The sequence below is a fragment of the Citrobacter sp. ANG330 genome (assembly GCF_047467925.1).
In the GTDB taxonomy this organism is placed as follows: domain Bacteria; phylum Pseudomonadota; class Gammaproteobacteria; order Enterobacterales; family Enterobacteriaceae; genus Citrobacter_A; species Citrobacter_A amalonaticus_G.
Map to the genome: position 1 here is coordinate 1 of NZ_JASJUI010000012.1, position 113,647 is coordinate 113,647.

The window sequence follows — 113,647 nt, forward strand, 5'->3', positions numbered from 1 at the left end:
GAAAAATGGCTGCCGACGCAGCCATTCTTTTCGTTTACTGCCAGCCGTAGCGGCGGCTATAGAATCCTTTTACCAGTTGCGTTAACGTCATATATCCCGCCAGAATCGCCACTAACCAGGGGAAATAACTCAGCGGTAATGCCTGCAATTGCAGATAACCTGCCAGCGGTGAGAACGGCAGCGCAATTCCCACGACCATCACCACCAGCGTCATCAGCATCAGCGGCCAGGCGGCGCGACTCTGAATGAACGGCACGCGGCGCGTACGAATCATATGCACAATCAGCGTTTGTGACAGCAGCCCCACCACAAACCAGCCGGACTGAAACAGCGTTTGCGCTTCCGGCACATTGGCGTGGAAGACCCACCACATCAGGCAGAACGTCAGAATGTCGAAGATGGAGCTGATCGGGCCGAAGAAGAGCATGAAACGGCCTAAATCTGTGGGGTTCCAGCGCTGCGGTTTCTGGATTTGCTCATCATCAACATTATCAAACGGGATCGCCACCTGGGATACATCGTACAACAGGTTCTGGATCAGCAAGTGCAGCGGCAACATCGGCAGGAATGGCAAAAAGGCGCTCGCCACCAGCACGCTAAAGACGTTGCCAAAGTTAGAACTGGCGGTCATTTTGATGTACTTCAGCATATTGGAGAACGTACGGCGCCCTTCAATTACGCCTTCTTCCAGTACCATCAGGCTCTTTTCCAGCAGGATGATATCTGCCGCTTCACGGGCGATATCCACCGCGCCATCAACGGAAATACCAATATCTGCCGTCCGCAGCGCCGGTGCGTCATTAATACCGTCTCCCATAAAGCCCACCACGTGGCCTTCACGTTTGAGCAGCCGGACGATCCGCTCTTTATGCATCGGCGTCAGGCGTGCGAACAGCGTGGTACGCTGAGCCAGCGCGGCCAGCGCGTCGTCGCTCATACCTTCTATCTCATTTCCGACAACCACCTCGCCGGCGTCCAGGCCCACCTCATGGCACACCTTCGCGGCCACCAGTTCGCTGTCGCCGGTCAGGATCTTCACGGTGATGCCACTGGCTTTCAGCGCCTTCAGGGCCGGCGCGGTGGTCTCCTTCGGTGGATCGAGGAAGGCGATGTAGCCTTCGAGGATCAGATCGGATTCATCTATACGCTGGTAATCACCTTCCCGCGCCGGCAGGTATTTGGTCGCCACGGCGACGACGCGCAGCCCCTGACGATTCAGCGTATCGGTCACGCGCTTCACCCGACGCAGCATGTTGTCATCCAGCGGTACAATTTCGCCGTTATGGCGCACCTGCGTACAGACGCCGAGGATCTCCTGCAGCGCACCTTTACATACCAGCTGATGTACATCCGTCTCTTCTGCCACCACTACCGACATCCGACGGCGCTCAAAATCAAACGGGATCTCATCAATTTTCTGCCAGCGGGTAGACAATTCGCGCGCGGAAGATTCATCAACACCTTCCAGCACGGCGGTATCCAACAGGTTTTTCAGTCCGGTCTGGTAATGGCTGTTCAGCCACGCGGCGTGCAGCACACGCTCGCTGGGCTTACCGGAGATATCCGTATGATTTTCCAGCACGATTTTGTCCTGAGTCAGCGTGCCGGTTTTATCGGTGCACAGCACATCCATCGCGCCGAAGTTCTGAATCGCATCCAGATGTTTGACGATCACTTTTTGCTTCGACAGTTTCACCGCCCCGCGCGCCAGCGTCGAGGTGACAATCATCGGCAGCATTTCCGGCGTCAGGCCCACGGCGACGGAGAGCGCAAACAGCGCCGCTTCCCACCAGTCACCTTTGGTATAACCGTTGATGAGCAATACCACTGGCGCCATCACCAGCATAAAGCGAATCAACAGCATACTGACGCGACTGATCCCCTTCTGAAAGGCGTTCTGCTCACTTTCCTGTTCGCTGACGCGCCCTGCCAGTTGACCAAACCAGGTATTAGCGCCGGTGGCGATGACCATCGCCTGCGCCGTACCGCTCACCACGTTAGTGCCCATAAAGCACAAGGTGTCGCATTCAAGTGGGTTGCTTTGGCTGACTTCGCGTGTACGCGCCACTTTCTCCACCGGCAGCGATTCGCCGGTCAACGACGCCTGTGCGACAAAGAGATCCCGCGCCTGAATCACCCGCAAATCGGCGGGGATCATGTCTCCCGCCGACAGCTTGATAATGTCACCGGGCACCAGTTGATCAAGAGGCAGCTCAACCCAGCCGTTTTCCCCTTTCTCATTGATCACCCGCAACACCGTCGCGGTATTGCTGACCATCGCTTTCAGCGCATCTGCCGCTTTGGTGGAACGCGCTTCCTGCACAAAGTTAAGCAGCGTGGAAATCACCACCATCAGGGCGATCACCCCGGCGGCGAACAGATCTTCCGTGGCATACGAAATAGCCCCAAGAAGAGTCAGCAAGATATTGAACGGGTTGCGATAACAGACCCACAGATGCTTCCACCACGGTGACGGTTTCTGGGTCGGCAGAAGGTTTTCACCGTGTTGTTGGCGGGCGGCATTCACCTCTGCCGCATTGAGTCCTTCCGGATGCGCATTAAACGTTTTCCATAGCGTCTTTTCATCCATCACGGCCACTTTCAGGCAGTGTTCGCTCAGTGACGCAGGAATGGGGGCACTGGCGATCGACCGGGCATTCGGTAACGGATCGCGATGCACCAGGCGATGGGGCAGATGGCGGCCAAGCCGGGAAAAAAGCTGGCGAGTGAGATTTTTAAACATAAGCAGTCCCTCCGCGCCAATAATACGGGCGCAGAAATATCCTTCAGGCGTGGCAAAGCCTTACCTGACAGGTAACATGATTTTCCAAACAGGGACGTTAAGGCGTCACTGTCTTACAGCACCGGTAAGACAGCGAAAGGCAGACTTACCGGAAAGCGAGAGTTCTCCGTTTTGGGAGAGGGGTGGGATCGGGATCCATAAAGCCTCCGGTAAGTGAATGATTTAAGCCGCAGATTATCAGTTGTAGATCATAATATTTGTGGCACTTATGACGATATAATAACCGCCAGTGATTAAACCAATAATAAACCAGACTTTGCCCATTGAGGTTTCAACACGTAAAGTTACTCTCTTACTTACTTTGCTACATACCACGGGAAAACAGGATGCAAAATCGGCTGACTATCAAAGACATCGCGCGCTTAAGCGGCGTGGGGAAATCCACCGTTTCCCGTGTGCTGAATAACGAAAGTGGTGTCAGCGAGCGCACTCGTGAGCGCGTCGAAGCCGTGATGAATCAGCATGGATTTTCCCCCTCTCGTTCAGCCCGCGCCATGCGCGGCCAAAGCGATAAAGTGGTCGCCATCATTGTGACCCGTCTCGATTCATTGTCAGAAAATCTAGCCGTACAGACGATGCTGCCGGTGTTTTATGAGCAGGGTTACGATCCCATCATGATGGAAAGTCAGTTCTCTTCGGACAAAGTGGAAGAGCACCTGGGCATGCTGAAACGCCGCAACATCGATGGCGTGGTGCTGTTTGGCTTTACCGGCATCACGGACGCGATGATAGCCCCGTGGCAGGCATCGCTGGTGCTGCTGGCACGGGATGCGAAAGGCTTTGCCTCCGTCTGCTATGACGACGATGGGGCCATTAAAATCCTGATGCAGCGCCTGTACGATCAGGGGCATCGCAGCATCAGCTTTCTCGGTGTGCCGCACAGTGACGTCACCACCGGAAAGCGCCGCCATGACGCCTATCTCGCCTTCTGTAAACAACATAAGCTCCACCCTGTCGCGGCCCTGCCAGGGCTTGCGATGAAGCAAGGCTATGAGCATGCCGCGAGCGTGATTACGCCGGACACCACCGCGCTGGTCTGCGCCACAGATACCCTCGCGCTCGGCGCCAGTAAGTATTTGCAGGAACAGCGGGTCGAGAACCTGCAACTGGCGAGCGTCGGTAATACGCCGCTGATGAAATTCCTGCATCCGGAGATCGTTACGGTTGATCCCGGCTATGCCGAAGCCGGACGACAGGCGGCTGCCCAGTTGATCGAGCAGATCAACGGACGCTGCGATCTGCGCCAAATCGTCATTCCTTCCACCCTTTCCTGAATCAGGGCTGATCGCTTTCTGAACGATAATTTGTGATCTTCGCTGCGTTTCGGGAACGTTCCCATTTTTAATTTTTTAGCCCGGATATACTCTGTCGCCATTCCAGTCATCCCCTTTTCACAGTCATCGCCACGAGGCTTCATGATGAGCAAAGTAAAACAAGCGGATATTGATCGGCTTATAGAGTTAGTGGGCGGGCGAGAAAACATCGCCACCGTGAGTCACTGCATAACGCGCCTGCGTTTTGTGCTGAATCAGCCAGCAAATGCCAGACCGAAAGAAATCGAAGCCTTACCGATGGTCAAAGGCTGCTTTACCAACGCCGGTCAGTTCCAGGTAGTGATTGGCACCGAAGTTGGCGATTACTACAAAGCGCTGCTGGCCACCACCGGGCAGGCGCACGCCGATAAAGAGCAGGCAAAAAAAGCGGCACGGCAGAACATGAAGTGGCATGAGCAACTCATCTCCCACTTCGCTGAGATCTTCTTCCCGCTATTGCCGGCGCTGATCAGCGGAGGCTTGATTTTAGGTTTTCGTAACGTCATTGGCGACCTGCCGATGAGCAACGGCCAGACGCTGGCGCAGATGTATCCGGCGCTGAAAACGATTTATGACTTTCTGTGGCTGATTGGCGAAGCCATCTTCTTCTACCTCCCGGTGGGCATCTGCTGGTCGGCAGTCAAGAAAATGGGCGGCACGCCGATCCTCGGCATCGTGCTTGGCGTTACGCTGGTGTCACCGCAGTTAATGAACGCCTATCTGCTGGGTCAGCAGGTGCCGGAAGTATGGAACTTCGGCCTGTTCACCATCGCAAAAGTGGGCTATCAGGCACAGGTTATTCCGGCTTTACTCGCTGGCCTGGCGTTGGGCGTGATTGAAACGCGCCTGAAGCGCATCGTACCGGATTACCTGTATCTCGTGGTGGTGCCGGTGTGTTCGCTGATCCTTGCCGTCTTCCTCGCTCATGCGCTGATCGGTCCGTTTGGCCGCCTGATTGGCGATGGTGTGGCCTTTGCGGTTCGTCATCTGATGACCGGCAGTTTCGCCCCGATTGGTGCCGCGCTGTTTGGCTTCCTGTATGCTCCGCTGGTGATTACCGGCGTGCATCAGACCACGCTCGCTATCGACATGCAGATGATCCAGAGCATGGGCGGAACGCCGGTATGGCCGCTGATTGCCCTTTCCAACATCGCGCAGGCGTCTGCGGTGGTCGGGATTATTATCGCCAGCCGTAAACAGAACGAACGCGAGATCTCCGTTCCTGCCGCGATCTCCGCCTATCTGGGCGTCACGGAACCGGCTATGTACGGTATCAACCTGAAATACCGTTTCCCGATGCTCTGCGCAATGATCGGCTCTGGCCTTGCCGGTCTGCTCTGCGGCCTGTACGGCGTGATGGCGAACGGTATCGGTGTCGGCGGCTTGCCGGGCATCCTCTCTATCCAACCGACTTACTGGCAGGTATATGCCGTTGCGATGGCGATCGCCATTGTCGTTCCCGTCGTGCTGACCTCGTTCGTCTATCAACGTAAATACCGTCAGGGCACGTTACAGATTGTCTGAACTTATTCGGGGCGCATTTGCGCCCCTCGCATAACCAGGAATTGATTATGAATACCCTTCCTCACTGGTGGCAAAACGGTGTCATCTACCAGATCTATCCTAAGAGTTTTCAGGACACGACCGGCAGCGGTACCGGCGATTTACGTGGCGTGACGCAGCGTCTCGATTATCTGCATAAACTGGGCGTGGATGCCCTCTGGCTGACGCCGTTCTATATTTCGCCACAGATTGATAATGGCTACGATGTCGCCAATTACACGGCAATCGACCCTGCTTACGGGACGCTGGATGACTTTGACGAGCTGGTCGCCCAGGCGAAAGCGCGCGGTATCCGCATTATTCTCGATATGGTGTTTAATCACACCTCCACGCAGCATGCCTGGTTTCACGAGGCGCTCGATAAAAACAGTCCGTATCGCGAGTTTTACATCTGGCGTGACGGCACGCCCGATGTGCAGCCCAACAACTGGCGCTCCAAGTTTGGCGGCAACGCCTGGCAATGGCATGCGCAAAGCGAACAATATTATCTGCACCTCTTTGCGCCGGAACAGGCTGATCTGAACTGGGAAAACCCTGCCGTTCGCGCTGAGCTGAAAAAAGTCTGTGAGTTCTGGGCCGATCGCGACGTGGATGGCCTGCGCCTGGACGTCGTCAATCTGATCTCCAAAGACCAGACCTTTCCCAACGATCTTGACGGCGACGGTCGCCGTTTTTATACCGACGGCCCGCGAGCGCATGAGTTTTTGCATGAGATGAACCGTGAGGTCTTTACGCCGCGCAAGCTGATGACGGTCGGCGAAATGTCGTCCACCACGCTGGAGCATTGCCAGCGCTATGCCGCGCTGGACGGAAGCGAACTGTCGATGACCTTCAATTTTCATCACCTGAAGGTCGATTATCCTGGCGGAGAGAAGTGGACGCTGGCAAAGCCCGATTATGTCGCGTTAAAAACCCTGTTCCGCCACTGGCAGCAAGGGATGCATAACGTCGCGTGGAATGCGCTGTTCTGGTGTAACCACGATCAGCCACGCATCGTGTCGCGCTTTGGCGACGAAGGGGAATATCGGATACCGGCAGCGAAAATGCTGGCGATGGTGCTGCACGGTATGCAGGGGACGCCGTACATCTATCAGGGTGAAGAGATCGGCATGACCAATCCGCACTTTACCCGGATCACCGACTACCGTGACGTGGAAAGCCATAACATGTTCGCGCAGCTGCGGGCTGAAGGTCGCGATGCCAATGAACTGCTGGCGATCCTGGCGAGTAAATCACGCGACAATGGCCGAACGCCGATGCAGTGGAATAGCAGCAAAAACGCCGGATTCACCACCGGCGAACCGTGGATTGACCTCTGCGATAACTACAGTGACATCAACGTGGAGCACGCGCTTGGCGACAACGCCTCGGTGTTTTACACCTATCAACGGCTGATAGCGCTACGTAAATCCGAACCGGTGCTGACCTGGGGCGATTATCAGGATCTGCTGCCGGAAAGCCCGCATCTCTGGTGTTATCGCCGTGAATGGCAAGGGCAAACGCTGCTGGTGGTTGCTAACCTGAGCGATGAATGCCAGTCCTGGCATCCGGAGATAAGCCGCGGAAACTGGCACGTTTTGCTGCACAACTACGATGAAGTTTCACCCCAGCCGACGGCAATGACGCTGCGTCCTTTCGAAGCGATCTGGTGGCTGCAGAAGTCATAAACTGAACACATTTTGCCCGGAATCGAGAATTTGCCGGGCAAAATAGTCACCCCGCTTTAGCTTACTGTTTTTGTTGAATAAATAATCAGATTTTTCTATATCACAATTTACAATCGCTATAACGCCCGCCAACTGTACGCTCTGCTTTTTACCTTGCGCTATATCAAAAAAATCGCAAACACTTTTGATGCAAATCACTATATATAGAACTTAAAATGCAGCCCGGCCCAATATGTTGTATTAATCATCTAGAATTGCTACAACAACAAAACACCCAATACGGGCGAAATTGTGGATAACGTGGGTCTGGATTGCGGGAAGTGATTGACCAAAGAGATGAATAAACACATCAATGCTTCCCCAGCCTCTGTGGATAACCTGTTCTTACATATTATGGAGTGATCATGACACCGCATGTGATGAAACGAGATGGCTGTAAAGTGCCGTTTAAATCAGAGCGCATCAAAGAAGCCATTCTGCGTGCAGCTAAAGCAGCGGGAGTCGATGACGCAGATTACTGCGCCACCGTCGCAGAAATCGTAAGCAACCAAATGAACGCGCGTAGCCAGGTTGATATTAACGAGATCCAGACAGCGGTTGAGAATCAGCTGATGTCTGGCCCGTACAAGCAACTCGCGCGCGCCTACATTGAATATCGTCATGACCGTGATATTCAGCGTGAGAAACGTGGTCGCCTGAACCAGGAAATTCGCGGTCTGGTGGAGCAAACCAACTCCGCGTTGCTCAATGAAAACGCCAACAAAGACAGTAAAGTCATTCCAACCCAGCGCGATCTGCTGGCCGGTATTGTCGCCAAACACTACGCCCGCCAGCATCTGCTGCCGCGTGATGTGGTGCAGGCGCACGAGCGCGGTGATATCCACTATCACGATCTCGACTATTCCCCGTTCTTCCCGATGTTCAACTGCATGCTGATCGATCTGAAAGGAATGCTGACGCAGGGCTTTAAGATGGGTAACGCCGAGATCGAGCCGCCAAAATCCATCTCTACCGCCACTGCCGTGACTGCGCAAATCATTGCGCAGGTCGCCAGCCATATTTACGGCGGCACCACCATTAACCGGATCGATGAAGTGCTGGCGCCGTTCGTGACCGCCAGTTTCAAAAAGCACCGTAAGACCGCAGAAGAGTGGCAAATTCCGGATGCCGACGGCTATGCGCATTCCCGTACCGAAAAAGAGTGCTACGACGCCTTCCAGTCTCTGGAGTATGAAGTTAATACGCTGCATACCGCCAACGGCCAGACGCCGTTCGTCACCTTTGGTTTCGGCCTCGGCACCAGTTGGGAATCGCGCCTGATTCAGCAGTCCATTTTGCGTAACCGCATCGCGGGTCTCGGTAAAAATCGCAAAACTGCGGTATTCCCGAAACTGGTATTTGCCATCCGCGACGGCCTGAACCACAAATTTGGCGATCCGAACTACGACATCAAACAACTGGCGCTGGAGTGCGCGAGCAAGCGCATGTATCCGGACATTCTGAACTACGATCAGGTCGTGAAAGTTACCGGTTCGTTCAAAACCCCGATGGGTTGTCGCAGCTTCCTCGGCGTGTGGGAAAACGAGAACGGCGAACAGGTTCATGATGGTCGCAACAACCTCGGCGTGATCAGCCTTAACCTGCCGCGTATCGCGCTGGAAGCCGGCGGTGATGAGCCGACGTTCTGGAAACTGCTGGACGATCGTCTGGTGCTGGCACGTAAAGCCTTGATGACCCGTATCGCCCGTCTGGAAGGCGTGAAGGCCCGCGTCGCGCCAATCCTGTATATGGAAGGCGCCTGTGGCGTGCGTCTGAAAGCCGATGATGACGTCGCGGAAATCTTCAAAAACGGACGTGCATCCATTTCGCTGGGCTACATTGGTATCCACGAAACCATTAACGCGCTGTTTGGCGATACGCATGTCTACGACAGCGAAGCGCTGCGCGCGAAAGGTATCGCCATCGTTGAACGCCTGCGTCAGGCCGTCGATCAGTGGAAAGAAGAGACCGGCTACGGTTTCAGCCTGTACAGCACGCCAAGTGAAAACCTGTGCGACCGCTTCTGCCGTCTGGATACCGCCGAGTTTGGCGTCGTGCCTGGCGTCACCGATAAAGGTTACTACACCAACAGTTTCCACCTCGATGTGGAAAAGAAAGTTAACCCATACGACAAAATCGATTTCGAAGCGCCTTACCCGCCGCTGGCGAGTGGTGGCTTCATTTGCTATGGCGAATACCCGAACATCCAGCACAACCTGAAAGCGCTGGAAGATGTCTGGGACTACAGCTATCAGCATGTGCCGTATTACGGCACCAATACGCCAATTGATGAATGCTACGAGTGCGGCTTTACCGGTGAGTTCGAGTGTACCAGCAAAGGTTTCACCTGCCCGAAATGCGGCAACCACGATGCGTCCCGCGTGTCGGTGACCCGCCGCGTGTGCGGCTATCTGGGCAGCCCGGACGCCCGCCCGTTTAACGCCGGTAAGCAGGAAGAAGTGAAGCGCCGCGTTAAACATTTAGGGAATGGGCAGATCGGTTAATTTCCGTTTGCAAAGGCCGTAGGCCTGATAAGACGCAATCGTGTCGCCATCAGGCATCACAATGTTGCCGGATGGCGGTGCAAGCACCTTATCCGGCCTACGGGTCACTTTCTTATTGTTATTGTAGGCCGGGTAAGCGTAGCGCCAACCGGCATGGTTATACGTTATGCAATACCACCAGTATTACCCCGTCGACATTGTTAACGGCCCCGGTACCCGCTGCACCCTGTTTGTTTCGGGGTGCGTGCACGAGTGCCCTGGCTGCTATAACAAAAGCACCTGGCGGCTAAATTCCGGTCAGCCGTTCACAAAAGCAATGGAAGACCAGATCATCCGCGATCTGAACGATACGCGGATCCACCGCCAGGGGATCTCCCTTTCCGGCGGCGATCCCCTGCATCCGCAAAACGTACCGGATATCCTGAAGCTGGTGCAGCGCATTCGTGCTGAATGTGCAGGCAAAGATATCTGGGTGTGGACCGGCTATACGTTAGGTGAACTCAACGCCGAGCAAATGCAGGTTGTGGATCTCATTAACGTGCTGGTGGACGGCAAATTTGTGCAGGATCTGAAAGACCCTGCGCTGATCTGGCGCGGCAGCAGCAATCAGGTTGTTCATCATTTGCGTTAACATCCCCATCAAAGCCGTTTGTCAGCATCCTGATAAACGGTCGATTTTTCCCGTTTGCCAATCGCGATCACCAGTACCAGAACCTGTGCGTCCTTCACCTGATAGACCAGCCTGAAGCCAGACGCCTTGAGTTTTATCTTGTAGCAATCAGGAAAGTCATGACGCCGGGCGGAGGGGATACGCGGGTGTGAAAGCACCTCAGCCAGTTTCTTCCTGAACTGGTTTTTCACTGTTTCACCTAATTTTTGCCATTCCTTCAGCGCCCGCGGATCAAACGCCAGTTCATAGTTCATCCAACTGAACCTTAATGCCCTTTTGCGGGTTAGCCAGTCGTTCCCGAACGGTCTGAAGTAGCGCCTCTTCGCTGTCACTAATCGTGACCGTTTTCACCGGCATTCGCCCATTTTCAGCGACGTACTGAAACAGCAGTCTTACGGCTTCCGTAGGCGTAATGTTGAGTTTATCCAGCACGGCATATGCCTCGTTTTTGAGTTTATCATCCAGACGGACGTTCAATGTGGCCATTATGCCTCCAGAGCAAGAAAAAGATGTAATGCATTATAGCATTACATCTGCATTACATTCACTTCTGGAAAGGGCCTCTCAAAAACGACTCACACACTCCATTGCCACCGTTTTAAACTCGGCAAAATTTGCGCAGCCGCACAGTCGCGTCATGGCGCGTTCACGCAGGAAAGTCACGAAGATATCGTAGATAGCCATCGCCTCTTCGTACTCGCTTTTACTGATGGCGAGTAAGAAGATTACGTGCGCGGTTTCATCCCCCCAGGCGATGCCCTGCGGGGCGAGAACCGTATAGACCACCGTTTTTTTCGCGAGCAGTCCAAGGGCATGCGGCAGCGCAATGCTGTCACCGAGCATCGTGCTGACAATCGCCTCACGCTCGACAACTGAATCGAGGAATTCAGCATCGACGAACCCTTCGCGGTGCAACTGATCGCACAAGGTTTTGAACAACGTCTGCTGATCCATCTCGCCTTCGATAATACGAAAATGCGCGGCATCGAAGTATTTGTTCAACATCCACGGACGGGTTCTGTCCACCAGCACTAACTTACCGATCTGCTCCAGCTGATAGTCGGTAGGGAACGGGGCGATTTGCACCACCGGTTTATCTTTCTCACCGATCCGCGCGGTGGCGATCACAAAGTCCTCCGCGATACTCTCGCGCTGTTCGTAATCGCGCAGCGTCAGCGTATTCACGATCTCAATTTGTGGGTATTTGCGCGCCAGTACCGCTTCGATCATCCGCACCATCGCGTTGCCCGCATCACAAACCAGCAGAACTTTAGGCTGCCGTTGGTAACCGATGTTGTAACTACGCTCAAGCCCAACGCCGATATGCAGAACCAGAAAACCGATCTCATTTTCGCTGATCGCATAGGGGGTGTATTTGCCCCAGCTTGATACCGCCGCCAGGGTCATGTCCCACGCCATCGGATAGTGCTGCTTAATGTTCTCCAGCAGCGGGTTCGGGATCATGATCTGATAACGCACCCGGGTGATCATCGTTTTAATATGGGTGAGTAAATCGGCATGAAGCTGCTTATCATTCAGTAAGTTATAGTTATACTGGCTGTTGATAAACCGCAGGATGTAATTGACCAGCGCTTCTTCATCGTCGGCATTGATCGCGCTGGGCGCGATCTCCTGTACCTGCCGTGCAGCAATATGCGCTTTCAGCCAGTTCTCTTCCGATGCCGAGAGCGGATGATTGGCCAGATGTTGCACCACAGCGGCGATCTCGCGCGCAGCCAGACAGATATTTTCTTCCACCTCTTCGGTGGCAAACTCTGACAATGGGTACCCTTCGCTGATACGACGTACCGCCACCGCGCAGTACAGGCGTAAAAACAGCTCGCCTTCGTCGGTAAGACGAATATGGAAGCGGTTAAAGATCTCCTCAAGGATCGGTTGAAGCTGCGATGGCACTCCGGCATACAGTGCCTCTTCGGTCACCAGTGGGTTTGAGGGATCCTGCTGCGCCAGCGTCCACAACAGATCGGTCAGGCAGGCGCGGATCGCCATCTCACTGCCGAACAGTTTCATGCCATGGCGCGGGCGCGTTTCCAGCGTCAAATGATAGCGTTGCAACCATTCACGCACTTCCGCCATGTCGTTTTGTAGCGTCGCCCGACTGACAAACCATTCATCAGCTAAATCTTCGAGTTTGAGAGAAAAGGCGGATGTCAGAAAACGCACCATCAGATAGTGTACGCGTTCCTGACTGGTTCGCGGGATCCGCAGCATGCTGGGCTGCTGAGTTTGTAAGGTCTGAAAACTTGCCGGGTCATCGATGATGAGCTGATAACCGTTGCCCCGGCTGAGGATAAACTGCGCACCGTGCTGAGTCAGCAGGGCGTTGAGCGCAGTAATATCGGCACGGACAGTACGCGTGGAGACCGACAACCGCTGCGCCAGCTCATCCTGCGGCAGCGTCTCGTTTTGCAACATCGTAAACAGTTGCGCCAAACGTTGGTTGGGGAATCGCACGTCACTCTCCTCGTTATTTTAACCTACGCACTGCCGGGTGAGCGCCAGCAACTGGCGCACATCGTCCGGACGGGTGTTTCCACTTACCTTATCAATAATAGAACTATAAATGTGAGGAATGATTTTACTGACGCCAGCGTCGAGGGCGATGTGCAAAATCTCCGCGTAGTTTTCCAGATCAATGCCACCGGTCGGTTCCAGCCAGAAATCATGACGCGCACAGGCTTGCGCCACCGCTTTAAATTCGTCACGGCATTTCAGACCCCCCATCGGGAAGTATTTGATTGAGCTACCCCCCATATCCTTCAGCAGCGCGATCGCCGTTTCGACCGGGACAATGCCGTCCGCCTCTTTGCTGCTCAGCGGCCCGGTGGAAATTTTGACCAGACCCGGCGTACCGGTTGGCGATACCAGACCGTTAACCACCGTCTCACGCTGCCCGAGCAGGGCGCGACTGGTTGCAACGCCGGTGAACACCTGATTGACGTGCTGCGGCTGCACCTGGCGGGAGATTTCACTGACCATCGCCGACTGGTTCGGATCGCCCGCGCCGAGGCCCACAGAAAGCGCATTGTCGATAAGCGCCGCGTAGTCGCGCATATCCGCCACTGCGCTTTCGACATCCGGGTAATTTTTGGAGAGCACGCCGACCAGCACATGACCTTCCGCCGCGTCATAAATGTCACGCGCGTTCTCTTTCGAACCGGCCAGCACATTCAGGCAGACGCGATCGCGGTAAAAGTTCGGGGTCAGTTTCATGCTTGTTTCTCCTGAGAAATCACCTCGCCAATACGGCGCGCCACAATGTCCAGCTGTGCACGGTCAACACTGCGCACATCAGCTTCAATAATCCCTTCATTGGCTTTGTAACCACGGAAGTAAATCGCGTATTCGCCCTGTTTGAGGGCTTCCACCAGTTCGCCTGTCGCAATGCCGGTGACAGCTTCATCAAACTTAATTTCTGCACGGGCGATGTCGCGTCCGGCGCTGTCCCACACCACGCGAGCGGTCACCCCGTTAAGGGCGTTCAGCGCATCAATAAACGGCGTCATTTTTTCCACCATCTCAGCGCCGCTCTCTTTCTGCGCATTCAGATAGAGTTCAATGGCACAAGTCAGGCCGAGAATCCCCTCTTTGCCGACTTTCATCGCCCGGCCAATACCCGCCGTCTGGCGTTTCACCCACTCAACGTACTGGGTTTTGCCGATGACCAGACCGCTGGTCGGCCCTTCGATGGCCTTCGCGCCGCTGTAGATCACCAGATCCGCGCCCGCACGGTAATAGCACTGCAGATCTTCTTCCGCCGCCGCGTCGACAATCAGCGGCAGATTGTGCTTACGCGCCACCACCACGGCCTGCTCAACGCTGAGCATGCTTTTCTGCACGCAGTGGTGAGATTTGATGTAAAGAATCGCCGCCGTGCGCGGGGTGATCGCCGCCGCCAGTTGTGCGGCAGAACATTCATTGGCATAGCCGGCTTCCACCAGCTTACCGCCTCCCAGCGCCACCATCGTGCCCACCGGCGCGCCAAAGTTAACGTTGTGGCCTTTCGGCAGCACAATCTCGTTGTTTTCAATTGGCGTGACATGCAGGTTTTCCAGCAGCCAGTCGCTGTCCCGCACCAGTACGGCAGCCACCGACTGGGCAATGCCTGCAGACGCGCAGGAGACTACTGTCGCGCCTTCCACATCCAGCAGTTTTGCAATGTATTCCCCGGTCTTGTTCACCAGATCTTTCATCTCAAAATACTGATTCATGCCGGCCATCGCCGCGTCCACCACTTCCGGGCGCGGCGTGGAAACGCCCAGCGCCGTCATCCGGCCGGAGGTATTAATGACTTGCTTTAAATGGTATTTCTCAAAAATCGAAGGCATGTTCCGCGCTCCCTTGTTCGGTCATATAGCCCTTGCCCGCACGTATTGCGGCAAGCGGCACCAGCAGCTTCTCAGCCTGTAAGCTGTCATTCTCGGCATCCATCAGCACGGTTGGCTGATGCTTTAGCGTAAAGAGGGTTAAGTCAGCATCCAGACCTGGCTGGAGGCGACCTTTCGATGTCAGGCGCAAGCCGTCGGCAGCATTCGCCGTCACACAGTTGATCACCTGAGGCAGAGACATCCCGATGGCGAGGAATTTCGACATCACCTTCGCCAGCGAATGCACCGGGCCGCTGATACGGTTGCGGCAATAGATATCAGAACTGATGGTGTGCGGCAGAATGCCTAAGTGGATGGCGCGTTTCGCCACCGCAAAGCTCAGGCTGGCGCTACCGTGTCCAACGTCGAGGCGTACGCCGCGCTGAATGGCGCGGGTCACCGAGGCGCGCAGTTCACCCTCTGGCGTCAAAATACGATTGGGTTTTCCGTTGTAACAATGGGTGATGATATCGCCCGCCGTCAGGCGATCCGCGATCTCATCCAGATCCGGCGGGTTATTGCCGATGTGGACCATCAGGGGTAAATCACCGTTCTCTTGCTGCATCGCTTTAGCGCGTTCCAGCGGCGTGATGCCATTCTCGCCCACCACGCTGCTGCTCATACGCGCCTTCAGGCCAACGATAAAATCGGGATAGCGTTTGACCGCCTGCTTCACCGCGTCGGCGTCGATGTTAGCCATATTCGCCAGCTCGTTTTGGGCAATCAGTCCGACGCGGGAGATGTTCAGCAGCGCGTAAACTTCCGTCGCAGCATTGCGTGTGAGGGTATAGAAATCATCAATATCATCGGCACCGGTACTGCCCGCATCCACCACGGTTGTCACACCGGTGGCAATGCCTACGCTGTCTGGTTCGTCGTGATAGATCGGGGAATTTGGATAACAGTGAACGTGGGAATCAATCCATCCGGCGCTGACGTAGCACTCGCCGTTGAGCTCAACGGTTTTCACCGCCGGGTCGTTTATCTCGCCTAATGCGGCGATTTTGCCGTCCTTCAGGGCGATGTCACAGACCGTATCGTCAACCAGACGCGCACGGCGCAGGAGTAAATCAAACATGTCTCTCTCCTTTTGCCGGATGGCGGCATCACCGCCACCCGGCTTACAAATACGCGCTTATCCGTAGGCCTGATAAGCACAGCGCCATCAGGCAATTAGCTAATCGCAATCGGGAAGATCGAACCTAAAATCATAGCGCCAAGGATCGCGCCACCGGTGATCGGTTTCTGCCAGATGTAAAACAGCAGTGCGCCGACCAGAGAACCCACGCCGATAGGGATCGACGCCGTCATCGCGCTGAGGATAATCAAGGGTCCGAGGAAACGGCCCGAGGCGTTACCGGCCCCCATCATCACGTCTGCCCCGTAGGTCGAATCGCTCTGATTGATGGTGAACTTACGCGCCAGAATAATGACGTATCCAATTGCCAGACCAATCGCCAGCCCCGTTGCCAGAGAAGCGATAAAGTTCTCAACCGGGAACATAATGCCCGCCCCCAGCAGTAACGCCGGAACGCCAAGCCCGACGCCGGTCTGAATCGCGCCGCCGATATCCAGAATCCCCACCAGGGAGCCTTCGATAATGCGGGCGAACAGGAAGCTGGCGCCAAACGCCGCCACTGCGCCGTACGATCCGGTATCAATCCCCGCTTTCAGCATCGCCACGAACGCCACTTCGTTAAACGCGCCAATCCCGTACAGGTAGTACATGTGCGTCCCGGCAAATACGCCAGAGGAGAGCAGGCCAACGAAGATCGGGAACGACCAGTCGGCAAACCAAAAACCTTTATTCTGTTCCATTGTGGCCTCCGTTATTTGCCGCTAAGCGAGTTGTGGATCAGTTCGAGCCAGTTCGGCACGGTCATGTGGAAGGATTCGATCATCTTCATGTCGAAGCCACGGAAGAAGCCGCTCAGCACGAACAGCAGCACGATGGCCGCCATCATCACTTTGGTGACATGGTTCCAGCCGCTCTCTTCAACGCCTTTACCGATCAGGATGCCCAGCACCAGACCCGGTACGGCGTTACCCATGATCAACTGCGCCGCGCCGCCGAAAACGGTTGCCCAGAAGCCTGATTTCTTACCGGCATCGATCGCCGCCAGCCAGAAGATCACCGGCATCACGGTGTTAACCAGCAGGTTTGCCGCAGGCACCAGTACCTTAACGGCGGTCACCTGCAACGCTTCCGGTACGGAAGAAGCTGTGAGGTTGAGGAAGGTGACGACGATCATGCCGATGACGCCGCAGGCAATCGCCATTTTTTTCGGGTCATGCAGCGTTTCACCGACGTTACGGTTTTTGATCATCAGCGCTGCCGCGCCCCAGTTAGGAATGATGCGGTGATCCACGTCCTGTGTGAACGAGCCCGCCGCAACGGATGAGGCCCAGGCGTTGAAGAAAAAGCCCAGCCCAAACGAGAAGTGAGAAGCCGGATCCCCTTCGCAGGAATTCAGTTCCCCCAGAGTTCGAAACGCACCCATCCCCTGTGTGGTAGGCGCATGAAACATGCGTGCAGCCCCGGCACCCACACCTACGCCGACAAGAGCGCCGATAATGAGCGATTTTATTAAAATTATCAGGAACATAATTATGCCTTCTTAACAAGAATCAGCGTTGCGAGACAAAATCCACCTTGTCCAGATTGATGGCTGTCACGTTGACGGTCACATCCAGCTCCACGCTGTACGTGCGTCGTTCCCGGCGCAGAAAGAAGAACAAAAACGCTTCTTTGCGCACCGCTTCACGCGCTTGAACAACCTGCACATCCTGTGGCTCAATACGCAGTAAAATATGCGGCGATGCCTTCATGACCGCGGCCTGAACGTGGTTCAGGGCATCGGCAAAGGCGCGCGCTTTGGCTTCGCCTTTACCGGTGACTCTCACCGTTGTGGTGAACTGTTCTTTCATACTCAGGCGCCGTATTTTTTCTGCCACGCCTGTACCAGACGTTCGCCAAGTTCTTCTTTATCCATAAAGCCGAACCCCAGCACGTTGCAGCCTTCGTTAATCGCCGTTACGCCTTCATCCACCGAGCGCATCCCATATTTGGCTTTGTAGCCGTATTTGTTCTGTGCAGTGATGGCGCCCGCGCCGCCGCTGCCGCAAAAAGAGATGCCGAACGTGGCGTTTTCCGCTTTCATCACGTCACCTAGTTTCATATCCGCGGCGACGCCTGGCACCACCACCGCACGGCCACCGGCTTTCTCAACGCCCGCTGCCACTTTCTGGCCTTTACCCAGACGATCGCCAATCACGACTGTAATCTGTTCCATGTTGTTGCTCCTTAAAGGTTGTCTTTTGCGACTTCAAAGTGGACCGACAGCAGCCAGGCTTCTTCCTCTGGAAGATTGCCAAATGCAGCAACTACTTCGCGGGCAAGCGCCATTGAATCGGCTGATATTTCATCAAATAAACTGGCTTCCACTTCCGGCAAAGGCTCTCCGGTCACTGACCGGTGCGCCATGGCGCGAACATGAGACGTCAGCATTTGTTCCTGTACGGCGTTGGGAATGATGTGATGGTCACGCAGCAAGGCATACACTTGCGCCAACATGCGATCGGCCAGTTCACCAGGCTGCGTCACCTGTTCCCCCATATCGTTCACTACTGCTCCGTTATTCACTCGTCATACCCCGTTAATGGCTCTGAGTTAAAACTAACGGTGGAGGTAAAAAGTTTGTAGCGAGTTGTTTTCCACTTCGAAGTGGAAAGGCGAGTGGCGATAGTGATCTGTTCCACAGAAAAGGCGGTTTTGCTGATTTATCGCTGGAGAAGTGTGATTTTATTCACAGATATCAACGGCGTTTCGCTGCGACGCCAGCAGAGATGAAAGTCTGAAACTGTGAGTAAGGAGCGATTTTCAACCGTTGTATCCAAAAAACTTATGACGGATCTCTGCGAGGCACGCCGCAGAGACTGTGTCTCATTCTGGTGTGAAACGCGTCATTGCAGGAAGATACCGCCATTTTCAGTCCTCTCTTTAAAAAGAGGACCTTCCTAAATTAGCCTATAAGCTAATTTAGCTTTTATGTTAATATTTAATCAGGGAAAGATGCCGTGTTTACCGTCATGCTGCATGTCGACGTTGCCAGTGAACTGGCCGGATTGCCGCCCATCGTCAGGGCGAAAATGATTCGCTTAATCGATAAGTTAAAAATTAATGCGACAGCACTACGTGAACCCGACAGCAAACCTCTTGGCGCAGGTCTGTTTGAGATTCGCACTATGGGAACCGAAACAGGCCGTGGTCTTTATGTCTATCAGAAAAACAAAACCATTTACCTGTTACGCGTATTCATGAAGAAAACGCCCAGACAAGAAATGATGTTGGCCTTCAAAAGGCTGGAGGAGATGCTCAATGACCAGGAAAGCTAAAAGTGTCGCCTGGGAAGAAGTCAGAGCGGACCTGATGTCCGATCCTGAAGTACAAGCGGCAATGGAAGCAGAAGATCGAAAGGCTCGTCTACAAGCTATGCTCGCACAATGGCGTAATCACGCAGGATTAACTCGGGCGCAGGTTGCAGAAAGAATGGGGGTAACGCCGCCGACAGTCTCCAGAATGGAAGCGAATATTATCAAGGCCAGTCTTGAAACGATCGCTCGTTACGCCAGAGCCTGCGGAATTAAACATCCGCAAATTTTCCTGTGATGGTTCACCTGATGTCCCACTGAGACATCAGGTGAAAAAGAGAATTAACGATACTTCTTATGATAGGCGTTGCGGGTGGTTTTGAATTCTTCCGCCGCGGCCTGAGCTTCTTTGACTTTACCTTCATTTGCCAGCTTCAGCGCGCCGTCGATCTGGCCGACCAGAACGTCGAAACCATGACGGAAATCTTTCATTTCCGGGCTGTCCGCTGCTTTATCTTCCAGTTTTGGCGGCGTCGCTTTTTGCGCGTCCAGCGCAGCGGCACGCATATGGGTTAACGCGTCTTTCACTTGCGTGGCGTTATCCGCCTTCTCGATCACCTTCAGGTTATCGTTAAGGATTTCCATATTATCTTCCAGATCGGCGGCGAACACGGAAGAGCCCAAAACTAACGTTGAAGCTGCGACGATTGCTAACAGATGTTTACGCATTGCTCACTTCCTTTTTTTTATTGTTATGGCGCGGCAGGTCGCGCCACAGAGGATTACTGCCCGGCGATTTTCATCTCCGGCAACAGTACTGAACCACACTGTATATTGCTACGCGTTTCAATATCGTTACCAACTGTCACAATATTGCGCCACATCTCTTTTAAGTTTCCGGCGATGGTGATTTCGCTCACAGGGTACTGAATTTCCCCGTTTTCAACCCAGAAACCGGCTGCGCCACGGGAGTAATCCCCGGTGATACCGCTCACGCCCTGGCCCATCAGTTCGGTGACCACCAGCCCGGTGCCCATCTCTTTAAGCAACTGCTCAAAGTTCAGCCCCTGACCGGCAATGCGCCAGTTATGAATGCCGCCAGCATGACCGGTGCTTTTCAGCCCCAGCTTACGGGCGGAATAGTTGGTCAGCAGCCATTGGGTCAACACGCCATTTTTCACAATGTCACGACGTTCCGTGCGCACGCCTTCGCTGTCGAACGGCGAAGAAGCCAGTCCTTTCAGCAGGTGCGGGTGTTCTTCAATGGTCAGCCATTCCGGCAGAATTTGTTTGCCCAGCGAATCCAGCAGGAATGTCGATTTACGATATACCGAACCGCCCGCAATCGCGCCAACCAGATGACCAAACAGCCCGGTCGCCACTTCGTTGGCAAAAATCACGGGCGCTTTCATGGTCGAGAGTTTACGCGGCGAGAGGCGGGACAACGTGCGACGAGCGCAGTCTGCGCCCACCCATTCCGGCGTTTGCAGATCGCCCATCGCACGACCAATGCTGTAGGCGTAATCGCGCTCCATATCGCCGTTTTCTTCGGCAATGACGCAGCTGGAAAGCGAATGGCGGGTGGAACAATAACCCTGCAACATGCCGTGGCTGTTGCCGAACACTTTGATGCCGTAGTGGCTGTTAAAGCTGCCGCCTTCGGTATTGGTGATGCGCTTATCGGCCTGCAAAGCGGCCTGCTCAGCCCGCGCCGCCAGTTCGATGGCCTCATCCGGAGAAATCTCAGCCGGGTGAAACAAGTCCAGATCCGGCGCGTCAAAAGCCAGTAATTCTTTATCGGCCACGCCAGTACACGGATCCGGCGAGGTATAGCGCGCGATATCCAGCGCCGCCTGGACGGTACGGGCAATCGCCTGCGGGCTTAAATCGGTCGATGAGGCGCTGCCTTTGCGGTTCTGATGGTAAACGGTAATCCCCAGCGCACCATCGCTATTGAATTCGACATTCTCCACTTCACCATAACGGGTGCTAACGCTAATGCCGGTCGTTTTGCTTACGGCGACTTCCGCCCCGTCCGATTTGCCTGAGGCTAACTCCAGCGCTGTCGAAACTGCTTCTTCCAGAATCTTACGCTGCGCTTCAACTTGTGAGATTACTTTCATCGCAAATGCCATAATGTAGAGAGAGTTTTTTGAAGTCTAACAGAGAACCGTTTTTCAGTGCGCATCTTAACTGGTAACATTAGCCTCTTTTTTTAAGGAGCCTGAAATGACAAAGCAGCCCGAAGACTGGCTCGACGACGTTCCCGGTGATGACATCGAAGACGAAGACGATGAAATTATCTGGGTCAGCAAAAGTGAAATTAAACGCGATGCCGAGGAGCTAAAACGCCTGGGCGCGGAACTGGTGGATCTGGGGAAAAACGCGCTGGACAAAATCCCGCTTGATGCAGACCTGCGTGCCGCCATTGAGCTGGCGCAGCGTATCAAGATGGAAGGCCGCCGCCGCCAGTTGCAGCTGATTGGTAAAATGCTGCGCCAACGCGAGGTGGATCCCATCCGCCAGGCGCTGGATAAACTGAAAAACCGCCACAACCAACAGGTGGTGTTGTTTCACAAGCTTGAGCATCTGCGCGATCGTCTGATCGATGAAGGTGATGACGCGGTAGAAGAGGTGCTGAATCTGTGGCCGCACGCCGATCGCCAGCAGTTGCGCTCGCTGATCCGCAATGCGAAGAAAGAGAAAGAAGGGAATAAGCCGCCGAAATCGGCACGGCAGATTTTCCAGTATCTGCGTGAACTGGCGGAAAACGAACAGTAATCCCGTACGCTGGATATGCCGGATGGCGACGTAAAACGTCTTATCCGGCCTACAAGCCCGTAGGCCCGGTAAGCGTCAGCGTCACCGGGCATTTTTCTTACTCTTCAGCTTGTGCTTCGGCTTTCTTCGCCAGACCGTCCAGCAGTTTCTGGTGAATTCCACCAAACCCACCGTTACTCATCACCAGAATGTGATCGCCTGGCTGCGCCGTTTTCACGATCATTTCTGCCAGCGTATCGACATCGCCACTCCAGTGAGCAGGCTGGATGCAGGCTTCCGCCACTTCCGCGACTTGCCACGGAATATGCGGCGGCTGCAGCAGATAGACTTCATCCGCACGGCCCAATGACGGTGCCAGATCGTCTTTGCACAGTCCCATCTTCATGGTGTTAGAACGCGGCTCCAGCACGGCGATGATACGCGCCGTGCCGCCTACTTTGCCGCGAAGCGCTGCAAGCGTCGCCAGAATCGCCGTCGGGTGATGGGCAAAATCGTCATAAACCGTGACGCCGTTTGCTTCACCGCGCAGTTCCAGACGGCGACGGGCATTAATGAATGACCCCAACGCCTGAGCGGCATCTGCCGGTTGTACGCCAACGTGACGGGCCGCGGCAATGGCCATCAGACCATTGTGCATGTTGTGCTCGCCGACCAGCGACCACTTCACGTCGCCGACCTTTTCCCCGTCCAGCCACACTTCCCATTCCGAAGCATCGATATTCAGCTTTTTCGCCTGCCAGTGGCCCTGTTCGCCCACCAGCTCCTGTTCGCTCCAGCAACCCATTGCCAGCGTCTGCTTCAGGTTGATGTCGTGTTCCGGCCAGATAATACGTCCCTGCCCCGGCACAATACGGACCAGATGGTGGAACTGCTTTTGGATCGCTTTCAGATCGTCAAAGATATCCGCATGATCAAACTCAAGGTTGTTGAGGATCAGCGTGCGCGGGCAGTAGTGTACAAACTTAGAGCGTTTATCGAAGAAGGCGCAATCGTACTCATCCGCTTCAATCACGAAGAAGTCGCTTTCACCCAGACGCGCAGAAACGTCAAAGTTCCCCGGTACGCCGCCAATCACAAAACCGGGTTTGTAGCCGCAGGCTTCCAGAATCCAGGTCGCCATGCCAGCCGTCGTGGTTTTACCGTGCGTTCCCGCAACGGCCAGCACCCAACGATCGCGCAGCACAAAGTCATGCAGCCACTGCGGACCGGACATGAACGGAATGTTCTTCTCCAGCACCGCCTCAACGCACGGATTTCCACGGGTCATGGCATTGCCAATGATCACCAGATCCGGCTGCGGTTCAAGCTGACTGGGGTCATAACCCTGAATCAAATCAATGCCCTGATTCTCAAGCAAGGTGCTCATCGGCGGATACACATTGGCGTCCGAACCCGTTACTTCATGACCGAGCGAGCGTGCCAGCATCGCCAGACCGCCCATGAACGTGCCACAAATTCCCAAAATATGAATGCGCATACGTCACTATCCTAATTTAACCCAGGGGGCATTTTACGCATATGTCAGGCAAGTGAGAAACGCATTTCAGGATTATCCGTAGTTTGCTGGCGCGATTCACCTGAGCGCAGGCACTGAAATATTTGTTAAGATTGTTACGGTCGCTTTACTCCATATTAATTGCAGGGAAAGTGTTATGAAAACGTTAGGTGAATTTATTGTCGAGAAGCAGCACGAGTTCTCTCATGCTACAGGTGAGCTCACTGCGTTGTTGTCGGCAATAAAGCTGGGCGCCAAGATCATCCACCGCGATATCAACAAGGCCGGTCTGGTCGATATCCTGGGTGCCAGCGGTGCTGAGAACGTGCAGGGAGAGGTTCAGCAGAAACTCGACCTGTTTGCGAACGAAAAACTGAAAGCTGCACTCAAGGCGCGCGATATCGTCGCGGGCATTGCCTCTGAAGAAGAAGATGAAATTGTCGTTTTCGAAGGCTGTGAACATGCGAAGTACGTGGTGCTGATGGATCCACTGGATGGGTCGTCCAACATCGATGTTAACGTCTCAGTCGGGACCATCTTCTCTATCTACCGTCGCGTGACGCCAGTTGGCACCCCGGTCACCGAAGAAGATTTCCTGCAACCAGGCAACAAGCAGGTCGCTGCGGGTTACGTGGTTTACGGCTCCTCCACCATGCTGGTTTACACCACCGGCTGCGGCGTCCACGCCTTTACTTACGATCCGTCGCTTGGCGTGTTCTGTCTGAGCCAGGAACGTATGCGCTTCCCGGAGAAAGGCAACACCTACTCCATCAACGAAGGCAACTACATCCGCTTCCCGAACGGCGTGAAGAAGTACATTAAATTCTGCCAGGAAGAGGATAAATCCACCCAGCGCCCGTATACCTCGCGCTACATCGGCTCACTGGTTGCTGACTTCCATCGTAACCTGCTGAAAGGCGGGATCTACCTTTACCCAAGCACCGCCAGCCACCCGGAAGGGAAACTGCGTCTGCTGTACGAGTGCAACCCAATGGCGTTCCTTGCGGAGCAAGCGGGCGGTAAGGCGAGCGATGGTAAAGAGCGCATTCTGGATATCACCCCGGAAAGCCTGCACCAGCGCCGTTCGTTCTTTGTCGGCAACAACCATATGGTTGAAGATGTAGAACGCTTTATCCGGGAATTCCCGGACGCGTAATTTCCCCGCTAACGCTTATCCGGCCTACAATCGCTGCGTAGGCCGGATAAAACATCAGTATTTCACATCAGGCCGACTGCAATTTAAACGACGCCATCGCTTCAATCAGCGCGTGGGACTGTTCTTCCAGCGAACGGGTCGCTGCAGAAGATTGTTGCACTAACGCCGCGTTCTGCTGCGCCGTTTCATCCATCTGACTCACCGCGATATTGACCTGCTCTATGCCGCGACTCTGCTCCTGCGACGCGCTGGCGATCTCGCGCATCAGCTTCGTCATCCGCATCACTTCGCTGGCGATTTCATCCATCGTTTCGCCCGCCTGCATCGCCAGATCGCTGCCCTCACCTACCTGCGACTGCGAGTCGCCAATCAGCGTACGGATCTCTTTTGCCGCTTCCGCGCTGCGGCTCGCCAGGTTACGCACCTCCCCCGCCACAACGGCAAATCCACGCCCCTGCTCTCCCGCCCGTGCGGCTTCAACAGAGGCGTTCAGCGCCAGAATATTGGTCTGGAACGCAATGCCGTCGATCACGCCAAGAATGTCGGCAATACGGTTGGAACTGCCAGAAATGTCGCGCATTTTTTCAATGACATAGCAAACCATTTCACTGCCGCGATCGGCAGTATCAGAGACCGATTTCGCCAGTTGATGCGCCTGATCGGCGTTTTCCGCATTCTGTTTCACCGTTGCCGTCAGTTCTTCCATACTGGCAGCGGTCTGTTCCAGCGAGGTGGCGGTTGATTCGGTACGCGTCGCCAGATGAATGTTGCCTGCCGTCAGTTCACGACTGCCGGTGTCTATCTGTGAACTGGCGTCGCGGACGCGTTTGACGGACTCGCTCAGCGCCACGCGCATCCCTTCGAGCGCAGCCTGCAGGCGATTGAACCCGGCGCTGGCATAGCGGCTTTGTGCCGCCGACAAATCCCCCGTCGCCAGGCGTTCGAGCTGTTCAACGACATTGTCGAGCGGTTTCAGGAGCTTATTACGCAATAACAGCCAGACCACCGCCAGCAGAGCGATGGCCGTCAGCGTCGTGGCGGTCATCACCCCGTAATAGATCCATGAGGTGATGATTCGCGTGGAAGCGTAAATCCCCATGCCGCCGGTTAACAGCAGTAGCAAGGTAATCAGCGACAATAAAACCAGGAGAGTCTTTCGTAGGGAGAGAGATGTTGGCATTGTTATTTTCCGGTTGAAGGATATACAGAAACTATCGACAACAACCGGAAAAAGTTTAGGTGTTTAACTAAAATCCGCGTCTCACTTCGGCGTCGTTGCCGGGCCGACTCGCGTGACTGGCGAACTCTGACGATTTTCCCACAGCACCGTCAGACCACGCTGCAACGCAATGAAAACAAATAACAAAACGCCAATGGCAATTTTCGTCCACCACGAACTGAGCGTACCGTCAAAGTTAATGTAGGTCTGGATCAGCCCCTGGATCGCCACGCCAAACAGCGTTCCAAGAACTGTACCGACCCCACCGCTGAGCAACGTACCGCCAATCACCACTGAAGCGATAGCATCCAGCTCTACGCCCACTCCGGCCAACGCATAACCGGCCTGGGTGTAGACAGAGAAGACAATCCCGGCGAGCGTCGCCAGCCCGGTCGACAGCATATAAATGCGGATCGTCGTGCTGCGGGTGGAAATCCCCATCAGGTTCGCCGACGTCGCATTCCCGCCAATGGCATACACCTGATTACCAAACCGGGTGCGATGCGCGAGGAAAATCCCAATAACCACCACCGCCAGCATCAACAATCCCATCGCGCTCAGACGTCCGCCGCCGGGGATTTTCCACGCCAGGCTGGAGAGCGTGTCGTAAATGGGATGGTTAATCGGGATCGACTCTTCCGATACCAGGTAACTGACCCCGCGCAGAAAAAACATCCCCGCAAGCGTGATGATAAAGGCCGGGATCTTCAGCGCATCGATCAGTAACCCCATGAACGCGCCAAACGCGCAGCCCATCGCCAGCACCAACGGAAACGCCAGCAGCGGCGAAATCCCCCAATAGCCAATCGCTTTGGCGAGAAATACCCCGGTAAAGGCGATCACCGAGCCCACGGAGAGATCGATCCCGCCGGAGAGGATCACAAAGGTCATCCCCACGGCAATGATCCCCAGGAAGGCGTTATCGGTCAGAATGTTGCAGATCACGCGCGTGGAGGCAAAGCCGGGAAACTGCGTCAGACAGTAGAGATAACCCAGCACGAAAACCCCGAGGGTGATCATTAACGGTAAATTACGTTTTATCACGACCACGCACTCCTTTTAGCAGGCTGATAAAGCGCTGTGACTGCACAATCAGTACGCACAGCACCACGATGGCTTTGACCACCTGGTTCATCTCCGGCGGGAAGCCGGAAAGCAGGATCCCGGTGTTCATCCCCTGAATAATCAGCGCGCCCACCACCGACAACAGCAGATTAAAGCGCCCGCCCATCAGAGATCCGCCGCCAATCACCACCGCCAGAATAGCGTCCAGCTCCAGCCACAATCCGGCGTTGTTAGCATCGGCGCCGCGAATATCCGCCGTGACGATGATCCCGGCAATCGCCGCGCACAGCCCGCTCAACACATAGGTGAGCATAACGATGACTCGTGTGTTCACCCCGGCATTTTTCGCCGCCCGGATGTTAATCCCCACGGCTTCAATAAACATCCCGAGCGCCGTTCGCCGGGTCAACAGCCAGAACAGCAGCAGCGTGATCAGCGCGATAATTACCGGCGTCGGAAACAGCAGCAGCGATCCGCTGCCGAACCAGGAGAGCGTGGGCGAGTTGAAGGTGACGATTTGCCCGGAGGTGATCAGTTGCGCCACCCCGCGTCCCGCGACCATCAGGATCAGCGTGGCGACAAACGGCTGAATTTTGAGGATCGCCACCAGTATGCCGTTCCATAATCCAGCCAGAACACCGGTGCCTAACGCGGCGAGCAGCACCACCGGCAGACTGTGTCCGGCGACGGTCATCGCGGCGGTCGTGGCTCCGGCAATCGCCATCACTGCGCCAACAGAAAGGTCAATGCCGCCGGTGGCAATCACCAGCGTCATCCCGATAGCCAGCAGCGCGACGGGAGCGGCGCGATTAAGAATATCGATTGGGCTGCCGAACAGACGCCCGTCCTGCAACACAATCTGGTAAAAGTGCGGGGCAACGAGGCTGTCCACCAGCAGTACCAGCAGCAGCGCAATCAGCTGCGGCATGCCGGTCGGCCAGCGAAAGCGTCGCTTCGGCGGCGTGGTTTGCGGGAGAGATTGAGGCATCACAAGAGTCTCCTTACGCCGCGATGGCGTTCATGATCGCCGGAACGGACAGTTCAGCCAGCGGGATCTCCGCCACCTGTTTGCGATCGCGCATGATGATCACCCTGTCCGCATACCCCACCAGTTCCTCCAGCTCCGAGGAGATCACCAGTAGCGCCAGACCATCGGCGCACAGCGTTTCGATCAGGCGGATGATCTCGGCATGCGCGCCAACGTCGATCCCACGCGTTGGCTCATCGAGGATCAGAAACTGTGGTTTGGTGAGCAACCAGCGCGACAGCAGCACTTTTTGCTGATTGCCGCCGGAGAGAAATTCGATCGGCTGCTCTGCGCTGGGGGTGCGAATGCCAAGCTGGCGGATAAAGCGCTCGGCAATGTCGTTTTGCTCTTTGCGCGCAATCGGCCGCAGCCAGCCGCGCTGGGCCTGTAATGCCAGGATAATGTTTTCGCGCACCGAGGCGGCAGCAATAATACCGTCCGTTTTTCTGTCCTCCGGGCAGAAGCCGATGCCAAGGCATGACGCCTGATGAGGGGATCGCAGCGTCTGCGGTTTGCCTTTGATCAGCGCGCTGCCGCTGTCCGCCGGTTTGATACCGAAGATCACTTCAGCTGTTTCGGTGCGTCCGGATCCAAGCAGTCCCGCCAGACCGACGATCTCACCAGGTCGGACTTCAAGATCGAACGGGGCGATCGTTCCCTTCTTGCCAAAGTTTTTAAAGGCCGCGACGGGTTTGTCGCTCAGCAGGGTTCGTCCCGCGCGCTGTAGTGCATGGGTATCCAGCTCGCGTCCCAGCATCATTTTGACCAGTTCAATCTGCGGCAGCTCGCGGGTTTCCCGGCAGCCGACAAAACTGCCGTTACGCAGGACGGTGATCCGATCGCTGACCTGATAGACCTGATCGAGGAAATGGGTGACGAAGATCAGACTCACGCCGCGATCGCGCAGATGGCGCATCAGGCCGAACAGCATCTCCACTTCTTGCGTATCGAGACTGGCGGTGGGTTCATCAAGGATCAACACCTTCGCCGAGAGATCGATCGCCCGACAGATCGCCACGATCTGCTGCATCGCCACGGAAAAGCGGTTCAGCGGTTCACGCACGTCGAGAGAAAAGCCATAAGACGCCATCAGCGCCGTGGCGCGCTTTTCCATCTCTTTGCGCCGTAGCAGGCCAAATCGACGCGGTTCACGACCAATAAACAGGTTATCCGCCACCGACATATTCGGTAGCAGGTTCACTTCCTGATAGACCGTGCCAATGCCCAGCTGTTGGGCATGTGCGGTATTTCTGGGGGAGATGGCACTGCCTTCCAGCCAGATAGTCCCGCGATCGGCATGATAGACGCCGGTCAGCGCTTTGATGAGCGTGGATTTTCCGGCGCCGTTTTCACCGAGCAGCGCCATAATTTCGCCGCGACGCAGACTGAAATCGACGTTATCCAGCGCTTTGACGCCAGGAAAGAATTTACTTAATCCCTCTGTACGGAGGATCTCCTGGTGTTGTTCCGCGATCATAATTGCCCTCCGCGACAAGAGTGTGGCTCTGGAGGCCCGTAGGCCGGATAAGGCGGTTACGCCGTCATCCGGCAGAACATTTGCCTGATGGCGCTACGCTTATCAGGCCTACAGTGCGTAGTTTGTAGGCCGGATAAAACGCTGTGCGTCGCCATCCGGCACCCCAACGCCTGATGGCGCTGCGCTTATCAGGCCTACAGTGCTGGTTTGTAGGCCGGATAAGACGCTCTGCGTCGCCATCCGGCACCCCAACGCCTGATGGCGCTACGCTTATCAGGCCTACGGTGCGAGTTTGTAGGCCGGATAAGACGCTCTGCGTCGCCATCCGGCACCCCAACGCCTGATGGCGCTACGCTTATCAGGCCTACAGTGCGAGTTTGTAGGCCGGATAAGATGCTGTGCGTCGCCATCCGGCCCCCCAACGCCTGATGGCGCTACGCTTATCAGGCCTACAGTGCGAGTTTGTAGGCCGGATAAGACGCTGTGCGTCGCCATCCGGCACCCCAACGCCTGATGGCGCTGCGCTTATCAGGCCTACGGTGCGAGTTTGTAGGCCGGATAAGACGCTCTGCGTCGCCATCCGGCACCCCAACGCCTGATGGCGCTACGCTTATCAGGCCTACAGTGCGAGTCTGTAGGCCGGATAAGACGCTGTGCGTCGCCATCCGGCACCCCAACGCCTGATGGCGCTACGCTTATCAGGCCTACGGTGCGTGTTTGTAGGCCGGATAAGACGCTGTGCGTCGCCATCCGGCAGAACATTTGCCTGATGGCGCTGCGCTTATCAGGCCTACGGTGCGTGTTTGTAGGCCGGATAAGACGCTCTGCGTCGCCATCCGGCACCCCAACGCCTGATGGCGCTGCACTTATCAGGCCTACGGTGCGAGTTCGTAGGCCGGATAAGACGCTCTGCGTCGCCATCCGGCAGAACATTTGCCTGATGGCGCTACGCTTATCAGGCCTACGGTGCTGGTTTGTAGGCCGGATAAGACGCTCTGCGTCGCCATCCGGCACCCCAACGCCTGATGGCGCTGCGCTTATCAGGCCTACGGTGCGAGTCTGTAGGCCGGATAAGACGCTCTGCGTCGTCATCCGGCCCCCCAACACCTGATGGCGCTGCGCTTATCAGGCCTACGGTGCGAGTTTGTAGGCCGGATAAGACGCTCTGCGTCGCCATCCGGCACCCCAACGCCTGATGGCGCTGCGCTTATCAGGCCTACGGTGCGTAGTTTGTAGGCCGGATAAGACGCTGTGCGCCGTCATCCGGCACCCCAACGCCTGATGGCGCTGCGCTTATCAGGCCTACGGTGCGAGTTTGTAGGCCGGATAAGACGCTGTGCGTCGCCATCCGGCACCCCAACGCCTGATGGCGTATCAGGCCTACAGAGAACCCGAACTTAGTAGCCCATGTTTTTCTTCTTCTCTAACTCTTCTTTCGCGGTATCCGGCAGATACAGCGTGGACTTGGTGATCGTGACCTTCTCAGGCATCGTGCCGTCTTTCTTGAATTTCTCGAGCGCGTCGAAGGCCGGCCCCGCCATATTCGGCGTCAGTTCCACGCTGGCATTCGCTTCACCGTCGATCATCGCTTTATAAATATCCGGTACGCCGTCAATAGAACCGGTCAGAATATCTTTGCCCGGTTTCAGCCCCGCTTCTTTGATCGCCTGGATAGCGCCGATCACCATGTCATCGTTATGGGCGTAAACCATGCAGATGTTCTTGCCGTTGTTCTCGGCTTTGATAAAGCTCTCCATCACTTCTTTCCCCTTACTGCGGGTGAAGTCACCGGACTGAGAGCGGATGATTTTGATGTTTGGCGCTTTGGCGATGGCTTCAGCAAACCCTTTCTTCCGGTCAATCGCCACGCTGGCGCCGACGGTGCCCTGCAGCTCAACCACATTACACGGCTTACCGTTCACCTCTTTGATCAGCCAGTCGCCGATCAATTGACCCTCCAGCACGTTGTTAGCGGTGACGGTGGTCATATAGAGAGATTTGTCTTTGACATCGATGGAACGATCGAGCAAGAAGACCGGGATCTCGGCATCTTTCGCTTCCTTCAGCACTGGCTCCCATCCTGTTGCCACCACGGGCGCAATAAAGATGGCATCAACGCCCTGTGCCACAAACGAACGCACGGCTTTAATCTGGTTTTCTTGTTTTTGCTGACCGTCAGCGATTTTCAGCGTGATGCCGCGCTTCTCGGCCTCGCTTTTCGCCACGTTGGTCTCTGCGGCGCGCCAGCCGGATTCAGAGCCGACCTGCGAAAATCCTACGGTTAATGGGGCGGCCAGGGCCATAGACGACATGGCTGCCGAAACTGCTGTGACTAAAAGTAAGCGCTTCCACATAACTGTGTCCTCGTAGGGTAGGTTTATTGTTGGTTAAGAAACAGTCGCGAAAAAACTATAGACAATCGAACATGTAACGGATTGCGTTACATCACACTTCAAAAAAGTAAATAGAACGTTAATCACAAGTTTGTAATCGCTTTCATTTACCTATGAAAAAAGCGGCTGAAGATATGGATTTTTCTGTCATGCGAGTGGTCTGAAAAGGCCAGCGGGGGAGGAGTGAAAACGAAATCAGGCGGAGACATTCGGCGCGAGATAGCTATAATACTCGCCACTTGTTTACGACACAGTTAAAGGAAACAGACATGAGCTTACTCAACGTCCCTGCGGGTAAAGACCTGCCGGAAGATATCTACGTTGTTATCGAGATCCCGGCTAACGCCGATCCGATCAAATACGAAGTCGACAAAGAGAGCGGCGCACTGTTCGTTGACCGCTTCATGTCCACCGCGATGTTCTATCCGTGCAACTACGGCTACATCAACCACACCCTGTCACTGGACGGTGACCCGGTTGACGTGCTGGTGCCGACCCCGTATCCGCTGCAGCCAGGCGCAGTGATCCGCTGCCGTCCGGTTGGCGTGCTGAAAATGACCGACGAATCCGGTGAAGATGCGAAACTGGTTGCTGTACCGCACACCAAGCTGAGCAAAGAGTACGATCATATCAAGGATGTGAACGACCTGCCGGAACTGCTGAAAGCGCAGATCACGCACTTCTTCGAGCACTACAAAGACCTCGAAAAAGGCAAGTGGGTGAAAGTCGACGGTTGGGACAACGCTGAAGCGGCGAAAGCTGAAATCGTTGCCTCCTTCGAGCGTGCGGCGAAGAAGTAATTCGTCCTGTCGAGCGAAGCCCCGCATGTCGGGGCTTTTTTGTGTCCGTAAACGCGAGTCACAGACGCAAAAAACGACGCCACCCGAAGGTGGCGTGGTAAAAGTGCGGGCAAACAAGAAAATGCCTGATGACGCTACGCTTATCAGGCCTGCCCTGCACACGACTCAGTACTGGTCTCTGTCTAACCAGTTACCGCTTTCGATCAGCGTTAATCCCTCAACCGGACGTTGGTACACGTACATCCATGCACTGCCGTATGGCGTCTGGATCAACTGGCGTGCGTATTCACCACCGCGGGTGCGCAACGCATCCAGCTCGGCCAGAGTGGCGTTATCAATACGATAAACCTCACCGTGTACCGTTCCGTTCCCCGGAACTGCGCCTGGATAGTGGCCCAGGCTATACAACTGGTAGTTATCGATACTGTAATCGCCCAGCAACTGGGCGTTGGTCATCCAGTGGCTGTTGCCTTGTTTGGTTCGTAAACTGCCGTAGACAAATATTCGCATTGCTAAAACTCAAACTGATAGAGCAAATCCAGTGCCTGATCTACGCCAGACACGGCTTCCAGATATAGCTTAGGCATCAGGCGATAACGTAACGTGAGTGTCGCCAGTGAGTCAAATATACCCACGCCATATTTCACCTGCAGACCTGGCAGTACGTATCCGCTGACGACGACCTGGGAGGAGTCGCCCACCCCCTGAGTATCCAGTGCCAGATTGCTTACGCCAAATGTCTCCCCGATTTTACCCACAACCTGACCACTTTGTGCAACCCCCAGGCCAATAAGCATTGAGGTCATCGCCGCACTGTCGCTCTGCTCACTGTCCAGCCCCTGTCCACGTAACAGGTAGGAAAGCGCCATCTGTTGCGACATCGCCGGGTCAGAGAAGATCTCAGCCTTCGGTTCATCTGCCGTTCCGGTGACGCGAACGCCAGCGATCACGTCATCTTCAGTGGCATCCGGGTTGCGAATAGCTTCGATATTCAGCAACGGTTGGTCCGGCGGTCCAGAGAACAACAGCTCGCCTTTACGCACAATCAGATCCTGACCGTAGGCGTGGAAGCGGCCTTCCGGAATGTTGATCTGTCCGTTCAGCCCCAGCCCTTGCTTATCCTGCGCGACTTTCAAATCGCCCGTCAGTCGGGCTTTCAGGCCGAATGCATCCATTCGCACGTTATTCCCCACATGAACAGTCAGATTGCTGTTGATGGGGATCGCGGCGGTTTGCGGCTTCTCAGGCTGCAGATCGTTGTTAAGCATGACTTCGTCGCTGGAAACGCCCACCGCGCTCTCTGGCAGGTCGTGTACCACAATCCGCGCCCACGGCACGTCCACCCGACCGTCCAGCGTAAACAGGCTTGGCGTCGCTTCAAATACCACGTCCGGTGAAACATCCAGTCGCACCATCGGCGGCACGGTGATACGTACCCGGCTCCCTTTCGCCGCCACACGGGCGCGCCAGTTGTCTATCTGGCTCCAGTCCGCATCACCGCTCAGGTTGATTTGCCCTTGTTGGGTGCGAATCTCCCCGGCAAGCGTTGAGCGCGTACCGTTGAAATTCATCGCCAGCTGGCTCGGTTGCATATCAAACGGCATAAAGTTACCGTCGATATCCAGCCCGCTCAGTTGCAGTTGCCCAAACATCTGCGGGCTCTGCGCATCCCCCCCCAGACGCAGGTTGGCGCTCAGCATCCCCGCCGCCTTTTCGCCGCGCGCGAAGATCGGGTTCACCATCGCCAGATTCACGTTGCGAATGTTGACGTTGCCGCCCAGATTACGCCGTCCCTGCGGATCGGTTACCTGCACCTGTCCGTCAAGCTGACCGTTATTGGTCAGGCGAATCAGCCAGCCCAGTTCTGCACGATTGTTGCGCAGATCGGCCGTCACGTTCAGGGTATCGAACGCCAGCGGCAGCGGCGCATCGTTAACCGTCTGCGTCACCTTCACGTTACGTCCGGAGAGTGTGACATTACCCTGAGGCAGCCCTTCTTTGGTGGTATCCCAGGAGACGTCGGCTTTACCCGTGAACACACCGCTGGCCTGGGTAGTCTCTGGCATAAACGGTTTCAGCATCGCCAGGTCAAAGCGATTGAGATTCACCACCGCCCGCCCTTCGGCACCGGCATCGATGGTTTGCGGTACACACAGCTCGGCATTCGGATTAGCCCAGCAGTGTGGTCCGATGCTGATTTTCTGCTCCTGGTTGCGATAATCCAGCGCGATGGGGCGCGTCAGGGTCAGCGGGCCCACCGGCGTCTGGAAGCGGGTATTGCTCAGCGAGCCTTTCCAGCGCTCTTCTTTACGATCAAAACTTCCCGCCAGATCGAGCTGGCCGGAGACCGGTTCGCCCTGGACACGTAATTGCAACTCGTGCTGCTTCTCACTGCCTTTGGCGTTCAGGGTCACAAGGTTGATGTTCACGTCGGGCTGCGTAATTCGCTCAACACGAACGTTGAGGTTACCGGCAATCTGATCCGTCGATTTAATATCGCCTTCCACGCGCACCTGCGCAACGGACAGTTCCTGCCAGCGCAGCCCACGGGCAGTGATATCCGCCAGCAGTTGCGGAGCGTCGACTGTACCGCGCACCTTGACCAACCCTTTTGCCGTACCACCGAGTCCCGGCAGCGCGTTATCCAGTCCCGGCGCGTCGATAGTCGCATCCAGATTGAGATCTTTCACGCCCAGTTCGCCTTTCACATCGGCGCTGTTTGGCCCCAGTTCCAGATGCAGGCCGGGAATGATCCACTGCAAATAGCTGTTACCTTTCAGCGATCCTTTAACGTTAACCTTGTTCTGCTTAACGTTCCCGGTCAGCTTCAGCTCAGGCACTTCCATCTGCCAGGTGCCGCCATACAGGCTACCGCGGGTTTTGATCAGCCCATTGAGCTTTGATGGCCAGTCCGGGATCTCTTTCGCCGTATTGATGCCGTCCAGCGTCATCTCGCCTCGCCAGCTGATCGCCTGTTGCCAGTCCACCAGCGCCTTCAGCTCGGTTTTCCCTTCCAGCGCCGCCACGCTGAGTTTATCGAGATTAATTTGCTGTTCGTTGCCTTTCGCATCGAGGGTAATGGTTGCCGGGGGAATATCCCGCCCTTTCACCGCCGTACGCATCGACAGCGTGTAGTCCGTCATCTTGCCGGTGAGTTTGAGCTTGATATCATCAGCCTGGAACTGTTTGTCGCCGGTAAACGGCCAGTACACCTGCTTGCTGACCACTTCCAGATTAATGGGTAGCCCGGCTTGCGCCAGACGCGTCTGGGCACGCAGGTCCATATCCACCGGACCGGAAAGGTTCACGCCCATTTCCAGTTGTTCGCGCAGCGCGCCGCCCACCTTCAGTTTGATCTTCTCGCCCTTCAGCGGATCGACGTTCAGCGTGCTGTTCAGGGTAATGTCTACCGGCCAGTTATCGGTTAATTGCGCCGTCCCCGTGGCGTTCACCGTCCCTTGACTGGAGTCGATATCCAGCGTATCCAGCTTCATGTTGCCGTCGATGCTACTCACTTTCAGCAGCAGGTTATGCACCGTCAGGTCAGTGTCGCCGGTGATACGCAGTTGTTCGCCTTTGAACGCTTCAATATTGAGATTGAGCGGCAGATGCACGTCCGTCATTTCCGGCAGCACCGGTTTTGAGAACAGATCTTTTAGCGTCTCGCCAAGCGGTTTTTCATCCGGCTGCGGGTTCTGGATCTTCGGCTCGACCACCTCTTCCTGTGCGACCTCTGCCACTTTCGGCAGCGCGATCAGCAGCCCCTGTAGCGACGTCGGCTTCAGGGTCAGGTTTTTCTCCTGCCAGTGCAGGCCGGAGGTGAAATCCATCACCGAGACGGTCGTGTCGTCGATTTTAATGTTGACGTTATTGAGCGCCACGCGAGAAAGCGTGATCGGATATGGCGTAGAAAGATTCAGCGGGCCGCTGTCCTCTTCTTCCTCGACCTGTTCAGAAGGCGGCATTTTTTTACTGTCGATCGCCACATTAATGTCTTTGAGTGACAGATCGTTCACACACAAGCTGCTGTTCCACAGGCAATTTAGCCCCACCGCCAGATGCACTTCCCCGGCGTTAACCGCCACGCCGGGCTGGTCATAGCGAATATTTTTCAGCGACAAATCACGCCAGCCGCCGGTGACCTGACCAATTTCCAGCCCCGGTACCCAGCGATTCGCCGCATTGAAGATCAGATGCAGACCGGTTGTCGTGCCCACCAGAAACGCCACCGTTCCCAGCAACAGCAGGATAAAAATCAGTACGCCGAGGCTTATCTTCTTCCATAAACTCATAATTCAGGCCCCAGACCGATGTAAAACTGTAAACCGTGTTCCTCTTTGTCGCCGACCGGAACGGCAAAGTCGAGCTTAATTGGCCCAACCGGAGACTGCCAGCGCACGCCCACACCGGCGCCGGTTTTGAAGTCGCTTTTACGGATGTCGCTCACCGCTTCGCCGCTGTCAACGAACATCGCCCCCCACCATTTACCGGTCACGTTGTACTGATACTCCAGCGATCCGGTCACCAGCTTCGAGGCCCCTTTCAGATCGCCGTTGCTGTACTTCGGTGAAATCGATTTGTATTTGTAGCCACGAATACTGCGGTCCCCCCCGGCGAAGAAACGCAGGTCCGGTGGCACCTTGTCGAAATCACCGGTTTCGATCCAGCCCAGGTTGCCACGCGTGACGAAACGATGGCGATCGTAGAGAGTACGGATCCAGACGTTTTGCGCCTGGAAAACGGAGAAATCTACGTCAGAGCCCCAGGCCGTATTGGAGTAATCGATGGAATAGCGCTGCGAATCGCCCCAGACGGGCATCAGTCCGCCGCGTGACCGAGTGCGGCTGATCATGACGCCCGGGTAAAGCAGCATGGTGGTGTCAGTGACTTCACCCTGGGTAAAGTGGTCAAGGCTCCAGCGCAGATTGATGGCGCGCTGCCAGCCGCTGGACAGATCCCAATAGCGGGAAACCGCAAGCGTGGTGGAGTCCTGTTCGGTATCGTTAAGATCGGTACGCTTAAAACCGCCCTGCACCAGATAGTACTGCTCCAGCGGATTTTTCAGCAGCGGCATTTTGTAGCTGAAATCCAGCTGTTGTTCAGGTGACGAGATGCTGGCGCTGGTCGTCAGGCTATGACCGTAAGAGTTCATCCACGGTTTTTTCCACGTTGCCTTTACGCGCGGGCCGACGTCGGTGGAATAGCCCACCCCGGTCTCAATGGTGTTTTCCGTACGCGGTGAAACGACACCTTTTAGCGGCAGCACTTTGGTTTTACGCGCCTTATCAAACTCAGGCGCCACGACGACGGAGTTAAACCAGCCGGTCGCGGAGAGACGGCGGTTCAGTTCACCGAGCTCTTTCGACTCGTACTCATCGCCTTCTTTAAAAGGGACCAGATGCTGCAGATATTCCTCGCGGATCTGCGATCCTTCAAACGTCACATGCCCGAAACGATAGCGTTCGCCGCTGTTGTAATCGATATCCCAGAATGCCTGGTGGCGATCCAGCGCAATGCCAAGTTGGCTCTTATTAAATTCGCTGTCGAAATATCCCTTACGTAGCGCCACGCTGGTGAGGGACTTTTTGAAGCTGTCATAGTCCCCATGATTAAGCACCGTACCGATTGCCGGACGCGTTTTCAGCAGATCCAGGTAATCTCTGTCGGTACGCGCGCCGCCACGTAAAATGACTTCTGTTCCGCCAATACGCACCGGTTCACCGGGGGTCACTTTGGCCACCAGCACCTGGCGCCCTTTCGCCGGCGGCGGACGCAGATCGAAATCAATGGTCGGTTCGTAATAGCCGAGCGCCTTTAACCCTTCGCGAATGGCATCATCCACGCGCGCACGAAAGCGACGGTCCGGCGTCACTTCATCACTCTGGATGGTTGAGAGCTGTGCGCGGACGTTTTTCTCCAGTTCACCTGATAGCCCCTCGACCTGTAGACGGACGTTCGCGGCAAAGGCAGAACTGCTCAAACACAGCAGGCTCACCCAACATAACTGACGGATATGTGGCACTTTTTCTCCTGAATATCCCTTATTTCCACCCCTGGAAAACAATCATAACGCCGATCCACGGCTTAACAAAAACCCAACAATTGGGGTTGAAAAACAGACGACAACCCAAATATTTCTTATGTTTACTGTAGACGTATTCGTAACGGATATTGTGTGCAAATACGCGTCTTGTTACAACCTTAACCCCAATTACTGATTTTCGGGAGAACGGCACCATGAGTTTATTTGATAAAAAGCATCTGATTTCGCCGTCAGATGCCCTACCTGGACGCAATACCCCGATGCCGGTGGCGACATTACATGCCGTCAATCAACACTCAATGACCAATGTTCCCGAAGGGATGGAAATCGCGATTTTCGCCATGGGCTGTTTCTGGGGCGTGGAGCGGTTGTTCTGGCAACTGCCTGGCGTTTACAGTACGGCGGCGGGGTATACCGGTGGTTACACGCCGAATCCCACCTATCGGGAAGTCTGTTCCGGTGAAACGGGCCACGCCGAGGCGGTTCGCGTAGTGTACGACCCGACGGTCATCAGTTATGAGCAACTGTTGCAGGTGTTCTGGGAAAACCACGATCCGGCACAGGGCATGCAACAGGGCAACGACCACGGCACCCAGTATCGTTCGGCTATCTATCCGCTGACGCCGGAACAGGACAGCGCCGCACGCGCCAGTCTCGAGCGCTTCCAGACCGCCATGCACGCAGCGGGGGACGATCGCCGCATCACCACCGAAATCAGCAACGCGACGCCGTTCTATTACGCTGAGGACGACCACCAGCAGTATCTGCACAAAAACCCGTATGGCTACTGCGGTATCGGCGGGATTGGCGTCTGCTTACCCCCTGATGCGTCATAATTCTGACCATCACTGCTGAAAATTAAGCCTCTGGCGGCTTTACAGTCCCTTACGCTATACTAGCCGCTGAACTTACCGGCTCACCTCTACGAGCCGGTTTTCATCAAGCGTTACCACATGGATTTATCAACTTCCCTTCCGAGGATCTGACCTGAACGGTCGGATAAGATATGTTAAACAGTATTTTCATTATTCTTTGCCTGATCGCTGTGAGTGCGTTCTTCTCGATATCCGAGATCTCACTTGCTGCTTCACGTAAAATTAAGCTCAAACTGCTGGCCGATGAAGGCAATCTCAATGCGCAACGCGTGTTGAAAATGCAGGAAAACCCTGGGATGTTCTTTACCGTCGTGCAAATCGGTCTGAACGCGGTTGCCATTCTTGGCGGTATCGTGGGCGACGCGGCTTTCTCGCCGGCCTTTTACTCCCTGTTCTCTCAATATCTGTCGCCAGAACTCTCTGAGCAGTTGAGCTTTATTCTCTCCTTCTCGCTGGTCACCGGTATGTTTATCCTCTTCGCGGACTTAACCCCGAAACGCATCGGTATGATTGCGCCAGAAGCTGTGGCTTTGCGTATCATCAACCCGATGCGCTTCTGTCTGTTTGTGTTCACGCCGCTGGTGTGGTTCTTCAACGGGTTGGCGAACGTGATCTTCCGCATCTTCAAATTGCCGATGGTGCGCAAGGATGACATCACCTCTGATGATATTTATGCCGTGGTGGAAGCTGGCGCGCTCGCGGGCGTGTTGCGTAAACAGGAACACGAGCTGATTGAAAACGTATTCGAGCTGGAATCACGCACCGTGCCATCATCCATGACGCCGCGTGAAAACGTCATCTGGTTCGATCTGCATGAAGACGAGCAGAGCCTGAAAAACAAAGTGGCGGAACATCCGCACTCCAAGTTCCTCGTCTGTAACGAAGATATTGACCACATCATTGGTTACGTTGACTCGAAAGATTTACTGAATCGTGTTCTGGCGAATCAGAGCATGGCGCTGAACAGCGGCGTGCAGATCCGCAACACCCTGATTGTTCCGGATACGCTGACCCTTTCGGAAGCGCTGGAAAGCTTTAAAACCGCCGGTGAAGATTTCGCGGTGATCATGAACGAATACGCGCTGGTGGTCGGTATCATCACGCTGAATGATGTGATGACCACGCTGATGGGCGATCTGGTCGGCCAGGGTCTGGAAGAGCAGATTGTGGCGCGCGACGAGAACTCCTGGCTGATTGACGGCGGTACGCCGATCGATGACGTGATGCGCGTACTGGATATCGATGAGTTCCCGCAATCAGGTAACTACGAAACGATTGGCGGCTTTATGATGTTCATGCTGCGTAAAATCCCGAAACGGACCGATTCCGTGAAATTCTCAGGCTACAAATTCGAAGTGGTGGATATCGATAACTACCGTATCGATCAGCTGCTGGTAACGCGCCTGGACAGTAAACCGAGCGTACTGGTGCCGAAACTGCCGGACGCGAAAGAAGACGTGAAAGCGTAGTTTCGCTGGCTCTTCCTGCCTCAGAAACATCAACGGCTCCCGAAGGGAGCCGTTCTTTAAACTACTGCATAGCACGTTGGTTAAGCCATCTCAGTTTGCAGACGCAGAACCTGACGGTTGACTTCGGACATCACAGACAAGTGCTGTTTATCCTTCACTTTTGGGATAAGAATCTTACCCTTATCAAACTCAAAAGCGCCAACATCCTTGATATATAACCGTCCACGGAACAGGATTTTCACGTACTTCGCCACTTGCAGTGGGTTGTACCGTTGGAAAATTTTCATTGTTATCTCCTGCTTAAGTGTTACGCCCCTGTGGTACCACAATCGGTCCAACCGTTATAAGGCGCAAATTTTAATGCCATTTGACTATAGACTATCTGGGCGATGTTTCCAGCGCGTATAAGTTTATTTACCTTTTCATTACAGTTAATCAGAATCATCTCTGAATCAGGGTGCGGTCCTCAGTATAAGCCTTCGTTTTTCGCAGGATTTGTGCGCCCGTCCGCAAACTGGCATCGCTCTTGCGGGAAAAAGCATCATTCGCACATATGATTAAAAATCAGACCCAAGTGGTCGGATCACCTGCAAACAATAAGAAGGAAATACCATGACCTTACGTAAGATTCTGGCGCTGGCGTGCCTGTTAGCGCCAATGATGGCCTCCGCGCATAGCTTCGAAACGGGCCAGCGCGTCCCGCCGGTCGGGATTGCCGATCGCGGCGAATTGATTCTTGAAAATGATAAGTTCAGCTATAAAAGCTGGAACAGCGCACAGTTGCCCGGGAAGGTGCGTCTCCTTCAGCACATCGCCGGACGCACCTCCGCTAAAGAAAAAAATGCGACGCTGATTGAAGCGATCAAAGCGGCAAAACTGCCCCATGACGTTTACCAGACCACGACGATCGTCAACACTGACGACGCGATTCCAGGCTCCGGTATGTTTGTGCGCAGCAGCCTTGAGAGCAATAAGAAGCTCTACCCGTGGTCGCAGTTTATCGTCGACAGTAACGGCGTGGCCCGTAAAGCCTGGCAACTGGATGAAGAGAGCTCTGCTGTCGCGGTGCTTGATAAAGAGGGTCGCGTACAGTGGGCAAAAGACGGGGCGCTAACTCAGGAAGAGGTGCAGCAGGTGATTGCCCTGCTGCATAAGCTACTCAATAAATAGAGACCCGAAAGCCGGGGTTGAGGAACGATTCACGCGGGGTGTAATCCAGCGGTTTACCCTGCCAGTCGTGAACGTGCGCCCCGGCTGCTGCCGCGACGGCATGGCCCGCAGCGGTATCCCAGACGTTGGTCGGCCCGAAGCGCGGGTACAACTGCGCCTGCCCCTCCGCCACCAGGCAGAACTTCAGCGACGAACCAATCGACGTCGTCTGGTGTTCACCCAGCTGCTGTAAATATTCTTTCAGTTCGTTGTCTGCGTGGGAGCGGCTAATCACCACCAGCGGCGGACGCGCGTCGCGTACCTGAATCTGCTTGCGCACGTTGCACTCTTCTTTCCAGGCTTTGCCTTCCGCCGCGCTGTACATCACTTTCATCACCGGCGCATAGACCACGCCCAGTACCGGTTTGCCCTTCTCGATAAGCGCAATGTTGACGGTGAACTCACCGTTGCGTTTGATGAACTCTTTGGTGCCATCCAGCGGGTCAACCAGCCAGTATCGCTGCCAGTGCTGGCGCACTTCCCAGGCCGGCGGGTCCTCTTCGGAGAGGACGGGAATATCCGGCGTCAGTTGCGTTAAGCCTTCGAGAATCACCGCGTGAGCGGCGATATCCGCCGCGGTTACCGGAGAATCGTCCTGCTTGCTGGCAATCTCCATCGGTTTGACTCCATCATAGACCTGCATAATGGCATCGCCCGCGTTCCGTGCAAGCTGGCATACGTGTTCTAACATTCTCCACCTCGTTTGTTGCAGTGGTCTTAACTCATTGTTTTACTTATACCCGATCAGAGGCGAATCCGCCAACTGTGATAGCGACTGCGGTTTTGCTTGCTAAACTGATGCATGATTCACAGTTCTGTAAGCAAGAAGATTTATATACATTTTCTTTTGTGGCTTAGATCTTAAAAGGATGCCCTCTGATGATTAAGTTTAGTGCAACGCTTCTGGCCACGCTGATCGCGGCCAGTGTGAATGCCGCGACCGTCGATCTGCGGATAATGGAAACCACTGATTTGCATAGCAACATGATGGATTTCGATTATTACAAAGATACCGCAACCGAAAAATTCGGACTGGTACGCACTGCAAGCCTGATTAACGCCGCACGTAATGAAGCCAAAAACAGCGTGCTGGTCGACAATGGCGATCTGATTCAGGGCAGTCCGCTGGGCGACTATATGGCGGCAAAGGGACTGAAAAAAGGCGATGTCCATCCGGTGTATAAGGCGCTGAATACGCTGGATTACGCGGTGGGAAACCTCGGTAACCATGAGTTCAACTACGGACTGGCGTATCTGCAAAACGCGCTCGCTGGAGCGAAGTTCCCCTATGTTAACGCCAATATCATCGACGTTAAGACCCAAAAGCCGTTGTTTACACCTTATCTTATTAAAGAGACGGATGTCGTCGATCAGGAAGGCCATAAGCAGACGCTGAAAATCGGCTATATCGGGTTTGTTCCACCGCAGATCATGACCTGGGATAAAGCCAACCTGAGCGGCAAAGTGACGGTTAACGACATTACCGAAACCGCACGTCAATATGTGCCGGAAATGCGTGAAAAAGGGGCCGATGTGGTGGTGGTGGTCGCGCACTCGGGACTCTCTGCCGACCCATACCAGAGCATGGCGGAAAACTCGGTTTATTATCTCAGTGAAGTGCCCGGCGTGGACGCAATCCTGTTTGGTCATGCTCACGCCGTCTTCCCCGGTAAAGACTTTGCCAACATCAAAGGCGCGGATATCGCAAAAGGGACGCTGAACGGCGTGCCGGCGGTGATGCCAGGCATGTGGGGCGATCATCTGGGCGTGGTGGATCTGGTGCTCAGTAACGACAGCGGCAAATGGCAGGTGACGCAGGCCAAAGCCGAAGCGCGCCCCATTTACGACGCCGCTGAGAAGAAATCACTCGCTGCCGAAGACAGCAAACTGGTGGAGATTCTGAAAGCTGACCACGACGCGACGCGCGAATTTGTCAGCAAGCCGATCGGTAAATCCGCTGATAACATGTACAGCTATCTGGCGTTGGTGCAGGACGATCCGACCGTTCAGGTGGTTAATAACGCGCAGAAAGCCTATGTCGAACATTTCATTCAGGGCGATCCGGATCTGGCGAAACTGCCGGTCCTTTCCGCCGCCGCGCCGTTTAAAGTCGGTGGGCGTAAAAACGATCCGGCCAGTTTTGTCGAAGTGGAAAAAGGTCAGTTAACCTTCCGTAATGCCGCTGACCTTTATCTGTACCCGAACACGCTGGTCGTCGTTAAAGCCAGCGGCAAAGAGGTGAAAGAGTGGCTGGAGTGCTCCGCCGGACAGTTTAATCAGATCGATATCACCAGCAGCAAACCGCAGTCGCTCATCAACTGGGACGGTTTTCGCACCTATAACTTCGATGTGATCGATGGCGTGGAATACCAGATTGATGTCTCACAGCCCGCACGCTATGACGGTGAATGCCAGACGGTAAACCCAAAAGCAGAAAGGATTAAAAATCTGACCTTCAACGGCAAGCCGATTGATCCGAATGCCACTTTCCTGGTCGCCACCAATAACTATCGCGCTTATGGCGGTAAGTTTGCCGGAACCGGCGACAGCCATATTGCCTTTGCATCACCGGATGAAAACCGCTCGGTGCTGGCGGCATGGATTGGCGCGGAATCTAAACGCGCCGGGGAAATTCATCCGGCGGCTGATAACAACTGGCGTCTGGCGCCGATTCACAGCGAGAAGAAACTGGATATCCGCTTCGAAACCTCGCCAGGGGATAAAGCCGCCGCGTTTATCAAAGAGAAAGGCCAGTACCCGATGCAAAAAGTGGCAACCGATGAGATCGGTTTCGCAATTTATCAGTTGGATTTAAGCAAGTAGCGTGATTGCCGGGTGGCACCCCGCCATCCGGCAACGTTTTACGCCGCCCGCGCTTCCCGTTCTGCTAACACCTGCGGCAGATTCAGCTCAATCCAGTCTGCCAGCGCGGCGACTTTATCACTGACCTGCTCGCCCAGCGGGGTCAAACTGTATTCCACGTGCGGCGGCACAACCGGATACGAAACCCGGTTGATGAACCCATCCTGCTCCAGCGCCTGCAACGACTGCGCCAGCATCTTCTCGCTTACGCCCCCCATTTTACGCCGCAAATCGCTGAAGCGATGTGTGCCGTCGCGTAGCGCCACCAGGATCAACACGCCCCAGCGACTGGTCACATGCTTTAACACCTCACGCGACGGGCACTGTTCGGCAAACAAATTGCCGTCACGCAGTTGTTGAGAAAGTGTCGGTGCACTCATCTTATACTTACCTTTTTGTGCGTACTTACTAAAAGTAAGTTTAAGTGCTAGCTTTATAAAACACAAGCGACACATTAAGGAGTCACCCCATGATTGCAGTTACCGGCGCGACGGGCCAACTGGGCCAACACGTTATTGAGAACCTGCTGAAAACCGTACCTGCCAGCCAGATTGTGGCGATAGTGCGCAACCCGGCGAAGGCTACCGCGTTAAGCCAACAGGGCATCACCGTACGTCAGGCGGATTACAGCGACGAAACCGCATTCACCCAGGCGTTGCAGGGTGTTGATAAGCTGCTGTTGATCTCTTCCAGTGAAGTGGGGCAGCGTGCCGCCCAGCACCGTAATGTCATTAATGCGGCGAAGACCGCGAAAGTGAAATTTATTGCCTACACCAGCCTGTTGCATGCCGACCGCTCTCCTCTCGCTTTGCACGTTGAACACGTCGACACCGAGAAGATGCTGGCTGACTCCGGTATTGCCTACGCGCTGTTGCGTAACGGCTGGTATACCGAAAACTATCTTGCCAGCGCGCCTGCTGCGCTGGAGCATGGCGTGTTTATCGGCGCGGCGGGCGAGGGCCGAATTGCCTCTGCGACGCGTGCGGATTACGCTGCGGCCGCCGCACAGGTCATCAGCACCGAAGGCCATGCCGGTAAGGTGTATGAACTGGCGGGTGATGAATCCTGGACGCTGAGCCAACTGGCCGCAGAACTGAGTAAACAGAGTGGCAAACCTGTCGTTTATCAGAACCTGAGCGAGGCCGATTTTGCCGCCGCGCTGAAAAGCGTGGGTCTACCCGCCGGTCTGGCGGAGATGCTCGCCGATTCAGACACCGGCGCATCCAAAGGCGGTCTGTTCGATGACAGCCACACGCTGAGCAAACTGATCGGCCGCCCGACCACGTCGCTGGCAGAGAGCATCAACGCGTTTCTGTAACTATTAAAAATCAGTTAATTACGGTGGCATCCCCGCGCATCCTCTCTGATAATGACGGGATGATGCGTGGGGAAAAACGTGCAGGCTGTACCCGAGCAGTTTAGTGATGAAAAAGGCGTATTTCGCGTCTTATCGTTATTCCAGGGTGGCAATCATCACTGCGCTGGCGGTGAACGCGCCGGTCGGAATATCGGTGTATGCCACACTGGGATCACGTACTGGTTCAAAACTTAACTTTTCGGTTTGTGTACCCACATTATAGGTTCGGGTGTAGGTTGTGCCGGTATCCACCACGGTATCATTCAGCGACATCGCAATAGAAAGACCGTTCGCTGATGAATGGATATATTGATTTCCGTCAGTTGACCCTGGCGTATACTGAAACTTAATTGAATACGTTGCAGTGCCTGTGCCAGTGCACGTGACATCCAGCAGTTTATCTGTGGCAGGCGTCGTGCCAGCAATTGTACCGATAATACTGCGGTCGATGTCGCCCAGAGAGACATCCAGAGCATTGCCATTATTAAATGTACATGTAATGAGTACAGGGGCAGGAGGGAGGGGGGGTTTACCACCACCTAAACAGCCTTGCGGAGTATTATTAAACAGAAACTGATGGTTCACGTAATCTGTCGCCTCAAACAGCACATAGCACATATACTTTTTTGGGGTTTCGACAATTTTACTCGAGGCAGAAAATGTAAACTGAAGCGTACTTAAATCTTGCCCGGCAGCTATATAATAGTGCTCATAAGCAAAGGTATCGCCGTTGGAAGGATAATATGAATCGGGGGAGTTTGTTTGATATAATGCAACACCATAATAGCCAGATGCGGGCACCGTATTCCCTTTACCAATATTTAACGTACAATAACCCCCTATATATTCGTTGAGATATAAACCGGTCATGGGTGTATCACGTGAGACAGGGCAATTTCCTTGCACACCGGGAACCCCCGTCCAGGCCGCCGAAGCCTCAATGCTTATTAAAGAAAAAAAAAGTAAAAACAGGGTGTTGATCATTACTTTTTTATAACTGTGAATCAAAATCATCAAAAATACTCCGCCATTAACGTTGCCGTTGCTGTAAACGTTGCCGCCTGTAGTTCGCTGTCAGGATCCTGATCCAGCCTGATATCCAGTTTCGGCGGGTTATGCCAATCAGCCACGGAGAAAGGCGTATTCAGCGTTTGTTCCAGGCCTTCATTAAGAAAGGTCACCCACAGCCCCGGCTGGCTGGCCGCCATCGTGGCGCTATGCCCTGCCACAGGCGTTGCCTTGATCGTCATTTCCACGCTGTTGCTCTCAGTTGCGCCGGAACAATTAAGAGAATAGTTGACGGGTTGCGTTATCGTCCCGGTTGCCACCTTATTCACCGCAACATTACCGAACACCACGTTAATCACCTGATTGTTATTCACCGTGCAGGCTTTTCGCCCCATGAGATGACCGGTAAAAGAAATATCTATGCTGTCGCCAGTTTGCGCCGCAAAAAGTTCAGGCACCTGAAACCCGGCAAGAAAAATAGTCAAAATCAGGACGCGGCCGTTCCGTTTCATTACACAAACTCCATTATCAGCGTCGCGCTGGCACTGATTCTCGCGCCATTGATTAATCCGTCGCCCTGCCCCACCAGTACCAGTTCCGCCTGAATGGCAGGCTGCTGCGTCAGCATATCCACGGCAAATGGCGCGTTCACATCCTGTACCAGACCGTTAACCAGCAGACGTATACCCAGCTCCTGGCCCGGGTTGCTGTCATTAATGCTGACAGGCAATAACTTATGCCCGTTATAATCGAGCGTTACCCCCCCGACCGGACTGAAGGTCATTTGCGCTTTGCCACCTGCGTCCCCGGTACAACTCATCGTTGCAGGAACTGTTTCCAGGTACGAGCCAGAGAGCACCGTTCCACCATCGGCCGGCTCAAAATCCACTTCACTAAAATCAACGGTGGCTGAATCACCATTGTTAAAGGTACAGGCCCCATTGGCCACGACCGTACCGCTAATATTAATATTGATATTAACCGAGTCGTCCGCAAAGGCACTGTACCCCCCAACCATAAGGCTCAATAGCAGCACAACATGTTTCCAGATACGCATTTCCGCCTCTCAGGGATAATCGATTTGAAACGTTGCCGTCGCAATAAATGGCCCGGCAGTCAGACTTTGCGCAGCAATCGCATCTGGCTCAGCCTGAACATAGCCGCGTAACGCCAGGGTATTGGTGCCATTTGCTAACGCAAATACAGGGCTGGGCTGGTTCAGCGCCAGCGGTTGCGGACTGCCTTCGTCCGTTTCAATGCCAAACGCGATGCCGTGTGTATCGCCGTCGTCCGGAACCAGTAACCCCGGTAAAGCAACGCTTTCCGTTCCTTTAAAGGTCACCGTCGCGCTATTGCCTAATGAGGTATCGCACTCGGTCAACACAATCGCAAACGGCTCGCCGGGCGTGCGGCTGGTCTGGTAAAAATACTTGCTTACCAGGTTGCCGAAATCGAGGGTGATGGCGGATGAGTCGGTACTCAGCGTGCAGGGCTCTGCAACTAATTGACCTGAGATTTGCACATTATTTTCTATTGCGAACGCAGACGGCATCAGCATTGTCAGTGCCAGGTAATAAAACAGGCGTTTCATCAGTCATATTCCAGGAAAAAGTTCACGGACGCCTGATACGCCCCTTTTACCAGCGGCGCGCTTGTGCGTTCGGGTGTGACATACCAGATCAGCTCATCGCTCGGCGGCATGGCAAACTGCGGTCTACCGCGCTGCCCCAGGCTGATGTCATTCTGCTGCGCATCAGTGATGCGTAGCCCGAACCCGCTGGCCCCGGTCACCTTAACGAGTTGTGAGTTGTCTGCATCGCCCGAGGCGATAAAACGGACCGTCAATACGGGCTGAACCGGATCCCAGCTACGGGTTCCGGTTTTAACGTTCAGGCTGTTGCCGCGCATGCGGATACAGTATTTAAAGTGCATCACAACAGGAATGGGCATTCCGCGATCGCCCGGTTTTGCCAGTAACGCGCTCGAGATGTCGCCCAGATCAACCTGCTGCCAGGATGAGGTCAGGTCAAGCATACAGGCACCTTCGGTCATCATGCCGCGCACTTCGATGTTCAGTGTATCGCTGCCTGCCTGCGCCAGCGTACTGAACAACACCAGAGCCATGCCGCAGACCGCTCGCTTTGCGTTACCGGAGTTCATCGGTTTTAGCCCGCCTGGGTGGACTGCACAGTGCAGTTGTTGCCACCACAGCGATAAACCAGCTTCGGACGTCCGCCGAAGTCGTTGATATAGGTCACGACCGGATTGTTGCCCATCTCGTTCGCGCTGCTTCCCAGCGGCGCGCTACTCTTAGGCGCAACCAGCACAGGCTTAAAGGATTTAATCGCCGCCCCTTTCAGCGAAGGCGATACCTCGACGATGGAGATGTAATAGGCCGTAGGGTTGTTTGCCACGTAATGATCGCCCTGGCGGGTTAAGGTCATCTGCTCCTGCCACGGTTTGTCGGACGGGTTAACAGCGAGCCCCGCCGGACGATAAAAGAGCTTGATACGCGTCTGCAGGGCAATTTGCAGCGTGTTAGGTTTATCCGTTTTTGGCGGGATTTCGCGCAGGTTGAAGTAGAACAGGGTTTCTTTATCCTGCGCCAGCAGGTTCATGGCCGGCGTGGTCTGGACTTTCACCTGGGTTTTACTACCGGGTTCGATACGTTGCACGGGTGGCAAAGCAGTCAGCGGATCGGTCAGCTTTTTACCCTGCGCATCCTCAACCCACGCCTGCGCCAGGAACGGCAGCTCGCGGTTCTGGTTGGTAACCCCCAGGCTTACGGATTTGTCACCACCATTGAGCACAACTCGCGTGCGATCCAGCGCCAGAGCAGCATCGGCGCTCTGCGCCACGGTCAACCCAGTCGCCGTTAACAGGAAAAGGCTCATCAGTTGTTTTTTAGAATGTTGAAACATCGTACGTTCTCATCGTCATAAGTCAGTTATTTGCTGCCAGCAGGTAAGCAAGGCAGAAGCATTTTTTGGCTTTCCAGATCCACAGGTAACCGTGTCGGTAGGGTAATTGTGCACTGGTCTGTTCCTTCCCAGTTCACGCCCATCACCTCACCAGGCTTAATCCCCGTCAGCCAGACTTCGCCGTCTTCGCCGATGAGCCCGGTCTGTTCCTTATCCTGATTGATCACTGTTGCGCCAAACGGCGGGACAGTGCCATCCGCCAGACGGATTATCGCCATGGCCTTTTTACCGGCGATGATGCCGAATTTACGGTAACCAATCGCGCCTTCGGTGAGGGTTCCTTCCACCACGGAACGGTTGGTATCGACATCATCTCCTAACGCATCCATGTCAATGTTCACGCTATTTCGGTAGTAGCTGCTCACATCTCCCACGACGGCTTTACCGAACATATTTGAGCGGGTGTTGTTGCCTGCTCCTTTTACCGGTACGTCGCTGACGCCTGCGGTATCGACCATCATTCGCGTACCGCCCGGTACGGACATCCGGTGCAGGGCTGCACCGTGGGCGGTGGCCGTCATGCCGCCGCGAATTGACATCCCCACTGAGCTGTACTGATTACCCTGCTGTGCGGCAGTCGCCGTGACCTCAGCAATATCCCCTTCATGCGTCAGGTAACCACTGCCACCCGTCGCACCGTTTTGGTCCCGACTGACGCTTATATGGTAGTCATTGTTTGCGTTAATTTTGTCGCTGTACGAAAGCGAATGACCAACGCCTGCCTGACCAAACTGACTGTCGTAGCTCAGCGAGCCGGACTCCCCCCACGGCAGCGACAGGCTGACGTACACCCCTTTATCCTGGCTGTCCGTACTCTGCGTACGGAAGGCGGACAAGTTCATGCTGATGTTTTTAAACCGGCCCAGATCGAAATAGCGGGATATCGACAGGTTATAGGTCGTGCTGGTGGGTTGATCCCAGTACGTCTGCCTACTGTAGTTCAGATACACACTCATATTGAGCGGACGGATTTGCTGGTTAAACGAGATGGTATACATCTCTTTACCGCTGCCGCCGCTGTCGTTGTTGTGATAACGCGCATCGAGGTACTGCGACATACTCATAAAGTCACGTTCGGAGAAGCGATACCCTGCGAAAGTCACCTGGCTGTCCGTGCTGTCGAACCGCTTGGAATAACTCACACGGTACGATCCGCCCTGTTTCGTTCCTGCATTTGGCAGCGTGGCGCGGGATTGTGTCACGTCAAACGAAAGAGCACCGAGGACTAACAAATCTCGTCCAATACCCAGCGCAGCTGCGTTGTAATCCCCTGCAGCCAATACGCCGCCATACAATGACCAGCCGTTGTTCACCCCCCAGGAAAACTCACCCGTTCCGAATACCGGCCCATTTACATGGTGGTCAAAGTCAGAGGGACGCCCTGCGGCAACTTTGTACCGCACCATCCCCGGACGCGTCAGATACGGCACGTTTGAAGTGTTCATCTGATACGTTTGAACGCTTCCGTCCTGTTCGGTCACTTTCACATCCAGTGTTCCCAGCACCGCATTATTCAGATCCTGAATACGAAACGGCCCTGCAGCAACGGTCGTTTCGTATAACACCCGCCCCTGCTGGCTAACCGTCACTTTAGCGTTGGTTTTCGCTATGCCGGTGACTTCCGGCGCATAACCGCGCAAATTAGGCGGCAGCATGCTGTCACTAGAGACCAGGCTGGTACCGGTAAAACGAAAGCTGTCGAACATATCTGAAGACAAATAATCTTCACCCAGCGTCATTTTCGCCCGTATAGACGGCAGCGCCCGGTAAAGATAAAAACGATTCCAGTCCAGCGATTGCGCATTACTTGACGTATTGCCTGACTGTTGCACCATCTGACCCTGCCAGTCAGCACGTAAGCGCCATGCACCCATGTTTAATCCGGCCGTACCGTTTCCGCTGAGCGTCTTGTTGTCACTTTCTTCACCAGATGTCTTTTGACGGGTCGCCTGACCGTTGATGTTATAGTCGAACATCATGCCCGCTACGCCGTTATCCCAGCGTGACGGGGGATCCCAGTTATCCGACACGTACTCAAGGTACGCTTGCGGCAGGCTGATAAAGAGCGCGCCATTGCCCAAATCACCGCGGACTGCCATACCTGGAAGCGACTGGGGATCCAGACATTCTCCGTTATGCCACCAACTCAATTGTTTGCTGGATTTGGTGGTAAGCCCCAGACGCGTAACTATGTCCGTTGTCAGACAAGCTTCACTCCCGTCAGGATCGTTATCAGGAGCAATAAATTGCACCGGCTGCTCGGGTAATGAACTTTTATTAACCTGTATCGCCATGGTATAGGTACCGGGCATAACGTACCCGGCACGGGAGAACTGACTTAAATCAATATGGCTGCGATCCTGAACGTCCAGCACATCGGTATTAAACTCAACGTTTTTTTCTCCGGCCCATACCGTAGAGGTATGTCCGGCAAGCACGGTTAACAGCAAACTCGCAATCACTGACCTGCGGAATAGCTGTACTTTATACTTCAACATCACTATTCCTCAGTCAGTAATACTCCAGTTTCAAACGTAGCGTGGTCTGATAAGCCCCAGGCTGAAGCACTTCACCATTACCTTTCAGCGTCAGGGTGTAATCCAGTGTGTTTGCCTGGGTTTCCTGCTGCGCAACCTTCATCGGTATTCCGGGATGAACCTCATTACCCAACGCATCAACGATTCTCACGCCGATTCCTTTCGTCTTTCCGGAGAGAACAAAAGTATTTGTGCTTCCCTGCGCACCATAGAACGTCACCCGAAATCGGTCCCCTTCAGTCAGCGCCTCGCACCCGATTAGCAAGATACTCAGCGAGGTCGATTCACCTTCTCCGTCACGCAAAATTTGCCCCACAGAGACTGGTTTCATCGTGACCAGCTGATATTCCTGTGATGTAGCAATCGAACAGGTGCTATCCAGGATGCTTCCCTCCATGCCGACACGCCCCTTCAGCACAGCTCCTGTTGCCGCCTGTTCCAGCAAGAAAATCGTCAGCATGACAGCAAAAAAATGGCGGATCGCTACGGCTGTCAACATAGGTCCTCTTTGCAAAAATGTGCCTCCCCGTGAAGGGAGGCAACAGGGGCTTATTCGTAAGTCATCATGAAGTTAGCCACGGATGCGAAGTTACCTGGGGTAACCGCGTTAGACGCGCTGCTGCCCTGGACATACGCCTGGAATTCCAGTTCGTTGTTGCCACTGCTCAGCGCAGGCAGGGAGGTTTTGATTTCCGGTTTGATTACATTGCCGCCCAGGTCAGCGATCACAACACCCACGCCAGCACCCTGGCCCGTAACAGCGAAGCTGCCGTCGAGACCCGCAGCCGAGTCACCAGCAATACCGCTAAAGGTGATAGAAGCCTTGTTTGCCGTAGCCGCGTCACAATCGTGAAGTTGAATGTTGAGAGGAACTGGTGTGGATTTACCGCCACCAGCCAACTGGTTTTTAGAAATAGCACCCAGTTGAATAGTCTGGTCCAGGCTTTTAGCATCAATGGAGCATGGTGCATCAATAATGGAACCTTTAAAGGTTATTTTGCCGTGGCCCTGATCATCTGCTGCATTTGCACCTGCAACCAATACAGATGAGAGTGCAATGGTCATTAAAAGCTTATTCATAAATTACATCCTGTTCTCTATATATTTGCATTAAAACAAACCAGGCACATTTATATTGCTTCGGGACCAAGCAACCATCCTAACGAATATATTATTTCGCCAGAAGATCAATATAAAGGAAGGAAGTTTGTTTAATATTATTTAATATGTTTAGTAGCGGTAGCCACCAAACCATGAGTATAATATTAAACATCGGTCGTAAGTTCTAACACAAAAGATATGCATTTCTGGACTGTGTGTTAAAAAATTGCTGCAACATATATGAAATCCGCTGCTACAATCAATGGATACTTTGATGATCAGTAAGTCAATGAATGGTGCTAACATGAGGAGCCCCAAAATAATATCCGAAAATGGACAAATCCAGCAGAACAAGGCCTCTGAGCAAAAGCATTTTGTCTTAAGCACCAATATGGACAAAATCTTTTTGTCACTGGATCAAATTCAACGTCCGGAACAGGCCATGCGCAGGATCCATGATGCCTTGCTACCCTATGCCAGCCCTGTCGAAGTGCGTTCTAACCGGCATGTGCTTAAAGTTCCTGGTGAACAAAACTGCATCTGGCTGGTTTCGAGCGGGAATTTGTCGTATTTTCGCCGCTACGACGATCTTAAGATCGCTATTTCTCCTGCGCCGGTAGTTGCAGGCCTGGCCACACTCTTTTCACCTTTTGACCGTCACGTATACCGGGCTTCCAGGGGGGCAAAAGTGGCGTCACTGAGCTTACCCCTGGCGCATTCTGTGATAAATGATCTGAATCTCTGGAAAGACGTTTCCGAGGTGCTGGGTTACGTTGTACAGATGATGTGTTATCGCGATGAACATCTGGTCAGTAAAGATTCCTACAACATCATTCGTGCTAAGTTAGTAGAATACCTAAATAAAAAAGACCTTAATGAGCTCGACCAAACAGGTATAGCCGCCTATATCCTCAGCACCACGCACCTTTCACGTAGTCTGGTTTATAATTATCTCAGTTCACTGACAGAAGGTGGTTATATAAAGATTGATAAAGGAAAACTTATTGAAATTGTAAAACTCCCTGAACATTATTAGCGATTCTATATTTCCCGGCCTGCACATTTCAGGCTGGGAAATTAAAAAGGGTTAACCTGGCCGCTGCCGATCGGGTGGTACTGTTTTATCGGCAACGCTATAGTACTCATCCCATTGCTTTCGTAGCCAACGGCTGCGGGTGTCATCAGGAATCACCTCATTGATGCGAACCAGATTCATGAAGACCTGTGGATCATTGCGATACTGCAAGAATTGTTGTCCCCATAAAGCATATTGCTTTAGAAGTTCTTTGTCAGGGGTCCGTCTGTATGTGATCAACATGGCATTGTGCTTATCATACAGCCAGCGTTCCCACTGAATCCAGGGGTTGACCAGCGCAGAAGCCGCAGAAAAATCTCTCATCCCCTCACGTTCAAACCTTGTAAGCACTGTCCCTGTCTGAAAACCAGTCGCAAGAAACCATAATCCTGCCGTTGCGCTTACCGTCATACCCACACCCCGGAAAACCCCCTGAGCTTCATATATTTTTTGTTCTTGTGTCGCGATACGACAAATGAGTAACAACGTCATCCAGTGTGGCGTGGACAAAATTAGTGGATATTCCACCATTAAATGGAACCCTATTGGCAAAGCAAGTCCCCAGAGAGCCATATGCTCTCGAGTGGAACGGAACATCAGGAAGAAGTACCCTACCAAAAAAGCCAGCATACCGAAGACAGCCAGGAGGCCACCTTCAGCCCATTCAAATAAAAATTCGTTGTGAGCATGGGAAACATGCTCTCCAAAATACCGGTTCAGAAGACTCAGTGATATTCGCTCAGCCTGGAATTCGTAGCTGCCATACCCCCACCCCAGCAACGGATGTTCCTTTATCATCGCAATAGTCGCCTGAATTATTAACCAGCGATGGGTATTCGAACCCTCTTTATTGACCGTATCCAGCAATTGAAAATAATGGATGCCAAAAGCTTTCATCAGATGGATAACGGCGATGGAAATAATGACCACACAGAAAAAGGCGGGAATGACTCCTTTTGCACGAGGCCGGTTACCCATAAGCAAAATAAAAATGACATAAAGAACACAGCCAAAGATCCCAGCGCGAGACTGTAGTAAATCAAGATTAATGGTAAACAACGCAATAATGGCCAACAACAGTGAGCGAACCTTCCAGTTCTCTGCTTTGAAAAGTAACCACAGCGTGCAGGCATAACCTGTAGCAACAAAACTCGCAAGAACGTTAACCTGCTGAAAAATGCCATAGGGTCGAGTTCCAGGCATAAATTCCTGAAGATTGTCTTCGGAGTGAAGAGAAAGCTGCCAGAAGCCAATAATAGTTTGAAGAAGAGCGCTGACAATGAGAATAAGCAGAAGGATTTTTTTGACCCGCAGCGACATCGGAAACTGCAGCAATGCCAGATAAAACAACATTCCTCCCCACAGGCCGGCAAATCTGGGGAGGGCATATATCTCAATTTCCGGATTCCCCCAGATTAAAGGTAAACAAATCAGGAGACTTCCAAAAATAAAAAATACCAAAGGCCTGTTCCAGCTTAACGATCTTCTGAAACAGATAATAATACCGGCGAAAAGGATCACCAACGACATAGCGAACCAACAGATTATATTCTGCGGTAACCTCATGCCGTCTCCGCCCATATTAGGAAAGTAACAGCACAACATAACAACGTAATAAAATACCAGGCAAAGCATAAGCGCGCGCAAAGATGCTTGCGGATTTTTAAATAAGGTTAACATTGTTTTATTTACTTACCGAAATATTTGAATATTTTGCGTTGAGCTGAAAGTTTAAAATAGTTGTTCGCAGACCACAAGATCAGAAACGTCCATAACTGGACTCTGTATGCAATATCTTGATAACTAATAGTATAGCACTCGTTCCTGCATTTATCGCTCCGTGCGGGGACAGGAGATTTGAGGACATGTCTATTAATGGATAATTTAACAGAAGAAAAAAACGGGATTGTAAAGTAGCATTATGCTTAATCATTATGTCATATGACTGGTTCTCCAGCGCTCTGACATAGAAAAATCAATAAAATACTTCATAAGAGGTCAGTATTTTATTTCAAAGAAAATCATGTCATAAGGGAAAATCATGGGGTCCTGTTATTATAATAAGTTATGTAATGAATTAGTGACCGAGCACAACATCGTTGTCCTGAATAACGCAGATGATTTTGAGAAATGGTACGTGGAGCTTTATGATTTGAGCATGTTTCCCGACACGGATGTTTTAGCATTGCTTAGCGATGAAAGCCCTCAGGACTACCCGTGTATTCCACTTATCTTTGATAAAAAAGAATGCATCATTTATATCAGTGTAGAACTGGCAAAAAGTCTCTCCAGCGAATTGAAAGCAAAAACTGACAAAGCGGCATTACCTTACTGATAGCCAGAGATTCAGCCTTGCGCAGACCGAATGCATCAACACGCTCCTGTAAGTGTTAAAAATCGGTTAATTATGGTGGCATCCCCACGCATCCTCTCTGATAATGACGGAATGATGCGTGAGGAGATACAACGTGCAAGGTGTACCCGAGCAGTTTAGCGATGAAAAAGACAGCGCCCGCTTTCGCCATCTGGCGCAGCTACCGGGCGTTGAGTTATATCACGCGCATATCTCACGCTACGCCTTTGAGCCACATACCCACGAAGCGTTCGGTATTGGCGCAATAGAAGCCGGCGCCGAGCGCTTTCGCTATCGTGGCACGCAATATGTTGCCCCTGCCCACTCGGTCGTGACGATGAACCCGGACGAGCTGCATACCGGCGAGGCCGAAACCGCCGACGGCTGGCGCTACCGGATGATCTATCTGGAGCCTGACCTGCTGGAAGAGGTGACCGGCGTCCGATACTGGTGGTTTCACGACGTCACGCGTCACGATCCGCGCCGCTCGCGTCAGATTAGTTCGCTGATCCACGGTCTGTGGCACACCGATGATCCTTTGGCGCAAAAAGGGTTGCTGCTGGATCTGATCGACACCTTCCAGCCGCTGGCACGTCATGCCCCGGTGCCGAAGGAAGGCACGCATCGCTTTGAGCGCGTACGCGACTATTTGCATGACAACTACATGCGCCCGGTCACCCTCGATGAACTGGCACGCGTTGCCTCGCTTAGCCCCTGGCACTTTCAACGTCAGTTCAAAGCCCATTTCCACGTGACGCCGCACCAGATGCTGATGGCGATCCGCCTGTGGCGCGCCAAAGGCTTTCTGACGCTAGGCATGCCCGCGGCAGACGTTGCCGCCGCGACCGGCCTGACCGATCAATCCCATCTCACCCGCGCCTTTACCCATCGCTACGGCATCACTCCCGTGCGTTATCAAAAGCAGGTTTATTCGCGCTAATGCGCAAGCTCATACAATACGCGCTCCGTTTCCCTGCCTACACTTTTCGTCATGTTTAACGATGTGGATGTAAAGCATGATTAGCGGTGTGTTGTACGCCCTGCTGGCAGGGTTGATGTGGGGACTGATTTTTGTCGGACCGTTAATCGTGCCAGAATATCCGGCGGTGCTGCAGTCGATGGGTCGCTATCTGGCGTTAGGTCTGATTGCCCTGCCGCTGGCATGGCTCGGACGCGTACGCCTGCGACAGCTTTCGGCGAAAGACTGGCTGACCGCGCTGGCGCTGACCATGATGGGCAACCTGATTTATTACGTCTGCCTTGCCAGCGCCATTCAACGGACCGGCGCGCCGGTCTCTACAATGATCATCGGCACGCTGCCGGTCGTCATTCCGGTATTTGCTAACCTGCTGTACAGCCATCGCGATGGCAGGCTTTCCTGGCGACGGCTGGCCCCAGCACTGGTGCTGATAGGCATCGGGTTGCTGTGCGTGAACATTGCGGAACTCAACCAGGGCTTGCCTGATTTTAGCGGCTGGCGCTACGGTTCCGGTATTGCTCTGGCGATAGTGTCGGTGGTGTGCTGGGCGTGGTATGCGCTGCGAAACGCCCGCTGGCTGCGGGAGAACCCGGAGAAACACCCGATGATGTGGGCGACGGCGCAGGCACTGGTGACATTGCCCGTGTCGCTGCTGGGCTACCTCGTCGCCTGCATTTGGCTGCATGGGCAAACGCCTGACTTCTCCCTGCCGTTTGGCCCACGACCGGCGGTGTTTGTAGGTCTAATGGTAGTGATTGCGGTCCTGTGCTCATGGGTGGGCGCGTTGTGCTGGAACATTGCCAGCCAGCGCTTACCGACGGTGATCCTCGGCCCGTTGATCGTGTTCGAAACGCTGGCGGGCTTGCTGTATACCTTCATTCTGCGTCAGGCGCTTCCCCCCATTCTGACCCTCAGCGGTATCGCCTTGCTGGCTATCGGCGTGGTGGTGGCGGTCAGAGCAAAACCGGAAAAACCACGCGTCATTCCGCTTTCAGAGCCAGGCCGTTAATCCTTCCCCCGAAAGGGTTATAGCGCACAATATAAGATGCATTTAAAATGCATCTTATATTATTGAGAATGAGGTAACGGCTATGGCTTATCGCGATCAACCTTTAGGTGAACTGGCGCTCTCTATCCCTCGCGCGTCGGCACTGTTTCGTAAGTACGATATGGATTATTGCTGCGGCGGTAAGCAGACGCTGGCGCGTGCTGCTGCCCGTAAAGAGCTGGACGTTGATGCTATCGAAGCGCAACTCGCACAACTGGCTGAACAGCCGATCGATAAAGACTGGCGTACCGCGCCATTGGCCGAAATTATCGACCACATCATTGTGCGCTATCACGACAGACACCGCGAGCAACTGCCGGAACTGATCCTGCAGGCTACCAAAGTAGAGCGCGTTCACGCCGATAAGCCAAATGTGCCGAAAGGTCTGGCGAAATACCTGACGATGCTGCATCAGGAACTCTCCAGCCATATGATGAAAGAGGAGCAGATCCTGTTCCCGATGATCAAACAGGGCATGGGCAGCCAGGCGATGGGGCCGATCAGCGTGATGGAAAGCGAGCATGATGAAGCGGGCGAGCTGCTGGAAGTGATTAAACACACCACCCAGAACGTGACGATCCCGCCAGAAGCGTGCACCACCTGGAAAGCGATGTACAACGGCATCAATGAGATGATTGATGACCTGATGGAACACATCAGTCTGGAAAATAATGTGTTGTTCCCGCGGGCATTAGCGGGGGAATAACACTTTGCCGGATGGCGGCTGCGCCTTATCCGGCCTACAAACCATGCTTAACTGTAGGCCCGGTAAGCGCTAGCGCCACCGGGCATTGCCATTAACGAACGCCTGCCATCCGCTTCTTACCAATCAGCCACCAGCCCAGACCCAGCGCAATGAACCACAGCGGCGTGACGAGCAGCGCCTGACGGGTATCATCTTCCAGCGTCAACAGCACCACAACGAAGACGAAGAACGCCATACACACCCAGCACATCAGCTTGCCAAGCGGCATTTTGTAGATCGACTTCTCATGCAGGTGCGGACGCTGTTTGCGATACACCAGGTATGAACAAAGGATAATGGTCCAGACGAACATAAACAGGATTGCCGACACCGTGGTGATCATGGTGAACGCGCCAATCACGCTTGGATTAACGTACAGCATGACCACGCCGCCCAGCAGGCAGATGCAGGAGAAGGTCAGCCCTTTCGCCGGTACTGCGCGCTTAGAGAGTTTAGCAAACGCTTTCGGCGCCACGCCTTCCTGTGCCAGGCCGAACAGCATACGACTGGTAGAGAAGACGCCGCTGTTAGCCGAGGAGGCCGCAGACGTCAGAACCACAAAGTTAATGACGCTGGCAGCCGCAGGCAGACCCACCAGAACGAACAGCTCAACGAACGGGCTCTTATCCGGCACCACGGAACTCCACGGCGTGACCGACATAATGACGATCAGCGCAAAAACGTAGAACATGATGATACGAATCGGAATCGAGTTGATGGCGCGCGGCAGGGATTTCTCCGGATCTTTCGTCTCCGCCGCCGTCGTCCCGACCAGTTCGATCCCGACAAAGGCGAACACCGCAATCTGGAAGCCGGCAAAGAAGCCGCTAATGCCTTTCGGGAACCAGCCGCCATCATTCCACAGGTGAGCAAACGACGCTTCCACACCGGTTGGTGACTGGAAGTGCATGGCAATCATCACCAGGCCGACAATAATCAGCGACACGATGGCGACGATTTTGATCATCGCGAACCAGAACTCCATCTCACCGAACATTTTCACGGTGGCAAGGTTAAGGCTCAGCAGCAGGATCACCACCGCCAGCGAGGCGACCCAGTCGGAAAGACCGGGGAACCAGAACTGCGCGTAGGCGGTAATAGCGACGACATCCGCCATCCCGGTCACCACCCAGCAGAACCAGTAGGTCCAGCCGGTGAAATAGCCTGCCCACGGTCCCAGCAGATCCGAAGCAAAGTCGCTAAACGATTTGTATTCCAGATTCGAGAGCAGCAATTCTCCCATTGCGCGCATCACGAAAAAGAGCATAAAGCCAATGATCATATAAACAAAAATGATCGACGGCCCGGCGAGACTGATGGTTTTACCCGAGCCCATAAACAGGCCTGTACCAATGGCGCCGCCAATGGCAATAAGCTGAATATGTCGGTTTGTGAGATTGCGCCGTAGCGACTGTTCAGTCGGAGCCTGTTCGTCGGCGGCGACTTTTACCTGATCTACCATGTTTTATTCTTCCTGTACCTGTCTGTGTTGTGCGGGCTCTGCGGCCTTTAGTGCGTCTGTTGTGCATCTATGATACGACGATCCTATTTTCAGGACTTATCGATATTAGGTAAGAATCGGCGGGATGAATACTAAGATTTAAATATTATGTTAATTATATGTTTAAAGTGAGTGTCATATCACTCTGGTAACGCGAATTAGCTCACAAAAATACACGCAACTGATGCATTTGCAAGATAAAATTCCGATGTCTGGCAAACAGGCAGCGTTATTGCGTATTTTCGTCCCCTCCAGAGCGGAGGGGAACAGAAGTGACTACTTACAGGATTTCCAGCAGCTCGACGTCAAACACCAGGGTGCTGAATGGCGGGATCGACGCACCGGCGCCACGTTCGCCGTAAGCCAGTTCCTGCGGAATGGTCAGTTCCCATTTAGAGCCAACCGGCATCAGGGTCAGCGCTTCAATCCAGCCTGGGATCACGCCATTAACCGGGAATTCTGCCGGTTCGCCGCGGGCAACGGAGCTGTCAAACACGGTACCGTCGATCAGTTTGCCGGTGTAGTGCACGCGAACGCGGTCAGTACGCGCCGGGATAGCGCCTTCGCCCTGGGTCAGCACGCGGAATTGCAGACCAGACTCCGTGCTGTTCACGCCCTCTTTCTCACGGTTCTCTTCCAGATATTTCACGCCATCTGCGGCCATCGCCTGGAAGCGTTCGCGACGTACGGCATCCGCACGTTCATGAATTTCACGCAGCGCGCGATGCACCACATCAACCGGCACGGCTGGCTGCTTGCCTTCCAGCGCATCAGCGATACCGGCAACCAGCGCTTCAGGCAACAGCCCTTCCAGTCCGGATTCGCTCAGTTGCTGTCCTACCTGCAAACCAATGCCGTAGCTTGCTTGCGCTTCGATAGTGTCAAAAGTCGGGGTTGCCATCGTATTTCCTTTCATCGGATATAAAGTAGCGGGCAGCATAACAGCCACACCTCCTCCGGTAAAATGTTGTCTCGGGGAGGATGACAAATCACGACGAAAAAGAAACAATAGGGATATTCCCCTGGAGATGTATCAAAAACGGGGAATATCACGAACATCATAGCGTTAGCTGTCTATACTCTATGATTGAGGACTGAGACGCGGAGCAGGAGGAAAGCCATGCCCGGGCGCTTTGAATTAAAACCAACCCTGGCGAAAATCTGGCATGCACCGGACAATTTTCGCATTATGGACCCGCTTCCGCCTATGCACCGCCGCGGCATCATTATTGCGGCGATTGTGCTGGTCGTCGGTTTTCTGCTCCCCTCAAATGACACGAACGATACGCCATCGGTAACCCGTAACGCGCAACTGGATCTCCAGTCGACGTCGCAACCACCGACCGAAGCGCAGCTTCAGGCCCAGATTGTTGCCCCGCAAAACGATCCGGGACAGGTTGCTCCCGTCGCGCCGGAGCCCATTCAGGAAGGACAACCGGAAGAGCAACCTCAGTCACAGCAACCGCAAACCCAGCCTTTCCAGCAGGATAACGGCATTGAGCAACAATGGCGCTCCTATCGCGTCGAGCCCGGTAAAACCATGGCACAACTGTTCCGCGACCACGGACTGCCGCCAACAGACGTATATGCGATGGCGCAGGTTGAAGGTGCCGGCAAGCCGCTCAGCAATCTGCAAAACGGACAGATGGTGCAAATTCGCCAGAATGCGAATGGCGTGGTGACCGGGCTGACTATCGATACCGGCAACAACCAGCAGGTACTGTTTACCCGTCAGCCTGACGGCAGTTTTATTCGCGCACGTTAATTCATCGCGCCATAGCCTGCCAGGCCTGATACGCGTAGCGCCATCAGGCACATCAGCGCAGTGCCGGATAGCGGCTTTTGCCTTATCCGGCCTATAATGGCATTGGCGGTGTTACCGCTTCACCTTGTTGACCCACCAGATCCCCGAGCACACCAGCACCAGCGCAATCGCGTATTTCCACTCCAGGATATTCTCGCCAAGGAAAATCGCGGACAGCAACGCGCCGGAGACCGGGATCAGGAAGTTAAACGGCGCAATCATCCCCACGCGGTTGTACTTGAGCAAGATACTCCATAGCGCAAAAGCCACCGAAGAGAGCAACGTCAGATAACCGAGAATCGCCACCGATGCGAGTCCGTGAACTGCCAGTGTGCCGCCAAAGACATAACCACCAATCACCAGAACCAGACCGCCAATCCCTAACTGGTAACCCGTCATCACCGTGGGATCCACGGTCTGAGAGAGTCGCTTACCGTAAAGCGTCGCGGCGGAGAGAATAAATGCCGCCAGTACAATCGAGCCATCGCCCGCCAGGGTAAAACTAAAATCCAGCAGTCCGCTGTTGAAGTTCACCACCATCACGCCGGCAAAACCAAGAATACAGCCCAGCGTTTTGTTGTAGCTGAGCTTGTCGTTCTGATAGATGAAATGCGCCAATAGCACGCTGAAGAAGGTGCCTGTGGCATTCATGATCGATCCTTTCACACCGGTCGTGAACGCAAGGCCGATGTAAAAGAAGATGTATTGCAGCGAGGTTTGCGTTACCCCCAGCAGCGTCAGTTGTCTGAACTGCCGGGAACTCAGGCGACCAATCGGCTTACGCTGCGCCATCGCCAGCAGAAGTAACAGCAGGCCTGCAAACAGGAAGCGGTATCCGGCGAAAACAATTTTCGAAGGGATATCGTCAGCGGCGATCTGGAAGATCTCATAACCGCTCTTTATGGCCGGATAGGCACTGCCCCAGAGCAGACAACAAAACGCCGCGCTCAGCCAGACGACATTTTTACGCGCAAACAGCGGTTGCGGGTGCGGAGTATCCATTCATCACCAGATTGAAATTATGTTTTATTTTTAGTGATTATCCCGAAAAGGATAAAGAATAGCCAGCACGAATAATGAGGGGAGCAGAAAAGCAAAACGCCGACACAAGGCCGGCGTTTCGTACGAGATTGTCAGAATAAAAACTTATTCTGCAACAACGTTAATGGTCAGCTTAGCGAAGACTTCGCTGTGAACCTGGAAGTTCACTTCGTGCTCACCAGTGGTACGCAGAACGCCGTTCGGCAGACGAACTTCGCTCTTAGCCACTTCAACGCCAGCTGCAGTTACTGCATCAGCGATGTCACGGGTACCGATGGAACCGAACAGTTTACCTTCGTCGCCTGCTTTAGACGCGATAGTAACGGTTTCCAGTGCGTTGATTTTCTCTGCGCGTGCATTTGCAGCAGCCAGAACGTCAGCCAGTTTAGCTTCCAGTTCAGCGCGACGTGCTTCGAAGTATTCAACGTTTTTCTTGGTAGCAGGAACAGCTTTACCCTGTGGTACCAGGAAGTTACGAGCATAGCCCGCTTTAACGTTAACCTGATCACCCAGGCTACCCAGGTTTGCTACTTTATCAAGCAGAATAACTTGCATTACCTTATCCTCTCAAAGTCGTATTAATGGACCGTGACCGATTACTGATGACGATCAGTGTACGGCAGCAGAGACAGGTAGCGAGCGCGTTTGATAGCGCGAGCCAGCTGACGCTGGTATTTTGCACGGGTACCGGTGATACGGCTTGGGACAATCTTACCGCTTTCGGTGATGTAGTTTTTCAGCGTAGCGATATCTTTATAGTCGATCTCTTGAACGCCTTCCGCGGTGAAACGGCAGAACTTGCGACGACGGAAATAACGTGCCATATGGCTAGTCTCCAGAATCTATCAATTCAATCTGCTCGGCATGCAGAACCATTTTGCTCAGGCCGTTCTTTGCCTTGTGGCAAGAAATGAACCCCTGAACCGTTACTGCGCTACCGACCGTTATACTGTGAGTAATGGCCTGGTTTTCGTGTCCGCTAACAATCACGGGCATTTGGCACCACGCCTGCCGGTGAAATCCGGCTTCCTCCTGCACAGAACGATGCTCAAGCACGAACTGGCAGTGCGGAATTCCTGATGGACTGACCTTTCGAAGGGGGGTCCTGCACACGGTGCCGGACAACACCAGACGGTTGGTCATCAGAAATTACTCTTCAGAATCCCCAGCTTCAGCATCATCTGCGGTTTCGTTTGCGAAATCATCGCGACGCTCACGGCGCTCGTCTTTCGCTTTAACCATCGGAGATGCTTCGGTAACAGCGTGCTTAGTACGCATTACCATGCTGCGGATAACGGCGTCGTTGAAGCGGAAAGTTGTTTCCAGCTCATCGATCACTTCCTGCGGAGCTTCAACGTTCAGCAGAACGTAGTGTGCTTTGTGCAGTTTGTTGATCGGGTAAGCCAGCTGACGGCGGCCCCAGTCTTCCAGACGGTGGATCTTGCCTTCTGCACCAGTGATGGCAGCAGAGTAACGCTCGATCATACCCGGAACCTGTTCGCTCTGGTCAGGATGGACCATAAAAACGATTTCGTAATGACGCATCGAATTGCTCCTTACGGATTATTCAGCCTCCTGTCTGGGTCAGCCGCGGCCCATGGAGGCAAGGAACGTGTTAAAGGTCGGCTGAAAAATTGACGCGTCATAATACTGGTGTCAGGCGGCAAACTCAAGGTGATTCCTGGAATATTTGTCAGGACGCCCTTAATACATATCCAACAACATTTTGCCGCTGATGCAGATGGAGACAATCACGATCATCGGCCTGATGACTTTCTTGCCGCGAGTGAGGACTACCGACGCCCCCAGGCGTGCGCCAACCGCTTGTCCGACGAACATCACCAGTCCCAGCGACCAGATCATTTTCCCGCCAAAAATGAAAAAAAGAATAGAGGCGATATTGGAAGCAAGATTGATGAAATTAGAGTGAATTTGCGCTTTATCGATGCTGTAGCCCCACAACAGTATGTAGCTCAAGGTATAAAAGGAACCAGCGCCAGCACCGAGAAATCCGTCATAAAAACCGACACACCCTCCCCCAATCAGAGAAAAGAGAAACAGTGACACCTGCTGCTTCTTTTTCGGCTCGGTGAGATTGGGGGCGAAAATAAAGTAGAGCGCCACCGCGATGATGAGTACTGGCAACAACTTTCTCAGCAATTCAGGTTCAATAAACTGGATCAACGTCGTCCCCAGCGCAGACCCCACGAACGCGGCGATAAAGACATATTTATGCTCCTGGACGTTGATATGGCCGTGGCGCAGAAAGTAAATCCCCGACGTCAGTGAACTGCCCAGCGCCTGAATCTTGTTGGTCGCCAGTGCGTTGGCAGGAGGTAAGCCTGAGATCAACAGCGCACCAATCGACAAGAACCCCCCACCGCCTGAAACCACATTAATAAAACCTGCTATCAGCGCCACCATGAACATAATGGCAAAGTAGCTGAAATCCATGAATGAAGTATCCATTTCTTTTTGCCTTATTATCATAAAGTTAACTTTATGTTTCGACTCACTATAAGCGGCGATGGTCGGCAGCGATATTGACGATTCGGTAAGTGTTCTTGCCAGAAAAACAGGAATTTTTGCCACAACGAAACGGGCTAGCCGGTTGTTTACGTTCAGAAAGCACGGATCGCGGTAATTTTTTGAACAACTGCATCAGAAATGGTCGCGATTGACCGACAAAGTAGCGATTAAAATTAAATCAGACGTTATCGACTTACAGGAGAAATCGCTAACCAGAGTCTGCTGTTGAGGAGGTAGGTATGCGAATCCGTTTTGTCACCCTTCTGGCGGGACTGTTGCTCAGTGCAAATACGTTCGCCGCCATTGAAATAGACCACCAGCAAGCCCGAAACATGGATGATGTGCAGAGCTTAGGCGTCATTTACATCAATCATAACTTCGCTACTGAAAGTGATGCAGAAAGGGCACTGAATGAAGAGACCGACGCGCAGGGCGCAACGTACTACCACGTGATCCTGATGCGGGAACCCGGTAGTAACGGCAACATCCACGCCAGCGCGGACATTTATCGCTAGCACCAGGAAAGTCCAACGAAAAGAAAGCCATAGTTTGACTTGCCCCCTGTTCAGGGGGCTTTTTTTTACTTCTGTCCGTACCCGGCGTCAGAACCCTGCTTGTGTATGAAGAAGATCGGTCGCGCTGACGTTTCCCCAGGTCAAAGGTCACTAAGCCATAGTGCGGCAAATCTCAGTTAGCATCACAAACCTGCTGCTTTAACTTTTGCATTATGCCGCCTCCACCAGACCCGCCTTGACCATGCGCGCTGTTACCCAGTCACGCGCCTTCGCAACTTCCAACGCCGGATCGTCTGCCGTTTCACTCCACATTTCAATCAGATATGGTCCGCAGTATCCGCCCTGTCTGAGCGTCTCAAAACAGCGTTCAAAATCGACGACACCTTCACCAAACGGCACATTTTTAAACACACCGGGTCTGGTATCTTTAATATGAACCGCCACGATATGTCCTATACCAGCCTGAAGCTCCATCTGAACATCGTTATCCCATGCAGAAAGATTGCCGATATCAGGGTAAAGCTGGAACCAGGGGTTATTCAGATAATGCGCATAGCCTAAGGCCTTACTGATCGAGTTCATAAGTGGGTAATCCATGATCTCCATCGCCAGTGTGACCTGCGCACGACTCGCCATTTCCACGCTCTCTTTCAGCCCATCACGAAAGCGTCGACGCGTTTCGTCATTTGCCTTCTGATAATAAACGTCATAACCCGCCAGTTGGATGACGCGAATGCCAATATCCTGAGCGAACTGAATGGCCTTACGCATAATGTCCAGTCCCTGGGCTCGCACCGCATCATCTTCGCTGCCCAATGGAAAGCGTCGATGGGCGCTCAGGCACATTGACGGTATCCGAACACCGGTCTCTGCAACAGCGCTTACCAGCGCTAATCGCTGCTCACGGTTCCAGTCTAATCGTGCAAGACGGGCATCGGTCTCATCCACCGACATTTCCACAAAATCAAAACCCAGCGCATTTGCCATCCGCAGACGTTCCAGCCAGCACTCCCCGGCGGGGAGCGCCTTTTCATAGATGCCCAGCGGATTCTGTTTCGACAGCATATCCGTTCCTTATCCCCATAATTGGGCAATAGCGCGTTTGAACTGCCGCGCCGCCTCAACCGGAGAAGCTGCATCGCGAATGCTGCGACCCGCAATAAAAACGTGAATCGGAATACCGGCGAATAAGGGCAAATCATCCAGCGCCAGGCCGCCTGTGACGGTCACTTTAAACCCCATATCAGACAGACGTTTGATAGCGCTGATATCCGTTTCCCCCCAGGCTACGCCTGCTGCCTGCGCATCTCGACTGCGGTGATACACAACCTGCTGAATACCCGCGTCACGCCACTCCTGCGCCTGCTCCCAGGTCCAGTAACCGGTCAACTCGATCTGTACATCGCCGTTAAACGCTTTCGCCACCTCCAGCGCACCTTTAGCGGTATTGATATCCGCACAGCAGATCACGGTCACCCAGTCAGCATTGGCTTCAAAGCACATACGAGAGAGAATTTTGCCCGCATCGGCAATTTTGGCGTCAGCCAGCACGATCTTGTGCGGGTAAAGCGCTTTCAGGTCACGGACGGCTCGTACACCTTCACCAACACACAGTATCGTGCCGACTTCAATGATATCGACTTCTTCAGCAATCAGGCGCGTGGTCTCATAAGCATGAGAGAGCGTTTGGTTATCCAGTGCGACCTGCAGCATGGGTAATGACATTTTACTGTTCCTTCTAAATAGCCGCCGCAGTGGCGTGATCAATTAAATCCAGGACGTCCTGCTCAGTACGGCAGGCACGTAAACGGTCGAAATTGGATTCGTCTTCAAACAAATTCACGATCTGCATGATGCCCACTTCCTGATGCGTATTAGCATCGACTGCCGCCATCGTGATCAGAATATCGACCGGGTCATTATCTTCGTGATTAAAGGCCAGTGGCTTTTTCAGCGTGACCAACGCAAACCCTGTTTTCTTCACCCCTTCTTCCGGGCGACCATGCGGCATCGCCAGTCCAGGCGCGATAACAAACCAGGGGCCAAACTGTTCAACGCCATCAATAATGGACTGGTAGTACCGCGGCTCAACCACATCAGCCGCAACCAACAGATCGACGCCAATTTTCACCGCATCCTGCCAGGTATCGGCTTCCGCCTGTAACCGGATGGAATGGTTTTGCGCCAAAGAATCACGTAATTTCATATGGCGTCCTTACTTCACGTCTTGTGGGAAATGAGCATTGATCACTTCCAGCAGCTTTGGTCCAAAGTCAGCCGGGGACAGCATGTTGCGTACGCCTACCACATATTTATTGCCCGTTACGCTGATCTCCCCGGCGATATGTGTGGAAGCGACAATGATGTCTGCACCAGCCAGCTCACTTTTGTATTCGCCCACAGCACAACTGTTTACCGTATGATCGATATTGGATTGGGTCAGAAACTGGTCCACTTTCATTTTCATGATCATGGAACTTCCTTGCCCGTTGCCGCAGACAGCCAGAATACGTACCGTCATAATCAAAACTCCTTATTAAGCAGAGTGTTCTGCCAGTTGTTCTTGTGCATCTTCTTCAGCACGCAATGCGCGTCCTGCGAAGAACATGTAAGCCAACGCGATAATTAACATCACGGCCATAAATGCAATGCCGATAGAAGCGAAGCCCTGCATCATTGGCGGTGCCAGAATCGACCAGTCGGCCATGCCCATCCAGGCACTCATCCCCGTGAGTTTTACCGCCCAGACACAACCAAAGATCTCAATCATGCCCATCACCAGACAAATCTTCAGCGCCGCGCGCCAGCCACCAAAGTGGTTAGCAAAGACGCCGATGGTGGCATTCGAGAAGAACATCGGGATAAAGCCCGGGATAATCAAAATGGAAGAACCGAAACCGACCAGGATACCCACCGCAATTAATTGACCAATGGTGCCCCACATAAAGCCCCAGACCACCGCGTTAGGCGCAAAGCTATAAATTGCAGCGCAGTCAATCGCCAGCACGGCACCGGGAATCAAACGCTGGGAAATGCCGTTAAAGGCTTCAGAGAGTTCGGCGACGAACATGCGTACGCCCTGGGTAATGATGAAAATCGCGACAGCAAACGAGAAACCGGTTTGCAGAATGTAAACCGTCCAGTGAGTCTTGCCCGCCATCACCTGGATGGTATCAATACCGAAAGAGAGCAGGATCGCGCCAAAGAAAATCGTCATCACAATCGCCGTGGAGACGATGTTGTCATGGAAAATATTCAGCCAACCAGGCAGCTTAAGTGCCTCAACACTCTCTTCTTTTTTACCTAAATAGGGCGCGATTTTATACGCAATCCAGGAAGCGAACTGCTGCTGATGACCAATTGAGAAACCGCAGCCGTCGGTCACTTCCTGGGTCGGCTTATACATCATATTTGAGGTAATACCCCAGTACAGGGAGACCAGCACTGCCGTGCAGATGATAGTGGTCCACATCGAATAGCCAAAAATATAGAGAGAAACGGCAATCAATCCCGCCTGCTGAAACATGATGTGTCCGGTCAGCATGATGGTGCGGATCCCCGTGATACGCCGCAGCAGGACGTAGCCAATATTCAACGCCAGCGCCAACAGCACGGCATATCCGACCCAACTGTACGCGTCTCCCATCCGTTCTATGGTGGCCATCATGGAGGCGTAAGTATCAGAAATCGCGCCGTTAATGCCGTAAACCTCGGACATCTTCGCCACCACCGGTTTGAAGGTGCTGGTCAAAATACCCGAGCCTGCCTGCAACAACATGAAACCGATAATCGTTTTGATTGTGCCTTTAATAATAACGCTGACACTTTTACGCAACAGGGTATAGCCAAGACAGGTCACTATACCCAGCAATAGCGGGGCATTAGTCATTACCTGGTTAAAGAACACAGTAAAGATGTTGTAGAGGATCTCCATAACGATCTCCAGTTGACGAAGTGGCCGGGTGCGATACCAATCCCGAATATTGAGCACTCACTTTAGTTTTCAAAAATAATCACAACAAGATTGAATTTGATTAAATGTGACACGACACGCAAATAATTCCCACCCACTTTAAAAGGATTATCCCCTTAGGATAAAACCAACAAATAAAACCAATAAAAACAAAAAGATATGCAAGATCAAAAAATACAGAGCCGCTTAAAGCCATCAGGCTACCGCTCTGTTTTCGCCGTTGACTCAGGAAGCAGGCCATTGCCAACGTGAGAAAAAAGTGTCATCTTAAATCAAAACAAATCATTAATTGATTACATATGAAGAAAATGAAGGTAAATGGCGATGAGTAAAGTGAAAAGCATCACACGTGAATCATGGATCCTGAGTACTTTTCCGGAATGGGGAAGCTGGCTGAATGAAGAGATTGAACAAGAGCAAGTCGCGCCCGGCACTTTCGCCATGTGGTGGCTTGGTTGTACGGGAATCTGGCTGAAATCCGAAGGCAGCACCCATGTGTGTGTAGACTTCTGGTGCGGTACGGGTAAGCAAACTCATGGAAATCCACTGATGAAAGCCGGACATCAGATGCAACGAATGGCGGGCGTAAAGAAGTTACAACCTAACCTGCGCACAACACCGTTTGTTCTCGATCCCTTCGCAATTCGTCAAATAGATGCCGTACTGGCTACCCATGATCATAACGATCACATTGACGTCAACGTCGCTGCCGCCGTCATGCAAAACTGTGCCGAAGACGTACCGTTTATCGGGCCTCAAACGTGTGTCGATCTGTGGATGGGATGGGGTGTACCAAAAGAACGTTGCATCGTAGTCAAACCTGGCGACATCGTAAAAGTAAAAGACATTGAAATTCACGCTCTTGATGCATTTGACCGTACGGCATTAATCACCTTACCGGCCGAACAGAAAGCCAGTGGCGTCCTGCCGGATGGCATGGACGCACGCGCAGTTAACTATCTGTTTAAAACGCCGGGCGGAACCTTGTATCACAGCGGCGATTCCCATTACTCAAACTATTACGCGAAGCACGGCAATGAACATCAGATTGATGTTGCGCTCGGTTCTTATGGTGAAAACCCGCGTGGCATTACCGACAAAATGACCAGCGCCGACATACTGCGTATGGCGGAAGCCCTGAACGCCAAAGTCGTTATCCCATTCCACCACGATATCTGGTCAAACTTTCAGGCCGATCCTCAGGAGATTCGGGTGCTGTGGGAGATGAAAAAAAATCGTCTGAAATATGGCTTCAAGCCGTTCATCTGGCAGGTTGGCGGCAAGTTCACCTGGCCGCTGGATAAAGATAACGTTGAATATCATTATCCGCGCGGCTTTGACGACTGCTTCACCCTCGAGCCCGATCTGCCGTTTAAATCTTTTCTGTAATACAAAAAATGCCGGGATTTTCCCGGCATTTCCTCTATTTACTTTAGTATTTTCAGGCTATTTCAAATATTATCTTTAAAAATCATTTTGTATCGGAATAGCTCATGACTGAAGCGCAAAGACATCAAATCTTACTGGATATGCTGGCACAGTTGGGCTTTGTCACGGTTGAGAATGTCGTCGAAAGATTGAAGATTTCCCCCGCGACGGCAAGACGAGATATCAACAAACTCGACGAGTACGGCAAGCTTAAGAAGGTCCGTAATGGCGCAGAAGCCATTACTCAACAACGACCACGTTGGACCCCAATGAATCTGCATCAGGCCCAGAACCACGACGAAAAGGTACGCATCGCCAAAGCCGCTTCCCACCTGGTTAATCCAGGTGAAAGCGTAGTGATCAACTGCGGCTCAACCGCCTTCCTGTTGGGGCGTGAAATGTGTGGCAAGCCGGTGCAAATCATTACTAACTATCTGCCGCTGGCAAACTACCTGATCGATCAGGAGCACGAAAGCGTAATTATCATGGGCGGTCAGTATAACAAGAGCCAGTCGATCACCCTGAGTCCACAAGGCAGTGAAAACAGTCTCTATGCAGGCCACTGGATGTTTACCAGCGGCAAAGGATTAACCGCTGATGGCCTGTATAAAACGGATATGCTCACCGCTATGGCTGAACAGAAAATGCTCAATGTCGTAGGAAAACTGGTCGTACTGGTAGACAGCAGTAAGGTGGGCGAGCGCGCGGGTATGTTGTTCAGCCGCGCGGATCAGATCGATATGCTGATAACCGGCAAAAACGCGAATCCTGCTATTTTAAATCAACTTGAGGATCAAGGCGTTAGCATTATTCGTGTTTAGAGATGCTGACGGAAAAACGACACCGTTGTGGTCAGCGCTTCGGGTGTGATGCGATGGCGCACACCCGCTTGCCACTGGCAAGTCAGATTATGGTCAAGCCCGGCCTGAATCATCGCCTGCTGTAAACGGAAACTTTCCGTCGCTGGCACCACATCATCCTCCTGCCCATGCCACAATAGCAACGGTCTGTCGGCCAGTCGGTCAAGTTGTTGCGACACGTCCCATTTCGCCAGCGGGGCGATGATGCGGGCAAAAGCCTCCTGTCGGGCAGGCGTATCGAGGGCGCAGGGGGGAAACAGCGTTCGCGCCAGACAGGTGAAATAGCCCGACCCCATCAGGCTGGCGACACATTTGACTTCCGGATGCTGAGTCATGATCCCAAGCGCGGTCATAGCTCCCATCGATGCCCCTCCAACCGCAAGACGCTCATCCAGCAGCCAGTTTTCTGCGCGCAGAGCCGCACGTAACGCCGTAAATTCCTGCATGTTTTGCAGCAAAATCTGCCAGAAATGGCCCATTCTCGCCTGTTCGTCACCGTTGAAACGCGCCCCATGCCCGGCGGCGTCTGGCATAATGACCCGAAACCCGGCCTGCGCCAGCGCAACGGCAAAGTAGCTGTAGACCAGGCTGGAAGAGGTAAACCCGTGGTAGAAAACAATACACGGCAAAGGCATGTTGCTTTGGCCCGAAGGAAAAGCGTGAAGCAGGTGATGCTCTGCCAGTTGACGAGTTTCAATTTCAATCATTTGCGACCTCTTTTGGCTCTGGTATGCCACCCGTCACATTATTAAACAAGGTGACGTGTTCAACAACGATTCATAATGTTGAGAACTGGATTACGCTTTCACGACATTTTCATTCGAAAATCGCGTGGAAGGTAACATTTTGGGAACATTCCCCCAAAGGGAAATGAATAAGGCACTACACTATGGCTATCAGGAAACGAGATAGAGTGATGCGTTGGTTAACCTCTTTGATGTTGGTGATGCTGTTAAGTGGATGTAGCATTCTTCAGGGAACGCCGCAGCCAGCACCGCCCGTCGCCGATCATCCGCAGGAAATTCGTCGCGATCAAACACAAGGATTGCAGCGAATGGGAACGGTGACCTCTCTGGTCAGAGGCTCTCCGGATGATGCAGTCGACGAAGTCAAAGCGAAAGCCGCCGCAGCGAAAGCCGATTATTACGTTATTGTCCTGGTTGATGAAACCATCGTGACGGGACAGTGGTATTCGCAGGCCATCTTATATCGTAAATAATCATTGATGGAATTTAATCCAGTTTCACGTAGCTTTACGCCTCTATACGTTTACCTGTGCACAATAAACCGACAGCAGGAGGCTGGACGTTTATTTCGGCGATGGAATGTCCTGCGCATTGCGGGGAAACGTAAAATGGAGCTGACGATGAAACAATCTCTTGCCTTATCCTCACTGCTGTTAACTGCCGGACTGGTGAGTACGACGGCGCAGTCTGCCGAATTCGCGAGTGCGGATTGTGTGACTGGCCTCAATGAAATTGGCCTGATCTCTGTCAGTAATATTTCCGGAAACCCACAGGATGTGGAGCGTATTGTCGCGTTAAAAGCCGATGAACAAGGTGCGTCATGGTATCGCATCGTTCAGATGTACGAAGAGCAGCAACCCGATAACTGGCGCGTACAGGCCATTCTGTACGCGTAACAGATTGCCGGATGGCACAGCCGCATCCGGCAACGTATCAGCGTAATCCCCCCGTCGCCCGCAGTAATAATGCGTCCTGAACCCGTTCTGATAACAACATCCCGCCGCGCGGATCCAGCATCATCTGGCACCAGGCCTGGGCAACAGGCGGTGACGCATGCTGCAACATTTCCGTTCCGCATCCCAGCAGGAAAATCTGCTGAGTGATATCGCGTCCCAACGCCTCTGAAGGCTTACGCAGTCGTTGCAAAAGCTGTCGTACTGCACGATCAAAATGTCTGTCCTGCCCTCTGACATCCGAGAACGCCTCGCTCAGCATCTCATCGACACCAGTTTGTTTACTGATGACGCGCAGGACATCAAGACACATGACATTGCCGGAGCCTTCCCAGATGCTGTTAACCGGCATTTCCCGGTACAACCGCGGCAGTTCGCTCTCTTCGCAATAGCCTACGCCGCCAAGCACTTCCATCGCCTCCGCCACAAACGGAATGCCGCCTTTACAGACGGCAAATTTTGCCGCAGGCGTGAACAGACGCGCCCAGAGTCGCTCTTTTGCATCGCTACGCCGATCCCAGGCATGGGCCAGACGAAAAAGCATCGCGGTTTGCCCTTCCAGTTGCAGCGCCATACGACTAAGCACCTGGCGCATCATCGGTTGCTCGAGCAGCGGCTTGCCGGATACCTGACGCTGGTGCGCGTGGTAAATCGCCACCGAGAAGGCGCGACGCATCAGTCCGTGGCTACCGAGCGCACAGTCAAAACGCGTCAGGCCCCCCATCTTCAGAATATGACGAACGCCCTCGCCCTCATCCCCAATCAGCCAACCGATGGCATCCTGAAACTCGACTTCTGCGCTGGCGTTAGAGCGATTCCCCAGCTTGTCTTTCAGGCGTTCAAGGCGGATAGCATTACGCGTGCCGTCAGGTAAAAAGCGCGGAACGAAGAAGCAGGAGAGGCCGCCTGGCGTCTGTGCTAATACCAAATGGGCATCACTTTGCGGCACAGAGAAAAACCATTTATGCCCCACCAACCGGTATGCCCCATCCGCCAGACGCTCGGCGCGGGTGGTGTTGCTCAACACATCAGACCCACCCTGCTTCTCCGTCATCCCCATGCCGATCAGCAGGCCACGTTTCTGACCTCCCGGCACAAGATGCGAATCATAGCGATCGCTGTGTAGCGGTGTTTGCCAGTCGGCAAATACGGCGGGCAACATTTGTTGCAATAGCGGTGTCGCGGCAAAGGTCATGGTGATGGGACAGAGCGTCCCGGCCTCCACCTGCGCATGCAGGACAAAGCGTGCCGCCCGGGCGACAAACGATCCGGCACGCGCCTCCTCCTCCCAGGGCAGGTTATGCACGCGGTTGGTGCACAGTCCTTGCATCAGCAAATGCCAGGCGGGATGGAAGCGAACGTCATCCAGCCGCTGCCCCCGGGAGTCGTAGCGCAGCAGCTCCGGCGGCCAGGCATTCGCCAGTCGTCCCAGTTCAAGCGATTCGGCGGTGCCAAGTTGTTGACCGATACTGGCGAGAAGTTCACTGTCCCAGCCCGCTCCCTCACGCACGACGGCCTCGCAGAGCGCGCCATCAGACAGGAACAGATTGCTGTTATTCAGAGGTAAGGGCTGATTAAAAACGGTGTGAGTTTGCCAGTGCATTGTGTCTCCCTCCTTCAATGGCATTACCATAAGTATGGTCAGACTGAGCGGAGAATGCCTGGAAAGAGGATCACAAAAAAGCCATCCGGTTGGATGGCTTCGGGAATAGTCGATTAGCTTCGCTGCCGCACGGCTTCAAACAGGCAGATACCCGTCGCAACAGAAACGTTGAGTGATGAGACGCTGCCGGCCATTGGAATGCTGATCAGCTCATCGCAATGTTCACGCGTCAGACGGCGCATCCCCTCACCTTCCGCCCCCATCACCAGCGCCATAGGGCCGGTCATTTTGCTCTGAAAGAGAGTATGGTCCGCTTCACCTGCCGTGCCGACAATCCAGATATTCTCTTCCTGCAACATACGCATGGTACGCGCCAGGTTGGTCACCCGGATCAACGGAACACTTTCCGCTGCGCCGCAGGCGACTTTCTTCGCCGTCGCATTCAGCTGCGCGGAACGATCTTTCGGCACGATCACCGCATTAACGCCTGCGGCATCAGCGCTACGCAAACAGGCGCCGAGATTATGCGGATCGGTAACGCCATCAAGGATCAGCAGGAAAGGTTGATCCAGCGAAGCGATCAGATCGGGTAGATCGTTTTCCTGATACTGACGGCCTGGCTTCACGCGGGCGATGATACCCTGATGTACGGCCCCTTCGCTTTTCTCATCCAGAAACTGACGGTTTGCCAGCTGGATGACCACGCCCTGTGCTTCAAGAGCATGGATCAGCGGCAGCAGGCGTTTATCTTCACGGCCTTTGAGAATAAAGACATCCTGAAAACGTTCAGGAGCGCGCTCCAGCAGGGCCTGCACCGCATGGATGCCATAAATCATTTCACTCATTAAACTTACTCGTTTTGGGCGGTGTGCGCCGGGTTAAATTAGCCGTGAGAAAACTCACATGCCCCCATTATAACCGACCCGGCCTTCAAATCGACCCTGTCAGCCTTAACCACTGGCTGACGTCGTCATTTAAACCGCCTATTAACGTAAGTGACGCTTCGCCTCCTGACGAACCCGATGCAGGACATGATGCTTGATCTCGCTATACAAGGGGTGTTCAGCAAGGGTTTCAATATCCCGTTCCCGCCCGAACGGCAGACTAATTTCGTCGACGATTTTTCCCGGTTTTGCCGACATAATCAGAATGCGGTCTGCCAGAAAGAGCGCCTCCTCCACGTCGTGGGTGACGAACAGTAATGTGGTGCCCGTAGACAGCCAGGCCTCACGCAATAGCTCTTGCATCATCAGTCGGGTTTGCGCATCCAGTGCACCAAAGGGTTCATCAAGCAGGAGCACTTCCGGGCCAGGAAGCCAGGCACGGGCCAGCGCCACGCGTTGTTTCATCCCCCCAGAAAGCTGCCAGGGCGCATGATGTTCAAAGCCCTTCAACCCTACGCGTTCCAGCCATAACTGCGCCTGGGCATTGGTCTCATCTTTGCGATGTTTGCCCAAACGGGGGCCAAAGGTGACGTTTTCCAGCACCGATAGCCAGGGGAAAAGATTGGGCTGCTGGAAGATCATCCCACGATCCGGACCAGGCTGTTTTACCGCTTTTCCCCCCGCAACCACTCGTCCCCGATCCGGTTGATTAAATCCAGCGACCAGGTTCAGGATAGTGGACTTCCCACAACCAGAGGGTCCAAGCAGTACCACAAACTCGCCGGTGTTTAACGACAGATTAATGTCTTCCAGTACCGTAAACGGCTGCGGTTTTGCCGCAAAGGAGAGCGAAACATTTTCCAGGGTAATCGCACTCATTATTCTTTCCCCGCCCAGGGTACAGTCAGACGCTGTAACCCCAGCAACAACAAATCCAGCACGTATCCAATCCCGCCCAGAAGTAAAATTCCCAGCATGACGATATCAGTGCGCAAATAAGAGCTGGCGTTGATCACCATCCAGCCCAGACCTGAACTGGCCGCAACCATCTCTGCGGCAATCAACGACGTCCAGCCAATACCAATGGAGAGTCTGACTGTCGTGAAGAGTTCGGGTAACGCGTCGGGCAATACCACACGCATAAAGATCTGCTTGCGTGAAGCGCCAAGCGTTTGTGCCACGCGAATCCGCGAACGCCCAATGCGATCAACAGCCGCCGAAGCACCGACCACCACGCTCAAAAACGTGGCAATAAAGATCAGGAAAAACTTCGATGCCTCACCGATTCCCAACCAGACCACTGCCAGCGGGATCAGCGCAATTTTTGGCAAAGGACGAAGAAACTGAACAAAAGGATTGAGCACTGCCGCCAGGCCATCCGACATCCCCATCAACAGACCCAGAGGAATACCGATAGCAATCGCCACCGCAAACGCACTTAGCGCACGCGCCAGGCTGACCGCAATATGTTCCCACAGCGGCACCTGACGGTAGCCATCGGCCATCAGTTCTTCCGTTGTCAGGCCAATATCGGTGAGAGACGGTAACAGCAGTGGGTCAACCCACTGCCGTGTCGCCGCCAGCTGCCAGACGATAAAGAAAACCACCACCGACAACACACTGATGGCGATATGGTGACTTAATCTCATTGTGCCGCCGCTTCCCGAATGTAACGGGAATTAATCGCCGTATCCCAATTTGCCGGAATATCACGCTTACGAATCTCACCAATACCGGCAAGGAAATGAGAGGTTTTACTTAATGCTTTGCCAATACCGCTGTCAGTGGTTTCGGTGCCATTCCCCAACCAGTCAGCGGTTCCTTGCTGAGAAAGCGTGGGATATTCCAGTCCGCCCAGGGTATTTGCAGCCGTGGTGACGGGCGCACCGACCTCTTTGGCGACAATCCCGGCAGCACGTTCCGGATCGTTTTTGAACTCATCCACTTTCTGCTGATGCACACGCAGGAAAGCGGTAACCGCTTGCGGATACTGCTCAGCAAAGGCTTTACGCACCACATAGTTGTTGTAGATCAGATAGCCATCTTTTTGCAGATCTTTAGTCGCAAAAACCTGATGCCCACCCGAAGCCTCCAGTTCCTGAGCAAACGGCGCCCAGACATAACCAGCATCAATATCACCACGTTTCCAGGCCGCTACCATCTCAGCAGGGCGCAGCGGTAACAGCGTGATTTTGCTACGATCCAGTTTGTTCACGCTGATCGCGGCTTCAAGGGCATACTGCGCCGTCGAATTTGGTGGATAACCGACGCGTTTACCCTCGATGTCCTTGATGTTGACTATGCCGTCTTTTCCAATCAGACGCTCATAGCTGGCTATCACCCCTGAAATACCAATAATCTCGACCGGTAATTTACGGACAATACCTGCCGTCGCCGGACTGGAACCAAAATTGGCAATATCAATCGCATTGCTGGCGAAATAATTTAGCGCATCAGCGCCTGAAGCAAACTGCACCCATTTCACTTTCGTGTTTAAGGCTTTATCCAGAGAACCATCCGCTTTTGCCAACATTAATACCTGAGAGCCACCGCTATATGCCACCCGAACTTCAGTTGGCGTCTCAGCAAAACTACTATTTGCCCACAAACCACCCACGGCCATTAATAATAAGAGACTTCTTTTCATTTTATTTATCCTTTGAGGAATCCGAATATTGAGTCCGACATCGTAACGGACTGTGCCTATATTTAAGACGTTAGTTAATTTGCCATAACTGCGAACATCGCTCTGCCAGTGCCTGAGCCGGGTCATATGTCAGATGCTGAAATGGAGTATTGATCGCCGCCAGTGCGACAGGTACTTCTGTACACGCCAGCACCAGCTTTTGCGCCCCGCGCTCAAACAGCGCATTAGCCTGTCGTGCTAACAACGCCCCCCCTTCAGCCAGCGCGCCGCGTTTGACGGCATAACAACCGGGTACGAACCACTGTGTCAGCTCCTCTGCTGTTGGCTCCAGCACCTTAATGCCCTGCGCAGCCAGCCTCTGCTGATACCAGCCCGCATCCAGCGTACCTTTTGTCGCGATAATGCCCACTCGCGAAGGTTTGTCATCAGACTGAGCCAATGCCTCCAGCGTGGCGTCAACGATATGCAAGATGGGCGCATTACTCACTTCACTGAGCGCGTTAAACCAGTGGTGTGCCGTATTACAAGGGATTGCAATATGGCTTGCTCCCGCCTGATTTAGCGTCCTGATACCGTGTAGCAGTTGTGGTAGAGGTGACGGTCCCGTTCCTGCCAGCGCTTGCTGGCGATCCGCGATTTGCGGCACATTCCAGACGACCATGGGGATCTGCTGCTGATCGCTTTGCGCAGGCGTTGCCTCCAGCAGGCGACGCTGAAAATCCAGCGTCGCCAGGGGGCCCATTCCTCCCAACACGCCAAGCAAGAAGGGTTTAGCCATGCTCCAGCACCTGCCGGTAACCAAACAGCCCCGCCGATCCTCCGGTATGGATAAAGACAATGTTCTCATCCCGGCGGAAGTGACCTTTACGAATAAGGTCAATCAACCCCGCCATCCCTTTTGCGGAATAAACGGGATCCAGCAAAATACCTTCATGGCGAGCCAGTAATCTCAGCGCCTCCAGTGTCCCTTCCGTTGGCAAACCGTATCCCTCGCCAACATAATCACTGTTCGCCACTACCGCATGTCGCGACAATTCTCCCGGTACACCAAGCCGTTCCAGCGTCCGGGAAGCCAGATTCCACACATTCTCTTCCTGTTTTGCTTTAGGTGCCCGCACGCTGATACCCAGCACAGGAACATGGCTGTGGGTTGCCGTAAAGCCCGCCACTAATCCCGCCTGAGTACCGGTACTGCCCGTGGCATGAACGACGTGATCAATGCGCAGTCGGCGTTCAGATGACTGATACAGCAACTCTTCTGCACAGGCGACATAACCCAGCGCCCCCGTCGGGTTCGAACCGCCCCCCGGAATGATATAAGGGTTGTACCCTTGCTCACGCAACGTTGCGGCATACTCTTCCATTGCCTGCTGCATATCCGTGCCACCGGGCAGGTGAGCAACGATTTCCCCTCCCAGCAAGTTATCGAGTAATACATTGCCCGAACGCTGATAATCTTCGCCAAAATCAGTCACGCGTTTTTCTAACAGCGCTTTCGCTTTTAACCCAAGCTTTGCAGCACCTGCGATGGTCTGACGGACATGGTTTGATTGCGTCGCCCCCTGGGTGATGACCACATCCGCTTTTTTCTCCAGAGCATCGGCCAGAAGGAATTCCAGCTTGCGGGTTTTATTCCCGCCACTTGCCAGACCGGTCGCGTCGTCGCGTTTAATCCATATATTTGGGCCACCTAATAATTTACTTAAATGACTCAGCGGCTCCAGCGGCGTGGGAAAATGGCCAAGAGAAACTCTTGGAAAACGAGCCAGATGCATAAGTGCTCCTTGCTATTAATGATTTTCAAAAAGTGAAATTCACTATACACATCTGCCGAAGAGGGCTAATCAAAAAGAATAAATAACGATTACTGAAAAATGAATAAGCAACAAGAAAGGGGTAATGCAGGCATTAGCTATTCTATTGTGGAATGACTTACAGCAAAAAAGAATAACCCCTTCGCATGGAAGGGGTTATCAGAAGCTATTATTACGCGGGTTTCTTTTTAGCGGCACGCTTTGCTTTTGTCGCCGCCGCTATTTTTTGCGTTTTCTCAGAAGGCTTTTTCGCTTTTCTGGCCTCTTTCTTCGCCGCCTTTGGCTTTTGTTTCTTCTCGCCACGGAAAGCGCTATCAGGCTCGAAATTGGCTTTCTTACCCACCTGACGACGACGGCCGGTTTTTTTACCCGCATCGCCTTTCTTCGCTCTTTCACGCGCCGTTTTACCTTCGTTACGCGGCGCACGCTCGCTGGAGATCAGGCTGAAATCAATCTTGCGCTCATCCATATTGACGGCTTCAACCTTCACTTCCACGCGATCGCCAAGACGGTACGTCTGACCGCTGGATTCACCGGTCAGGCGCTGTCCCACCTGGTCAAAACGGTAATAGTCGTTGTCGAGCGAAGAGACGTGGACCAGACCATCAATGAACAGCTCGTCAAGACGCACAAAGAAGCCAAAGCCCGTGACGCTGGCAATCACGCCTTTAAAGACGTTGCCGACCTGATCCAGCATGAAGTCGCACTTCAGCCAGTCAGCGACGTCACGGGTTGCTTCATCCGCCCGGCGTTCAGCCATCGAACAGTGCTGGCCCAGTTGCAGCATCTCTTCCATCGAATAGTGGTAACCGCCCGTTTCGGTGGTGTTACCTTTATGGCCCTGCTCTTTCGCCAACAGATATTTAATGGCGCGGTGCAGGGAGAGATCCGGGTAACGACGGATTGGCGAGGTAAAGTGTGCATACGACTGCAACGCCAGACCAAAGTGACCGCGGTTTTCCGGATCGTAAATCGCCTGCTTCATCGAACGCAGCAGCATCGTTTGTAGCATTTCGGCGTCAGGACGATCGGCGACCGATTCCAGCAGTTCCGCGTAATCGCGCGGCTCCGGCTTATTACCGCCAGGCAGTTCCAGACCCAGCTCCGCCAGAACGGAACGGAAAGAGGTGATCGCCTCTGTCGTCGGCTTGTCGTGAATACGAAACAGCGCAGGCTCCTGCGCCTTCTCAACAAAACGCGCCGCCGAGATATTCGCCAGAATCATGCACTCTTCGATCAGCTTGTGCGCATCGTTACGCTGGGTTTGCTCAATTCGCTCAATACGGCGCTCCGCGTTGAAAATGAACTTCGCCTCTTCGCTCTCAAACGAAATGCCGCCACGTTCTTCACGGGCTTTATCCAGCACTTTGTAGAGGTTGTGCAGCTCTTCGATATGCTTAACCAGCGGCGCATACTGCTCGCGCAATTCCTGATCGCCCTGCAGCATGTGCCAGACCTTGGTATAGGTCAGACGCGCATGGGAACTCATTACCGCTTCGTAGAACTTATATCCCGTCAGACGGCCTTTGGTTGAGATGGTCATTTCGCAGACCATGCACAGGCGGTCAACCTGCGGGTTCAGGGAGCACAAACCGTTGGAAAGGACTTCCGGCAGCATCGGTACCACCTGAGACGGGAAGTACACGGACGTCCCACGATTACGCGCTTCCTGGTCCAGCGGCGTCGGCGGACGCACGTAATAGCTCACGTCAGCAATCGCCACCCACAAACGCCAGCCACCACCGCGTTTCTTCTCGCAATAGACCGCATCGTCAAAGTCACGGGCATCTTCGCCGTCGATAGTGACCAGCGGCAAATCGCGTAAATCCACACGACCGGCTTTGGCCTCTTCAGGCACTTCTTCTTTCAGGCCGGCAACCTGTTTTTCAACGGCGGCAGGCCAGATGTACGGAATTTCATGAGTACGCAGCGCCATATCGACGGCCATACCAGTGCCCATATTATCGCCCAGCACTTCGACGATTTTCCCGACTGCTTTGGTGCGGCGGGTCGGGCGTTGGGTGAGTTCAACCACCACCACAAAACCCATGCGCGCGCCCATGATATCTTCAGGCGGGATCAGGATATCGAAGCTCAGACGACTGTCGTCAGGAACCACAAAACCCACGCCTGCTTCGGTAAAGTAACGACCGACAATCTGGCTGGTTTTTGGCACCAGAACGCGCACAATACGCGCTTCACGGCGGCCTTTACGATCCGCGCCCAGCGGTTGCGCCAGCACCTGATCGCCATGAATACAGGTTTTCATCTGCTCGCTGGAGAGATACAAATCATCTTTTCGCCCTTCAACGCGCAGAAAGCCGTAGCCATCACGGTGGCCAATAACGGTACCTTTCAGCAGATCGAGGCGTTCCGGCAGCGCATAGCACTGGCGGCGGGTGAATACTAACTGTCCGTCACGCTCCATGGCGCGCAGACGGCGGCGCAGAGCTTCAATTTGCTCTTCACCAGAAATGTTTAATTCAGCGGCAAGTTCTTCACGATTAGCGGGTTTTTCGCGTTTGGTTAAGTGTTCAATGATGAACTCGCGGCTGGGGATGGGGTTCGCGTATTTTTCAGCTTCGCGTTCCTGGAAAGGATCATGTGACATTGAGGTTCCTCCATTGTCAGCTCCGGTGGAATTCCGTCGTCTTTCACGCCGTCTCTCAGTTGGCTGCCTTTGCTCTCCAGTCGCTTACTTTTGTAAGCTCCTGGAGATTTATGAGAGACATCACTGTTTCTCACCAAAGGCCAGCCTGCGGCTGTTCAAATTCGTTCCTGACGAATTTGTCACTCAGTTGCCGCCGCGATACGACGCGAAATACGTTGGACTTCACTATTCCACCAGCAATAATTTATAAAGCGGTTGATTTTGTTCAACCAAATCGGCCAGCGTGTAGTTATCCAGCTCCGTTAGAAAACTTTGCACGGCCTTAGAAAGCGCCTGTTTGAGTCGACAGGCAGGGGTGATGTGGCAAAACTCACTGCTACAGTTCACCAGCGACAGCGGTTCGAGTTCGCGCACGACATCCCCAATTCGAATGGTATTCGCGGCTTTGCCTAAACGGATCCCGCCATTTTTTCCTCGAATAGCAGTTACGAAGCCCGCCCGGCTAAGTTGATTGATTATTTTGACCATATGATTACGGGAAACGCCGTAGACGTCCGTCACCTCCGAAATACTGGTCATGCGACCTTCCGGGAGTGATGCCATATAGATTAGCGCTCGTAGTCCGTAATCGGTGAAACTCGTTAACTGCACATCAACCTCAAGAAAGGGGGGAACGGGATACATCTTATATATTGATGATAAACCAGCCACCAGTCGGGCCGCTAATTTATTTCACTTGCGAAGGAAAAAAGCGAGGATTTACGCACGATTAAGCCGGATGACGACACTTTGCATCTTGTCCGGCCAACTACACTTTGTAGGCCTGATAAGCGCAGCGCCAAAAGGCACTGCGCCACGAACCAAAATTATGCGTCGAACGGGTCACGCAGAATCATGGTCTCAGTACGATCCGGGCCAGTCGAAATAATATCAATCGGCACACCGGTCAGTTCTTCGATACGCTTAATGTAGTTCAGCGCTGCCTGTGGCAAACCGCTACGCTCTTTCACGCCGAAAGTGGACTCAGACCAGCCCGGCATGGTTTCGTAAATCGGCTCGATACCTTTCCAGTCATCAGCCGCCAGCGGTGTCGTAGTGACTTCACGGCCATCCGGCATACGATAAGCGACACAGATTTTCACCTCTTTCAAACCGTCCAGTACGTCCAGTTTGGTCAGGCAGAAGCCCGACAGGGAGTTGATCTGTACTGCACGACGCACAGCAACGGAGTCCAGCCAGCCAGTACGACGACGACGACCAGTAGTGGCGCCGTATTCGTTACCCTGTTTGCACAGGAACTCACCAGTGTCATCAAACAGCTCGGTCGGGAACGGACCCGCACCCACGCGAGTGGAGTAAGCTTTGATGATACCCAGAACGTAATCCACATAACGCGGACCGAGGCCAGAGCCGGTTGCCACGCCACCAGCGGTGGTGTTAGAGGAGGTTACGTACGGATAAGTACCGTGGTCGATATCCAGCAGCGTACCCTGCGCACCCTCAAACATGACGAAATCGCCACGCTTACGCGCCTGGTCGAGCAGATCGGAGACATCAACAACCATAGAGGTCAGGATGTCGGCAATCGCCATCACATCATCCAGCACTTTCTGGTAGTCAACCGCTTCCACTTTGTAGAAGTTAACCAGCTGGAAGTTGTGATATTCCATCACTTCTTTCAGTTTTTCAGCGAAGGTGGCTTTGTCGAACAGGTCGCCAACGCGTAAACCGCGACGTGCAACTTTGTCTTCGTAAGCCGGACCGATACCACGACCGGTTGTGCCGATCGCTTTCGCGCCACGTGCTTTCTCACGCGCGTTATCCAGCGCAACGTGGTAGTCCAGAATCAGCGGGCATGCTTCAGACAGCAGCAGACGCTCGCGAACAGGAACACCACGATCTTCCAGTCCTTTCATCTCTTTCATCAGCGCGCTCGGAGACAACACAACACCGTTACCGATGATGCTGATGACGTTCTCGCGGAGAATACCTGATGGAATAAGATGGAGGACGGTTTTTTCACCGTTGATTACGAGAGTATGGCCTGCGTTGTGACCGCCCTGGTAGCGTACAACATATTTAGCCCGTTCAGTCAGAAGATCGACGATCTTTCCTTTACCTTCGTCACCCCATTGGGTGCCCAGTACGACGACGTTGTTACCCATTTTTCAAAATCACCGTTTGCTTAAAAATGGATTCTACCATCGCTTTTTCAGATATACAGCACTTTTTGCATGCAAAAATCAGCTAATTTCGCACACTTTTTGATCAGCCAATCGTTTTCCTCAACATGTAGTAGACCACAATGCCCGCAACCACAAGTCCTCCGCCAAAACGGCGTAAAGTATTTTCAGGTAACTGCGTCATAGCGGAAATCATCTTTTTCCATGCTCGCGGATAAAGCATCGGACCTAAACCTTCAAGCACTAACACCAGCGCTAGCGCCAGCCAGATTGTTGAGTTCATCGGACGTCCTTATAAAAAGAAAACCACCGCATCCCTGAAGATGCCGGTGGTTTTATGCGTCTAACCTAAAACCGATGCGACGATATTATCGCGTTGCGGTATTCGGTGTCTTCATGTAGCGGAAGAAATCGCTGTCCGGGCTCATGACCATGACATCCTGATTGCCTTCGAAGCTCTTCTCGTAAGCGCGCAGGCTACGGATAAAGGCGTAGAAGTCAGGATCCTGGCTGAACGCGTCGGCAAACAGCTTCGCCGCTTCTGCATCCCCTTCACCGCGCATGATGCGACCCTGACGCTCAGCTTCCGCCAGCGTTTTGGTCACTTCATAGTCGGCAGTCGCGCGCAGTTTTTCCGCTTCTTCCTGACCTTGTGAACGGTGACGACGCGCTACCGCTTCACGCTCAGCGCGCATACGATTGTAGATCGCTTCGGACACTTCGGTCGGCAGGTTGATCTGCTTGATCCGCACATCGACGACTTCGATACCCAGCGCGGCCATACTGTTCGGGTTGATCACCGGCACATTGCCGTTGGTTTCAGCCTGAACACGTTCAGCCGCTTCGGCAATCGCGTTATCCGCTGCCGGGGTCGCCACTTCGTCTTCGGTGCCGGCGGAACCGGAGTTCAGCGCGTCGCGCACTTCCAGGGTCAGACGACCACGGGAGTCGGTGACGATGTCTTTCACATCCAGACGACCAATTTCAGAACGCAAACGGTCAGAGAATTTACGTTTCAACAGAACTTCAGCCTGAGAAATATCGCCGCCGCCCGTCGCCAGGAAGTAACGGCTGAAATCGCTGATGCGCCATTTGATGTAAGAGTCGACAATCAGGTCTTTCTTCTCTTTGGTGACAAAGCGATCGGCCTGGTTATCCATCGTCTGAATACGGGCGTCGAGCATTTTCACCGACTGAATAAACGGAACCTTAAAGTGCAGACCTGGCTCGTAAATCAACGGTTTTTTGTCGGCATCACGCACGACGCTGCTGAACTGGAACTTAATTCCGCGCTCGCCTTCTTTCACCACGAAAATAGAGGTGTACAGCACTACCAGCACGATGATGATAATCGCAATAACTGACTTACGCATCGTTATTCCCCCTGACGCTGGTAGTCGTTACGCTGCGCGTTAGCGCGGCGTTGGTCCATAATATCGCCCTGACTGGTGGACGAGGTGTTGCTTGCTCCGCTGCTGCCGGAAGAAGACGTGGAAGGCAGACGCAGCAGGTTAGAGCCGCTATCGCTCTTTGCCGCAGGCGTGCTTGCGCCTTTCAGCATCTGATCCAACGGCAGAACCATCAGATTGCCACCTTTGTCGTTAACCAACACTTTGCGGGTATGGCTCAACACTTTTTCCATCGTCTCGATATACAGACGCTCACGGGTAATCTCTGGCGCGGCTTTATATTCCGGCAGGATCTTAGCAAAGCGTGCCACTTCACCCTGCGCTTCCAGGATGGTTTGCGTTCTGTAAGCACGCGCCTCTTCGAGGATACGCTGTGCCTGACCGTTCGCACGCGGCTGAACTTCGTTGGTATACGCTTCCGCTTCACGGATGTACTGCTGTTCGTTTTCACGGGCAGCAATTGCATCGTCAAATGCCGCTTTCACCTCTTCCGGCGGACGCGCGGCCTGGAAGTTGACGTCCAGCAGGGTGATACCCATGTTGTACGGACGAATGGTCTCTTCCAGTTCACGCTGAGTATCGCTACGAATAACGGTACGTCCTTCGGTCAGGATACGGTCCATGGTGTATTTACCAATCACGCCGCGCAGGGCGCTGTCGGTCGCCTGACGCAGGCTGTCATCCGCACTGGTCACGCTAAACAGATATTTCTGCGGATCGGTGATGCGGTACTGCACGTTCATCTCCACGCGCACCACGTTCTCATCCGACGTCAGCATTACACCGGAAGCGGCCAGTTCGCGGACGGCTTCCACGTTCACCGGCGTCACCTCGTCAATAAACGTCGGCTTCCAGTTCAGGCCCGGTTCAACCAGATGGCTGAACTTACCAAAGCGTGTCACCACGCCGCGCTCTGCTTCTTTGATGGTATAGAAACCACTCGCCGCCCAGATAATGACGATAGCTGCCGCCGCGATGGAGACGACACGTCCACCCAGATGCGGGCGCGGGCCTTGCGATGAGCTTCCGCCGCCAGAGCCAGTACCTTTACCGCCTCCCAGACCACCGAGTTTTTTACTCAGTTTGCGAAAGATGTCATCGAGATCAGGTGGCCCCTGCTCGCGACCACCTTTGTTTCCATTTCCCTCAGAGTTGCCGCCTGGTTTGCTGCTTCCCCACGGGTCGCGGTCTTGTCCGTTGTTACCGGGCTGATTCCACGCCATGTTTGTGCTCCATATTTGTTATGCGATGCTATACCTGTGTCTTTTGCGCTGCAGATGCGTTGGCTACGTCTCTCAACACCCGTCACATCGTTGACCATGTGTCTGGGGGCTTTCAGGACGTGCCGCCTTCCTGCGGCACAACATTCACAAGGTACAGAGGCGAAAAAATCTTCAGGCCATATCCGTCAGATCAGACAACATAGTCTTCCAAAGCCGGTTCTTGTTTACAGAGGCGACGCCAGTCAACGATCGGCAGGCGAACTTGCAGACTTACGCTACCGTCATCCTCCATCCACTCTTTTTCTATTGCCTGAAGCTGATAAAAACGGCTTCTCAGACGCCCTTCCTGCGGTGGCAAACGCAACGTGTGTTGCGCCACCTCGCCGGAAAGCCGCTCCGTCAAAGCCTGAAAAAGCTGTGGTATCCCAACCCCTGTCTGCGCAGAAAGCCAGACGCGGATCGGTTTGTTCTCTTCATCTCTGTCGATACGCGGTTCAAAGTCATCCAGCATATCGATCTTGTTCATCACCATCAGGGACGGGATCTCATGAGCATCAATCTCTTCGAGAACCGTATCCACTGCGTCGATGTTTTCCTGCACGCGCACATCTGCTGCATCAACCACATGCAGCAGCAGTGTCGCCTGACGCGTTTCCTGGAGGGTCGCTTTAAACGCCGCGACCAGATCGTGCGGAAGATGACGGATAAACCCAACGGTATCCGCCAGCACGGTTTCCCCGACATCCGCCACGTCAATACGACGTAGCGTCGGATCCAGGGTCGCAAACAGTTGATCTGCCGCATAGACCCTGGCTTCGGTTATCTGGTTGAAAAGGGTAGATTTTCCGGCGTTGGTATATCCCACCAGCGAGACGGTCGGGACATCCGCCTTAATGCGCGACTGTCGCCCCTGCTCACGTTGCTTTTCAACTTTTTCCAGGCGCGACTGGATCTGCAATATACGGTTTCGCAATAAACGACGGTCGGTTTCGAGCTGGGTTTCACCCGGACCGCGCAAACCAATCCCGCCTTTTTGTCTTTCAAGGTGGGTCCAGCCACGGACAAGACGCGTAGCCAGATGGCGCAACTGCGCCAGCTCAACCTGCAATTTCCCCTCATGGGTGCGTGCACGTTGCGCAAAAATATCTAAGATAAGGCCGGTGCGATCGATAACACGACACTCACACAGGCGCTCCAGGTTACGCTCCTGGGCCGGGCTCAACGCATGATCAAAGAGTACGACGGCAGCGCCTGTCGCTTTTACGGCTTCCGCTATTTCAACGGCTTTACCTTCACCAACAAAGTACTTCGGGTGCGGTGCTTTACGGCTACCGGTAATCACCTGCATTGCTTCGACACCGGCGGAAGAGACCAGAGATTCAAACTCCTGGAGGTCTTCCATATCTTTGTCTTGCGAAAAATAGATGTGTACCAGTACCGCCTGCTCACCGGCGTCATAACGGTCAAACAAGCGTCAACCCCTCGATATAGATCAGCGGGGAACGCAGAAATTCTGGCTCCCCGTGTGTAAAACAGCCAAAAACCTTATTCGGTCTCTTCGCTGTCCTGTTGCGCCGCAGAACCCTGCGCGCCGCTACCGTGATGATAGTTACTGCTGGTACCGCCACCGGCATTGTTACTGTGATGAGAAACCGGGCGAGACGGGACAACAGTAGAAATCGCGTGCTTATAAACCATCTGACTGACCGTGTTTTTCAACAGGATCACAAACTGATCAAAAGACTCGATTTGACCTTGCAGCTTAATACCATTCACCAAATAAATAGAAACTGGAACACGTTCCCGACGCAGTGCGTTCAGGAACGGATCTTGTAAAGATTGCCCCTTAGCCATTCTCTCTTTTCCTTATATGCTTATTTGTACTTTGAATCTTTCGATTCTGAAAATTGCGCACGATACGCCTTAATTGTACACATTCAGTTCGCGATAGCACCAACAACCTGTAATACTTCGTTGCGCGCCTGCTCAGGTTTCTCACTGTCAAGCCAGTGCACTCCTTCCCAACCGCGTAACCAGGTTACCTGGCGCTTTGCCAACTGCCTCGTGGCGCAAACACCTCTATAAACCATTTCATCGTATGAAATTTCGCCTTCAAGATAGGACCACATCTGGCGGTATCCCACACAACGAATGGAAGGCAAGTCCGTATGCAAATCTCCACGGGCAAAAAGCGCCCGAACTTCAGCTTCAAATCCTGAAGCCAACATCTGATGAAAACGCTGTTCGATGCGTTGATGCAACAGCTCACGGCTCGCCGGGGCGATAGCAAACTGATGCACCTGGTACGGCAAAGCATCACCTGACGTTTGCGTCAGTTCCGTTAAAGTTTTACCCGAAATGAAAAAAACTTCCAGTGCCCGGGAAAGTCTTTGCGGATCATTTGGATGAATACGCTCAGCCGCAACCGGATCGATGGTCTGAAGCTGCTGGTGTAATGCATCCCACCCTTGCTCTGCCGCCTGTTGTTCAATTCTGGCCCTGACCTGCGGGTCTGCCGACGGTAACGGCGAAAGACCTTCCAGCAATGCCTTGAAATACAACATCGTACCACCCACTAACAGCGGAATACGCCCCGCCGCAGTGATCTCGCTCATCTCCGCCAGCGCATCGCGGCGGAAATCCGCGGCAGAATACGCCTGCGACGGATCGCGAATGTCCAGCAATCGGTGCGGAGCCACCTTTAGCTCTTCAGCGTCCGGCTTCGCCGTCCCGATATCCATCCCTTTGTAAATAAGGGCGGAATCGACGCTTATCAACTCTACTGGCAAAACTTTACGCAATTCAATCGCTAGCGCCGTTTTGCCCGAGGCCGTAGGCCCCATCAAAAAAATTGCCTTTGGCAGGCTCGCCTTACTGATATCACTCATGTTTCAGGGCATTCATCGCCGTATGTAAATCAACAGGTTGTAACAGACCACCCGGCGGAGCCTTCACGAGCTGCGGGCAAAGCCGCTCCACATCAGCCAACAGCGTAATGGCCTGAGCCATTGTCCACTGCGCATGCTCACTCATCAGATTACGCGCAATCCACTGCGCCAGATTGCCAGGTTCACTTGCTGACTGTTGCGTCAGGTAGCCTATCAGTTCAGGAATCAAGATTTGTAAATTTTGTTGGCGTAAGGGTAAAGGCACTGCCCGAATGGTCACATGATGGGCATCTGACTGAAATTCAATCCCCAATTCCACCAGCGCACTCTGCGCATTTTCCAGCGCGACCTTTTCATCCGCCGAAACTTTTAGCCGCAGTGGGATCAACAACGGCTGGGCGCAGACCTTTCCCTCACCCGGCGAAAGCTGCGCCTGACGCAGCCAGCGTTCTGCAACGGGCAGCGCCAGCAGGAGAATGTTCCCCTCGCGTTCCAGCAGCGCGCAGTCATTGCCCACAATAGTGAGCACACGGCCAAAGCTCTGACTGTGCCCCGCGAGCGCCGATGCAGTAGGTTCCGCCGAAGGCGATTTTGTCGCAGGTGTCGGCGTTTGCAGGAGCTGGCGATACACTTCGCCCTGCTGTTTCTGGTAGCCCGGCTGGGCATGCGGCCAGCTTGCCGCTGCCGGACGCGGCGCGCTGCTGCCCGCTGACGGCGCGGAGGCGTAGCGCGGAGCCGCGGGTTCGCGGGCCTGCGCTGGTTCAGCAAAATGGTTGCGCCCGGCGGCCACGCGGTTTTCCGGAACGTGCCGGGGCGCAGGTTCGCCTTCAGCTTCCAGCGGCAAGGGCGATTCAAGCTGTTGTTGCAGCACGCTCAGAACGCCCTGGTAGATAAAGTCATGCACCAGGCGCGACTGGTGAAAACGCACTTCATGCTTAGCCGGATGCACGTTGACATCCACCTGATGCGGGTCAATCTCAAGGTACAGGACAAACGCGGGCTGCTGGTCGGCGCCCAGCTTATCTTCACAGGCCTGACGAATCGCGTGGTTGATCAGCCTGTCGCGCATCATGCGTCCATTGACGTAGCAGTACTGAATTTCCGCCAGCGCCGTCGTGGTGTGATGGGGATCGGCGACCCAGCCGCGTAAGGTGAGATCGCCATGCTGCCACTCAATCGCCAGCGCATGCTCAAGAAACGGCGTACCGCAAATGGCGCCCAGACGACGCTCCTGCGGCCCGTCTTTCGCCACCGCGCGGTACTGACGTACCATTTTACCGTTGTGCGACAAATTGATCGTCACATCAAAACGCGCCAGCGCTATGCGCCGGATGATCTCATCAATATGATTGAATTCGGTTTTCTCGGTGCGCATAAACTTGCGCCGGGCGGGAGTGTTGTAGAACAGATCGAGGACTTCCAGCGTGGTGCCCACCGGATGCGCGGCCGGTTTGACCGTCACATCCATGTCACGCCCTTCGGCGTAGGCTTGCCAGGCTTCCTGTTGCTCTGCGGTGCGTGACGTGAGGGTCAGGCGAGATACCGAGCTGATACTCGCCAGCGCTTCGCCGCGAAACCCGAGGCTAATGATCGCTTCCAGATCGTCAAGCGAGGCGATTTTGCTGGTGGCGTGCCGCGCCAGCGCCAGCGCCAGTTCGTCTTTCTTGATCCCGCAGCCATTGTCACGGATACGGATCAGCTTTGCGCCGCCGCGCTCGATATCAATATCAATACGCGTTGCCCCGGCATCAAGGCTGTTTTCCACCAGCTCTTTGACCACCGATGCAGGTCGCTCAACCACCTCACCTGCGGCAATCTGGTTCGCCAGTTGTGGCGGTAACACCTGAATCGGCATGCAAATTCCTTAGTTGATCAACGACTCACCTGGCGTAGCGGCGCTCGCGGTTTGCGCCGCACTTCCCTGCGGGGCCGACTGCATCGGATGCGCCTGGAAGTAGTTACGCAGTCCTTTGTAAATCGCATCGGCCAGTTGTTGCTGATACGCATCGCTCGCCAACAGACGTTCTTCACTGTGATTACTGATAAACCCGGTTTCCACCAGCACCGACGGAATATCCGGCGAGCGCAGAACGCCCAGGCTGGCATGTTCAGGCCGCCGTTTATGCAGTGACCCAATCCGTTCGAGCTGGCCTAACATGTTGGTTGCCACATCATACCCTACGCGTTGGGAATGGCCGAACTGCAAATCCAGCACCGCCTGGCTTAGGTACGGATCGGCCTGGCTGTTTGCCAGCACATCACCCGCGCCGCCCAACAGCTCCGACTGTTTTTCATGTTCTTCAAGCCAGTTCGCCATTTCACTGTTGGCACGCCGGTTCGACAGCACCCACACGGAGGCTCCGGTGGCGCTGCGGTTGGGTGCGGCATCGGCGTGAATAGACACCAGGAAGTTGGCGTTTTGCTTACGCGCCACATCGGAGCGCCCCATCACGGAGATAAAATAATCCCCGTCACGGGTTAATACGCCTTTAAACATCGGATCGTCATTCAGTAACGTGCGCAGCTTACGGGCGACCGCGATGGTGACATTTTTCTCTCGCGTACCGCCAGGGCCGATCGCGCCGGGATCCTGCCCGCCGTGCCCGGCATCAATGGCGATCACCACTTTGTCACCATTGCTGGATGTCGCTCTGGCCGCAGGGCGCGTCGCCGTATTGCTGCTGATCACGGCGGTGGTGCGATCGTTGCTGGTTTTAAACGGATTTCGTGCAGGTTCAGTCGGACGCGGCGTCACCACCGGCGTTTCGACGCGTTTAGCGACGACTGGAGCGGGTGGTGGTGGCGGAGGCGTATCGGCGTTAATGGTAAAGACGACAGTGTAGTTTCCGCCATTCTGCCGTTTTACCGCCTCGGTTTTGCCGTTTTCGGTTAAATCCACCAGCAGGCGTAACGACTGGGGATCTTTCGCCGTGCCGGAACGAATGGTCTTCACCAGGTTGTTACCGCTGAATATCAGCGGAAGTCCCTGAATAACCCCCGTTTGCTTAATATCCAGCGCCACGGTTCGTTTGCTCTCATGGGAGAAAGCATAATCCGGATCGCCCATAAAACTGAGCGTAATACGCGCCTGACGCTCACCGTTGGAGACTTGTATATCGGAGAGGCTGGCGGCTCCGGCCTGCGCGCACAGCAGAACCAGCATGGCTACCAACCCCTTTCTGATGCGATAAATCATCCCGCCACCTTTAAGGTTAACCGGCTAAACGCGCCAGCAGCGAATCACCTGATGCGGAGACCGCACTGATGCGTGCCTCACGACCTTGCGCCTGGTAATCAATGTGTATTTCGACATCCGGGTCCGGGAGTACACCTTTACCCTGTTGCGGCCATTCCACCAGGCAAATGGCATCGTTGGCAAAATAATCGCGGATCCCCATAAATTCGAGCTCCTCGGGATCGGCAAGACGATACAGGTCAAAGTGATAGACCATCAGGTTATCGAGAGAATAGGGTTCGACCAGCGTATAGGTTGGACTTTTTACATTACCGCAGTGGCCTAACGCCTGCAGGAATCCCCGACTGAAGGTGGTTTTACCCGCGCCTAAATCACCGTACAGATAGATAACGGTCGCGCCGTTGCAGGCCTTGGCTACCCGTTGTCCCAGGTCTAATGTTGCCTGTTCGTCAGGTAGCGGAATTACTCGATTCATCATGATAAACGTCAATCACATCAGGGTTAACAATACGCTGTAGCGTGGAAAAAAGATCGGTTGCCAACATGCCGCGCATACCAGCACGCGCCGCCAGAACATCGGCCGCCGCGCCGTGAGCCACGCAGCCAGCACAAGCTGCATCATACGGGGTAAGCTTCTGTCCGAGCAATGCACCAATAATACCGGAAAGCACATCGCCCATGCCGCCGCTGGCCATGCCCGCGTTTCCGACATCGACAATTCCCAATGCCTCCGGTTGTGCGGCAACCACCGTTCCCGCCCCTTTCAACACCGCAACGCCTCCGTAACGTTTTACCAGACGCTGTGCAGAATGTAAGCGATCACTTTCAATTTCTGCAACAGAACACCCCAGTAACCGCGCGGCTTCTCCCGGATGCGGTGTGATGACGCGATTGTGACGTTTATCGGGATTGATTGCCAGCAGGTTCAACGCGTCAGCGTCCCAGACCATCGGTTTACGAAAATTCTCGACTTTTTGTAGCGCTTTCTTGCCCCACTCCGCCTGGCCAAGACCTGGACCGATAATGATGACATCCGCCCATGCGAGGCTTTCGTCAAGGGATTGCGGCGTCAGTTCATGCACCATCAGTTCAGGACGCGCGGTCAACAGTGGCGCGATATTCTCACTGCGCGTCAGCACGCGCACCAGCCCCGCTCCGGCGCGCAGCGCCGCTTCACCGGCCAGCCGAATCGCCCCTGCGGTGCCGTGATCGCCGCCGATCACCACCAGCCGACCATGATCCCCTTTATGCGACGTTGCCCGGCGAGGCGTAAGCCAGTGCGCAAGCTGGGCACGTCCCAGGCGCTCTATCGGTGCCGCTTGCCCTACCAGCCAGTCATCCAGACCCAGTGAATTAAAATGGATGCGCCCGGTGACATCACGGGCTTTCCCCGTCAGCAGGCCCGGTTTCAGGACGATAAAGGTGACCGTGCGTTCGGCCCTGATGACCGCACCGGGTGTCGCCCCCGTTTGCGCCAGCAATCCGGACGGGATATCTATCGAAACAACAGGTGCAGGGTGAGCGTTTGCCTGTTCGATTAACGTAGACAGCGGTTCGCGCGGCGCCTGGGTTAACCCGGTCCCCAGCAGCGCATCAATAATCAGGTCGATGTTTTCCGGCCAGGCGATCGCCGGGGAGTGAATTACGCCCCCTGCATTCAGCCAGGCCTCACGCGCCTGTGCGGCCTCCTCGGGCAGCGGTTTATCGCTCTCCTGCGCTATCAAGGTGACCAGAATCCCGGCTGCCTTCGCCAGTCTCGCCACCACATAGCCATCGCCACCGTTATTACCGTGACCACAGAGCACCAACCAGCGCCGGGCATAAGGCCGGGACTCGCGTGCCACGTCAAACACCGCCTCGCCCGCGCGCAACATCAGTTCGAACAGCGTGAGCCCCAGCGTGTCAGCGGCTTCTCGCTCCAGCCGTTTGATGTCGTCGGCGGGCCAGATGGAGTGTGGTATACTGATGGGGTTTTTCTTCATTGTATGGTCCGTCATGTCAGAGCCCCTCGATCTCAATCAGTTAGCGCTAAAAATTAAACAGTGGGGGCTGGAACTGGGCTTTCAGCAGGTTGGTATTACCGATACCGACCTGAGCGAGTCCGAACCCAAACTGCAGGCGTGGCTGGACAAACAATACCACGGGGAAATGGGCTGGATGGCGCGCCACGGTATGATGCGTGCGCGTCCTCATGAGCTACTGCCCGGCACGCTTCGCGTCATCAGTGTGCGCATGAACTATCTTCCTGCCCACGCCGCGTTTGCCCGTACGCTGAAAAATCCCACGCTGGGTTACGTCAGCCGCTATGCGCTTGGCCGCGACTACCATAAACTTTTACGTAACCGCCTCAAAAAGCTCGGCGAGATGATTCAACAGCATTGTGTCTCGCTGAATTTTAGACCTTTTGTCGATTCTGCGCCCATACTTGAGCGCCCGCTGGCAGAAAAAGCCGGTCTTGGATGGACGGGTAAGCACTCACTAATCCTCAACCGTGAGGCCGGGTCGTTTTTCTTTCTTGGTGAGTTGCTGATTAATTTGCCCCTGCCGGTTGACGCTCCCGTGGAGGAAGGATGCGGAAAATGCGTCGCCTGTATCACCACCTGCCCAACCGGCGCGATTGTCGCCCCTTACACGGTGGATGCGCGTCGCTGCATCTCCTATCTCACTATCGAACTGGAAGGCGCAATCCCTGAAGCACTCCGGCCACTTATGGGCAACCGGATCTACGGTTGTGATGACTGCCAGTTGATCTGTCCATGGAACCGCTATTCACAACTGACTAACGAAGACGACTTCAGCCCACGCAAGGCACTGCATGCGCCCGAGTTGATAGAACTGTTCGCCTGGAGTGAAGCCACATTTTTAAAAATTACCGAAGGGTCAGCCATTCGTCGTATTGGTCATTTGCGCTGGCTGCGTAATATTGCGGTAGCACTCGGCAACGCCCCCTGGAGTGACGCCGTCCTTTCCGCGCTGGAAAGCCGCCGGGGTGAGCACCCACTTCTTGATGAGCATATTGAATGGGCCATCGCGCAGCAGATCGCGAAGCGAAACGCCGACGTGATCGAGGTGCAATCACCAAAGCAAAGGCGACTGGTGAATGCTATCGAAAAGGGACTACCACGGGATGCCTGAATCTTCCACAGGCTGTGCATAAAAATAAAAACACATTGCTATTCAAGAACGAGAAAATCGTCAAGTGATCGAATTAACAAATTGAAATATTCTCTTTCCCAGCAATTTCAAAGAGTTACAAGGAAACCATTTACTTTTCGAAGTATCTGGATATTCCGTAGAAAAATCTGAGGCTGTGGATAACTCTGTTCACAATAGTGTGACAGAGACAAAACACAACGACCCCAATACAAAAATGCACTGTGGTTGATTTTCTGGAGATAAGAATTTGGAGCGGGAAACGAGACTCGAACTCGCGACCCCGACCTTGGCAAGGTCGTGCTCTACCAACTGAGCTATTCCCGCTTAATCTTCGTCTTTCAAACTGCTGTCGCACTTCGAAATTCTGCGATTGGGTGGTCCGTGCTAAAAAGCACTTTCAAATTTTGGAGCGGGAAACGAGACTCGAACTCGCGACCCCGACCTTGGCAAGGTCGTGCTCTACCAACTGAGCTATTCCCGCTTAATCTTCGTCTTTCAAACTGCTGTCGCACTTCGAAATTCTGCGATTGGGTGGTCCGTGCTAAAAAGCACTTTCAAATTTTGGAGCGGGAAACGAGACTCGAACTCGCGACCCCGACCTTGGCAAGGTCGTGCTCTACCAACTGAGCTATTCCCGCAAATTTGTTGCTGCCGTAACGCATAATTCTCTGTCGTTACGGGAGGCGCATTATACGAGAAATCCTTTCTCCTGCAACCCCTTCAAACGCAATTTTTTGTGAATTTCGTTTGAGTGACGATTTTATCAGCAAAGCGAGTAATTTAGCGGCAATCTTCGGTATACGCAAGCTTCCCGGATGTAAACTGTAGGCCGGGTAAGGTAAAGCCGCCACCCGGCATAGCCACCTTTAAAGCTTAATAAAATTCTCACGATAGTAAGCCAGTTCCGCCACCGACTCGCGGATATCGTCCATCGCCTGATGCGTCCCTTGCTTGGTGAAACCGTCCAGAATCTCTGGCTTCCAGCGACGCGCCAGCTCTTTCAGCGTGCTGACATCCAGGTAGCGGTAATGGAAATACGCCTCCAGTTCCGGCATGTACTTAAACAGAAAGCGGCGATCCTGGCCAATGCTGTTTCCGCAGATCGGCGATTTACCCGGCGGAACCCACTCTTTCAGAAATTCAAGCGTCGCCAGTTCCGCTTCGCGATCGCCCATCGTGCTCGCCTTCACACGCTCCACCAACCCGCTACCGGTATGGGTACGCACGTTCCAGTCATCCATCAGCGCCAGTTGTTCATCGGATTGATGAACCGCGATGGTCGGCCCTTCCGCCAGAATATTCAGGTTGGCATCGGTGACCAGCGTGGCGATTTCAATTATGCGATCGCGCTCGGGATCCAGACCGGTCATCTCAAGATCAATCCAAATCAGGTTGTTTTCATTGGCACTCATGCTATTTTTCACCCCTCATGCGTCACATTCAGTGTGACTACTCTCATACAGAATTGTGTGTATCATAGATGTTTTGCCCACTATGGGCGACCAGGAGCCAGTACGATTGAGTAAAAATAAACTCTCCAAAGGCCAACAGCGCCGCGTGAACGCTAATCACCAGCGTCGTCTTAAAACGTCTAAGGAGAAGCCAGACTACGATGACAACCTGTTTGGCGAGACCGCTGAAGGTATCGTCATCAGTCGTTTTGGCATGCATGCCGACGTCGAATCTGCGGACGGTGAAATTCATCGCTGCAACATTCGTCGGACGATTCGCTCACTGGTGACCGGTGACCGCGTGGTCTGGCGTCCCGGCAAAGCGGCGGCGGAAGGGGTCAACGTCAAAGGCATCGTCGAGGCGGTGCATGAACGTACCTCGGTACTGACGCGCCCGGATTTTTACGATGGCGTAAAACCGATCGCCGCCAATATCGACCAGATTGTCATTGTCTCCGCCATCTTACCGGAGCTGTCGCTCAATATTATCGACAGGTATCTGGTGGCCTGCGAGACGCTGCAGGTGGAACCGATCATTGTGCTTAACAAAATCGACCTGCTGGATGACGAAAGCATGGCTTTTGTGAATGAGCAGATGGATATCTACCGCAATATTGGTTATCGCGTATTGATGGTCTCCAGCCATACTCAGGATGGCCTGAAGCCGTTAGAAGACGCACTAACCGGGCGCATCAGCATCTTTGCCGGTCAGTCCGGCGTCGGAAAATCCAGCCTGCTTAACGCATTGCTCGGTCTGCAGGAAGCCATTTTGACCAATGATGTCTCTGACAACTCCGGTCTGGGACAGCACACCACCACCGCAGCGCGCCTCTATCACTTCCCGCACGGCGGCGATGTCATTGATTCCCCTGGCGTGCGCGAATTCGGCCTGTGGCACCTGGAACCGGAACAAATCACCCACGGTTTTGTCGAATTTCATGACTATCTTGGACTGTGTAAATATCGTGACTGTAAGCATGACGCCGACCCAGGCTGCGCCATCCGTCAGGCGGTTGAAGACGGGAAAATTGCGGAAACCCGTTTCGAAAATTATCACCGTATTCTCGAAAGCATGTCGCAAGTAAAAACGCGTAAAAACTTTTCTGATACCGATGACTGACAACTAAGCTAAGCATCGCTAGAATCGTCCTCCTTTTTCAGGATCCGGTGAGAACGCCGGGTCAGGAACGACAAAACAATAGCCTGGAGGCTACCTTGTTAAACTCATTTAAACTTTCGCTACAGTACATTCTGCCGAAACTATGGCTCACTCGCCTGGCGGGTTGGGGCGCGAGCAAACGAGCAGGATGGCTGACTAAACTGGTTATCGATCTGTTCGTGAAGTACTACAAGGTCGATATGAAAGAAGCGCAGAAGCCGGATACCGCCAGCTACCGCTCATTCAATGATTTCTTTGTCCGCCCACTGCGTGACGACGTTCGCCCGCTGAATACCGATCCGAACGTGCTGGTCATGCCGGCTGACGGCGTGATTAGCCAGTTAGGTGATATCGAAGAAGATAAGATCCTGCAGGCCAAAGGCCATAACTACAGCCTTGAAGCGCTGTTGGCAGGTAACTACCTGATGGCGGATCTTTTCCGTAACGGTTCGTTCGTGACCACCTATCTTTCCCCGCGTGATTACCACCGCGTGCATATGCCGTGTAATGGGATCCTGCGTGAGATGATTTATGTTCCGGGCGATCTGTTCTCGGTCAATCATCTGACGGCTCAGAACGTCCCGAACCTGTTTGCCCGTAACGAGCGTGTTATCTGCCTGTTCGATACTGAGTTCGGCCCAATGGCGCAAATTCTGGTCGGTGCTACGATTGTTGGCAGTATCGAAACCGTCTGGGCGGGAACCATAACGCCGCCGCGCGAGGGCGTGATCAAACGCTGGACCTGGCCTGCCGGAGAAAGCGAAGGCTCCGTGGCGTTGTTGAAGGGTCAGGAAATGGGCCGTTTCAAGCTGGGTTCCACGGTAATCAACCTGTTTGCGCCAGGTAAAGTGAATCTGGTCGAGCAGCTTGAAAGTCTTTCCGTAACCAAAATTGGTCAGCCGCTGGCGATCTCCACAGAGACGTTCGTTACGCCAGTCGATGCCGAGCCTGCACCTCTGCCAGAAGAAGAGATTAAAGCTGAACACGACGCCAGTCCGCTGGTCGACGATAAGAAAGAAACCTAATAGTAGAAGGACGTTGCTGTGCGCCTGATTATCGCGTTTCTGATGGCCTGGTGCCTCAGCCAGGGGGCGTACGCTGCAACCGCCCCCGACGCCAAACAAATCACTCAGGAACTGGAGCAGGCGAAATCCGCAAAGCCTGCCCAGCCTGATGTTGTTGAAGCTCTTCAGTCTGCGTTGAACGCGCTCGAGGAACGTAAAGCTTCTCTCGAACGCGCACAGCAATATCAACAGGTTATCGATAATTTCCCGAAAATGTCCGCCAGTCTGCGCGCGCAGTTAACCAACCTGCGCGATGAACCCCGCAGCGTATCGCCGGGCATGACGACCGATGTGCTGAATCAGGAAATCCTCCAGGTCAGCAGCCAGTTGCTGGAAAAGAGCCGTCAGGCCCAGCAGGAGCAAGAGCGCGCCCGTGAGATTGCCGACTCGCTAAGCCAACTGCCTCAACAGCAGACCGATGCCCGCCGACAGCTCAACGAAATTGAACGCCGTATTGGCAGCGCCACCGGCAACACTCCACTCAATCAGGCGCAAAATTTCAGCATGCAGGCAGAATCCGCCCGCCTGAAAGCGCTGGTTGATGAGCTGGAGCTGGCGCAGTTGTCGGCCAACAACCGTCAGGAACTGGCGCGTATGCGCTCGGAACTGGCGGAAAAACAGAGCCAGCAACTCGATGCGTATTTACAGGCGCTGCGCAATCAGCTCAACAGCCAGCGCCAGCGTGAAGCCGAACGGGCGCTGGAGAGCACCGAGCTACTGGCAGAGAACAGCGCCGATTTACCGCCGGATATTGTCGCCCAGTTCAAAGTGAACCGGGAACTGTCAGCCGCGCTGAATCAGCAGGCTCAGCGCATGGATCTCGTCGCCTCTCAGCAACGTCAGGCCGCCAGCCAGACTCAGCAGGTCCGTCAGGCGTTGACGACGCTGCGTGAACAGTCGCAGTGGTTAGGTTCGTCTAACCTGCTGGGTGAAGCGCTACGCGCTCAGGTAGCGCGTCTGCCGGAAATGCCTAAACCCCAGCAACTGGACACCGAAATGGCGCAACTGCGCGTCCAGCGTCTGCGCTACGAAGATCAGCTTAATAAGCAACCCCAGTTGCGCCAGCTCCATCAGGCGGACGGGCAACCACTGACTGCGGAACAAAATCGTATTCTTGAGGCGCAACTGCGCACCCAACGCGAGTTGCTCAATTCGCTGTTACAGGGCGGTGACACGCTGATCCTCGAACTGACCAAGCTGAAGGTCTCCAATAGCCAGCTTGAAGATGCGCTGAAAGAGGTGAATGAAGCGACTCATCGCTATCTGTTCTGGACCTCTGACGTTCGCCCGATGTCTTTCTCCTGGCCGATAGATATCGTGCAGGATCTGCGTCGGCTGATCTCACTCGACACCTTCAGTCAGTTAGGTCAGGCCAGCCTTATGATGCTGACCAGCAGGGATACCCTGCTGCCGCTGTTTGGCGCGTTGATTCTGGTCGGGTTCAGCATTTACTCGCGTCGCCACTTCACCCGTTTTCTGGAACGTTCCGCCGCCCGAGTGGGCAAGGTGACGCAGGATCACTTCTGGCTGACGCTGCGTACCGTGTTCTGGTCGATACTGGTGGCCTCGCCATTGCCGGTGCTATGGATGACGCTGGGTTACGGGCTGCGCGAGGCCTGGCCTTATCCGCTTGCCGTCGCGATAGGCGATGGCGTCACGGCGACGGTACCGCTGCTGTGGGTGGTGATGATTTGTGCGGCATTTGCCCGGCCCAATGGCCTGTTCATCGCCCACTTTGGCTGGCCACGCGAACGTGTGTCGCGTGCGATGCGTTATTACCTGATGAGTATCGGGCTTATCGTGCCGCTAATCATGGCGCTCATCATGTTTGATAATCTCAACGATCGTGAGTTCTCCGGCTCGCTCGGTCGCCTGTGCTTTATGCTGATTTGCGGCGCGCTGGCTCTGGTTACCCTGAGCCTGAAAAAAGCCGGGATCCCGCTCTATCTCGATAAAGAAGGCAGCGGCGATAACATGGTGAACAGCATGCTGTGGAACCTGATGACAGGCGCACCGGTGGTGGCGATACTGGCAGCCGCCGTGGGTTATCTGGCGACATCGCAGGCGCTGCTGGCGCGGCTGGAAACCTCCGTCGCCATCTGGTTCCTGCTGCTGGTGATTTACCACGTCATTCGCCGCTGGATGCTGATTCAGCGGCGCAGACTGGCTTTTGATCGCGCTAAACACCGTCGTGCGGAAATGTTGGCCCAGCGCGCCCGTGGGGAAGAAGAACCGCCTCACTCAACCAGCCTCGAAGGGGCCATTGACGTTGACGAGAGCGAAGTCGATCTTGATGCCATCAGCGCCCAGTCGCTCCGTCTGGTGCGTTCCATCCTGATGCTGATCGCCCTGCTGTCGGTGATTGTGCTGTGGTCGGAAATTCACTCCGCCTTTGGTTTCCTCGAAAACATCTCGCTGTGGGATGTCACGTCTACCGTGCAGGGTGTGGAAAGTTTAGAACCGATTACGCTGGGCGCGGTACTGATCGCGATTCTGGTATTTATCATCACCACCCAACTGGTGCGTAATCTGCCTGCGCTTCTCGAACTGGCGTTGCTGCAGCACCTCGATCTCACACCGGGTACGGGTTATGCCATTACCACCATCACCAAGTACCTGCTGATGCTGATTGGCGGCCTGGTGGGCTTCTCGATGATTGGGATTGAGTGGTCGAAACTGCAATGGCTGGTGGCAGCACTCGGCGTCGGGCTGGGCTTTGGTTTGCAGGAGATCTTTGCCAACTTTATCTCCGGCCTGATTATCCTGTTTGAAAAACCGATTCGTATTGGCGACACGGTAACCATTCGCGATCTGACCGGCAGCGTAACGAAAATTAATACCCGTGCGACGACCATCAGCGACTGGGACCGCAAAGAGATTATTGTGCCGAACAAGGCGTTTATCACCGAGCAGTTCATCAACTGGTCACTGTCCGATTCCGTGACGCGCGTGGTGCTGACCATTCCGGCCCCGTCCGATGTGAACAGCGAAGAAGTTACGCAGATCCTGCTGACCGCCGCGCATCGTTGCTCGCTGGTCATCGATAACCCGGCACCAGAGGTCTTCCTTGTGGACTTACAACAGGGGATTCAGATCTTCGAACTGCGTATCTACGCCGCTGAGATGGGTCACCGCATGCCGCTACGCCATGAAATCCACCAGTTGATACTGGCGGGCTTCCGTGAGCACGGTATCGATATGCCGTTCCCGCCGTTCCAGATGCGTCTGGAAAGTTTGAACGGCAGACAAACGGGAAGAACATTAAGCTCAGCAGGCAGAAGTCGCCCGGCGGGGAGTTTGTAAATCGTCCTGGGCGCCCGATAACGAATTCGTATCGGGCGCCCGGAGAGGCAAGACGCGTTATGCGCGATCGACGGTAAACGCGATCACTTCCGAGAGGCTTTCCGCCCCCAGCGCCAGCATCACCAGACGATCCACGCCCAGTGCGACGCCAGAACAGTCCGGCATCCCAACCTTCAACGCCTCAATCAGATTGTTATCGATCGGTTGCTGCGGCAGTCCGCGCGCGGCACGCTTACGATTGTCTTGCTCAAAACGTTGCTGCTGTTCACGCGCATCCGTCAATTCATGGAAGCCATTTGCCAGTTCAATCCCTTTGTAGTAGACCTCAAAACGCTCTGCCACACGGTGATCTTCAGTGCTGATCTGCGCCAGTGATGCCTGGCTTGCCGGGAAGTGATACACAAACGTCGGTTTATCTTTGCCAATGTGCGGCTCAACGCCCATCGCAAACAGCAGTTGCAGTAAGGTATCGCGATCTTCTTCAGTATCGGCAATGTTGCTTAAATCCAGCTTTGCGGCGACTTCACGCAGTTGCGTTTTATCCGCAGACAGCGGATCAATTTCCAGATGACGCTGGAACGCCTGTTGATACGAAAGACTCTCTGCCGCCGGGCATTCGAGCACCTGCTGCAGCAAATCATCCACTTCATTCATCAAACGGTACATGTCGTAATGGGGACGATACCACTCGAGCATAGTGAATTCGGGGTTGTGATGACGCCCCATCTCTTCATTACGGAAGCTACGGCACAGCTGAAAGACCGGACCACACCCTGCCACCAGCAGACGCTTCATGTGGTATTCCGGGCTGGTCATTAAATAGAGGTTCATCCCCTGAGAGTGACCGGGGCCGACGAAACGCGTTTCGAACGGGAACAGATGAATGTCTGTGACCGTCGCCTGGCTCATGCAGGGCGTCTCAACCTCCAGCACGCCGCGATCGGCAAAAAAACGACGAATTTCCGCCATAATTGCCGCGCGTTTTAACAGGTTAGGTATAGACGCGCTCGGCTGCCAGGTTGCCGTTTCGCTCATGGTTCTTTCTCCAGTTTAAGACAAGGGCACGAAGTCTACTCGTAACGCGGCAATGAAACAAATTTTGCTCAGGAATACTCCGGCACGGCTGAAGAGTTAAAAAACCGTAAACCGATGGTTTAGTAATTAAATTAATCAAGATCACTGATAATTCCGGCCTCTGACACGCTAAAAAAATCGAACACGTCAAATTTCCCACACATAGCAACGACTATACTGTTGTACCTATAAAGGAGCAGTGGAAACGCATTCGCACCCCACCTGTTTCAGGGGTTTTACCCGAAATATGTGGTGGCGAAATTACAATAATCTGGAGGAATGTCGTGCAAACCTTTCAAGCCGATCTTGCCATTATAGGCGCCGGTGGCGCGGGATTACGCGCTGCAATTGCCGCAGCGCAGGCAAATCCTAATGCGAAAATCGCACTGATTTCAAAAGTGTACCCAATGCGCAGTCACACCGTGGCTGCTGAAGGGGGCTCAGCTGCTGTCGCCCAGGATCATGACAGCTTCGACTACCATTTTCACGATACGGTAGCGGGCGGAGACTGGCTGTGTGAACAGGATGTCGTGGATTATTTTGTCCACCACTGTCCTACCGAAATGACCCAACTGGAACAATGGGGCTGTCCGTGGAGTCGTCGCGAAGACGGCAGCGTCAACGTTCGTCGCTTTGGCGGGATGAAGATTGAGCGTACCTGGTTTGCTGCGGATAAAACCGGCTTCCATATGCTGCATACACTGTTCCAGACCTCTCTGCAGTTCCCGCAGATCCAACGCTTTGACGAACACTTCGTCCTCGATATCCTGGTCGATGATGGTCATGCTCGCGGCCTGGTGGCGATGAACATGATGGAAGGCACGCTGGTACAGATCCGTGCTAACGCGGTAGTGATGGCGACTGGCGGCGCAGGCCGTGTGTATCGCTATAACACCAATGGCGGCATCGTGACCGGTGACGGCATGGGCATGGCGCTGAGCCACGGCGTTCCGCTGCGTGACATGGAATTTGTTCAGTATCACCCGACCGGTCTGCCTGGTTCCGGTATCCTGATGACCGAAGGCTGCCGTGGTGAAGGCGGTATTCTGGTCAACAAAAACGGCTACCGTTATCTGCAGGATTACGGCATGGGTCCGGAAACCCCGCTGGGCGAGCCGAAAAACAAATACATGGAACTCGGTCCGCGCGACAAAGTTTCTCAGGCTTTCTGGCATGAATGGCGTAAAGGCAACACCATCTCCACGCCGCGTGGCGATGTTGTTCATCTCGACCTGCGTCATCTGGGCGAGAAGAAACTGCTGGAACGTCTGCCGTTCATCTGTGAACTGGCGAAAGCCTATGTGGGCGTCGATCCGGTGAAAGAACCGATTCCGGTGCGTCCGACCGCACACTACACCATGGGCGGTATCGAAACCGATCAGAACTGCGAAACCCGCATCAAAGGTCTGTTTGCCGTCGGCGAATGTTCTTCTGTGGGTCTGCACGGCGCGAACCGTCTGGGCTCTAACTCTCTGGCTGAGCTGGTGGTCTTTGGCCGCCTGGCAGGCGAGCAGGCGATGGAGCGCGCAGCGACAGCGGGCACCGCTAACGACGCCGCCCTTGACGCACAGGTTGCCGGCGTTGAACAACGTCTGAAAGACCTGGTCAACCAGGAAGGTAACGAGAACTGGGCGAAGATCCGCGACGAAATGGGGCTTTCTATGGAAGAAGGTTGCGGTATTTACCGTACACCGGAACTCATGCAGAAAACCGTGGATAAGCTGGCCGAACTGCAGGAGCGCTTCAAACGCGTTCGCATTACCGACACCTCCAGCGTATTCAATACCGATCTGCTGTACACCATCGAGCTGGGTCACGGCCTGAACGTCGCTGAGTGTATGGCGCATTCCGCGCTGGCGCGTAAGGAATCACGCGGCGCACACCAACGTCTGGACGAAGGTTGCACCGAACGTGACGACGTCAACTTCCTCAAACATACTCTCGCCTTCCGCGATGCTGATGGCACGACTCGCCTCGACTATAGCGACGTGAAAATCACCACGCTGCCGCCGGCAAAACGTGTTTACGGTGGCGAAGCGGAAGCAGCCGATAAGAAGGAGAAGGCTAATGGCTGAGATGAAAAACCTGAAAGTTGAGGTGGTGCGCTATAACCCTGAGACCGACACCGCGCCGCACAGTGCTTTCTATGAAGTGCCTTATGATGAAACCACGTCACTGCTGGATGCGCTGGGTTACATCAAAGATAACCTGGCGCCAGATCTGAGCTATCGCTGGTCCTGCCGTATGGCGATCTGCGGCTCCTGCGGCATGATGGTCAACAACGTACCAAAACTGGCGTGCAAAACCTTCCTGCGTGATTACACCAACGGTATGAAGGTGGAAGCGCTGGGTAATTTCCCGATTGAACGCGATCTGGTCGTCGATATGACGCACTTTATCGAAAGTCTGGAAGCGATTAAGCCGTACATCATCGGTAACCCGCGTACGCCGGATCAGGGTCCAAATATCCAGAGCCCGGCGCAGATGGCGAAGTATCACCAGTTCTCTGGTTGCATCAACTGTGGTCTGTGCTATGCCGCCTGTCCGCAGTTTGGCCTGAACCCTGAGTTCATCGGACCGGCTGCAATTACCCTGGCGCATCGTTACAACGAAGACAGCCGCGACCACGGTAAGAAGGAGCGTATGGCACAGTTGAACAGCCCGAACGGCGTATGGACCTGTACTTTCGTGGGCTACTGCTCCGAAGTTTGTCCGAAGCACGTCGATCCGGCGGCTGCCATTCAGCAGGGTAAAGTAGAAAGCTCGAAAGACTTTCTTATCGCTACCCTGAAACCACGCTAAGGAGTGCAACATGACGACTAAACGCAAACCCTATGTGCGGCCGATGACGTCCACCTGGTGGAAAAAATTGCCGTTTTATCGCTTTTACATGCTGCGCGAAGGCACAGCCGTTCCGGCAGTCTGGTTCAGCATTGAGCTGATTTTCGGCCTGTTCGCGCTGAAGCACGGCGTGGAATCCTGGGAAGGCTTCGTGAGTTTCCTGCAAAACCCGGTGGTGGTGATCCTCAACGTGATCGCCCTGGCGGCAGCGCTGCTGCACACCAAAACCTGGTTTGAGCTGGCGCCGAAAGCCGCCAACATCATCGTAAAAGACGAAAAAATGGGGCCAGAGCCGATCATCAAAGGTCTCTGGGCGGTTACTGTGGTGGCGACCGTAGTCATACTGTTTGTTGCCCTGTTCTGGTAAGGAGTCCGGGATGATTAATCCAAATCCAAAACGTTCTGACGAACCCGTATTCTGGGGTCTGTTTGGCGCAGGCGGTATGTGGGGTGCGATTATCGCGCCTGTGATGGTTCTGCTGGTGGGGATTCTGCTGCCGCTGGGTCTGTTCCCGGGCGATGCCCTGAGCTATGAGCGCGTTCTGGCGTTTGCTCAGAGCTTTATCGGCCGTGCTTTCCTGTTCCTGATGATTGTCCTGCCGCTGTGGTGTGGCTTACACCGTATGCACCACGCAATGCATGACCTGAAAATCCATGTGCCGGCTGGCAAATGGGTGTTCTACGGTCTGGCGGCAATCCTGACCGTCGTCACGGCGATTGGCATTCTGTCTGTCTAACGTAATCTGCCCTCTTGTCTGCTGATAAGAGGGCGTTTTTTTCATTCCCGCCATTATTTCCCCCGCCAGGTTCTACACTTAGGAAAAAACACCCTAAGGATAAAACTATGCGCCTGCTCCCCATCGTTGCTGCTGTAACCGCTGCGTTTCTGGTTGTCTCTTGTAGTACCCCCACACCACCACAGGGCGTCACGGTGGTAAATAACTTCGATGCTAAGCGCTATCTCGGAACCTGGTACGAAATAGCCCGTTTTGATCATCGCTTTGAACGCGGACTGGATAAGGTCACGGCGACCTACAGTCAGCGCGATGACGGCGGCCTTAATGTCATCAATAAAGGCTGGAACCCTGACAGGAACAGATGGCAGCAAAGTGAAGGAAAAGCCTATTTTACCGGTGACCCGAGCCGCGCCGCGCTGAAGGTTTCGTTCTTTGGGCCTTTCTACGGCGGGTATAACGTTATCGCGCTCGACAGAGAGTACCGACACGCGCTGGTCTGCGGCCCGGATCGCGACTACCTGTGGATACTCGCCCGCACGCCAACAATTTCTGAGGAAATTAAGCAGCAGATGCTGGCCGTCGCGACCCGGGAAGGGTTTGATGTCAGTAAGCTAATCTGGGTGAAGCAACCCGGTACTTAGTGGGTGCTTAATTTCAGACCAATAATACCGACGACGATCAATGCCAGGCTTGCCAGACGCATGGGGTTGGCGGATTCACCCAGTAACAGTATACCGGTGATGGCAGCACCGACGGCGCCAATCCCCGTCCATACGGCGTACGCGGTGCCCACGGGTAGCGTTTTCATCGCCCACGCAAGCAGCGCCATACTGACAATCATTGCGGCAATGGTGATGATACTCGGCGTCAGGCGACTAAAACCGTGGGTATACTTCAGCCCCACCGCCCAAACAACTTCAAGCAAACCGGCGATTAATAAGATTATCCAGGACATATCAGGCTCCAGAGAAATGGGGCCGTCCCCGGTGAGAGAAGCGTTTGCAGGTCGTCCTGCAAAGCTGAAGATGGAAATAACATTCTTGCCCGAGCGACGGTCAATTTCAACATTTTTATCTTTCCACGCCTAAAAGGTTGAATTAGGCGCATTTCGCAACGTACTTTGCGCATTCAGCACTCATCCGACTTCTCTATGATGGGACGCTTTCTGAAGTCAGGAAGCCATTTGCCTTACTTCTGAATGCGAAAACGCTATGTTGAAAATATTAGTGATTGACCGTTGCCACTTCACCCGCACAGGGATCGAGGCATGGCTTAATCATTCCGAACTCTTTACTACGTCGTTTCTGGTCTCTGGGCTCAATAATCTCTTACTGGTTAAAGAGCACATCCAGCAGTGGAAACCTCACCTGGTCATCGCGGACCTGTATGGTTTTCTCAACGATACGCTGTCCGTCCACGCCATTGCGCCGTTTTTTCTCGCCTGTGGTGACAGTCCATTAATATTACTGGAGTCAGGAGGCGTGATGGTAGAGACGCAGCGCTATCCTGTCTGCGCGTCGTTAACCAAGCAGGTCTCTCTGGTGGTCCTGGCTGAAAAAATCCACAATGCCCTGCTGACAGGGTCAGTATCCGAAGCGCCCGGAAATGCCTCGACGTTGCTTACGCCACAGGAAGAGAAAGTGCTGACGATGTGGATGGAAGGAGCGAGTAATAATGCAATAGCCTGTGCGCTCAGCATTCATGGTAAAACGGTATACACCTATAAACGCAATATCCGCATGAAGTTACACATGGATAATCGCTTTTCGCCGTTTCTTGCACCCTCTGAGCTGAAAAATTAACGGCACGACAACACTGTCGTACCGTTTTCACCGTTACTGCTGAGCTTTGGTTGCTGCGCCTGAAATGGCGTTACCGCCATCGGAGATGTCCTCACCCACACCACGTGTGGTATTGCACGCAGTCAACACGGAGGAAAGTACTAACACAGAAAAGATCGCTGCAATTGTCTTTTTAACCATAACGTCTTCCTTTTCTAGCCAATGTTATTTGTGTAGTGCCACTTAATCATAGACAAGATCCCGAACAATGCCGGGAGATAGACGCTTTTTAGGACGATGAGAAGAAAATTAGCTGGCTGCGTGGGAAATAGAATTGCCGAGGTGCTTAATATCCTCACCAAAGCCGCGCGCGGTATTGCAGCCTGCCAGCAACGACGTAGTGAGAAAAATCAGTGTTACAAGACCGAGAAGACGTTTCATCATTCCTGCCCTGGAGAAACAATGGCGCAGCAAAGCGCTGCACCATAATGAGCTAAACGCGCGGATTATTTAACGCGGGAGACGTACTCGCCTGAACGCGTATCTACTTTAATCACTTCGCCAATCTGAACGAACAGAGGCACTTTAACCACAGCACCGGTAGACAGCGTAGCCGGCTTACCGCCTGTACCTGCGGTGTCGCCTTTCAGACCCGGATCGGTATCAACGATTTCCAGTTCAACAAAGTTTGGCGGCGTCACGGAGATAGGCTGACCGTTCCACAGGGTCACGATGCACTCTGCCTGATCCAGCAGCCATTTTTCGCTATCGCCAATCGCTTTAGCATCTGCAGACAGTTGCTCGAAGGTTTCGTTGTTCATGAAGTGCCAGAACTCACCGTCGTTGTACAGGTAAGTCAGGTTCATATCTACAACGTCAGCGCCTTCTGCAGAGTCAGTA

112 protein-coding genes and 3 tRNA genes (1 of these 115 cut by a window edge) are annotated in these 113,647 nt (G+C 53.9%); 36 read left to right on the plus strand and 79 right to left on the minus strand.

Features of this window, described 5'->3' with window-relative positions:
- Positions 1–34: 34 nt before the first annotated feature.
- Entirely contained in the window at positions 35–2,743 is a 2,709-nt protein-coding gene (gene mgtA / locus QNN88_RS20055) for a magnesium-translocating P-type ATPase (protein WP_414241758.1), read from the minus strand.
- 386 nt (positions 2,744–3,129) lie between these two features.
- On the opposite strand from mgtA, the gene treR reads away from it, so the two are divergent.
- The 5 genes from treR (at position 3,130) to nrdG (ending at position 10,520) form a co-directional block, all read left to right on the plus strand.
- Entirely contained in the window at positions 3,130–4,077 is a 948-nt protein-coding gene (treR, locus tag QNN88_RS20060; protein ID WP_414241759.1) for a trehalose operon repressor TreR, read from the plus strand.
- A 144-nt stretch (positions 4,078–4,221) separates the two neighbouring features.
- Positions 4,222–5,640 (plus strand): PTS trehalose transporter subunit IIBC, encoded by a 1,419-nt coding sequence (treB, locus tag QNN88_RS20065; RefSeq protein WP_414241855.1) that lies wholly within the window; start codon positions 4,222–4,224, stop codon positions 5,638–5,640.
- 47 nt (positions 5,641–5,687) lie between these two features.
- Positions 5,688–7,346, plus strand: a complete 1,659-nt coding sequence (gene treC, locus QNN88_RS20070) for an alpha,alpha-phosphotrehalase (RefSeq protein WP_414241760.1) — start codon at positions 5,688–5,690, stop codon at positions 7,344–7,346.
- A gap of 404 nt (positions 7,347–7,750) precedes the next feature.
- Positions 7,751–9,889, plus strand: a complete 2,139-nt coding sequence (gene nrdD, locus QNN88_RS20075; protein ID WP_414241761.1) for an anaerobic ribonucleoside-triphosphate reductase — start codon at positions 7,751–7,753, stop codon at positions 9,887–9,889.
- Positions 9,890–10,055: 166 nt separating this feature from the next.
- Positions 10,056–10,520 carry an anaerobic ribonucleoside-triphosphate reductase-activating protein gene (nrdG, locus tag QNN88_RS20080; RefSeq protein WP_414241762.1) on the plus strand — a complete coding sequence of 155 codons (465 nt, stop codon included), beginning with the start codon at positions 10,056–10,058 and terminating at the stop codon, positions 10,518–10,520.
- An 8-nt stretch (positions 10,521–10,528) separates the two neighbouring features.
- Here the strand turns inward: nrdG and QNN88_RS20085 are convergent, their stop codons facing one another.
- From QNN88_RS20085 to QNN88_RS20135, 11 genes are all read right to left on the minus strand, one after another.
- Complete coding sequence (locus QNN88_RS20085; RefSeq protein WP_414241763.1) at positions 10,529–10,813, minus strand: type II toxin-antitoxin system RelE family toxin; 285 nt, start codon at positions 10,811–10,813, stop codon at positions 10,529–10,531.
- Positions 10,803–11,045, minus strand: a complete 243-nt coding sequence (locus QNN88_RS20090) for a type II toxin-antitoxin system RelB/DinJ family antitoxin (RefSeq protein ID WP_102603471.1) — start codon at positions 11,043–11,045, stop codon at positions 10,803–10,805. Before QNN88_RS20090 ends, QNN88_RS20085 begins: the two co-directional genes overlap by 11 nt.
- 78 nt (positions 11,046–11,123) lie before the next feature.
- Positions 11,124–13,034: a BglG family transcription antiterminator gene (locus QNN88_RS20095; RefSeq protein WP_414241764.1), complete on the minus strand. Its 1,911-nt coding sequence runs from the start codon at positions 13,032–13,034 to the stop codon at positions 11,124–11,126.
- Between the two features lie 18 nt (positions 13,035–13,052).
- On the minus strand, positions 13,053–13,793 hold the full coding sequence (dagF, locus tag QNN88_RS20100) for a 2-dehydro-3-deoxy-phosphogluconate aldolase (RefSeq protein ID WP_414241765.1): 741 nt from the start codon (positions 13,791–13,793) through the stop codon (positions 13,053–13,055).
- Positions 13,790–14,908, minus strand: a complete 1,119-nt coding sequence (locus QNN88_RS20105) for a DgaE family pyridoxal phosphate-dependent ammonia lyase (RefSeq protein ID WP_414241766.1) — start codon at positions 14,906–14,908, stop codon at positions 13,790–13,792. Before QNN88_RS20105 ends, dagF begins: the two co-directional genes overlap by 4 nt.
- Positions 14,892–16,025, minus strand: coding sequence for an amidohydrolase/deacetylase family metallohydrolase (locus QNN88_RS20110; protein ID WP_414241767.1), 1,134 nt, complete (start codon positions 16,023–16,025; stop codon positions 14,892–14,894). Before QNN88_RS20110 ends, QNN88_RS20105 begins: the two co-directional genes overlap by 17 nt.
- Before the next feature lie 95 nt (positions 16,026–16,120).
- Positions 16,121–16,765: a DUF4310 family protein gene (locus QNN88_RS20115; RefSeq protein WP_042321639.1), complete on the minus strand. Its 645-nt coding sequence runs from the start codon at positions 16,763–16,765 to the stop codon at positions 16,121–16,123.
- Positions 16,766–16,776: 11 nt separating this feature from the next.
- Positions 16,777–17,553, minus strand: a complete 777-nt coding sequence (locus tag QNN88_RS20120) for a DUF4311 domain-containing protein (RefSeq protein ID WP_042999221.1) — start codon at positions 17,551–17,553, stop codon at positions 16,777–16,779.
- Positions 17,554–17,575: 22 nt separating this feature from the next.
- On the minus strand, positions 17,576–17,875 hold the full coding sequence (locus QNN88_RS20125) for a DUF4312 family protein (protein ID WP_042321633.1): 300 nt from the start codon (positions 17,873–17,875) through the stop codon (positions 17,576–17,578).
- A gap of 2 nt (positions 17,876–17,877) precedes the next feature.
- Positions 17,878–18,240 (minus strand): SFCGS family glycine-rich protein, encoded by a 363-nt coding sequence (locus QNN88_RS20130; RefSeq protein ID WP_012134368.1) that lies wholly within the window; start codon positions 18,238–18,240, stop codon positions 17,878–17,880.
- 11 nt (positions 18,241–18,251) lie between these two features.
- Positions 18,252–18,590 carry a glycine dehydrogenase gene (locus QNN88_RS20135; protein ID WP_414241768.1) on the minus strand — a complete coding sequence of 113 codons (339 nt, stop codon included), beginning with the start codon at positions 18,588–18,590 and terminating at the stop codon, positions 18,252–18,254.
- A 434-nt stretch (positions 18,591–19,024) separates the two neighbouring features.
- Here QNN88_RS20135 and QNN88_RS20140 point away from each other — a divergent pair, with 434 nt between their 5' ends.
- Together QNN88_RS20140 and QNN88_RS20145 are read left to right on the plus strand one after the other, a co-directional pair.
- On the plus strand, positions 19,025–19,342 hold the full coding sequence (locus QNN88_RS20140; protein WP_414241769.1) for a type II toxin-antitoxin system RelE/ParE family toxin: 318 nt from the start codon (positions 19,025–19,027) through the stop codon (positions 19,340–19,342).
- Positions 19,326–19,616, plus strand: a complete 291-nt coding sequence (locus tag QNN88_RS20145) for a helix-turn-helix domain-containing protein (RefSeq protein ID WP_414241770.1) — start codon at positions 19,326–19,328, stop codon at positions 19,614–19,616. The genes QNN88_RS20140 and QNN88_RS20145 overlap by 17 nt, the downstream gene beginning before the upstream one ends.
- Before the next feature lie 44 nt (positions 19,617–19,660).
- Here QNN88_RS20145 and cybC read toward each other — a convergent pair whose 3' ends face one another.
- Positions 19,661–20,047, minus strand: a complete 387-nt coding sequence (cybC, locus tag QNN88_RS20150) for a cytochrome b562 (protein WP_414241771.1) — start codon at positions 20,045–20,047, stop codon at positions 19,661–19,663.
- Positions 20,048–20,100: 53 nt separating this feature from the next.
- A complete protein-coding gene (gene pmbA, locus QNN88_RS20155; protein WP_414241772.1) occupies positions 20,101–21,453 on the minus strand; it encodes a metalloprotease PmbA in 1,353 nt (450 codons plus the stop codon).
- 94 nt (positions 21,454–21,547) lie between these two features.
- On the opposite strand from pmbA, the gene yjgA reads away from it, so the two are divergent.
- Positions 21,548–22,099: a ribosome biogenesis factor YjgA gene (yjgA, locus tag QNN88_RS20160; protein WP_414241773.1), complete on the plus strand. Its 552-nt coding sequence runs from the start codon at positions 21,548–21,550 to the stop codon at positions 22,097–22,099.
- 97 nt (positions 22,100–22,196) lie between these two features.
- Here yjgA and mpl read toward each other — a convergent pair whose 3' ends face one another.
- Complete coding sequence (gene mpl, locus QNN88_RS20165; RefSeq protein WP_414241774.1) at positions 22,197–23,576, minus strand: UDP-N-acetylmuramate:L-alanyl-gamma-D-glutamyl-meso-diaminopimelate ligase; 1,380 nt, start codon at positions 23,574–23,576, stop codon at positions 22,197–22,199.
- A 175-nt stretch (positions 23,577–23,751) separates the two neighbouring features.
- Between mpl and fbp the strand changes: the two genes are divergently transcribed.
- Positions 23,752–24,750, plus strand: coding sequence for a class 1 fructose-bisphosphatase (gene fbp, locus QNN88_RS20170; protein ID WP_414241775.1), 999 nt, complete (start codon positions 23,752–23,754; stop codon positions 24,748–24,750).
- 67 nt (positions 24,751–24,817) lie between these two features.
- Here fbp and QNN88_RS20175 read toward each other — a convergent pair whose 3' ends face one another.
- The 5 genes from QNN88_RS20175 to ytfQ all read right to left on the minus strand — a co-directional run bounded on the left by QNN88_RS20175 (position 24,818) and on the right by ytfQ (position 31,892).
- Complete coding sequence (locus tag QNN88_RS20175) at positions 24,818–25,930, minus strand: methyl-accepting chemotaxis protein (protein ID WP_414241776.1); 1,113 nt, start codon at positions 25,928–25,930, stop codon at positions 24,818–24,820.
- A gap of 81 nt (positions 25,931–26,011) precedes the next feature.
- Positions 26,012–27,013 carry a galactofuranose ABC transporter, permease protein YjfF gene (gene yjfF / locus QNN88_RS20180; protein WP_414241777.1) on the minus strand — a complete coding sequence of 334 codons (1,002 nt, stop codon included), beginning with the start codon at positions 27,011–27,013 and terminating at the stop codon, positions 26,012–26,014.
- Positions 27,000–28,022: a galactofuranose ABC transporter, ATP-binding protein YtfT gene (gene ytfT / locus QNN88_RS20185; protein WP_414241778.1), complete on the minus strand. Its 1,023-nt coding sequence runs from the start codon at positions 28,020–28,022 to the stop codon at positions 27,000–27,002. The genes yjfF and ytfT overlap by 14 nt, the downstream gene beginning before the upstream one ends.
- A 13-nt stretch (positions 28,023–28,035) precedes the next feature.
- Positions 28,036–29,538 carry a galactofuranose ABC transporter, ATP-binding protein YtfR gene (gene ytfR, locus QNN88_RS20190; RefSeq protein WP_414241779.1) on the minus strand — a complete coding sequence of 501 codons (1,503 nt, stop codon included), beginning with the start codon at positions 29,536–29,538 and terminating at the stop codon, positions 28,036–28,038.
- Positions 29,539–30,935: 1,397 nt separating this feature from the next.
- Entirely contained in the window at positions 30,936–31,892 is a 957-nt protein-coding gene (ytfQ, locus tag QNN88_RS20195; protein WP_414241780.1) for a galactofuranose ABC transporter substrate-binding protein YtfQ, read from the minus strand.
- 308 nt (positions 31,893–32,200) lie between these two features.
- On the opposite strand from ytfQ, the gene ppa reads away from it, so the two are divergent.
- Complete coding sequence (gene ppa, locus QNN88_RS20200; RefSeq protein ID WP_414241781.1) at positions 32,201–32,731, plus strand: inorganic diphosphatase; 531 nt, start codon at positions 32,201–32,203, stop codon at positions 32,729–32,731.
- Between the two features lie 165 nt (positions 32,732–32,896).
- Here ppa and QNN88_RS20205 read toward each other — a convergent pair whose 3' ends face one another.
- From QNN88_RS20205 to tamA, 3 genes are read right to left on the minus strand one after another with little or no spacing between them, the layout of a single operon-like run.
- A complete protein-coding gene (locus QNN88_RS20205) occupies positions 32,897–33,241 on the minus strand; it encodes a gamma-glutamylcyclotransferase (protein WP_042999209.1) in 345 nt (114 codons plus the stop codon).
- Positions 33,242–33,243: 2 nt separating this feature from the next.
- The gene (gene tamB, locus QNN88_RS20210) at positions 33,244–37,023 is read right to left on the minus strand and encodes an autotransporter assembly complex protein TamB (RefSeq protein ID WP_414241782.1); all 3,780 of its coding nucleotides are present in this window, start codon (positions 37,021–37,023) and stop codon (positions 33,244–33,246) included.
- Positions 37,020–38,753 carry an autotransporter assembly complex protein TamA gene (gene tamA, locus QNN88_RS20215; protein ID WP_414241783.1) on the minus strand — a complete coding sequence of 578 codons (1,734 nt, stop codon included), beginning with the start codon at positions 38,751–38,753 and terminating at the stop codon, positions 37,020–37,022. The genes tamB and tamA overlap by 4 nt, the downstream gene beginning before the upstream one ends.
- Before the next feature lie 215 nt (positions 38,754–38,968).
- Here tamA and msrA point away from each other — a divergent pair, with 215 nt between their 5' ends.
- Positions 38,969–39,610, plus strand: coding sequence for a peptide-methionine (S)-S-oxide reductase MsrA (gene msrA / locus QNN88_RS20220; protein WP_414241784.1), 642 nt, complete (start codon positions 38,969–38,971; stop codon positions 39,608–39,610).
- Positions 39,611–39,780: 170 nt separating this feature from the next.
- Positions 39,781–41,118, plus strand: a complete 1,338-nt coding sequence (locus tag QNN88_RS20225; protein WP_414241785.1) for a hemolysin family protein — start codon at positions 39,781–39,783, stop codon at positions 41,116–41,118.
- 80 nt (positions 41,119–41,198) lie between these two features.
- On the opposite strand, the gene QNN88_RS20230 is transcribed toward QNN88_RS20225, so the two are convergent.
- Positions 41,199–41,405: a DUF1107 domain-containing protein gene (locus tag QNN88_RS20230; protein WP_004857160.1), complete on the minus strand. Its 207-nt coding sequence runs from the start codon at positions 41,403–41,405 to the stop codon at positions 41,199–41,201.
- 325 nt (positions 41,406–41,730) lie between these two features.
- On the opposite strand from QNN88_RS20230, the gene QNN88_RS20235 reads away from it, so the two are divergent.
- On the plus strand, positions 41,731–42,288 hold the full coding sequence (locus QNN88_RS20235; RefSeq protein ID WP_414241786.1) for a YtfJ family protein: 558 nt from the start codon (positions 41,731–41,733) through the stop codon (positions 42,286–42,288).
- On the opposite strand, the gene cysQ is transcribed toward QNN88_RS20235, so the two are convergent.
- Positions 42,278–43,018 (minus strand): 3'(2'),5'-bisphosphate nucleotidase CysQ, encoded by a 741-nt coding sequence (gene cysQ, locus QNN88_RS20240; protein WP_229236442.1) that lies wholly within the window; start codon positions 43,016–43,018, stop codon positions 42,278–42,280. The genes QNN88_RS20235 and cysQ overlap by 11 nt on opposite strands.
- 188 nt (positions 43,019–43,206) lie before the next feature.
- On the opposite strand from cysQ, the gene cpdB reads away from it, so the two are divergent.
- On the plus strand, positions 43,207–45,150 hold the full coding sequence (cpdB, locus tag QNN88_RS20245; protein WP_414241787.1) for a 2',3'-cyclic-nucleotide 2'-phosphodiesterase: 1,944 nt from the start codon (positions 43,207–43,209) through the stop codon (positions 45,148–45,150).
- A gap of 38 nt (positions 45,151–45,188) precedes the next feature.
- Here cpdB and QNN88_RS20250 read toward each other — a convergent pair whose 3' ends face one another.
- Positions 45,189–45,569, minus strand: coding sequence for a winged helix-turn-helix transcriptional regulator (locus QNN88_RS20250; RefSeq protein WP_414241788.1), 381 nt, complete (start codon positions 45,567–45,569; stop codon positions 45,189–45,191).
- An 89-nt stretch (positions 45,570–45,658) separates the two neighbouring features.
- Between QNN88_RS20250 and QNN88_RS20255 the strand changes: the two genes are divergently transcribed.
- Positions 45,659–46,507 carry an SDR family oxidoreductase gene (locus QNN88_RS20255; protein WP_414241789.1) on the plus strand — a complete coding sequence of 283 codons (849 nt, stop codon included), beginning with the start codon at positions 45,659–45,661 and terminating at the stop codon, positions 46,505–46,507.
- A gap of 135 nt (positions 46,508–46,642) precedes the next feature.
- On the opposite strand, the gene QNN88_RS20260 is transcribed toward QNN88_RS20255, so the two are convergent.
- Genes QNN88_RS20260 through QNN88_RS20300 form a run of 9 tightly spaced genes read right to left on the minus strand, consistent with a single transcriptional unit; the run spans position 46,643 to position 54,152 of the window.
- On the minus strand, positions 46,643–47,560 hold the full coding sequence (locus QNN88_RS20260; protein ID WP_414241790.1) for a hypothetical protein: 918 nt from the start codon (positions 47,558–47,560) through the stop codon (positions 46,643–46,645).
- Positions 47,560–48,066 carry a fimbrial protein gene (locus QNN88_RS20265; protein WP_414241791.1) on the minus strand — a complete coding sequence of 169 codons (507 nt, stop codon included), beginning with the start codon at positions 48,064–48,066 and terminating at the stop codon, positions 47,560–47,562. Before QNN88_RS20265 ends, QNN88_RS20260 begins: the two co-directional genes overlap by 1 nt.
- Complete coding sequence (locus QNN88_RS20270; protein WP_414241792.1) at positions 48,066–48,611, minus strand: hypothetical protein; 546 nt, start codon at positions 48,609–48,611, stop codon at positions 48,066–48,068. The genes QNN88_RS20265 and QNN88_RS20270 overlap by 1 nt, the downstream gene beginning before the upstream one ends.
- Positions 48,612–48,620: 9 nt before the next feature.
- Positions 48,621–49,145: a fimbrial protein gene (locus tag QNN88_RS20275; protein WP_414241793.1), complete on the minus strand. Its 525-nt coding sequence runs from the start codon at positions 49,143–49,145 to the stop codon at positions 48,621–48,623.
- Positions 49,145–49,714 carry a fimbrial protein gene (locus tag QNN88_RS20280; RefSeq protein ID WP_414241794.1) on the minus strand — a complete coding sequence of 190 codons (570 nt, stop codon included), beginning with the start codon at positions 49,712–49,714 and terminating at the stop codon, positions 49,145–49,147. The genes QNN88_RS20275 and QNN88_RS20280 overlap by 1 nt, the downstream gene beginning before the upstream one ends.
- A gap of 5 nt (positions 49,715–49,719) precedes the next feature.
- Positions 49,720–50,475: a fimbria/pilus periplasmic chaperone gene (locus QNN88_RS20285; RefSeq protein WP_414241795.1), complete on the minus strand. Its 756-nt coding sequence runs from the start codon at positions 50,473–50,475 to the stop codon at positions 49,720–49,722.
- 26 nt (positions 50,476–50,501) lie between these two features.
- Positions 50,502–53,033, minus strand: a complete 2,532-nt coding sequence (locus QNN88_RS20290) for an outer membrane usher protein (RefSeq protein WP_414241796.1) — start codon at positions 53,031–53,033, stop codon at positions 50,502–50,504.
- Between the two features lie 13 nt (positions 53,034–53,046).
- The gene (locus tag QNN88_RS20295) at positions 53,047–53,571 is read right to left on the minus strand and encodes a fimbrial protein (RefSeq protein WP_414241797.1); all 525 of its coding nucleotides are present in this window, start codon (positions 53,569–53,571) and stop codon (positions 53,047–53,049) included.
- 50 nt (positions 53,572–53,621) lie between these two features.
- Positions 53,622–54,152 (minus strand): fimbrial protein, encoded by a 531-nt coding sequence (locus QNN88_RS20300; protein ID WP_414241798.1) that lies wholly within the window; start codon positions 54,150–54,152, stop codon positions 53,622–53,624.
- A gap of 295 nt (positions 54,153–54,447) precedes the next feature.
- On the opposite strand from QNN88_RS20300, the gene QNN88_RS20305 reads away from it, so the two are divergent.
- Positions 54,448–55,209: a helix-turn-helix domain-containing protein gene (locus QNN88_RS20305; RefSeq protein ID WP_414241799.1), complete on the plus strand. Its 762-nt coding sequence runs from the start codon at positions 54,448–54,450 to the stop codon at positions 55,207–55,209.
- 51 nt (positions 55,210–55,260) lie between these two features.
- Here QNN88_RS20305 and QNN88_RS20310 read toward each other — a convergent pair whose 3' ends face one another.
- Positions 55,261–56,709 carry a Wzy polymerase domain-containing protein gene (locus QNN88_RS20310; RefSeq protein ID WP_414241800.1) on the minus strand — a complete coding sequence of 483 codons (1,449 nt, stop codon included), beginning with the start codon at positions 56,707–56,709 and terminating at the stop codon, positions 55,261–55,263.
- Between the two features lie 580 nt (positions 56,710–57,289).
- Here QNN88_RS20310 and QNN88_RS20315 point away from each other — a divergent pair.
- The 4 genes from QNN88_RS20315 to ytfE all read left to right on the plus strand — a co-directional run bounded on the left by QNN88_RS20315 (position 57,290) and on the right by ytfE (position 60,334).
- Positions 57,290–57,583 carry a hypothetical protein gene (locus QNN88_RS20315; RefSeq protein WP_414241801.1) on the plus strand — a complete coding sequence of 98 codons (294 nt, stop codon included), beginning with the start codon at positions 57,290–57,292 and terminating at the stop codon, positions 57,581–57,583.
- A gap of 133 nt (positions 57,584–57,716) precedes the next feature.
- Positions 57,717–58,541: an AraC family ligand binding domain-containing protein gene (locus QNN88_RS20320; protein WP_414241802.1), complete on the plus strand. Its 825-nt coding sequence runs from the start codon at positions 57,717–57,719 to the stop codon at positions 58,539–58,541.
- A gap of 76 nt (positions 58,542–58,617) precedes the next feature.
- Entirely contained in the window at positions 58,618–59,589 is a 972-nt protein-coding gene (locus tag QNN88_RS20325) for a DMT family transporter (protein ID WP_414241803.1), read from the plus strand.
- 82 nt (positions 59,590–59,671) lie between these two features.
- Positions 59,672–60,334, plus strand: coding sequence for an iron-sulfur cluster repair protein YtfE (ytfE, locus tag QNN88_RS20330; RefSeq protein ID WP_044257213.1), 663 nt, complete (start codon positions 59,672–59,674; stop codon positions 60,332–60,334).
- 91 nt (positions 60,335–60,425) lie between these two features.
- Here ytfE and cycA read toward each other — a convergent pair whose 3' ends face one another.
- Both cycA and fklB read right to left on the minus strand, forming a co-directional pair.
- A complete protein-coding gene (cycA, locus tag QNN88_RS20335; protein WP_414241804.1) occupies positions 60,426–61,835 on the minus strand; it encodes a D-serine/D-alanine/glycine transporter in 1,410 nt (469 codons plus the stop codon).
- Positions 61,836–62,154: 319 nt separating this feature from the next.
- Complete coding sequence (gene fklB / locus QNN88_RS20340) at positions 62,155–62,775, minus strand: FKBP-type peptidyl-prolyl cis-trans isomerase (RefSeq protein ID WP_414241805.1); 621 nt, start codon at positions 62,773–62,775, stop codon at positions 62,155–62,157.
- A gap of 219 nt (positions 62,776–62,994) precedes the next feature.
- Here fklB and QNN88_RS20345 point away from each other — a divergent pair, with 219 nt between their 5' ends.
- Positions 62,995–63,639: a LysM-like peptidoglycan-binding domain-containing protein gene (locus tag QNN88_RS20345; RefSeq protein WP_414241806.1), complete on the plus strand. Its 645-nt coding sequence runs from the start codon at positions 62,995–62,997 to the stop codon at positions 63,637–63,639.
- Between the two features lie 111 nt (positions 63,640–63,750).
- Here QNN88_RS20345 and QNN88_RS20350 read toward each other — a convergent pair whose 3' ends face one another.
- The 6 genes from QNN88_RS20350 to QNN88_RS20375 all read right to left on the minus strand — a co-directional run bounded on the left by QNN88_RS20350 (position 63,751) and on the right by QNN88_RS20375 (position 67,188).
- Positions 63,751–64,680, minus strand: coding sequence for a DMT family transporter (locus tag QNN88_RS20350; RefSeq protein WP_414241807.1), 930 nt, complete (start codon positions 64,678–64,680; stop codon positions 63,751–63,753).
- 144 nt (positions 64,681–64,824) lie between these two features.
- Positions 64,825–65,274, minus strand: coding sequence for a 50S ribosomal protein L9 (gene rplI, locus QNN88_RS20355; RefSeq protein WP_012907347.1), 450 nt, complete (start codon positions 65,272–65,274; stop codon positions 64,825–64,827).
- Between the two features lie 41 nt (positions 65,275–65,315).
- Positions 65,316–65,543 carry a 30S ribosomal protein S18 gene (gene rpsR, locus QNN88_RS20360; protein ID WP_000135199.1) on the minus strand — a complete coding sequence of 76 codons (228 nt, stop codon included), beginning with the start codon at positions 65,541–65,543 and terminating at the stop codon, positions 65,316–65,318.
- Positions 65,544–65,547: 4 nt separating this feature from the next.
- Positions 65,548–65,862, minus strand: coding sequence for a primosomal replication protein N (gene priB / locus QNN88_RS20365; RefSeq protein ID WP_042321531.1), 315 nt, complete (start codon positions 65,860–65,862; stop codon positions 65,548–65,550).
- Between the two features lie 6 nt (positions 65,863–65,868).
- On the minus strand, positions 65,869–66,264 hold the full coding sequence (rpsF, locus tag QNN88_RS20370; RefSeq protein ID WP_042321529.1) for a 30S ribosomal protein S6: 396 nt from the start codon (positions 66,262–66,264) through the stop codon (positions 65,869–65,871).
- Between the two features lie 159 nt (positions 66,265–66,423).
- Entirely contained in the window at positions 66,424–67,188 is a 765-nt protein-coding gene (locus tag QNN88_RS20375) for a TSUP family transporter (RefSeq protein ID WP_414241808.1), read from the minus strand.
- A 299-nt stretch (positions 67,189–67,487) separates the two neighbouring features.
- Here QNN88_RS20375 and yjfY point away from each other — a divergent pair, with 299 nt between their 5' ends.
- The gene (gene yjfY / locus QNN88_RS20380) at positions 67,488–67,763 is read left to right on the plus strand and encodes a DUF1471 family protein YjfY (protein ID WP_044257220.1); all 276 of its coding nucleotides are present in this window, start codon (positions 67,488–67,490) and stop codon (positions 67,761–67,763) included.
- A 210-nt stretch (positions 67,764–67,973) separates the two neighbouring features.
- Here yjfY and QNN88_RS20385 read toward each other — a convergent pair whose 3' ends face one another.
- Genes QNN88_RS20385 through ulaA form a run of 5 tightly spaced genes read right to left on the minus strand, consistent with a single transcriptional unit; the run spans position 67,974 to position 71,697 of the window.
- Positions 67,974–68,828, minus strand: coding sequence for an L-ribulose-5-phosphate 3-epimerase (locus tag QNN88_RS20385; protein WP_414241809.1), 855 nt, complete (start codon positions 68,826–68,828; stop codon positions 67,974–67,976).
- Positions 68,829–68,837: 9 nt separating this feature from the next.
- Positions 68,838–69,488 (minus strand): 3-keto-L-gulonate-6-phosphate decarboxylase UlaD, encoded by a 651-nt coding sequence (gene ulaD, locus QNN88_RS20390; RefSeq protein WP_414241810.1) that lies wholly within the window; start codon positions 69,486–69,488, stop codon positions 68,838–68,840.
- A gap of 13 nt (positions 69,489–69,501) precedes the next feature.
- Positions 69,502–69,969 carry a PTS ascorbate transporter subunit IIA gene (gene ulaC, locus QNN88_RS20395; protein WP_414241811.1) on the minus strand — a complete coding sequence of 156 codons (468 nt, stop codon included), beginning with the start codon at positions 69,967–69,969 and terminating at the stop codon, positions 69,502–69,504.
- 9 nt (positions 69,970–69,978) lie between these two features.
- Positions 69,979–70,284 carry a PTS ascorbate transporter subunit IIB gene (gene ulaB / locus QNN88_RS20400; protein WP_414241812.1) on the minus strand — a complete coding sequence of 102 codons (306 nt, stop codon included), beginning with the start codon at positions 70,282–70,284 and terminating at the stop codon, positions 69,979–69,981.
- Between the two features lie 15 nt (positions 70,285–70,299).
- Positions 70,300–71,697: a PTS ascorbate transporter subunit IIC gene (gene ulaA, locus QNN88_RS20405; protein WP_414241813.1), complete on the minus strand. Its 1,398-nt coding sequence runs from the start codon at positions 71,695–71,697 to the stop codon at positions 70,300–70,302.
- A gap of 363 nt (positions 71,698–72,060) precedes the next feature.
- Between ulaA and ulaG the strand changes: the two genes are divergently transcribed.
- Both ulaG and ulaR read left to right on the plus strand, forming a co-directional pair.
- Positions 72,061–73,125, plus strand: coding sequence for an L-ascorbate 6-phosphate lactonase (gene ulaG / locus QNN88_RS20410; protein ID WP_414241814.1), 1,065 nt, complete (start codon positions 72,061–72,063; stop codon positions 73,123–73,125).
- Positions 73,126–73,229: 104 nt separating this feature from the next.
- Positions 73,230–73,985: an HTH-type transcriptional regulator UlaR gene (gene ulaR / locus QNN88_RS20415; RefSeq protein WP_414241815.1), complete on the plus strand. Its 756-nt coding sequence runs from the start codon at positions 73,230–73,232 to the stop codon at positions 73,983–73,985.
- Here ulaR and yjfP read toward each other — a convergent pair.
- A complete protein-coding gene (gene yjfP, locus QNN88_RS20420; protein ID WP_414241816.1) occupies positions 73,982–74,731 on the minus strand; it encodes an esterase in 750 nt (249 codons plus the stop codon). The genes ulaR and yjfP overlap by 4 nt on opposite strands.
- A gap of 182 nt (positions 74,732–74,913) precedes the next feature.
- Between yjfP and bsmA the strand changes: the two genes are divergently transcribed.
- The gene (gene bsmA, locus QNN88_RS20425) at positions 74,914–75,243 is read left to right on the plus strand and encodes a biofilm peroxide resistance protein BsmA (RefSeq protein WP_414241817.1); all 330 of its coding nucleotides are present in this window, start codon (positions 74,914–74,916) and stop codon (positions 75,241–75,243) included.
- A 147-nt stretch (positions 75,244–75,390) separates the two neighbouring features.
- Positions 75,391–75,666 (plus strand): DUF1471 family protease activator YjfN, encoded by a 276-nt coding sequence (gene yjfN / locus QNN88_RS20430; protein ID WP_414241818.1) that lies wholly within the window; start codon positions 75,391–75,393, stop codon positions 75,664–75,666.
- Positions 75,667–75,703: 37 nt separating this feature from the next.
- Here the strand turns inward: yjfN and QNN88_RS20435 are convergent, their stop codons facing one another.
- The 20 genes from QNN88_RS20435 to nnr all read right to left on the minus strand — a co-directional run bounded on the left by QNN88_RS20435 (position 75,704) and on the right by nnr (position 98,178).
- A complete protein-coding gene (locus QNN88_RS20435) occupies positions 75,704–77,326 on the minus strand; it encodes an isovaleryl-CoA dehydrogenase (RefSeq protein WP_414241819.1) in 1,623 nt (540 codons plus the stop codon).
- A gap of 113 nt (positions 77,327–77,439) precedes the next feature.
- On the minus strand, positions 77,440–78,171 hold the full coding sequence (gene rlmB, locus QNN88_RS20440; RefSeq protein ID WP_414241820.1) for a 23S rRNA (guanosine(2251)-2'-O)-methyltransferase RlmB: 732 nt from the start codon (positions 78,169–78,171) through the stop codon (positions 77,440–77,442).
- 141 nt (positions 78,172–78,312) lie between these two features.
- The gene (locus QNN88_RS20445; RefSeq protein ID WP_414241821.1) at positions 78,313–79,089 is read right to left on the minus strand and encodes an ABC transporter ATP-binding protein; all 777 of its coding nucleotides are present in this window, start codon (positions 79,087–79,089) and stop codon (positions 78,313–78,315) included.
- Positions 79,089–79,859, minus strand: a complete 771-nt coding sequence (locus tag QNN88_RS20450; protein ID WP_414241822.1) for an ABC transporter permease — start codon at positions 79,857–79,859, stop codon at positions 79,089–79,091. The genes QNN88_RS20445 and QNN88_RS20450 overlap by 1 nt, the downstream gene beginning before the upstream one ends.
- Positions 79,856–80,857, minus strand: a complete 1,002-nt coding sequence (locus QNN88_RS20455) for a glycine betaine ABC transporter substrate-binding protein (protein ID WP_414241823.1) — start codon at positions 80,855–80,857, stop codon at positions 79,856–79,858. The genes QNN88_RS20450 and QNN88_RS20455 overlap by 4 nt, the downstream gene beginning before the upstream one ends.
- 70 nt (positions 80,858–80,927) lie before the next feature.
- The gene (locus QNN88_RS20460) at positions 80,928–81,635 is read right to left on the minus strand and encodes an aspartate/glutamate racemase family protein (RefSeq protein ID WP_414241824.1); all 708 of its coding nucleotides are present in this window, start codon (positions 81,633–81,635) and stop codon (positions 80,928–80,930) included.
- Positions 81,628–82,632 carry a D-cysteine desulfhydrase gene (locus QNN88_RS20465; protein ID WP_414241825.1) on the minus strand — a complete coding sequence of 335 codons (1,005 nt, stop codon included), beginning with the start codon at positions 82,630–82,632 and terminating at the stop codon, positions 81,628–81,630. Before QNN88_RS20465 ends, QNN88_RS20460 begins: the two co-directional genes overlap by 8 nt.
- Before the next feature lie 211 nt (positions 82,633–82,843).
- Positions 82,844–85,282, minus strand: a complete 2,439-nt coding sequence (rnr, locus tag QNN88_RS20470) for a ribonuclease R (protein WP_414241826.1) — start codon at positions 85,280–85,282, stop codon at positions 82,844–82,846.
- A 225-nt stretch (positions 85,283–85,507) separates the two neighbouring features.
- On the minus strand, positions 85,508–85,933 hold the full coding sequence (gene nsrR, locus QNN88_RS20475) for a nitric oxide-sensing transcriptional repressor NsrR (RefSeq protein ID WP_414241827.1): 426 nt from the start codon (positions 85,931–85,933) through the stop codon (positions 85,508–85,510).
- 215 nt (positions 85,934–86,148) lie between these two features.
- A complete protein-coding gene (gene purA, locus QNN88_RS20480; RefSeq protein ID WP_414241828.1) occupies positions 86,149–87,447 on the minus strand; it encodes an adenylosuccinate synthase in 1,299 nt (432 codons plus the stop codon).
- Positions 87,448–87,550: 103 nt separating this feature from the next.
- On the minus strand, positions 87,551–87,748 hold the full coding sequence (locus tag QNN88_RS20485; RefSeq protein ID WP_042321436.1) for a DUF2065 domain-containing protein: 198 nt from the start codon (positions 87,746–87,748) through the stop codon (positions 87,551–87,553).
- Between the two features lie 85 nt (positions 87,749–87,833).
- Positions 87,834–88,838, minus strand: a complete 1,005-nt coding sequence (hflC, locus tag QNN88_RS20490) for a protease modulator HflC (RefSeq protein ID WP_042321433.1) — start codon at positions 88,836–88,838, stop codon at positions 87,834–87,836.
- A 2-nt stretch (positions 88,839–88,840) separates the two neighbouring features.
- Complete coding sequence (gene hflK / locus QNN88_RS20495; RefSeq protein WP_414241829.1) at positions 88,841–90,097, minus strand: FtsH protease activity modulator HflK; 1,257 nt, start codon at positions 90,095–90,097, stop codon at positions 88,841–88,843.
- Positions 90,098–90,287: 190 nt separating this feature from the next.
- Positions 90,288–91,568: a ribosome rescue GTPase HflX gene (gene hflX, locus QNN88_RS20500; RefSeq protein ID WP_042321426.1), complete on the minus strand. Its 1,281-nt coding sequence runs from the start codon at positions 91,566–91,568 to the stop codon at positions 90,288–90,290.
- Positions 91,569–91,642: 74 nt separating this feature from the next.
- Entirely contained in the window at positions 91,643–91,951 is a 309-nt protein-coding gene (gene hfq / locus QNN88_RS20505) for an RNA chaperone Hfq (RefSeq protein ID WP_061069555.1), read from the minus strand.
- A gap of 83 nt (positions 91,952–92,034) precedes the next feature.
- Positions 92,035–92,985 (minus strand): tRNA (adenosine(37)-N6)-dimethylallyltransferase MiaA, encoded by a 951-nt coding sequence (gene miaA, locus QNN88_RS20510; RefSeq protein ID WP_414241830.1) that lies wholly within the window; start codon positions 92,983–92,985, stop codon positions 92,035–92,037.
- Positions 92,978–94,840, minus strand: a complete 1,863-nt coding sequence (gene mutL / locus QNN88_RS20515; protein ID WP_414241831.1) for a DNA mismatch repair endonuclease MutL — start codon at positions 94,838–94,840, stop codon at positions 92,978–92,980. Before mutL ends, miaA begins: the two co-directional genes overlap by 8 nt.
- Before the next feature lie 9 nt (positions 94,841–94,849).
- Positions 94,850–96,181, minus strand: a complete 1,332-nt coding sequence (gene amiB, locus QNN88_RS20520) for an N-acetylmuramoyl-L-alanine amidase AmiB (protein ID WP_414241832.1) — start codon at positions 96,179–96,181, stop codon at positions 94,850–94,852.
- Between the two features lie 16 nt (positions 96,182–96,197).
- Entirely contained in the window at positions 96,198–96,659 is a 462-nt protein-coding gene (gene tsaE / locus QNN88_RS20525) for a tRNA (adenosine(37)-N6)-threonylcarbamoyltransferase complex ATPase subunit type 1 TsaE (protein ID WP_414241833.1), read from the minus strand.
- A complete protein-coding gene (gene nnr / locus QNN88_RS20530) occupies positions 96,631–98,178 on the minus strand; it encodes a bifunctional ADP-dependent NAD(P)H-hydrate dehydratase/NAD(P)H-hydrate epimerase (protein ID WP_414241834.1) in 1,548 nt (515 codons plus the stop codon). The genes tsaE and nnr overlap by 29 nt, the downstream gene beginning before the upstream one ends.
- Between nnr and queG the strand changes: the two genes are divergently transcribed.
- The gene (gene queG, locus QNN88_RS20535; protein ID WP_414241835.1) at positions 98,177–99,316 is read left to right on the plus strand and encodes a tRNA epoxyqueuosine(34) reductase QueG; all 1,140 of its coding nucleotides are present in this window, start codon (positions 98,177–98,179) and stop codon (positions 99,314–99,316) included. The two genes, nnr and queG, sit on opposite strands and share 2 nt — an antisense overlap.
- 269 nt (positions 99,317–99,585) lie before the next feature.
- On the opposite strand, the gene QNN88_RS20540 is transcribed toward queG, so the two are convergent.
- The 4 genes from QNN88_RS20540 to orn all read right to left on the minus strand — a co-directional run bounded on the left by QNN88_RS20540 (position 99,586) and on the right by orn (position 100,749).
- A tRNA-Gly gene (locus tag QNN88_RS20540) sits at positions 99,586–99,661 on the minus strand.
- 81 nt (positions 99,662–99,742) lie between these two features.
- Positions 99,743–99,818: transfer RNA gene (locus QNN88_RS20545), tRNA-Gly, on the minus strand.
- Positions 99,819–99,899: 81 nt separating this feature from the next.
- A tRNA-Gly gene (locus QNN88_RS20550) sits at positions 99,900–99,975 on the minus strand.
- Positions 99,976–100,203: 228 nt separating this feature from the next.
- Positions 100,204–100,749 (minus strand): oligoribonuclease, encoded by a 546-nt coding sequence (orn, locus tag QNN88_RS20555; RefSeq protein ID WP_414241836.1) that lies wholly within the window; start codon positions 100,747–100,749, stop codon positions 100,204–100,206.
- A gap of 106 nt (positions 100,750–100,855) precedes the next feature.
- Here orn and rsgA point away from each other — a divergent pair, with 106 nt between their 5' ends.
- The 3 genes from rsgA (at position 100,856) to mscM (ending at position 106,314) form a co-directional block, all read left to right on the plus strand.
- Entirely contained in the window at positions 100,856–101,908 is a 1,053-nt protein-coding gene (gene rsgA / locus QNN88_RS20560) for a small ribosomal subunit biogenesis GTPase RsgA (protein ID WP_414241837.1), read from the plus strand.
- Positions 101,909–102,003: 95 nt separating this feature from the next.
- Positions 102,004–102,972: an archaetidylserine decarboxylase gene (gene asd, locus QNN88_RS20565; RefSeq protein WP_414241838.1), complete on the plus strand. Its 969-nt coding sequence runs from the start codon at positions 102,004–102,006 to the stop codon at positions 102,970–102,972.
- A gap of 18 nt (positions 102,973–102,990) precedes the next feature.
- Entirely contained in the window at positions 102,991–106,314 is a 3,324-nt protein-coding gene (mscM, locus tag QNN88_RS20570) for a miniconductance mechanosensitive channel MscM (RefSeq protein ID WP_414241839.1), read from the plus strand.
- Between the two features lie 57 nt (positions 106,315–106,371).
- On the opposite strand, the gene epmA is transcribed toward mscM, so the two are convergent.
- Entirely contained in the window at positions 106,372–107,349 is a 978-nt protein-coding gene (gene epmA / locus QNN88_RS20575) for an elongation factor P--(R)-beta-lysine ligase (protein ID WP_414241840.1), read from the minus strand.
- A 323-nt stretch (positions 107,350–107,672) separates the two neighbouring features.
- Here epmA and frdA point away from each other — a divergent pair, with 323 nt between their 5' ends.
- From frdA to QNN88_RS20600, 5 genes are all read left to right on the plus strand, one after another.
- A complete protein-coding gene (gene frdA / locus QNN88_RS20580) occupies positions 107,673–109,463 on the plus strand; it encodes a fumarate reductase (quinol) flavoprotein subunit (RefSeq protein ID WP_414241841.1) in 1,791 nt (596 codons plus the stop codon).
- Positions 109,456–110,190: a fumarate reductase iron-sulfur protein gene (frdB, locus tag QNN88_RS20585; RefSeq protein WP_414241842.1), complete on the plus strand. Its 735-nt coding sequence runs from the start codon at positions 109,456–109,458 to the stop codon at positions 110,188–110,190. The genes frdA and frdB overlap by 8 nt, the downstream gene beginning before the upstream one ends.
- A gap of 10 nt (positions 110,191–110,200) precedes the next feature.
- Complete coding sequence (gene frdC / locus QNN88_RS20590; protein ID WP_414241843.1) at positions 110,201–110,596, plus strand: fumarate reductase subunit FrdC; 396 nt, start codon at positions 110,201–110,203, stop codon at positions 110,594–110,596.
- Between the two features lie 10 nt (positions 110,597–110,606).
- Positions 110,607–110,966 carry a fumarate reductase subunit FrdD gene (frdD, locus tag QNN88_RS20595; RefSeq protein ID WP_042999169.1) on the plus strand — a complete coding sequence of 120 codons (360 nt, stop codon included), beginning with the start codon at positions 110,607–110,609 and terminating at the stop codon, positions 110,964–110,966.
- Positions 110,967–111,073: 107 nt separating this feature from the next.
- Positions 111,074–111,607 (plus strand): lipocalin family protein, encoded by a 534-nt coding sequence (locus QNN88_RS20600; protein ID WP_414241844.1) that lies wholly within the window; start codon positions 111,074–111,076, stop codon positions 111,605–111,607.
- Here QNN88_RS20600 and sugE read toward each other — a convergent pair.
- Positions 111,604–111,921: a quaternary ammonium compound efflux SMR transporter SugE gene (gene sugE / locus QNN88_RS20605; protein WP_042321373.1), complete on the minus strand. Its 318-nt coding sequence runs from the start codon at positions 111,919–111,921 to the stop codon at positions 111,604–111,606. The two genes, QNN88_RS20600 and sugE, sit on opposite strands and share 4 nt — an antisense overlap.
- Before the next feature lie 256 nt (positions 111,922–112,177).
- On the opposite strand from sugE, the gene QNN88_RS20610 reads away from it, so the two are divergent.
- Positions 112,178–112,768: a LuxR C-terminal-related transcriptional regulator gene (locus tag QNN88_RS20610; RefSeq protein WP_414241845.1), complete on the plus strand. Its 591-nt coding sequence runs from the start codon at positions 112,178–112,180 to the stop codon at positions 112,766–112,768.
- A 33-nt stretch (positions 112,769–112,801) separates the two neighbouring features.
- Here the strand turns inward: QNN88_RS20610 and ecnB are convergent, their stop codons facing one another.
- The 3 genes from ecnB to efp all read right to left on the minus strand — a co-directional run.
- Positions 112,802–112,948, minus strand: a complete 147-nt coding sequence (gene ecnB, locus QNN88_RS20615; RefSeq protein ID WP_042999166.1) for a lipoprotein toxin entericidin B — start codon at positions 112,946–112,948, stop codon at positions 112,802–112,804.
- 108 nt (positions 112,949–113,056) lie between these two features.
- Positions 113,057–113,191, minus strand: coding sequence for an entericidin A/B family lipoprotein (locus QNN88_RS20620; RefSeq protein ID WP_414241846.1), 135 nt, complete (start codon positions 113,189–113,191; stop codon positions 113,057–113,059).
- A 62-nt stretch (positions 113,192–113,253) separates the two neighbouring features.
- On the minus strand, positions 113,254–113,647 hold the 3' portion of the coding sequence (gene efp / locus QNN88_RS20625) for an elongation factor P (RefSeq protein ID WP_042321361.1). Its footprint extends 173 nt past the window's final position; the window shows 394 of its 567 coding nt (coding positions 174–567); its start codon lies off the right edge, out of view; it ends in the stop codon at positions 113,254–113,256.

What these genes read in the sequence shown, in the direction of transcription:
- QNN88_RS20600 (WP_414241844.1), top strand. Translation starts at nt 111,074, where the DNA reads ATGCGCCTGCTCCCCATCGTTGCTGCTGTAACCGCTGCGTTTCTGGTT.
- cycA (WP_414241804.1), bottom strand. Translation starts at nt 61,835, where the DNA reads ATGGTAGATCAGGTAAAAGTCGCCGCCGACGAACAGGCTCCGACTGAA.
- purA (WP_414241828.1), bottom strand. Translation starts at nt 87,447, where the DNA reads ATGGGTAACAACGTCGTCGTACTGGGCACCCAATGGGGTGACGAAGGT.
- ulaB (WP_414241812.1), bottom strand. Translation starts at nt 70,284, where the DNA reads ATGACGGTACGTATTCTGGCTGTCTGCGGCAACGGGCAAGGAAGTTCC.
- QNN88_RS20110 (WP_414241767.1), bottom strand. Translation starts at nt 16,025, where the DNA reads ATGTTTGATTTACTCCTGCGCCGTGCGCGTCTGGTTGACGATACGGTC.
- QNN88_RS20455 (WP_414241823.1), bottom strand. Translation starts at nt 80,857, where the DNA reads ATGAAAAGAAGTCTCTTATTATTAATGGCCGTGGGTGGTTTGTGGGCA.
- fbp (WP_414241775.1), top strand. Translation starts at nt 23,752, where the DNA reads ATGAAAACGTTAGGTGAATTTATTGTCGAGAAGCAGCACGAGTTCTCT.
- QNN88_RS20230 (WP_004857160.1), bottom strand. Translation starts at nt 41,405, where the DNA reads ATGAAAATTTTCCAACGGTACAACCCACTGCAAGTGGCGAAGTACGTG.
- QNN88_RS20085 (WP_414241763.1), bottom strand. Translation starts at nt 10,813, where the DNA reads ATGAACTATGAACTGGCGTTTGATCCGCGGGCGCTGAAGGAATGGCAA.
- mgtA (WP_414241758.1), bottom strand. Translation starts at nt 2,743, where the DNA reads ATGTTTAAAAATCTCACTCGCCAGCTTTTTTCCCGGCTTGGCCGCCAT.
- QNN88_RS20315 (WP_414241801.1), top strand. Translation starts at nt 57,290, where the DNA reads ATGGGGTCCTGTTATTATAATAAGTTATGTAATGAATTAGTGACCGAG.
- rpsF (WP_042321529.1), bottom strand. Translation starts at nt 66,264, where the DNA reads ATGCGTCATTACGAAATCGTTTTTATGGTCCATCCTGACCAGAGCGAA.
- QNN88_RS20260 (WP_414241790.1), bottom strand. Translation starts at nt 47,560, where the DNA reads ATGATTTTGATTCACAGTTATAAAAAAGTAATGATCAACACCCTGTTT.
- QNN88_RS20125 (WP_042321633.1), bottom strand. Translation starts at nt 17,875, where the DNA reads ATGAAAGAACAGTTCACCACAACGGTGAGAGTCACCGGTAAAGGCGAA.
- QNN88_RS20275 (WP_414241793.1), bottom strand. Translation starts at nt 49,145, where the DNA reads ATGAAACGCCTGTTTTATTACCTGGCACTGACAATGCTGATGCCGTCT.
- QNN88_RS20350 (WP_414241807.1), bottom strand. Translation starts at nt 64,680, where the DNA reads ATGGATACTCCGCACCCGCAACCGCTGTTTGCGCGTAAAAATGTCGTC.
- ulaD (WP_414241810.1), bottom strand. Translation starts at nt 69,488, where the DNA reads ATGTCATTACCCATGCTGCAGGTCGCACTGGATAACCAAACGCTCTCT.
- QNN88_RS20235 (WP_414241786.1), top strand. Translation starts at nt 41,731, where the DNA reads ATGACCTTACGTAAGATTCTGGCGCTGGCGTGCCTGTTAGCGCCAATG.
- ulaC (WP_414241811.1), bottom strand. Translation starts at nt 69,969, where the DNA reads ATGAAATTACGTGATTCTTTGGCGCAAAACCATTCCATCCGGTTACAG.
- rpsR (WP_000135199.1), bottom strand. Translation starts at nt 65,543, where the DNA reads ATGGCACGTTATTTCCGTCGTCGCAAGTTCTGCCGTTTCACCGCGGAA.
- frdD (WP_042999169.1), top strand. Translation starts at nt 110,607, where the DNA reads ATGATTAATCCAAATCCAAAACGTTCTGACGAACCCGTATTCTGGGGT.
- miaA (WP_414241830.1), bottom strand. Translation starts at nt 92,985, where the DNA reads ATGAGTGATATCAGTAAGGCGAGCCTGCCAAAGGCAATTTTTTTGATG.
- ecnB (WP_042999166.1), bottom strand. Translation starts at nt 112,948, where the DNA reads ATGGTTAAAAAGACAATTGCAGCGATCTTTTCTGTGTTAGTACTTTCC.
- hflK (WP_414241829.1), bottom strand. Translation starts at nt 90,097, where the DNA reads ATGGCGTGGAATCAGCCCGGTAACAACGGACAAGACCGCGACCCGTGG.
- QNN88_RS20325 (WP_414241803.1), top strand. Translation starts at nt 58,618, where the DNA reads ATGATTAGCGGTGTGTTGTACGCCCTGCTGGCAGGGTTGATGTGGGGA.
- QNN88_RS20090 (WP_102603471.1), bottom strand. Translation starts at nt 11,045, where the DNA reads ATGGCCACATTGAACGTCCGTCTGGATGATAAACTCAAAAACGAGGCA.
- QNN88_RS20450 (WP_414241822.1), bottom strand. Translation starts at nt 79,859, where the DNA reads ATGAGATTAAGTCACCATATCGCCATCAGTGTGTTGTCGGTGGTGGTT.
- ytfT (WP_414241778.1), bottom strand. Translation starts at nt 28,022, where the DNA reads ATGCCTCAATCTCTCCCGCAAACCACGCCGCCGAAGCGACGCTTTCGC.
- amiB (WP_414241832.1), bottom strand. Translation starts at nt 96,181, where the DNA reads ATGATTTATCGCATCAGAAAGGGGTTGGTAGCCATGCTGGTTCTGCTG.
- treB (WP_414241855.1), top strand. Translation starts at nt 4,222, where the DNA reads ATGAGCAAAGTAAAACAAGCGGATATTGATCGGCTTATAGAGTTAGTG.
- QNN88_RS20345 (WP_414241806.1), top strand. Translation starts at nt 62,995, where the DNA reads ATGCCCGGGCGCTTTGAATTAAAACCAACCCTGGCGAAAATCTGGCAT.
- ppa (WP_414241781.1), top strand. Translation starts at nt 32,201, where the DNA reads ATGAGCTTACTCAACGTCCCTGCGGGTAAAGACCTGCCGGAAGATATC.
- msrA (WP_414241784.1), top strand. Translation starts at nt 38,969, where the DNA reads ATGAGTTTATTTGATAAAAAGCATCTGATTTCGCCGTCAGATGCCCTA.
- QNN88_RS20175 (WP_414241776.1), bottom strand. Translation starts at nt 25,930, where the DNA reads ATGCCAACATCTCTCTCCCTACGAAAGACTCTCCTGGTTTTATTGTCG.
- fklB (WP_414241805.1), bottom strand. Translation starts at nt 62,775, where the DNA reads ATGGCAACCCCGACTTTTGACACTATCGAAGCGCAAGCAAGCTACGGC.
- QNN88_RS20270 (WP_414241792.1), bottom strand. Translation starts at nt 48,611, where the DNA reads ATGCGTATCTGGAAACATGTTGTGCTGCTATTGAGCCTTATGGTTGGG.
- rlmB (WP_414241820.1), bottom strand. Translation starts at nt 78,171, where the DNA reads ATGAGTGAAATGATTTATGGCATCCATGCGGTGCAGGCCCTGCTGGAG.
- rnr (WP_414241826.1), bottom strand. Translation starts at nt 85,282, where the DNA reads ATGTCACATGATCCTTTCCAGGAACGCGAAGCTGAAAAATACGCGAAC.
- QNN88_RS20250 (WP_414241788.1), bottom strand. Translation starts at nt 45,569, where the DNA reads ATGAGTGCACCGACACTTTCTCAACAACTGCGTGACGGCAATTTGTTT.
- frdB (WP_414241842.1), top strand. Translation starts at nt 109,456, where the DNA reads ATGGCTGAGATGAAAAACCTGAAAGTTGAGGTGGTGCGCTATAACCCT.
- nnr (WP_414241834.1), bottom strand. Translation starts at nt 98,178, where the DNA reads ATGACGGACCATACAATGAAGAAAAACCCCATCAGTATACCACACTCC.
- QNN88_RS20145 (WP_414241770.1), top strand. Translation starts at nt 19,326, where the DNA reads ATGACCAGGAAAGCTAAAAGTGTCGCCTGGGAAGAAGTCAGAGCGGAC.
- QNN88_RS20115 (WP_042321639.1), bottom strand. Translation starts at nt 16,765, where the DNA reads ATGGAACAGAATAAAGGTTTTTGGTTTGCCGACTGGTCGTTCCCGATC.
- hflC (WP_042321433.1), bottom strand. Translation starts at nt 88,838, where the DNA reads ATGCGTAAGTCAGTTATTGCGATTATCATCATCGTGCTGGTAGTGCTG.
- QNN88_RS20280 (WP_414241794.1), bottom strand. Translation starts at nt 49,714, where the DNA reads ATGAACTCCGGTAACGCAAAGCGAGCGGTCTGCGGCATGGCTCTGGTG.
- orn (WP_414241836.1), bottom strand. Translation starts at nt 100,749, where the DNA reads ATGAGTGCCAATGAAAACAACCTGATTTGGATTGATCTTGAGATGACC.
- cpdB (WP_414241787.1), top strand. Translation starts at nt 43,207, where the DNA reads ATGATTAAGTTTAGTGCAACGCTTCTGGCCACGCTGATCGCGGCCAGT.
- nrdG (WP_414241762.1), top strand. Translation starts at nt 10,056, where the DNA reads ATGCAATACCACCAGTATTACCCCGTCGACATTGTTAACGGCCCCGGT.
- tsaE (WP_414241833.1), bottom strand. Translation starts at nt 96,659, where the DNA reads ATGATGAATCGAGTAATTCCGCTACCTGACGAACAGGCAACATTAGAC.
- yjgA (WP_414241773.1), top strand. Translation starts at nt 21,548, where the DNA reads ATGACAAAGCAGCCCGAAGACTGGCTCGACGACGTTCCCGGTGATGAC.
- QNN88_RS20285 (WP_414241795.1), bottom strand. Translation starts at nt 50,475, where the DNA reads ATGTTTCAACATTCTAAAAAACAACTGATGAGCCTTTTCCTGTTAACG.
- QNN88_RS20460 (WP_414241824.1), bottom strand. Translation starts at nt 81,635, where the DNA reads ATGGCTAAACCCTTCTTGCTTGGCGTGTTGGGAGGAATGGGCCCCCTG.
- ulaR (WP_414241815.1), top strand. Translation starts at nt 73,230, where the DNA reads ATGACTGAAGCGCAAAGACATCAAATCTTACTGGATATGCTGGCACAG.
- pmbA (WP_414241772.1), bottom strand. Translation starts at nt 21,453, where the DNA reads ATGGCATTTGCGATGAAAGTAATCTCACAAGTTGAAGCGCAGCGTAAG.
- QNN88_RS20610 (WP_414241845.1), top strand. Translation starts at nt 112,178, where the DNA reads ATGTTGAAAATATTAGTGATTGACCGTTGCCACTTCACCCGCACAGGG.
- ytfE (WP_044257213.1), top strand. Translation starts at nt 59,672, where the DNA reads ATGGCTTATCGCGATCAACCTTTAGGTGAACTGGCGCTCTCTATCCCT.
- yjfP (WP_414241816.1), bottom strand. Translation starts at nt 74,731, where the DNA reads ATGATTGAAATTGAAACTCGTCAACTGGCAGAGCATCACCTGCTTCAC.
- ytfR (WP_414241779.1), bottom strand. Translation starts at nt 29,538, where the DNA reads ATGATCGCGGAACAACACCAGGAGATCCTCCGTACAGAGGGATTAAGT.
- hfq (WP_061069555.1), bottom strand. Translation starts at nt 91,951, where the DNA reads ATGGCTAAGGGGCAATCTTTACAAGATCCGTTCCTGAACGCACTGCGT.
- QNN88_RS20485 (WP_042321436.1), bottom strand. Translation starts at nt 87,748, where the DNA reads ATGAACTCAACAATCTGGCTGGCGCTAGCGCTGGTGTTAGTGCTTGAA.
- tamB (WP_414241782.1), bottom strand. Translation starts at nt 37,023, where the DNA reads ATGAGTTTATGGAAGAAGATAAGCCTCGGCGTACTGATTTTTATCCTG.
- treR (WP_414241759.1), top strand. Translation starts at nt 3,130, where the DNA reads ATGCAAAATCGGCTGACTATCAAAGACATCGCGCGCTTAAGCGGCGTG.
- QNN88_RS20130 (WP_012134368.1), bottom strand. Translation starts at nt 18,240, where the DNA reads ATGGAACAGATTACAGTCGTGATTGGCGATCGTCTGGGTAAAGGCCAG.
- QNN88_RS20445 (WP_414241821.1), bottom strand. Translation starts at nt 79,089, where the DNA reads ATGAGTGCGATTACCCTGGAAAATGTTTCGCTCTCCTTTGCGGCAAAA.
- nrdD (WP_414241761.1), top strand. Translation starts at nt 7,751, where the DNA reads ATGACACCGCATGTGATGAAACGAGATGGCTGTAAAGTGCCGTTTAAA.
- epmA (WP_414241840.1), bottom strand. Translation starts at nt 107,349, where the DNA reads ATGAGCGAAACGGCAACCTGGCAGCCGAGCGCGTCTATACCTAACCTG.
- cybC (WP_414241771.1), bottom strand. Translation starts at nt 20,047, where the DNA reads ATGCGTAAACATCTGTTAGCAATCGTCGCAGCTTCAACGTTAGTTTTG.
- QNN88_RS20435 (WP_414241819.1), bottom strand. Translation starts at nt 77,326, where the DNA reads ATGCACTGGCAAACTCACACCGTTTTTAATCAGCCCTTACCTCTGAAT.
- yjfY (WP_044257220.1), top strand. Translation starts at nt 67,488, where the DNA reads ATGCGAATCCGTTTTGTCACCCTTCTGGCGGGACTGTTGCTCAGTGCA.
- priB (WP_042321531.1), bottom strand. Translation starts at nt 65,862, where the DNA reads ATGACCAACCGTCTGGTGTTGTCCGGCACCGTGTGCAGGACCCCCCTT.
- frdC (WP_414241843.1), top strand. Translation starts at nt 110,201, where the DNA reads ATGACGACTAAACGCAAACCCTATGTGCGGCCGATGACGTCCACCTGG.
- QNN88_RS20620 (WP_414241846.1), bottom strand. Translation starts at nt 113,191, where the DNA reads ATGATGAAACGTCTTCTCGGTCTTGTAACACTGATTTTTCTCACTACG.
- QNN88_RS20265 (WP_414241791.1), bottom strand. Translation starts at nt 48,066, where the DNA reads ATGAAACGGAACGGCCGCGTCCTGATTTTGACTATTTTTCTTGCCGGG.
- sugE (WP_042321373.1), bottom strand. Translation starts at nt 111,921, where the DNA reads ATGTCCTGGATAATCTTATTAATCGCCGGTTTGCTTGAAGTTGTTTGG.
- ulaG (WP_414241814.1), top strand. Translation starts at nt 72,061, where the DNA reads ATGAGTAAAGTGAAAAGCATCACACGTGAATCATGGATCCTGAGTACT.
- cysQ (WP_229236442.1), bottom strand. Translation starts at nt 43,018, where the DNA reads ATGTTAGAACACGTATGCCAGCTTGCACGGAACGCGGGCGATGCCATT.
- QNN88_RS20385 (WP_414241809.1), bottom strand. Translation starts at nt 68,828, where the DNA reads ATGCTGTCGAAACAGAATCCGCTGGGCATCTATGAAAAGGCGCTCCCC.
- queG (WP_414241835.1), top strand. Translation starts at nt 98,177, where the DNA reads ATGTCAGAGCCCCTCGATCTCAATCAGTTAGCGCTAAAAATTAAACAG.
- QNN88_RS20105 (WP_414241766.1), bottom strand. Translation starts at nt 14,908, where the DNA reads ATGCCTTCGATTTTTGAGAAATACCATTTAAAGCAAGTCATTAATACC.
- QNN88_RS20375 (WP_414241808.1), bottom strand. Translation starts at nt 67,188, where the DNA reads ATGGATACTTCATTCATGGATTTCAGCTACTTTGCCATTATGTTCATG.
- bsmA (WP_414241817.1), top strand. Translation starts at nt 74,914, where the DNA reads ATGGCTATCAGGAAACGAGATAGAGTGATGCGTTGGTTAACCTCTTTG.
- rplI (WP_012907347.1), bottom strand. Translation starts at nt 65,274, where the DNA reads ATGCAAGTTATTCTGCTTGATAAAGTAGCAAACCTGGGTAGCCTGGGT.
- mutL (WP_414241831.1), bottom strand. Translation starts at nt 94,840, where the DNA reads ATGCCGATTCAGGTGTTACCGCCACAACTGGCGAACCAGATTGCCGCA.
- dagF (WP_414241765.1), bottom strand. Translation starts at nt 13,793, where the DNA reads ATGAAACTGACCCCGAACTTTTACCGCGATCGCGTCTGCCTGAATGTG.
- QNN88_RS20225 (WP_414241785.1), top strand. Translation starts at nt 39,781, where the DNA reads ATGTTAAACAGTATTTTCATTATTCTTTGCCTGATCGCTGTGAGTGCG.
- QNN88_RS20465 (WP_414241825.1), bottom strand. Translation starts at nt 82,632, where the DNA reads ATGCATCTGGCTCGTTTTCCAAGAGTTTCTCTTGGCCATTTTCCCACG.
- QNN88_RS20300 (WP_414241798.1), bottom strand. Translation starts at nt 54,152, where the DNA reads ATGAATAAGCTTTTAATGACCATTGCACTCTCATCTGTATTGGTTGCA.
- QNN88_RS20305 (WP_414241799.1), top strand. Translation starts at nt 54,448, where the DNA reads ATGATCAGTAAGTCAATGAATGGTGCTAACATGAGGAGCCCCAAAATA.
- ulaA (WP_414241813.1), bottom strand. Translation starts at nt 71,697, where the DNA reads ATGGAGATCCTCTACAACATCTTTACTGTGTTCTTTAACCAGGTAATG.
- yjfN (WP_414241818.1), top strand. Translation starts at nt 75,391, where the DNA reads ATGAAACAATCTCTTGCCTTATCCTCACTGCTGTTAACTGCCGGACTG.
- QNN88_RS20290 (WP_414241796.1), bottom strand. Translation starts at nt 53,033, where the DNA reads ATGTTGAAGTATAAAGTACAGCTATTCCGCAGGTCAGTGATTGCGAGT.
- QNN88_RS20255 (WP_414241789.1), top strand. Translation starts at nt 45,659, where the DNA reads ATGATTGCAGTTACCGGCGCGACGGGCCAACTGGGCCAACACGTTATT.
- ytfQ (WP_414241780.1), bottom strand. Translation starts at nt 31,892, where the DNA reads ATGTGGAAGCGCTTACTTTTAGTCACAGCAGTTTCGGCAGCCATGTCG.
- QNN88_RS20295 (WP_414241797.1), bottom strand. Translation starts at nt 53,571, where the DNA reads ATGTTGACAGCCGTAGCGATCCGCCATTTTTTTGCTGTCATGCTGACG.
- QNN88_RS20205 (WP_042999209.1), bottom strand. Translation starts at nt 33,241, where the DNA reads ATGCGAATATTTGTCTACGGCAGTTTACGAACCAAACAAGGCAACAGC.
- QNN88_RS20120 (WP_042999221.1), bottom strand. Translation starts at nt 17,553, where the DNA reads ATGTTCCTGATAATTTTAATAAAATCGCTCATTATCGGCGCTCTTGTC.
- treC (WP_414241760.1), top strand. Translation starts at nt 5,688, where the DNA reads ATGAATACCCTTCCTCACTGGTGGCAAAACGGTGTCATCTACCAGATC.
- mpl (WP_414241774.1), bottom strand. Translation starts at nt 23,576, where the DNA reads ATGCGCATTCATATTTTGGGAATTTGTGGCACGTTCATGGGCGGTCTG.